The sequence below is a fragment of the Pelotalea chapellei genome, from assembly GCF_018531195.1.
Classification (GTDB): domain Bacteria; phylum Desulfobacterota; class Desulfuromonadia; order Geobacterales; family Pseudopelobacteraceae; genus Pelotalea; species Pelotalea chapellei.
The window spans coordinates 173,015-288,357 of record NZ_JAHDYS010000002.1; the positions used below are offsets into that span (position 1 = coordinate 173,015).

Sequence of the window (115,343 nt, forward strand, 5' to 3'; positions counted from 1 at the left end):
GTCTTCGGAATAGGTCTCTTTTTGTTCGTTGAGGGGAGGGCAGCATCGCCATTAATCCAAATAGCGATATTTCGAGATCCAGCTCTGAGTGGGAGCCTCGCCATGTGTTTGTTAGTTACGACGGTGGTGACAACAACGCTGGTTGTCGGGCCATTCTATCTCTCTCGTGCGTTTGGGCTCGGAGCGGCTATGGTTGGACTCGTTTTGTCGGTCGGTCCGCTTGTTGCCGCGCTGACTGCTGTACCAGCCGGTCGCAGTGTAGACCGGTTTGGCACCCAACGTATGACTATCGTTGGACTCATCGCAATAGCGGCCGGTTCCGTTCTTCTATGCATAATACCGGCGATGAGCATCTCCGGCTACATTGCCTCCATCGCAGTCATCACCGGCGGCTATGGACTCTTCCAGACCGCCAACAATACTGCTGTCATGACAGATATCCGCCCTGACCAGCGGGGGGTCATCTCTGGCATGCTGAACTTAGCGCGCAACGTTGGTCGCATCACCGGTGCATCTGTTATGGGTGCTGTTTTTGCAATTTCATCGGCAACGAACGACATCACTATGGCGCGTCCTGAAACCGTGGCCGCTGGCATGCGCATCACGTTCGCAGTCGCGGTAATCCTCATCGTCCTCGCACTCGCTATTGCGGCTGTGAGTCGTGCTCTTGCAAAAAGCTCTTTGCATGCCGGAGATGTGGCCTGCCCTCCACACGACGTTGCGCATCAGGCGCCAAGCCTGTCAACCTGACGAATTTTAGTGACCACTTAACAGGAGAAACAGATGTCATCTCAGGGACTCGTTTCAATCATTACCATCTTTGCCGCGTGGTGCTTATGTTTCCCTTGTCACGCATTGGCAGCAGATGACTGCCCCGACCAGGATGTGTATCAGCGAGCAGAGCAATTTCATGGCCATACATGCACCGGACTGATCATAGGCATCAGAATTGGGATTGCAGCTAAAGAGGCACTGCGGGCGGCAGGGGTAAGCGGGTCATTGAAAGCACAGTATTATAGTAAATCCTGTCCTGTTGATGGACTTCAGATCGCCATCGGAACCACGTATAGCAGCAAATCCATAGAGGTCATTGATCACCAGGAAAACAGGTTGATTCTTTCAGATATCACGGGACGCCACAGGGTAGAGGCAAAGCTGACAGAGTTTGCTGATCAACAGCGACTGCTGTCGATTTCGCTCAAAAAGAAGATAGATAAACTGCAGGATGATGTTGAAGGAAAGGACCGTTTAGAACAGGGAATGGATGATATAAACTCCTGGTTTCGAACAGCGCCTGACGCGGAAGTAGTAGAGTTACGCTTTTTGTGAAATACGCCCAACGGATCTTAGCAACTCCTTTGGATTAAATCGTCCTCCGGTTGAGTCCCGGGGAGTATGGAGGAAGGTGCTGAGATGGGCCAAATTGGGGGTGTCCTTATACTAAAATAAATTGCATGTCTGTTAACCAGCAAGTTTTTCAGGTGCCTTGCTCAAGATGTCATTGATCGTAGCCGCCCTTACCTCGTTGGCATTCACATCACGAAGCAGTTTTTCAAGGCGCTCTACATCAGGCTGTTTCTCCAGCTCTGCCTTTAGACGTTCGACCATTCCGGTGCACCGATTTCTCTCTGATTGCAACATCATGTACACGCTCATATCCCAACGCTGAATACTTATTTCACCCGTCATTCTCTTTTCCTCAGCATGCAGCCGGCATAGCTATACCATCCAGCAATCTCGTGTAATTGCACTCCACTAGTAGCCCCGCAGGCCTCGCAGGTGTTTAAAGCCAACTTCTCAGCCATGCCGATCAAAGCTCGCTGTGCCTCATCGCCTTTTTTGACATGAAATCGTAGAGCCCCAAACTTTTCCTTAACCTGGACGGCCACAGGGACGGCTCTCCGGCGGGCTTTTCTCAATGCTATTTTCAATTCCGAGAGAGCGGCATCATTGGATTGCTTTCTCTGTTCACGGCTCCATATAGCTTGGTTTTCCGGCAGTTTCGACCGTGGGCCGAGGATGCTCTTCAAATCTTCCTCTAGCTGCCGCACCGGTTCTATTAGCTGGTTGCAGAGCGCATCCAGAATCGCAAACCAACCGTTACCGCATTCAAAACCCCAAAAGTTAGCTTTGAAGATTAGTGGATAGCGATTGCGCAGTAGTTTGTCATTTTCGGGAGTCAAGAGTTGTCCATTTGATCAGTTTTTACTTTATCCTTTCATCACCATCTTCGGCCGCTATTTGTTCCCAGGCCCCAAATTCTCAACTAATCATCGTTGGGCAAAAGCACTAAAGCACATCTAGGATATGTACAACTTGGGGTCGATAGTACTCCGCTCCGGCCGTCAACACCTGCAGATTAGGCAGAATTTTCACCTCGCCGCTACTGTGCGTGTGGCCGCAATGCACGGTCATCGACACCTCATGGTGTTGCTCCATTGCAGCTCTGAGTACCTCACCGGTGGCTCCGCAGGCAAAGTGCGGCAGGAATTCCGAACTGGACAGTTGCCCTTCGTGCCAGCAGGCTTCAGCGAACGGCGGTGCATGCAGGGCTACCAGGATTCTCCGGTAACCTGCCGCAAGTGCAGCCTTTAACTGATGTCGCAGGTGACTCGCCGCGGTATCCCCCAGATGGTTCTGCACCGCCAGGCGACTAACCTTGGATGGCTGCACCAGTTCCTCGATCTGATAATAGTCATTGAGCTGCACTTCTGAACCCCAGGGGTCACCCAGGCGGCCATCGGCCAAACCTTCATGGCCGATCAAGCAAGTGTCGGCGGTGAGATGCACCACCCCGGCCTTCGAGAGCCATACAAGGTTTGGCGTTCTGGCAGCAAGTGAGGCTATGCGCACATTTACGGCACGGATCGAGCTGCCGTAGTAGTCGTGGTTGCCTAGTATAAAATAGATCGGCAGCTGCAGCCCGTCCGCCAGATCACGCAGGTGGCCAGGGAGGAACGAAGCCACAGAAGTATCCCCGGTTAACAGGATGGCATCCGGTCCATATGAAAGGATCGAACCCACCAATTCCTCAATCTTGTCCCTGCCTACGAAATTCAGGTGTAAGTCAGTCAGCCAGACTATTCGCATGGCATCCCCCACAGTTCTCGCATATGGTTTTTGATCTAAAATCGTGTAGCTTTCAGCCGACGAAGGATCCGCCTCAAAACCTTTGCAAAACTTTTTGTTGTTACAGGAGAGGCAACTGGATCAATGTCCATGTCGAGGATGGCTGGTGGATCTTTGATACTGAGATCGATGACTTTATTAATCTCCGCAACAGCTCTGTATAGCCATTTATACCCATTTATACACGTTTATACTCAAAACCAAGTATACAAGGGTATAAATGGTTATAAACTCCACAATACTTTGTTTTTAAAGCGTTTTCCGCATAAAATCTATTTTTTGGTTTTATACGGAAAAACCTTATTTATTAGATTCTTGACTATAAACACGGCAAAAAGTTACTGGCTCCGCATTTTACTTCTTCCTGAAAAGCCGATTTCGAGTCCAAACGTTCTAGCTATTTTATCAAAAGTCTCTAAGGTGGGGTTGCCTCTATCTTTTTTCGGCAGTACTCGCGGATAGATCTTTAACACTTTTTCCGCATACTCTTTTTGAGTGAGACCTACGATTTTACGCATGGGCTTAGTTGCTTCGCCAATTGTTAATTCACTGAGAGTTTCAAAGAAATTTGCTTTTTCCTCCCTGCTATCACCGGTTTCTTTGGGCTCATGTCCCTCTCCTTACCTTCCTTGTGCACAGTTTTTCATTTTCGGGGTCAAGAGGTCCCTCTCAGTCTCATCTTTATAGACAAAGACAATAATGAGTAGAACATAACAATAGTAGATTTTGATGTCATTCAGAGGAGGGGATGCGTTGCCAGTTTTTACCCATTCTTTTCTACTGTTGATCGAAATGATTAAATGGACTTCACTCCTCTTCCTTCCCAGCCAAAGCGGGTTCTTTAAATCTTGCTATCATTACTGCTTTGACATCTTTGATATTGCTGCCGTCATACCGGACTACGTTCGGGTGGGTGAACTTGGTATTGTAGTCATGCGCGGGCATGATGACAAGCCCCCTGGGCCTGTGTTCAAGCCATTGCTCTATGTATTCGGGCCAGTCATCTACCAAGAGTGCGCCATACACTAATCCTTTGTGGTGTGTTATGGTGACACCTTCGATATAGTCTGATAGATGGCGATTACACCACTCGACTTTTTCAGCCCAAGCAGTGTGTTTACCATATGGTCCCTTTGTCAAAATTGAGATGGAGTAGCCTATCTCTTTCGCAATTTCCAAAACATCCCAACCAAGCTGGAGCTTTTTAAGCTTCAAGAACCAACCAGCTTGAGAAGTAATTACATGTCGTCGGGCTTCTATGTATTGTTGTCCTTTAAATAACTCAGGTGTCGGTTCATACTCTGATGCAATTTTTTGGAGATCATCGAGAAGTTGTCCGCAATAGTCTGCAAGAGTATCGTCCAAATCAAAAAGTGCTATTTTATTTTTTTTCATATGTTCTCCAATTGTTAAGAACTAAGCCTTCCCGGCATTATTCTATATTCTCCTGAATCAGCAGTTCTCTTTTATCCAGATCCAAGGCAACCAAGGATCCGTAACTGATCTCACCTTTACTGAAGCAACCGTTATCAAGGGAGATGCGTTTTGTAGCCAACGATTCCTTTATTGAAAATAACGGCGTCATGGTGTGACCTGCAACCAAAACTCTGCCTTCAATCTTCGAAGCATCCATGAAGAAATCCCGTGACCACAGCATATAATATGATGATGAATCTTTTATTGGATCTTTACTGCGAAAATCCAGTCCGGCATGTACGAAGACATAGTCATTTGTGGTTAAAACGTATGGCAATTGCCGCAGAAAAACCTGGTAGCGCTGCGGAATTGTTTCTGGTGAGTCTACGTTAAATTGATGCATCGTTGCCCACCCACCATTGCCGTACCAGACGGGCCGTTTAGATTCATCGTCTATCGCATTCAACAGCATTGCCTCGTGATTTCCTAAGAGCGGGCGGATATCATAATTTGATTCCAAAAGTTGTAGCAAGTAATCTAGCACCCCTTTGCTATCAGGGCCCCGATCAATATAATCGCCTAACAGGAACAGGGTATCATCCTGTTTCAGTTGCAAGATCACCTCTACCATTCTCTGAAAAGTTTTTATGCAACCATGAATATCACCAACAACAAAGCGCCGCCGGGTGATTGGCTTTGAGAACCTTTCCTCCGCCCATGCCCTCTCATTTTGTTTTTCTGGCTGAATCGCATCCATCTGTTTCACCTTCAATAGACACCGTATTCGATACGGCCAAGCAAACTCATGATCATTTCGGCGCCGGCGTTCGTGTCGAGGTAGTCCAAGGGTCGCGCTCCGCCTAAGGCATATATGGAGCTCTTGAGCCAAGCAACGGAATTCGCTTCCGAACCGAAAACATCCACGCACTTTGAATATACCAGGGCGACGGTGAGTAACCGGTCGGACATGTTGATGTCGAGCTTTTTACCTTTATAGCGCTGTAGGGTATTGAGGGAAACGCGGAGGAATCTGCTTAACTCGCCAGGAGAGATGCCCAGCTTATTGGACGCGAAGAATTCCTCTGCTTGGCAGTCCGTGCCGCACGAGATCGATCAAATCTAAATTCGTTTGTGGTTCTTCAATTCCAAGCACTTCAGCAACCACATGGTAACTCATAAATGATTCCTCAAACCTCAACCATTGAAATCGCGTATATAAGCAGTCAACGTTATCACGTGTTACCGAGCCTCAATAAGGGACGGGAGGTGGCAGTTAGGCCGCCTTTGTTGGCTTTATAGTCCCCTCTATACACTCATAATCCGCTCACAATTCTCTTAAATATGTGCTTGGTAGCTCTTTTCTATAATAGAAGATTTGTCTGCAGCCGTCTCTTTTACCATCAATTGCCGGTAGTATTCCCATTTTCACAAGCCGGCGGAAGAGTGCTGCTGGGCTAGTTCTCTGAATCGAAGCCATCTTCGAGAGAGGGATGTAAAGCTGCTCAAAAGCTACAATGTCAGAAAAGGACACGACACGACCTTTTTGCATACGTGTAAGATCTTCGTGAGTCGGCAAATATCCCTGATTGATGAGATAGTAGGCCACCTCTTGTTTTATCTTCATCAGTCGAGCCATTTCAGGAATTGAATATGATTTTCTGCTGGTATTTTTTTTAATAAAATTTTTACGAAATTCTGCTATTTCATCAGGCCAAAAAAACAAAGACGATAATCGGAACTGCCCACCTGTTTTATTAATGTTCATTCCTGCCACATGAATCTGTCCCGCCTTTATTAAGTGTAGAAACTCCGGCAAAAGATTGACTGTGGTCAGGTGCGCCTGACAGATTTGAGTAAATGAAACAGCATCTGCCGGTGGATTGGTTTTCGGCACCATCACTATTATTTTGCGAAGGAGAACCTTTAACCTCCTGCTATCACACCACCACGAGGCAAATCCACCGGATCCAGCTTTGGTTATTGGTTTTATAATATTGTGTGTCACTAGGACATCAAAGGCCTTGTGCGAGATCCCCATCATTTGACATGTCTGCTTTTTGTTGAGCAAATATTTTTTTAAGCGGCTGAATCTACCGACTTCGCACCGTTTCAAGATGGTGTAGCATCGGCCGCTAGCTCTTGGTTTCTTTTCACCAACCATTAGTCCGGAATCAATCAGCTTGTTCAGCCGAGTTCTACTTACATTGAATTTTTTAGACATATTGCCTATGAGAGTGTAATTACATCTCAATGCAGACGTTATCCGAGTATATTTTCCATCTATAACTCCTTTCCACTTGGTACGGACATAATCCTCAAATGCCTCTTTAATAAACTCAAACTCCTCATCATCATATAAACCCCGATAGAAGTGGCCAAAAGATTGTTGTAGCCCCTCACCTTTGAAGGCGCCACTTTCATCTCGCAGGCTTTCAAGGTATCGATAAAGTCCAGAAGGCCAATCTGCCAACAGAGAATGGATCACCTGAAAGGCGTTGACTACGTCAGATATGCTTTTGAGCCTTGAACTTGTATTAAATTGGTTCTTGCTGCCGATCCTGTACAGAAATCGGTACAGGTCACACAACTTATTAAGTGCCATTCTGCTCAGCAGCTCGTCATCGATGTCTGGCAGAGGGGAGTCAGGGATATCATCTCTGCCCATGGCGGCCCACATCTTCGTATTATAATAAAGCAGAGTTGGGTCCACAGGCACTGTCTGCATCTGAGTGAAATCGGACCCGCATTTGCACCACTTTATTCGCGTCATGTTCCAGCTCAGGTAAGAGGAGCACTTAGGACATTTATCAATCAACAGAATACGGTGATATGGGCAGACAGAAACAAAAACCACCTCCCACATACAATCAAGGATTTCCTTCTCCTTTAGGCACTCGGGACACACTCTCATCCTATTTGAATAATGCACCTCGCTAATGTGCTCTCCTACCAGCAAAGAATTGTTCAAAAATTTTGTTTCTTCAGTACTCAACCCAATTAACCTGATCAGGCTTTCGGCGATCTGCTCCTTTTTTTTGTTTTGGGGGGACCTCAATATGGGTTCCAGCTGAAAAAGGTACGTAGGGGAGGGGTAACCAGTCGCAGCCGCCAGGCGTATGATATACCCCCTACAACTTTCATTATCGTCGGGTACCACCTTTGGTATTGGCAGAATCGGCCCGGTTTTTTGGATGACATGCGAAATAGCCATCTCTTTTCCTTCTTTATCGAGGTCTATGCTGCTTTCGCGACTTCCTCTCACCAGCTTTTTGAGATCCCTCCACAACAGAAAGCGCTGCCTCAATGCGGCTACTATTTTGATCTGTAAAAGGGTTTATCTTAACCAGTCGGTTATTACAAACCGCCGTCAGGTACCCCGTTGCTAAATGATCCATGGTTATTGGGACGGAGTCTACAGTCGCAAGGCGGGCAGCTTCTCGAACAATGGACATTATATAACCAACCAAACCACCGGTCGCACAGTAGAACCTAAATGCGACCTCATGCTCGTGGATTTCCAAACCGGCTGCAAAAGTGTACCTTTGCTGAAGAGCTTTAAGAAAACCCTTCAGCATGTTTTGTGTCTCGGTCCTCTTCCAGTAGAACGGCTCCATCACATAGGCTTCGGTAAACCTCCGCTGTAACTGTTCATTAATAATAAATATTTCCCGACATCTTTCTAAGCCCACAATGACTGTTGGTATCTTAGCTTCATTAATCAGTCCCTTGAGCCAGTCAGATGCTGCATAGCTTAACTTCGCAGACTCCTTGTCAACGAGATTGTGGAACTCATCGAAAATTAATAACCTCGTGCCGAGTTTTTCAAGTAGATCAACAATTCTAACAGTCATTTGAACTACCGTACCACGATCATACATAGGGTCACCTATTGCGTTCAGCACCTTGGATGCGAATCCTCTTGCGGATGGATAAGAAGGAGTTTCAATATAGATAACCAGCTTTTCTGTTGGGCTGCCACCTACCAGTGAGGCTATATAGTCCTTGACCATGGTACTTTTACCAGAGCCTGAAGGGCCCAGTATTGGTGTGCATCGTGGATCTGGTGTACGGCCAAAACTGTCGTAACATAACTGCAACTCTTTTTGGGCTTCCTGAAAAAACTGATGATCAACAATAAAAGGATCCAACCGTTCATTCATACTGCACCTCATTTTTCAGCTGAACTAAAAATGCTAAAAAGTATGATTAGATGTCATGTCAGCCATTATGATCCGATAGTTTTGCTCGGACCCGGCAACCACAGTTGAATGTGTTTCATCGAGAATCTGGACGACCGGAACTTTTGTAACAGAATAACAACCGGTGCAAGACTTTCTCATAGCCTCAACGGCAACGCCCATTTTGTTCATATTGCACCGCGTATTCGTTTCTCAGGCTTCCGCGTTTCTTACCTTATAATTAGGAATTTCAACCATTTCATAGTCCTCTGGCCCACCTACTTCTATGGAACCTATGAATGGCAGGGCATCGGGAACAGGCGTCGCAAGAGACTTATTTCCGAAACTTTCCCTCCCCCTGGCTGCGGTTTTTCGAGTTGCCAACTTTTTGCTGCTGAGTGACTCTTCAAAAATTGCTCGTATACGTGCTTTTGCGGCATTCAACTTTGCCTGTGACTCCGGCCCCTCATCAGAAAGTGCTTCTTTGCGGATAGCTTTATGCAGCCAAAGACTGAGTCCTGAGGCATACGAAAGCCATGTGCAGGGAACTTTCAGGTATTCTCCTGCGTGCTCATCTAGCACGTGCACATATCCAAGATCACTGCGGTCCCATTTGACCTGGACTTCAATTTGCCCGTATTTCCTACGTAGGACCTGCAACATAGGGGAGCTATAGGTTAAATTATTAAGAGAAATGCCGTAATGGAAAAGTGTCCTCTGCTCAATAGAGCCGAGATTTACATCAAGCATTTCAGTAGACATTGGAAGTTTTTGGAGAGATGCATCTATTCTCATTCGCCATAGGGCCGCCGGTGTTCTCAATGTTGAGCGGTGTACCGTCTGATGATAAACGTCGCATAACCAAATATGAATTAGCTCATCAAGCCGTTCTTGTGTCACAGCTGCATGCTTCAATGAGCTGTAGTCACCTTTTTCTAGTATGTCTGAAAATGTCGTGCCTGGCATTTTGTGGATTAATCCCTCATTCATTGTCCTGAGGAATCGCTCGACAGATCCTTTCCACCATGGCTGGCGAACCGGACAATACCTAACCTCGATCAATAGATTCAGCATAGCAGCCTCAAAATCTCTACTATGGAACTCCTTTGCATTATCTACCACTATCAGGTTAATCAACCCCCAACAGGGCCAATCATTCACAATGTCAGGGTACTTTTTTTTTACATAATCTTTTGGTTTTATTGCGTGAGACAAACACTTCTGCACTGATACATAACTAGCGGGATCGTATCCGATATGAAAACCAAGTATATCGCGTGTACAACGGTCGATAATAACGGTTATGACCGGTCGTCCCAGTGGTAGAAAGGTTTCTGCATCAACAACAATTAGGTCGAGTGTTGTATGATCTATTTCCCCTCTCTCAAGTGGTTCCATAATGATCTCACCAGATAGATTTGCTTCTCTGAAACGAATATCTGCTGCTCTTTTCCCATATCTGGCTCTCGCAATCTCATATGCATCAACGGCTGCAATTAAATTTCTGACAAATTTCTTTTGGGGAACAGGAAGTTTCAAATGGACAGGCAGAGTTTCATTTTTTAAAGCGATCATGTGCTGAATGGCTGATAAAGTCTCATTTATCGAGTAACGTTTATTTTCATTTAAGTAGAGCCTTCTTATTTCAGTTAAAGCAATCTCTGCAACTTCTTCCGGATAACGTGCTTTTTTGTTTCCACGACTGCTGAAGCTTGGGATGAGGCTGCAGGGGTCTTGATGTGAAGTCCGAAGTGAGGTGGACCATCGTGCAACTGTTGAAAGGCTTGGAGGTGCAGAATCTTTCTGTTTTTCAGCTTCTTTTTTTAGCGCATTTGTCGCAGCTGTTCCTGAACTATCTTTTAACGCCTTAATGTATCCAAGCCTTCTCCTTGCTTCCTGCTGGAGTTTAATGTCATAGTCCCCGAAATTCTTCTTGATCTTCTCTTCGAGAGCCTCAGCATCAATTCCCTCTTGATAAAAATTGACAAATTGCAAATTCCCTTCCCGATAAAGACCCAAAAGTTCTTCCACCGTCATGATCTTTAACTCACCATCTAACTCCTTTTCCAACTGCCATCGTTCTCCTTCAAGTTTGCGGCGAAGTTGATGAATGGCCTTATAAATACGGATTCTTACGCCTGGGATAAAAGAATATTGGCTCATGAAGGTAATCTCGGTAGTATCTCTTGCTGAAACTCTGATAGCTCTCTCGGACGCCTTACTGCCTCAAAGATCGATTCCAGGCTAATTGCAGCTGATAAGTCCGTTGAAATAAACCCTTGAGACAGGAGAGCTCGTAATAACTCCTCCGTTAAGCCCGACACCCTTTGCATCAGTTGGAGGCCAGAAAGGCGGCATTTTCTTAAAGCATCTATGGCTTTTTCTCGCATTACACCATCGACAGCTATTCTACGATAGCGAAGCAGCTTTTGTGAGTTATGGAGCCGGAGGTCACTTTTCATGACAGCATCTGTAACAACGGCAAAACCGAACCCATGTTGCATTAAGACTTTTTCTTCAATCTTAAACCTGCTCTCGTTTTCAGGTGTTATTGCTTTTGAAGCTGGTTTCACCTCCTCTACGATGACAGAACCATCAGCTCTAAAAACTAAAAAATCCGGATAAAGTACCCGGATGTGGCCCTCATCATCTACATATTCAATCGCAAAAGGTTGTTCCCAGAAAATAATCACATCAGGATCCATTTCTAAAATGGTGGCACGAGCTCTTTCTAGTCCGTGGTCTATATGCATGTTGCGAATGAATTTAATGGTGGGGAATTTATATACATGCCCGTGATTAGATACCGAAATTACTTTCCGCGCTCGCAGCTGTCCAAGTGCGGGAAAGATTATTCGAGAAGGAGGTGTTTTCATAATGCCCCCGTTGCAGGTTCTGCTGTAAGTTAGTTTTTGATATCTCTCTATATGGATATTTATAATAAAATTATGTGGTACAAGAGTACCTATCTTAGATATTTACTAAAATTTTATATAGTATAAAAATTAATATCACATGAACAAAATTATTCAAGTGATGATAAAAAAATTTTGCTTTATTTATTATGGTTATATTATTTTTTATTAGTTGATTATTTTAGTTTAAAGTTGATTATATTCACTAATAGTGAAGCTATTAGTTTTATAAAAAAATTATCTTGTTATTGTTAATAGTATATTTATTCTTACTACCTTTGGCCTATTATTTAACACCTCGACAATTACTTAAAAATTTTGATGCATAGAGGCTTAAAGAAGAGAGGAGTAATTTGGATGTGGCTTCAAATGGCTGGCTCAATTAAGAGGAAAAATCCGAAGGGGTGAAACTTCTGGCAAGCAGATATCATAAATTATCTTGCTGGATTAGTACTTTTCTTATACAGCTTTCATCGTGAATAAAATCCTCATCTCATGGATAGGCAGAACCGATCTACGGGCGGTGGAAGAAAGCGCCACGATCGGCTTGGGTCCAATTGCTCAGGCCATTGGAAGCATTTCTTTTGATCAAGCTGTCCTTATCTTCGACTACCCTAAAATTGAAATCGATAAATACCTCCGTTGGCTCAGCGGAATAAAAAAAATACCCACCACCCTTCATCAGGCAACACTTACCAGCCCGACCAACTTCGGCGAAATATACGAAACTGCCGTTAAGACCATCATGGAATGTCTTGATGCGTGCAATTACAATGCGGAACTGACATTTCATCTCAGCCCCGGCACCCCAGCTATGGCTGCAGTCTGGATTCTGCTGGCAAAAACTCAATTTTCAGCACAATTGATAGAATCATCCAAAGAGCATGGTGTGAAGATCGCCAATGTCCCTTTTGATATATCAGCTGAGTTCATTCCATCCCTGCTAACCCGCAGTGATGAACGATTAGAGCAACTGACTGCCGGTCTCCCGCCTAATGCTCCTGAGTTTGACAACATCATTCATCGCAGTCCAAACATGCAGCGCCTTATTGCCAAAGCCCGCCTTGCTGCGCCGCGATCTGTTCCTGTGCTAATCGAAGGCGAGTCAGGAACCGGCAAGGAGCTTCTTGCCCGCGCCATCCACAAGACCAGCCCCAGACACTCCAAACGTTTTGTGGCGGTCAACTGCGGTGCAATACCCCAGGAGCTTGTTGAATCAGAATTTTTTGGACATAAAAAGGGTGCGTTCACCGGTGCAGTGAGCGATCGTAGGGGGTATTTCGAAACGGCCAATGGTGGCACTTTATTTCTGGATGAGATTGGTGAATTGCCGTTGGCAGCTCAGGTGAAGATTTTACGGGTGCTTCAGGAAAAAGAAGTTACGCGGGTTGGTGATACTAAACCTACAAGTATTGATATTCGCATTGTCGCCGCCACCAACAGATCACTGTTGACAGAAATAGCTGAACAGCGGTTCCGTGCTGACCTTTTTTACCGTTTGGCAGTCGCAGTACTGCATATCCCACCACTGAGGGAACGACAAGGTGACATCAGTCTTTTGATTGATTACTTCCTTGAAAATGACGACAGCGAACCCAATAAAAAGGTTCATAAAAAAATTTCTTCTACCGCAAGAAATCTTCTGCTTTCCCATCCATGGCCAGGAAATGTCCGAGAGCTTTTGAATACTCTCAGACGTGCATCGGTGTGGACAGCAGGTGACACAATTCAGGCTGATGATGTACGCGAAGCCTTGTTTTCTGTGGATTCTGTGCCGAAGGAGTATGTCCTTAACCGCTCCATCAGTGAAGGGTTCAATATTCAGGAAGTGATTAGCGAGGTCGCTCGGCATTACCTTGCGAGGGCAATGGAAGAGACAGGTGAAAATAAGTCTAAAGCCGCAAAGAAGCTGGGCTTGTCGAACTATCAAACCCTAACTAATTGGCTTGTAAAATATGGTCTGGAACAATAGTGGCACGGTGGTTGCTCTATAGAAGGCATGCTCGCTGAATACATGGAAACTACACCAGAAACTCTACTTTTGAACTGTCTAACTGACAGGGAAGCTTATGGAAATAGTAAACTCTTTACTGAAATTTCGATTCCTTCACTCTCTGCAATATTAGATTCAGAATTGGCATATATTGCCGCTTTATGGGCCCAATGTTTGAGGCCGCTAAATCCATCCAACAAACACAAAGGGTAACCGTAATGAAAAAAATAAAATTAGCGGTATTCGACCTTGAAGGCACCATTTTCCGCAACTCATACCGAGGGAAAGATTTCCCAAGTCTGTGGGCAGTAATCTGCAACCTTTGTGGTCCAGACGCGGCCAAAGAAGATGATGGCAATCGCGAAAAGTTTTATGCCGGAAAGTACGCTGGCTATTCAGAGTGGGTAATTGACACCCTGAAGATCCATCAGAAGTATGGCCTAAAGCGAAATCAGCTCGAGTCACTGATCAACTCCATCGACTACTACCCTGGCGTCGCAGAGACCTTTGAAGCCCTTCGACTGCAGGGGATTAATATCGCTATTATCTCTGGTGGTTTGAAGGCTCTTGCCGACAGGGCAGCTATTGACTACAAGATCGAGCACTGCTTTGCGTCAGCAGAATATTTTTGGAATCAGGATGGGACTGTCCGCCATTGGAATGTAATGCCTACGGATTTTGCCCACAAGAAGTCTGTGCTGGAGATCCTCAGCAGGGACTTGGGGATATCCGCTGATGAGTGCCTCTTTGTAGGTGATGGCAGAAATGACCGAGCCGTTGCTGGCCATTGTGCTTTAAGCATTGGATTCAACCCCCATGATGAGTTACGTCCAGATGTTGATGTAATCATTGAGCAGCCCAAGGGTGCGGAAAATCTTGCCGCTGTGCTGCAACCGATTGCTCGCTATCCCCATTACACGCTGAATGATTTTTGTGGTTATAAGATCTGGAACATTCGCAGGGAGGATGCCCCTTTCGATACGATTATTGCTGGTACGCTTTCTCAAAGTGGACAGCGAGATGCTTACCATGCTTTTCTGGTTCGTAATGGCTTGACTTCCAATTCAGCGGACTCCTATTGCTCATACATGAATAACCTCTGTAGAAACATTGCTGCTATTTCCTGGAATGAAGCAAGTCACTCCACTGCTTTTTCCGTGTTGGTTAAAAATGCAGCAACATGTCGCACTGAAGAAGAATTCATCAATGCCCTCCAGACACCGCTAGCAGGAGAATACGGCCGCGAAAACGATTGTACATCCGCAGCCAAACAGTTCTGGCGCTACGCCCAGTAAAATCACTACCTGATTCTGGAGATATTATGGCGGAACTCTCAAAAGAAGCTCGGTTAGCCAACTATATGATCGGCCGCTATCGCTTAGGCTACGGGTATCTGGCCATTTACCTGTCAGCGGTGCTGTTCGAGCAGGTGATCAACCAGAAGTATGACACTCAATCGAAGCGTCTTAAATCAAACGAATCCAGCGATATTACCCTCGACAAGAAGATCCTGGCCTTGGATGAGGTAAGCCTGTCAACTGACTCTATCAAGAAGTACAGTAATATTTTTAAGGTTTTCGACGATCACGGAAAAGAAAAACCGATTGGCAGCAATCGATATGGTCACATCGGGAGGCTGCTTAACTTCAAAGGGGTACGGAATGATGTGGTTCACTCGCTGGACCTCGATTACATTACAAAACATCAGGCTGTTGTTGAAGAGATGATGCTGTACATCTGGAACGAGCTTTCTCCAGACCAATTTAAATCCATGTATTCAAGAGCAAAGGATCAGAGTCCCGGGGGTATCATCGGCACCATTTTTGAGACTACCGCTGATTACATGACAAGAGCCGTTGATGAAACTATGCCTAAAGTCTGCAGCGAGAAATTCAAAGGCATAACGACCACGCATTTTGAGAACATGTTCGAACTAAGAAGGGCAATGGCATCATTACAAATCGAATTACGTGGGTGGATAGCAGAAAAAGCAGATTTTCTATGTACGGATGTTCTAACGACAATAGATACAACCAGCGCATATATCTGGATGCCACTAGTACCGCGCAGAGATGATCTGGGGAAGATCCGTCTGGGCATACGAGGCGCCTCTGTTTCAATACTTGCAACGCCGCTAGATTTCAGGATCTATCTCGAATTTGGCGGATGGGCCAAAGAAGAACGATTGGCGTACTATCGCTTTCTCACTAGTGCTGAATATGAAGACTTTCATTCTTCCATAGGGAGGAAGCCCGACATGATGGTCTTTGATGTGGATTGGTACAGTGCCCGCTTCAATGAACGTCCATGCACAGGTTGGCTGGAAGAACGAGAGCAATCAATTGCAGATGCACTGGAAAAACTAAGCGAAGCCTCTAAACGCCCGGTCACCTGGAATCGCATGCTGCATGGTTACCTGATCCCTCGGGACAGCTTGAAAGGCGATAGAGCTATTGATATGGAGCTGATAGGGCCTAAATTGATTGACATCATCGCCCTCTACGAGGTCTTCGTTGTTTTCTGCACCAAGGAAAGAGAGAAGGAATATGCAGGATAAAAATGTATCCACCAGCCATGGATGCGATGCCGATACCATTTCCCGGTATCACACACTTCTGGCACAAGCACATAAGGCCAAGGAAAACGCTTATTGTCGATATTCTGGATTCAAGGTCGGAGCTGCGTTACTGGCAAAAAACGGCAGCATTATCACCGGCTGCAATGTTGAGAATGCGTCCTACGGACTCACCATATGCGCTGAAAGGGCCACTATTGTTAAGGCGGTGTCAATGGGTTATCGGCCGGGGGATTTTGAGGCTATTGCGATTGCTGCAAGTAATCCTGATTTTTCACCCTGCGGGGCCTGCCGAGAAGTAATCAATGAGTTTGGCGATGACATGATGGTTATTTTTGAGTTTAAGGGAGAAATTATAACCACTGAACTCAAGGAGCTCTTGCCATTCAGTTTCAAGCTCTAGTGTTAGAGTGCCTGTCGGTAAAAAGATTGATGGGGCAATTAACAGCCTTGACGACTTGTCTGAAGAACAGTTTCAATAGCCGACTCTGTTATCCAAAAACCGCTTTGGTTAAATCATAATGCAACGCCTGCCGGCCAGAAAGACTGTTCAACGGTGCCGAAACGTCAATCGTAGCCACTACTATCTGCTTCGAGATGCCGCTATCAGAGTCCAACACGCTATTGTTGTGCTCATATGTTGCTACAATGTCAGCCAGGTTTGAAAACCTTGGATACAGCAGAACCGTCCGAGGCGAGTCGAATTCTTTGCCATAGGCATACATCTGGTACATATCGGCTTGAGAAACATTAGCATAAGACTTGTCCATATCGAGGCGTTTCCACTTCGTATCCAGCAGGCAGAGTGTAGACTTTCCATGAAACACCCCCAGGTCGGGGCATAATCGGAATCGTCCTCGTCCGTTTTGGTTCAGCAGGCTTTTACCGCTAACCTGGGATTGTACATTTACCGGTCTGCCAGCCAGTGCATGGTGCAACTCTGCGGCAATGAAGCGTTCGAAAACCTCGTTCATGTCGAACATGAGAGAATATACCGCATCACCAGCAGGCGAGGACGATGGAGAGCAATTCCGCAGGATAATCTTGGCAAGATTGACCAACGGCTCGAATCGCTTAATCTGGCGATCCACGCATACACGCTCGCACTCTCCCGCCGAAAAGTCGATCAATGCAACTGTCTCGAAATCCGGCATTAGCCCCTTGGCCTTCCGCGAGACCTGTTCACAGAGTTTTTGCCGCTGGCAGCGGTGTAGTGCTGCTTTGAGGAGTTGTGCGACCGTATTGTCCTCGACAAATTCGTCAGAAGCAGTGAAAAAACGTTGCTGTTGGATGCCATTCAACTTGATGTGCTCGGGTATAAGAAGCTTCCCCCTGAGATACTGGCGGTTTTCAGTGAGAGTGACATAGCGTTTAATCGGGCCACGGCGCCACTCGCGGGCAAGGTTATCGACGTACAGATCTAGGAATGCTGCCAATAAAGGCTTGCTGTCATAGGTCAACCTGGCGATTTCCGAGCGGGCCAATGACACATACCCGGCTGCTGCCACCATGGTCAGAAGATTTTCTCGAGTTGGCGCATCTGGAAGCAGTTCGGCCGAAGAGTCGATTTTAGGGATAACTTCAATCGACTTGTCGCCTATACCGAAGGTACCGACCCAGTTTGTGGCCTTTATACTGCGATAACCGAATGCAAACAGTTTGTTGCCTGTCTGCTCCTGGTACGTACTGATTACCGATAGTTCTCGAGCGGTAATCGTCTTGGTCGTTGATGACCAACGTGACCCGATAAGACAGCTCTCGAACTCACGCAGGACCATTGTATTTGGGTCTTTAAGGGTCACAATTCGCCCTTGTAAATTTTCATAATCGACTCAGGCGCAATCTGCGGTGGAACCTCATAGATTCTACGGGCGGAGAGATGTGAATCACTGGCACCAAATAGTGAGCCAACTCGTACCAGCCGGTAGCTTATGATGGCATTCTCTTTCGATTTTGGTCGTCCGTCTGTGTCTGTCGTATCTTCGAGATCATCGAATACCAGTTGAATCTTCTCCCAGTCCTCGTAGAAGTATTCCTGCAGCAGCGGAATGATTTTGGTCAAAAACACCCGTTCAAGGTCTTCATAGGACTTCAACCCCAGGAAATATGCATGCCCGATACGGTGATCACGGTCATAAAGGAACTCGATACGGTCGTTGACCGCCTCCAGGAGCTTTTCTAGGTCAATTGTGTCCTCCCCGTCAGGTGTTGGGATGTCTGCAATACCGGCCAGGCGAATAACGTCAGGACGAGGCATGATTTCCCGGAACTCAAAGCGGCGGCGCAGTGCCGTATCGAGCAGTGCAATCGAACGGTCTGCCGTGTTCATGGTGCCAATGACATAAAGGTTGTCTGGTACGCCGAACAGAGGCTCAGCCGGATTCTGAGAGTGGGTATAAGGGAGACGGACCTGGAGACCACCGGTCCATTGCTCTGCAGCAGCATCCCAACTCATCCGCTTGTCGGCCTCAAGAAGCGTAATTAACTCACCGAACACCTTTGAGATATTGGCACGATTGATTTCATCGATGAACAGGGCGTGGGGCTGCTGCGGGTCGGCCATGGCTTTGGTTACGGCCTGCTTAAAGATGCCGTCCATGACCGCATAGCCGATGGCTCCGCCTACTTCTGCATCGACAACCGGCTTGATTCCCTCCACAAATTCTTCATAGCAGTATGATTGATGAAAGGTCAGGAAGCTGTAGCGCTGGACTTCCTCTTCTGCAGGCTGGAATTTGGCAATTGCCTGTTGAAAGGAAAGTAGCTCCGGTACTTCCGTTTGGACCAACTCTGCGTCAACTGTCCAACTGCCACTGGAATCCTTGGCAAAAATCAAAGGTTCAAGGCGCTTGGTGTACAGGACATGCGGGCAATCCGTCACGGTGTGTGTCTGTAGCATAGCCCAAATCATGGCGCGTGAGTTTTTCTGTGCCATGATCCTGTCCTTGGCCTGGAGTAAAGGATGCTGATAGATTTCCGGCACTCGAGCTTTTTTCAAGTCGAGTAGCACCAGTGCCACCACCTGCCACCATGATAGTTCCGCTACAAGTTTCTCCAGAAATGATTCCCGGGACTGCTGGGTCTTGCTGGTGGTAAAAAGGGGGAAATACTCGTTCTGCAACAAGTACGTCTTTCCTGTCCCCGGTGGGCCGTACAGAATCAGGTTTAATGGAATGATCAGCGCCGCCGCCGGCGTTGGTGCATCACTTGCCGACGGTGTTCCCGCAGTGGTGTGTGCCGGAGGAGTGGCAGCTACCGGCTTATTCTCCTTGGCGCTTTGCACGCTGTAGTAGAAGGACTGAAGGTCAATCATATCTCTTGGCTGAAATTCGGCCAGTTCTTCCTTCAGTGTATCCATTAGGGCAAGGACGCGCTTATACTCAGCGACCGTCAGAAACTTGCCACCACCAAGGTGCGTTTCACCGATGCGCCGTAGGAAACCATCAAAGATGCTCGGCTTGATGAAGATGTGTTGCTTAGGATTCCAGAAACAGAGAAAGAAGGTAGGTATTGCTTTGCTTATGAAAGCTGGGCTGCCGTTTTCCTTGAGCCATGCAAGAAGGTTCTGCAGCGGTTCGTCTATGGTGAGGTCGGTGCCAGCCGCTTTCCACAGTGCATGAAGCAGTGACATGAAGGCACGGGTTGATGCTTCGGTGGCAAGGATTTCATTGTAGAAAAGCGCCTCGTCCCGCCAGCTGATAAAGTTTTGCGGATAGCTGAGCCCTGGTAGTTTTTTTACAAGGAGCTGTTTTAGCTTTTCTTTGAAGTCCTGAACCGAAAGCGCTCCGGAGTCCGCTGCAACCCACTCGTCAAACAAGTCGTGCAACAGTTGTGACGTAACCCGCTTGTAATGATCCTCTCCATCGGTGTAGCCGGTTCCACAGTCAGCAAATGTCTTGAACTCCGGAAACTCACTCAGGAAGAGCTTTTTCAGTTCGGCGATGTTAATCATGTAAACTCCGTGTGATTACCCGAAATTAAATTGCGATTTGCTCTCTGTCAGATTCTCTCTTTACAAAATAAGCGGCTGCAATCCCTTTTGGTTGCTCATTCGTCAATTGCATGAATTTGCATGTCTTTGGGCTATATGAGTAAACAAACCGTCTGTTTTGTGGAATAAGGCAATGAAGGTATCACCATAACGGTGACCGTTCTTCTCTAGTGATCAGACATCCCACGGATAGAAGCTGTAGTACCGAGCCCTGTCTGTGACATTAGTGATTCCAGGGAGCATTTTGCCGTAAAGGCTGATGCATGGGGCTTGAACGGCCAGATGGCCCGCCGATGGCGTTTGGTGGTTTTATCCAGGAGGTGGTTGTGTCCATATACAAAATATCATGATTCTAAAAGAGCCTTTTTTTCACAATGGCAGCACCACTCAAATCCAAATCGCTCGAGAATTTCGAGATGCATTGCCAAGTTTTATCCTCTTCGAGCAGCAGTCGCCAATCGACGAAAAACTCGATCTTCGATAAGATTTGGAGCAACCTTACCGATTTGATCCAGAGCCATACCTAGGTCATGCGGCACTACGGCACCCTCAGATGTACCTACTGTTGCATCAAGAAGCTGTAAAAAAGCTTTGGCTTTTTTCTCATTATTTATTCTGGATAGCTTGGATTGATCACCCTCTTCGCCATATAACCCATAATCACCCATTGACCAACAATCAAACGGCACCAAGAAGCGTTCAATTGTTTTGACGGCATCGGCAAACGCTTCGCCCGACACAGATGGAATTTCAGCAAATGCCTTGCTGACTCCTGGGGAAACAAGAGAACGCTCCTGTGGCCAAACCTCTTGCAGAAATGGCTTTGCCGCTGATTTGAACAGTTCTTCTGGTGAATGAACAGCCTCCCCCGTCCTTACGTTAGACATGTCATGTATAAAGCGTTGCACGGCTTCAGCACCATAGGCACGAACTTCATCTTCTAATGACCGAATCATTTGTTGAATATTTGCACGCGGGACAACTGGATCACGGCCATTGAGATAAGCATGAAGGCACTCAACCATGATGCTAAAAACCAGGGAGTGTCGTGTGTCACGATCAAGCCTTATGTCAAAAGCTCGCATAACCATTGTATTGCCAATAATCGCAAGAACTTCCTTGAAGTGAGTACGACGAGCGATAGCACGCCAGAGGGGCAAGGAATCTGTGTTGTCTTCAGTCAATGGAGAGATCAAATGCTTACGAGTCCAGCCAGGATCAGCACTCATAAAATATGGCAAGCATTCTACCAGGCGATGTCTAGCTATTAGCAAGGAGTTGCCAGTTGAGTGGAAAATAGCTTCTCTCATTTTACGCAAAGGACTGCTACTACGGAATGGTCGATTGGCCGCCTTATGGAGATTTGGGCATGCAGCCAAAAATACTCCTACCAGTTTTCCTGCGGGTGTGTTTAACGTATCGAGGTCCCTATGTTGCTGGTCGTCCTTTAAATGCGCCACTGCGTTAAGGTGCAAATCCTCTTCTGCCGGCGGCACATTGTTAGTGGCAACAACGGCCATTTGCCACACCTTAAACCAAACCGTGTAACAATCGGAAGTTTTTGCCACTTGTTTTTCCCATACAGACAACCAATGTGAAATCCCGTTGATGGCTCTTTGAATCGTATCGTCCGGCAATTGCATGATGAGTGCAAGAACACGCTTACCTTCTGCCACAACATCTCTTCCTGAGAGACCTGAATCCTGCTTATTCGGAGAATGCGACCAGCCGAACTTTTCCCAAACTTTAGGATAATTACCCCCGCCATTACAGGTGCTTGCCATATCGGAAATTATTTTTTCCGTGTTCCCTTGCTCTCTGATCCAATCCGAAGCACGACCAGAAGGATTGCTACTCCAATCACGTTCTGCTGATAACGCCTTTTCGAGAAGCTTCAGCCTCTCTTCACCTTCGAGTAAATCATACTTGCTATCGGGTTGTGGTTTAACCCATGTTGCTTTGGCTGATTCAGGGAAACCTTCGTCAATACGGGTCATTTCAAGCAGTTCTTGGAATTTTTGAATAGTATGTTCCACCCAACTCTGGATATCAGGAGAGAGCTGCCCTCCTGCAATCTCAATACGTTTAAGTTCACGTACTGCCCAATACAATTGGGCATCCTTAACTCGCTCGGCTTCGGCGTCTTTTGGCCAATGATTGAGAGGAGGCCCCTTTAAAAAACGAGAAATGACCTTTTTTTTGGTTTGTTGATTAAGTTCATTGAAACGCCTCGACCTGAGTTCAGCAATTTCCGGATAATAATGCAAATCCCAGAAGCTTAGGTCATTCAGTGAGACAAGGAACTGCTCAACTTCAACGACGGGTGTAATGTGAGGATTGAATGAAAGGGCTGCCCAGAGACGAATATGATACGGAGAATTGATGTCCTTTAGCCTTCTTACAAAGTTGACGGCACTGCTCAAGTCGAGTTCTGAAAGCCGGACAACGACAGCATGAAGCAACTTAACCGATGGAGCTATCCCATGGTTGTACGCATCTGGCTCATCTTCTCCCTGGTCATGCCGAGTAGGTTGAACATAATAGGCTCGGTTGAGGCGCCCGATCTTCCAATAGCGATATTCTCCATCCCAACCAATGCGTTTTGCAGTATCAAGAGCACTATGAATTCCTGCTTCCAAATAAAATGCCAAAGACCATAAAAAATCTGCTTCATTAATATCTGCGAGTTTCAGGACCGTCAAATCGACTAGTTCAGCGCCACCTAATGTAGCCGAAAAAAGATCCTCGATGGTCTTCGGACGTTTTGGTGGTTTACGATATGACAACCGAAAGTTTGATAATGGCTTAAGTTCAAGACGAGGCCTTACAAAGTTGGCGATTTCTGCGGCAAGGGTTCCTGACCTTTCCCCTGAGTTCAACCTCCGCTTGATGCTATAAATGTCAAATCTGTCGAGATCGTCTAGTGTAGGATCATTCCAGCTATCTTCGATCAGTCTCCAAGCAGTATTCCATGGCTCTCTCATACCTTGACTCTGCCGCTGATCCAACAGCTGATAGACTGCCATTCGTTTAACAGCATCATTAGAGTAAAGACGAAGTGCCCATTCAACCGTTTCTCTTTCCTCAAGTCGGTGTTCTAAGAAAGCAATTGCCACTCGATATGCCGCAAGTTCTCTACCATTAAGTGCCCCCCATTGTCTCATTGGTGGGGCTCCGTACTATTTTCATTAATTATTGACATAATAGCGTCAAGCCATTCCATGTCCGCACCGCTTTGAGATGCCAACTTGGCCAAACGTACACGCTCATTATTATCAGCCCGACGAGCAAGGTGATCGACAAGATCGCGCTCCGAGTCGTTTACAGATTTCCGACTGTTTCTGACAATCCTTTTGAACACTGCATCAATGCGAACTTTGTTGACATTATGTGCCGACAAAATTGCCCATCGCTCCAATGTTCTACATAAAGCGGCGTGACTTTTCGCATCAGAGTATGGAATAGGTGTTATTCCTCGACCATACCAATCCTGAAGCTCAACATGATCAGGCTCTGAATCCCAAGCAACAAAGGCAAATCGCTCTTTAAGATCATCGAAACGTGTACCATCAGCGGCGACAGCATTAAGTAGGTATCTCATCGGTGGATCATTGGCGCTATACCCGACAAGCACAATATTGAACAACCGCGCAGCATCATAGATAAAATCCGGGACAACCCTTCTGCGTAAATAATACTCGCCAAAATCACGATCCGTGACGATGAGGTCCGAAATTCTGGCGGGATCGGGAGCCAAAGAACCATGGATATGGAGAACTCCAGCGAAATCTTCTTTACGACTAGGTCGAGGTATACCCCCATGAGCGTAGGATTGAACTTTGGGATTCGACTTTCTGCTGGTTTCTTCAAGAAGAAAGTCAAAATTGGTCGTTGCGATTGTTAATGCACCACCTCGATCAGCAAGTTGCATTAGCGCCCGATGGATAGGAGCTGGCTTAACTCCTTTTTTTCTCAACTCATTTGCAATGGCGGTTCTGACGCGACTTCTTGCATGGGGAACATCATCCATTCTGCGCTCAAGCATTCCCAAAACTACGTCAAAGTCTTTACGGACAAACCTTCTGACCTCTGCACACTGTTGATGATTTAAACCGGATAAATTCGGCTGCCATTGGTTATGTGCATCATGTGGGATTTTGTCGATGACCAAATGTACTGCTGAATCAAGTTGGGCGTAAACATCAAGAACAAGCTTTCGGAAATCTGGCAATCCGGCAGGTTTTGAAACACCGGCACCTGCTATGAACAAAACTTCACCACGTGCGTGCGCAAGAAGGAGCCGCTCTGGAATGGCGGCTAGACCATCACCTAAAGGTATAACGCGGTCGCTGGTAGCGGTAAATGGTTGGGACTGATTTCTAGTATATCTACGTTGTCGCATAAAGAGACTCAAACAATTCTGGTTCTTCCGCCGCTGCTTTCTTCATCATCGCTGCTTTCCCTTTACCAGTTTTCTCAGTTTTCACATTTGGAATATTTTTAATCGATGCCAAGCAAGGTAAGGTTCATGCTCTGGTGTAAGCCAGCGCAGAGAAAGCCCATCCTCCAATTGCAGGTTAGAAAGGTGCGGCGGAGATAGCTTTGGAGAAAAAATCATTTTCCCTGTAACATCAAAGCTAATCAGGCCACGGTCAAAAAGAGCATCAAGATTGGCCGATAGCAAAAAACCGTTGAATACATCTAGGCGCTCTTCATCGCTATCACAATCTGCCCACGGTTTTGCATGACTTGCCCGCAATACTTCAGGCAGATCGATTCGGGTCACCGCACAAGCTCCGGCCCAATAGTCTAGAAGGGCCTCACGGAAGATGTCCTGGCCGACACGCTGCTTGACCAGTCGCTCAACCTCCGTATTGTTCGGTAGGGTTCTTTCAAGCGCCTCCTTGACCCGGTCAGCATAGGTCTGTATAGCCAGTTTCTGCAATGATTGGGCAAGCTCTGCTGTACGGTGTAATAGTCGTGCAAGCTGATCAATATTTGGAACTATGATTCTGCTGCCTTCTTGAACGGTAATGTTTAGGGACCGGATAAGTTCTTGATGAATAAGGTCAGAGGAGATCTGAAGAAGGAAGCTGCTAGCAGTAGTGGAAGGAGTTACGCTGAGTTGAGCCTGATGACGCGCAGAAGCCAATACGACAATGGGGTCATAACTTTCGATGACATTTTCCCAGCCATTTTCCCGGCCGACTTTTTCGATCAGGGCACGTTCAAGGGTGTTCATGCGGATCTTACCCCGTTAGTTCAAAGTATGACACCAGTCCAGACGGTTCCATTCGATCTTTCGATTGCGCCAATGTTCGCCGATTGCCTGGGTAAAATCAGAACGCACCAGTTTTGCCCGCTCGCACAGCCAGTCACCCGATTCATAGCGCACCACTATTCCTTCCATGGGGCCATTACGAAATGAGCTGGAATGCTTATGGAGCAACTCCTTGAGTAATTCTACGGTTGCTTTTCCGCAGAAGACCTTCGGCACCACCTTTAAACCGAGCTGGTCGGCAAGTGCATTCCGTCGTGCAGATTTCCAAAATCGTTGTTCTTGTCGGTCATAGATGTCAAATACCAGCAGCCAGTCCGAAAGGCGATCATATTCCAGCGAATGACGTGCAGCGCACCACTCGCCAAACAAAATGAGGTGCTCTCCCAATACTTCAAACAGTGCCTCCTCACGGGGCTTGAGCCAGGAGGAAAGCTCTTTGAACTGCCCAGCATGAGGTTCCACCAGATACTGTCCACGGTTCTGGGTGCGAAGCACACCTTCAGGGCTTATGGATATTCCCAGATTAGCGCCATCCAGTTTCTCTTCAACGACAATCTCATGTGCAAGCAGAGCGTTGACTTCTGAAGCGGTCATCACCTTGTCATCGCGTGGGACTCCATTTCCAAGCCAAGTGATGTGAGCTGTATGAGGGAAACGAAAGAAAGAACTTGCCACAGCTACGTCCCCGATATTTTGTTAATGTACCAAGCATCCGGGAGAAGATGATCGCACTGAATGTCATATTTAAGCAGTTCATCCTTAATCATGTACCAATCAGATTCAGCCCCGTAAAGGATCGGGCATTTTATGCCTAAATAGTCCATTGCTGAAACTGCTGATGCAACCCACTTCCTATCATCAGTGTCAAAGACGATAGCAGTTAAATCGGCGGATAAAACACCTATTGGCTCACCAGATGAAGAGTCAACGTCAATGGGTACATATTTAACAAGCCCACGATCTTGTTTGTATTGTAAAACCTGAAACCCATACTCCTGGTCTCGCATGTGTGAGTTGAAAGCCATATTTTTTTCATATTCATCACGAATAAGGCACTCCTCATCCATGAGAACTGAATCGTCAGACAAATCAAACTCACGTAGCCGATTATAGATTAGCTCACGATACACAGGTTCTTTTGGTTCAGCTTCATCAACTAAAGCCGAGAGGGGGCTATGATAGGCACTCGCCGCAAGCATGACATTCGTATCAATCAGATAAGTCGGCATTCTTCAACCTCATTTCCTTTTGATACTTAATAGCCAATTCTGCTTGCAGCCGCGACTCACCGAGAGCATCTCCGAAGAAATTTTTCGGCCAATTTTTGATTCTACCCACTTCGTCAGCTATCAATTCAAGCAACTTTGCCTGTTTCCCGTCACGCTCGACAAAGTACATTGCGCAATGGGGTGTCGTGACATCCTTCTTGGCAATCAATGTCTGCATACGACGGAATAGGTGCTCCGAATGGGTTTCGATAATGAACTGAACTCCGCGTTCTTTACTCACAGTAGCGAACAATTCGGCCAGCAAGGATTCCGCCAGAGGGTGCAGGTGACTTTCAGGCTCTTCGATAATTACAATATGTCCCGGCTCCGCGTGTAGCGCAGCGACTATAACGGGCAGTACTTGAGAAACACCTACACCAACATCCTTGATATTTGAGGTTTCACCATCACGCTTGATCATCAACTCACATCGAGTAGAACTCCCAAGTTGCTTCACGCTCAGCTCGTCTGCAAGTTCCATCCTCTTCAGCCAGTTGCCTGTCTCAACAATTAACCTGGCCTCCGGTGGTGCCGGTTTTCGTTTTTTTGCAGCCAGGTTACCCGCCACACCACTTGCTATTAGGGCTTCTACAGCTTTATTGCCATCATCACCGATAGTCGTCGGCATACGACCGTTCCAGATGTAATCACGTTGTGCAAGGCGACGGACCGGACCGAGGTATATGATTCGACTCAACTCATCCAGCAACTGTGGCCCGATTTCAGCAATTCGACTGCCGTCTTCTTTAAGGCGTTCTATCGCCGCTGGTGAAAAGGCAAAAGAACGTATCGGACGAAAATCTGCACTTTGCCTACGACTGATTCTCTCTTTGCCGAGCCAAAGCCGATAAATACCTTCTTTCCGCCGCTGAACCATGAACCCTTGCCCATCACGGCCCAACCGCAAAGAGTCAATTGTTGCCGAGCCCGCTGGACCAAGACGGTATTTCGCTGAAAAAATGATTGAATCAGCGGCATCACCGGTTTTGCTCCAGCGAAACTCAATGCCAATTTGATCCCCATAAATGTGATTGGTGACGACATCACTGTAACGCCCAAGGGTGACAGAATCTCCCGCTTCCGGATTGCCAAAATTCAGATCCAGGTTTCGATCATCACCTTTTACGGTTTGACGAATCAGCAAAAGGCTCTGGATAAGGCTCGACTTGCCGGAGGAGTTGGTGCCAAGCAGCAAAGTCACGGGAGCCAATCTCATGGGGCCAGTGGTTTTCCATATTTTGAAGTTTTCCAGTTTAAGATGAGTGAGCATCACCCCTCCTCAATGCAATTCACCACGTTCCAGCGCATCCCAGGCAGCAAGCACCAGGCGTTGCGTCCGGTATTCGCCGAAGGCTTTTTCTTCGTTGTTTTTCAAAACCCTGAAGGTTTCACTGGGGTAGTCAGGGCCTTCTACCTCTGCAGGATCAAGGATGTACCTCAGTTCATCGCGGGTCAGACCATAAAGACGTGCGAAATAGGCATCCAGTTCCGCCCGCAGTTGGTCTCGGCGATCTGGATTGAAGATAAATGGCTCCCCAGAGAAGCCCAAATCTTTGGCCCAAAATTTTAGGTCTCTTGACGTATATGTTAGCTCTAACACCCTGCTGACAATGAATTCTATTGACTTCTCTGAATATTTATCGGGATTCAAAACGGGGAATTGCTTAATGTATCCAAAAGTCATATTGGTTCCACCAACTTTTTGGCGAACTATATAATCAAATGGTAAAGCCAGGAAATTACACAATAGACAAGCGAAGAGTCTTGCATTAGTTCCAGAGGAAACTAATGGCATAGAGTGGCCGACTCCGACTCTTGGTAATAGAGATGCGATAAATGTGCGCTCATCTGTTGTTCGGCATATATTCCGAAAACCCATTAACCACTTTGGACTTCTCACATCCATAATTTGGTCTGTAGCCAGCCAGATGTCATGCGATTCGCGCAGGAAATTAATTTCTGCCTCCTGTAAAGGAGAAATACTCAAGACATCTGCTTTAATCTTCAGATCACGCCAGTCTTTGGGGTCAAGTGGTAAAGCAGCAAAAATATCGCCGGCGATCTTAATAAGAGCGTTACGTGACTCATGGAATGATTCGATCAGCAGATCATCGCCTCGGCAGGATTCTACCCAATTGGCTATTGCATATAACAGCCCTTTACCGTCGCCCGCAACATAGGCTTGTGAGACTGCCCGTGGAACACGTGCAATACGAGCTAATACCTCTCGCTCTTTAACCCAATAGCGTGGACGAATTACAAAGTCAGGATTCTGTTTATCAATGAATTCAACATCCTTTACTTCTTCCTTCCCACCGTCAGTAACTACATAGCTGGCCCATCTATGATCAAACTGATGGATCATCTTGGCTTCGTAGAGGGGCAGGTGTTCTCCTCCGTCGTAGTCAGCAAAAAGATGGCTATCGTTGGACATGTGGAACATGGTGTTGAATCGTATGCTAAATGGGTTGATCTCTGGATTTTTGTCAGTTGCATCACGGATGAGCACTGGAATTTTTGTGTATATTTTTTTTGTGAGTTCAGCATCTTTTTTGCTGCGGAAGATGGGGCAAGTACTGGTATTTGGATTGATTAGCCTGAAATCATCACGTCCTAAACTGAATCGTCGGTTTTGGTCAGTCAATTGACTGGTCTGACTCAAATAAAAAGCAAAGTCAGATGATGACGTAACTCCTAAAGTTATCAAACAGAACTTATAACTTCGGTGGACCCCTTTAAAAATTTCCTCGCGATTTTCAAAGTCATAAAGGCTAACTAATTTACTGTGTAACGCAATGTCAGCAAAATATGCTTTCGTAGAATCATCGGTGGCAATACCCGTTGGAACTATGAACCCTGCTCGCCCGTCTTTAGAAACAATCTGACTAATAGTTTCAGCAAAGAGAGCATAGGTATTTACGTCACCTACACCGGTTAGCGGATAGCGCCCGCCATCATTGCCATCGAGGTGAGCATAAAGGCTGGCAGCCTCGGCGGTGCGGCGTCCAGTAATAAACTCATCATACAACCTTTGTTCAAGCAACCCTTGCTGCTCGTTATGAAGCAGTTCTGGATAGAGGTGCTTGGCCAGCATCCCCTCGGAAAGCCACTGGATGCGCTGGCCTCGTTCCGACTTATTTTTGGCCGTTGCCACATCCGGGTGACGAGTGGCAAAAAACTCCTCTTCCTGTAGCTTGATCCGCTCCCATGGCGGATTGCCAAGTACACAATCGAACCCTCCCCTGGCAAATACCTGAGGAAATACCAACGGCCAGTGCAGCACCCGTGCCTGACGACAATGGGTGCGTGCAGTCTTCAATCGAACGTCATGACTGCTATCGGAATGACCACCATAAAGCTCAATACCCAAGGTCTCACTGGTTGGAACAGTTTCGGGAGAAACTTTGTCAGACTTGACGATAAGGAATGCCCCCATGAACAGATCTGCCGAATGGGCCAGGTTATTGTCACCGGCTTGCTTCAGGAACAGTTCGTAGGCTGCTTCCTTGGCTGCGACCTCTTCAGGGGTTTCATCCGGCATTGCCTCCAGCTTGTCCAGCTGTGCCAGGCTGTCCTGCCACTCTTGCGGTGAAAAGAGTTCAGGACCATGTTTTCGGGTCCTAATAGATTTTCGTCCTGCCTTGTTGAGCTGCATGAGTGCCTTGCAGACCGTCTTGTCATCTCCTGAAAGCGGTTTGTAGGCGCCATCTGGAATCCCGGCAGCCATCTGTTTGAGGTCGGTTACACCGAGAAGAGCATCACCGCACACCAGGTGGTGATCAAGGAACGAGAGCGGGCGGCCCGGTTCGAATCCCTCCAACCATAAGGCTGTACGGGCCAATTCCAGTGCCAGAGGGTTACGATCCACGCCGAAAATGCAGTGGGCAATGACTTCACGCAGGGCGTGACGGTAATCGGAAGTTTTTACTGCACCATCGACCGCCTGGTACTGTGCCAGGCGTTCTGCCAACCGTCTGGCGGCAGCAAGAAGAAAATGGCCGCTGCCACAGGCAGGGTCAATGATTGTGGTCGTGAGCAGTGCTCGGGTCGGGTTCTCCGGCTGGGCAGCAAGACGCTGCTCGATGACCGGCTCCAAGGCCGATTTAATCAGCTCCTGAACGAGACTGTCCGGAGTGTAGTAGCTGCCGGAGGTCTTGCGGGCATTGCCGGCCGTGGAAGCTTCGTCACTCAGGTTTATGAAGGTGAACTTTCTGGCATGGAGATCCACATCCGGTACCAGTTCCAGAAGACTTTCATAGACAGAGCCAAGCTCTTCCGGTCCCATATTGCGGTAGTCGACCGGTGCCATGGCCCGATCAATCTGAGACCAGCGCAGGTGCCGAATTGCGGTGAGGAAGGCCTGATTGTCGAGACCGCAGGTATCAAGTGTCCCGCACTGTGCCGGCGCAAACAGTCCTCCCAATGGTGGCAGAGCCAAGCGGGATTCGCCTTTGACGAGACATCGGAAGACAATAAGCTGTGCTTGCCAGAGGTCATCATGCAGATCAAAGCCGGCGCGACGCAATGCCCGGGTACGGAGCCGCCTTAGGGAGTATCCGTCGGCGTAGGCTTTACGGGCTTTTACCCTTTGCGGTGTTTCATCTGACAGGTGGAGCAGTTCCCGTTCTTCAACCGTAAAGAGGAAGATGAGCCGATACACCAGGCGTAAGAGCTGCTGATAAAATTCATCCTTGGTGAAGCTGCCATCTTGGAGGCTTTGCCTGAGCGGTTCATTCTCATTGTGGCGGAGGAACCCTTCTCCCAATGCCATCAAGGCGCTGGTAACTCCGCGGCGTAACCCTTCGCGAACGCGGGTCCCCTGGGCCTGTCCTTCCTGCCGCCATTGCTCCCAGATACAACTGTTGCCGGAAGTGCCTGCCTGTCCGGCACGGCTGAAGTGCACTATCCGCCAGAGTGCGGCAAAGTCCGGATACCTGACATCAGACAGGATGGATTCGAGATCAAATTCAAGATAGCTTGGCCGGGTTAGCGTTGCAGCGTCACGGAGCAGGCGAAGTTGTAGGCCGTTGCTTACCAGCGCCCAGGTACACTCTGCGCTGGCGTTCAGAAATTCCTGGGCAAGCTGGAAGACGCTTTTCTTACGGCTGCCACTGCCTTCAACGGCAAAACGGGTATCTGTGTCGTCAAGTCCCAGATTGTGCGGCGCTACAAAGACTGGAACCCTGCCGGCGGCCATGAATGGCACCGGATACCGGCGGCCATTTATTTCAATTATTGCAGATGGCTGAAGGTCACTATAGCCAAAGGCATCGCGAAACATCTCCTGGACGAATGACCGGGTAATTGTTACGGCATCAACATCCTGTCGTTCCCTTTGTGCGGAAAATGATTTCCATTGCGCCTGGGCGATCTGGAAGGCGCGGCCATATTCGTCGTGCTGCTTAAGCCCCTTGGGGATCTGGTAATCTGCATCGGCTTGAAATGACTGCTCGCCGAGCGCCACCTTTTCCAACAGATCAGGGACGAACAGTGCACCTTCGAGATGCATGGAACCATATATAAAGCTGTCGTGGTTTTTTCTGGCCATGGTTACGGTCCTTACAACGTATCGGGTAACAACACATAGACGCCCATGACGTCCACCGGAAGACAGGGGCGCACTGTGTAACTGCCGAGATCGCGGGACGCCTCGCGGACACGACGATGGTCTGCCAGTAGCGCCTCCGCACGGGATGAGGCCATAATGTCAAGCTGGTTGTTATTTGCTTTCAAGAAATCTATGGCGGCTTGTATTTCCCGCTCCGTAAGCTCTGGTGAGAGGTTGGCACTGGGAGTGACATTCAGCAATGCCTGAAGATTGCCTTCATCAAGCCACTCCGGGTTTGTCCGTCCTCTTACCGCCAGGGCCGCCGTCTCTTCTGCCATGAGATGTCGTGTCTCTCCACGACGGACATAGCTTAATTGGTGGCGAAGCCGTAACAGATAGATGCAGGTAACCACATCAACCTCCGTCGTGACGGTAACGGCAGCTCGTGCAGCTAAAGGCCTATCATCGGTTAAGGCACTTTCAAGCAAAGTATCCGCAAGCAAGGATACTAGCGGATGACTGCGGTGGACAAATTGGGCACCGGTCACCGGTGGGTAATGAAAATCTATCGCCACAGGTTTATCGATTTTTTCATGCTCCAGTCGTTCGCGTAAGGCTGTCGGCAAGTGCTGTGGAAGCAGGCGGTAGGCCTTTCGCTTGTACGTCTCCAACGGGGAGTTCAGGCGGGAACTGGCATTGCGTACAAACCTCTCCACATCCTGTTCACCACCAAGGACAGTGAGCTGCTTGCGCCATTCTGGCAGTACTTCTTCCGGCTTCAATCGTCGTTGCGCAAAAACAGTGCGGTTGGCTCTGGCCCGCTCAAGTGCGTCATGCCATTGGCTTTCAATCGGCTTTAGATCAACACCAAGATCTCCGAAATCAAATGCCATCTGATCCGTTTTGATTCGGTTTCGCTTCAACAGCGCCGCCTTGATCAATGCCTGATTGATGCGCTGTTCATCCTCCGGCATCGGCACAAGAACACCCAGTTCCTTGCGAATGGCTTCAGCTTTCTTGAGAATGACATTAAGAATAAAGCCGTCCACCGGATTATCCTGACCGTAGAGCATTGTGCAGCGTACCTCGGGTTCCTTCTGGCCAAAACGATCTACACGGCCCTCGCGTTGTTCGTGACGGGTCGGGTTCCAGGCTAAATCGTAGTGCACGACCGCAGTGAACTGATGCTGAAGATTGACACCCTCGGAGAGGCAGTCGGTAGCTACCAGTACAGGTCGATCTGCTTCGCCAAGTTCAAACACGCGTGCTTCACGCTCTTCCGGGGTGAATTCGCCGGTGACTGCATCAATGGTAAAATCTTTAAAGTGACGTTTCAGGTGATGAGTCACATAATGGGCCGTGGCAATATAGCGGCAGAAAACAACCGGTCGGAAGCCGGCCTTCAGTAGTTCTTTCAGGTGCTGAATAAGCGCGGCGAGTTTGGGATCACCCTCACTTCCGGCAAGGCCTCGGGCTTCATCAATCAGACCCTGCAATCTGGAGACATCTTCTATCTGGGCTGCAGGTTCCAGGTCATTCGTCATCAGATCATCAGCATGACCATCATAAAGGCGTTCCTCGTCGGCAAGCGATTCCATATCTTCAATAGTGCCGGCAAGCCTGGTCGTGAGGGCTTTTTCTGCCGCAGCCGGGGATGACGCCACACATCTCAGGAGCGCCAAGGTGGCGTACCAGATCATTCTCGCAGCCTGCCCACTTGATTTTTCGGTACGATCAGCAAGTTCAATGCAGTATTCCTGAACCTCATCGAAGAAACGTCCCCAGCGACCAGTGAGGACATAGGTAACTTCTTTCGTCATTCGCCGTGGGAAAATACTGTCATCCTGCCATTCTTCAATATCTTTACGCCGACGTTGCACAAAATAGCGGGCAAGGTCTTCACGAAGCTCTTTTCGTACACCGACACCTGCACCCTGCAAGGTTGAAAATTCAGGTTTCAGAAGCGACAGCAGATTATGAAAGGCGGTGTCATCACCAGAGTGAGGTGTTGCCGTGAGCATCAATAGATGACGCGATTCGTCAACAACCAATCGCTGCAGGAGTTCAAAGCGTAGTTGTTTTCCTTGTCCACCAGTTGCGCACGTATGGGCCTCATCGACGATAATGCACTCCGGGGCTATGGCAAGAAAGTGCTCCCGGTGGCGCTCGCTCTTGATGTAATCAAGGCTGACCACAACGAATGGATGGTGGTCAAAGAGAGAAACCCCATGGGGGATCTCACGTTCCAATCGGTTTACACTGGAAGCGGTCAGGGCAACGGCCTTGATATGAAAGTGTGTCTGAAGCTCTTGTTGCCATTGCTCTACCAGATGAGGTGGACAGAGGACAGCAATACGAGAAATTTCGCCACGGTCCAAAAGCTCCCGAGCTATTAGTCCTGCTTCAATGGTTTTTCCGATACCAACATCGTCGGCAATCAGCAGCCGAACCGTGGGCAGACGTAATGCCATAAGCAAGGGAACAAGCTGATAGGCACGCGGCTCAACAGCGATATTTCCAAATGATCGAAAAGGGCCAGCACCAGCACGTAATTTGAGCTGGAGGGCATCACGCAGGAGCATGGCTGCGTCATGCGTACCGGCATGTTGGGGATTCGGCCATTCAAAAGTTGCAGTGTGTGGTGGGATAAGTTCGAGCCCTGGAAGCAATGTTACAATGTCGTCTTCTGAACCTCCCAACGGACGAAGTCGCAACAAGTCCTTCTCCGACTGGGGAAGTACAACCCATTCCCGGCCGCGAGCTTTAATTAGTGCACCAGCTGCAAAATCAATAAATGCATCATTCATAAGGCGTTATGCTCTCCCACCAAAAATTTCCTGATATTGTGAAAACAGTACGGGCCAGTCGGATTGATTCGGAGGGAAGATCACGACCCGATAACTACGGTCTTCTGCATATGCTCGCAAACTGTCGTCCGGGGGGGACAGGAAAACCAGTGTACGTGCTGTTTTGTACTGAGCGCCAGCTACCCCCTGACCATTATTTAAAGATACGTTGAGAGCATCAGGACGGCGTAACTCACGTCTCTCCAGCTCCTTGAGCCATGTGGCCAAGCGAACGTCCGAGTTCGACGAGTCAGCATGTTTCATGGGTGTATCAAGAAAAACACTGGAATTGGCAAGGGCAACCAACAACTTCAATGCTTTTGGATCTTGACGGCTGATTTTGTCGTGATCAGGCTGATTGTAATACGACAGCAAGCACTGGTAACAGCCAGCTTCACATATTCGTTCACCGTCTGATCGACGCAGTTCATGCTCTGCCAGTTGGTCAAAACTCCAGGTTGCCTCAGGTGCCTGGAAGTGCATCAACTTCAGGGCATTTTTTGCCACTTCTGCAAGTTGGTCAGCTTCACTTGCCAAACGTGTTAAGACACCCGCACCGCCTTCGGCAGCCTCATAGAAGAGGAGAGCGCGACGGTTATCACCGGTTGGAAGTGGTTCAGCAACCAGCTCGGCTTCCTCGATCTGGAATGTTTGCTCAATACCTCGTTTAAGCGAGGCTTGTAAGGTGGCCATAGCTTCATCAGTAAGAATTTGTTTCGGCGTCAGAATAAGAATATTACGGTGATCTTCCACAAACGGGACAATACGTTGCGGTTGTACCTTGTCAAGCAAGGCTTCATCTCCATTGTCACCATTTTTTTCTTCTTCCGGATTTTCCTTTTTGCTCCAGACGCCGGAAATCGGATTTATGTAGAAGCCGAGCTGTTTTTTGTCCTTACGCCGCCGCCAACCACGGTTTATCCGCCAGATGCGGGCTGCTGCGGCATAGGTCAAAGTCGCCAGTTCTTCATTGTCCAGAAGAACCCTAGCATCAGTTTTCTGGATGACACCATCCGGGCCGGGTAAAAATCGATACGTTGTCTGCAGCTCAAAACCTTGACGCTGGCGTTCTTCATCGTTGATCGTTATACGCTCAACCGGAATGGTTTCCACGGTTTCGATTCGATAGAGCTCATTTACTCGATCATTTTCAGTGAGCGGATTTTTACAGTTCTCGCACACATTTGCTGTTGGTTCTGGGCTGCTTTGTTCACCCATGTGCCCATAGCCACAGCAGGAACATACACGCGATGAAACGGTCGACAGGGTACTGCCGGATGAGACATGTTCGCCTGCACCAATGTTGAGTTTTGCACGTACGACACGATATGTGCGGCCCTCATGATAGATAAGGCTGCGTGGCCCAAATTCCGATAACGCCAGGAATCGGGGGCGGCTAACCATTGCCCCATCGTCGTCTCGACCATTTGTATTCCCACCTCGACCTGGTATCCAGGCCATGAGCGGCAAACGTGGAAAGTTATACCCTGGCAAAAAACCCTGGCTTGCCAGAAAACGATAGGTGTAGAAGTCGGTATTTTGTGTATTCTTGTCTTTCAGCAGAGTGAAATATTGCCTCGCAGCATCACCATATCTTCGACGAGCATTCTCCCGCTCACTATGGCTGGCAGCATGACTTTTTACTACGGCGTCAGCCATATCCATCTGTTTACGTGTAGCATCAAACAAATTGCGCCAGCGATCAAGAGATTGATCAAAGGCAATTGGCGCACGATTGATTACCTGGTCAACATACTGGTCATCAAACCATGGAGCTGTTTCTGGGCTTAATTCACTTGAAACTTCTTTCATTACTCGATGTGCCATAACACGAGCACGTTCCGATACGACGGGGTCAGAGAAGCGAGTCAGCAATTCCTGCTTAATGGGTTTGTCAGCTTTTTCAAGGTCGATTAGTGGGGCAATACTCGTGTCAAGCTGATGCTCTACATTGGCAAGCCATACAGCCTGAAGATGGCTTTCAATAAGGTCGCGATTGGTAAGATCCAAGGTAGGAGGTTTGACAACACCATGCACCATTTCATTCGCATTATGGAAGAACCATTGGTCATGAGGGCTCAAGGCAGCACAATAGGTCAGGACGAATGCTGGCTGCCCAGATCTACCAGCCCGACCGCTCCGTTGAGCATAATTTGCCGGGGTTGGAGGAACATTTCGCAGATAAACTGAATTGAGTGCTGATATATCAACGCCTAGCTCCATAGTCGGCGAGCAAAACAGGACCGGAAGACGCATCAATGGAGCTTCGTTGCCGGGATTTGCCGCCCATTCCTCTCGGTCTTTATTTGTGTAACGGAACCGGGATTCTAGAACCATGCGCTTACTTGCTTCTACCTGTGCCGTATGCTCATGTGCTTCAAACTCAAACAGCGGGTGCGAAGGCAGTGATAATATTTCAGAGACTGTCAGATAAAGTTGGCGAAAAAACTGATTGATACGATCTTCATCTTCAGAAGATACATCATGCGTCAGGCACCACTGCATAGCCGATGATTTCAATCGCCAGCCAACAACGTTCTTATCTATACTCTGCTTTTGTACATAACCGTAGTTACTGGCGGTTTCCAATAGACTTCCGAGGATCTCGGTAATTTCCTGATCCTTCCACCCAAGTGCCAGACCAGCAAAATCGGTCTTCTGCCAGAATTGAGCATTTTTTATGAGTCGAACGAGACGTGATCTCGGTCCACCTCCGACCAGATCCTCACGAGGTTTCCCTTTGTATTCTGGCCGCTTGCCGAGAATCAGAAACTTTGAAGTTGCAAGGCGCTCATCCTGGGAAAATGACCAACGCTCATTCAAGTAGCTAAACGCATTGGTTCGAGCCTTGTCCTGTTCCAACGAGTCCAAATACCGTGACTCAAGGCAAAGATTACGACGCAGATCATCAAACACTAACAGAGCAAGCTCTTTTCGTCCTTCAGGTGTCAGCCTTTGGAGCACTGAATGACCGGTAAATAAGCTGTTGTCGGCGCAAAATTCTTCGAGACCCAGATAGTCAATGCGAAGCAGTTTTAGCTGATCAAGATTAGGGTTATTGTATCGCCAGCCCTTTCGCAGGTCACGAAGCAATCGATATCCCAAAATAAAGCGAAGGGTGCGTTGTGCCTCCTGCCGTGCGAGCCCTACGAGTTTTGGGCTTTTAAGATATTCACAGAGGATACCTTCATCATTTTGATTAAAACCTAGAGCTTTAAATACAGAGTCTGCGAGGTTCTCCTCGGTCAAGATGTCAGTATTTTGTTTCAAAGCACCAATGAGGCCGGCACGGAGCGTGAGAAGGAAGATAAAATCATTGAAGTGGCCAGCCTGAAGAGCAGCATCTTGTCGGTTATCAGTAAAACCGAGGAGTTTACGTGGATCAGGAAGATGCTCAGGCCAATCAACAATTTTGAACAATTGGCGCAACATGGAGAGGGTCAAAATAGTTGTCGCTGATGAGCGACCTTCACCAGAAAGACTGGAGAGACGGTTTACATCTTTTCCGTAAGCTTCGTGAAGATGCCCGCAGTTTAAACAAAAGCGGAACTTACCTGGGATTAACCAGTAGGATTTCGCTGAAGTTTCATATCCTTGGGCGTCAATTTTTACCTCAAGCGGCACGGCATGCTTGTAATCCCGCTTTACTTTAGGGTCTGTACCGGAAAGGTCGAGCCAGTTGTCCGGGAGATCTTCAAGGTTGCCATGATAGTGCTGTTCTTTCTTCCTAGGAGCAAGAAAGCCAAATCGGACATCATCATCTTCACATGCAATATCTTCTATATCTCGGGGCACAAACCGACACGAGGCCCCTTTTTCCTCCCAAACGGGATGATACTCTTGCCCACATTCACGACAAAAATGGGTTGCATATAGGAACACATTATCCGCCTGACGTCCTGGTGCGAAACGTTGTGCATCCAGAGTAATATGTCGTTGGCCTTCTGCTTCAAGGGTGGCATGTACCTTTCCCGGGCCACTGATAAATTGATGCAGTTTGAAAGCAAAAGGTGGTCGTCCTAGAGGAGTTCTGACGCTATGGGCCGAGATCAGGAATTTCTGCAAAGCGTTTCGAGCTTCTTCCAGATCAAGTCCAGCGTCATCAGCCAAACGTTTTGATGCATCGGACAGTGTAATCGGCTTTGCACGTTTTGGCTTTGCCAGTTCCTTCATGTCTATGCCAAGCGTAAGTTCTACCCAAACTGCCAATGGGTCCCGTTGAAATGCACCATAATCAGGCCAGGCGAAAGTGCTAGATATTATTCGTTCTCTGAGGAGCGGAATGACGGCAGGCAGGTCCATGGAGCTATCTGTAACCCGCTCCAAAGTTTCGCCAATGACCTCGTGAGCGGTAATCGTGGCCCCAAAAAGCTTACTTGCCACCTCTGCAACGATTTGTTGTTGATCTTCAGTCGTGCCGGTACTCGACATGGTAGCCGATGTACCGATACAAACCAGGTTGCTCGCTTCAAGTCTCTGGCGCAATCGACGTACCAGCATAGCGACATCGGCACCCTGGCGACCTCGATATGTGTGTAACTCGTCCAAAACCAGGAACTCGAGACCACGACAGTGCTCGACGACCTGGCGATCTTTTTCCTCGTAACGGGTGAGAATGAGCTCCAGCATCATGAAGTTAGTGAGAAGTATGTCGGGAGGGTTACTGGCTATATCTTTTCTATCTTGATCTTTTTCTTGTCCTGTATACCTAGCTACGGTAAACGGTTTGTGATCGGGAGCATACCCATGTAAGAACTTGCCTAGCTCTTCAAGTTGGCTATTTGCCAGCGCATTCATTGGATATATGACTATTGCCCGAGTGCGAGGCGTTGGATCGAGTTCTTTAGCTTTGAGGATTCGATCTATAATAGGAATAAAAAAGGATAATGACTTACCTGAACCAGTACCAGTCGTGACAACATAACTTTTGTCTTCGCGTGCGTTTGCAATAGCCTCTAGCTGGTGTGTAAACAGATGTAAAGGGTTGGCCTTGCCATCGGGTTTGCCCTCCAGAAAAATGTCTGCACATGAATTATGCAAAAGGCCCTGCCGAGCAAGGTCCTGAACAGATTCTCTCCTTTGATAATTGGGGTTAATCTGGATCAGTGGTTCAGGCCAGTAACGACCAGCAGCGTATTCACTCTCCACAAAACTGCGGATATCTCCAGCCTTTATTCGAGTAAAACTTCTCGAAAAATCGCTATATTCTGCTATTAAATTATTACGAAATTCAAAGACATCTTCCATTATCAACACGCTCTTTTCCTGAAGGCTCAAGGAAAAAAGCCGCTCCACCGAAAATCCTGCTGGTAAAGCGGCCTTTTATTAATTTGTCCTTGAACGCCTCATCAAATGCTCCAGGCTATAAAATATTCTCACATTAGACTAGCGCTACCTAACTGTCAACGAATCACATTTTGATCCATAGGGGAACGTGACGACTTTTGAATCGCCTTAATTTGTGAATGGTTTAGAACAGGACTTAACTAAAAAAGGGTAGCTGAATGGCTACCCTTTAATGTAGGCTAAAAACGTTTATTGGGGCCAGAAAAACATCAATTGGGTACCCCTACACAACAACAACTTAGATGTCAAGGTTGACAACGTTCAGTGCGTTCTTTTCAATGAAATCACGACGCGGCTCCACCTGGTCGCCCATCAGAATAGTGAAGATTTCATCGGACTCTACCATATCTTCAATCTTGACCTGCAGCAGTATGCGGTTTTCCGGGTTCATGGTTGTTTCCCACAGCTGCTCGGGGTTCATCTCACCTAGACCTTTATAACGTTGGATGGAGAGTCCTTTTTTGGCCTGTTCCAGAAAGAAAGCCAGCAATTCCTCGTGATTGGCAGTATCCAGCAGCTGTTTACCACCATCCTGCAGCTCGAGAATCGCACGTCCATCAGCCATTGTCTCTACTACCCGATGGTGATTTTCCACCAACAGTTCATATTCATGAGTTGAGAGCACCGAAAGTGTCTGCTGATCGATGATTGCACGGATATTTCCGATGCGGAAGGTGATGCGTTCCTCTTCCACCTGATACTCGGAACCGGGAGAAAGCATCTTCATCGCCTCCAGATATGGCTCTATCTGGGAGAGTTCTTCCAGACCTGCTGGAATATTGCTGCGGACCACTATCGAAAGCAGTTCCGCTGTAATCCCCTTTTTAACGACCTTATCAAAGATGGCTCGGTTCTCGATAAACTGCTTGATTACCGGGATGATCTGTTTGCCCAGATAGACACGGTCACCCTTTTCAAGCTTCAGAGTCAGTTCCTCGGCCCCCTCCTCCAGCAGGAAGTTCTGCATGGCGGCCTCATTTTTAAGATACATCTCTTTCTTGCCGCGCTTGACCTTGTAGAGTGGCGGCTGGGCGATATAGAGGTAGCCGCGCTCGATCAACTCGCGCATGTTGCGGTAGAAGAAGGTCAATAGCAGTGTCAAAATATGTGAGCCGTCGACGTCGGCGTCAGTCATGACGATGATGCGATGGTAACGCAGCTTGGCGATATCGAAATCATCCTTCCCGATTCCGGTGCCAAGAGCTGTGATCAGGGTGCGGATCTCCTGTGAAGCGATCATCTTGTCGAAGCGCGCCTTCTCTACGTTGAGGATCTTTCCCTTGAGCGGCAGGATCGCCTGATTCTTGCGGTCGCGTCCCTGCTTGGCGGAACCACCCGCCGAATCACCCTCGACCAGATACAGTTCGCTGAGGCTGGGATCCTTTTCCTGGCAGTCCGCCAGTTTTCCGGGCAATCCTCCCAGATCCAGTGCACCTTTGCGGCGAACAGTTTCGCGAGCTTTTCGGGCAGCTTCACGGGCCCGGGCGGCATCGATCGATTTCTCCAGAATCCGCTTGGCTACCTGGGGATTTTCCTCCAGAAACTGGGCGAGTTTCTCGTTTATCAGCGATTCAACATAGCCTTTGACTTCGGAATTGCCCAGTTTGGTCTTGGTCTGCCCTTCAAACTGAGGCTGAGGAATTTTGACCGAAATGACACAGGTCATACCTTCGCGCAGGTCATCACCGGAGATGGAAACCTTTTCTTTCTTAAGCATCTCATTGGCAGCCACATAGCTGTTCATGGTACGAGTCAGACCCGCCTTGAACCCTGCCAGATGAGTACCACCCTCATGGGTATTGATGTTGTTGGCAAAGCTGAAAATCTTCTCGTCGTAGGAGTCGTTGTACTGCATGGCTACTTCAGTCTCAACTCCCCCTTTTTCGCCTTTGAAGTAGATCGGCTTGGGGTGCAGGGCCGTCTTGCTGCGGTTGAGATATTCCACAAAGGAGTTAATGCCTCCTTCGTAATGAAACTCGTGTGATTTATTATCCACGCGCGCATCACTAATCGTAATCCTGACACCAGCGTTAAGAAATGCCATTTCCCGCAACCGCTGGGAGAGCACGTCAAAAGATATCTCGGTAGTCTCAAAGATCTCCTCGTCAGGCATGAAGGTAACCTTGGTACCACGCTTCTTGGTGTCTCCAACCATTTCCAGCGGCGCTACCGGATCACCTCTGCGATAGGATTGGCGAAACACCTTGCCATCGCGGCGGATCTCAAGCTCAAGCCATTTTGACAACGCGTTGACTACCGATACACCCACGCCATGCAAACCACCGGAAACCTTGTAGGAGTCGTTGTCGAATTTGCCGCCGGCATGCAGCACGGTAAGAACAACTTCGGCAGCTGAGCGCCCTTCTGTGGGATGCATATCGGTCGGAATACCACGACCGTTATCCACTACCGTTACTGACCCATCAGCGTTGATGGTTACCGTGACATTATCACAGTGTCCGGCCAAAGCCTCATCAATGGAGTTGTCGACGATTTCATAGACCAGATGATGCAGACCGGCACTGGATGTGGACCCGATGTACATGGCAGGCCGCTTGCGGACTGCTGCCAGCCCCTCCAGAATCTTGATATTATCCGCACCGTATTCTTCCCCAGCGCCCTGCATCGTTTTTTCCTGTTCACTCATGCGATTCATTTCCCTCAAACGTCAGATTGCCGCCCTGCACATGGAATATGCTGCAATGTGCCGCGGCGTGGCCCAATAGGGCTGGTGATCGTTCTGTTGTTGTCATAAAAACCTGGACATCCCGAGATGTGAGAAAGTCCACAAGATTAGCATGTCTGCAGGAATCGAGCTCCGAACTCATGTCATCCAGCAGCAGCAGGGGAGGCTCTTCAAACGTGGATTGAAGATTTTCCATTTCAGCCATTTTAAGTGCAAGAATAAAACTCTTCTGCTGCCCCTGGGAACCGAAAGCCTTGAGCGGCCGTCCATCCAGGAAAAACTGCACATCGTCTCTGTGCGGGCCAGCAGTGGTTGTGCCGAAACGTTCATCACTACGGCTGTGACGATCAAACAAGTCCAGTAGTTGGGGAAATATCTCCTCCCGCCGTACTCCCTGGATACCTTCCGGTCTGTACGCTATGCCGGCTGTCTCGCAGCCCCCGCTGATAGTAGCGTAATGACGCTGCATGATGTCATTGAGTTGATATACAAATTGAAGGCGCCGTTCAATAACCTCGGCTCCCATCTGGGCCAACTGTTCTGTCCAGATTTCAAGACCCGATTTGTCAGCGCTCTTCAAAAGGTGGTTGCGCTGCTTAAGAATTCGTTGATAGCCGTGCCAACAGTGAAGATATCCAATATCACTCTGATAAACTGCCCGGTCAAGGTAACGGCGGCGGGCTTCGGGTCCGGAGCGAATCATGCCGGCATCATCAGGTGAAAAAACTACTGCATTCAACTTGCCGTGAAGATCCGATGCCCGATGCAGTGCCTTGCCATCCAGCTCAACCCTGCGGCCGCCAGGTTCAAGAGTTGCCTTTATGCTGTTATGAATGCCTGCTGATGCAATATCACCCTGTATCCTGGCCTGAGGCTGTCCATGTCTGATGTACTCGGGCAAGCGGGCAGACCGAAAAGAACGGGTATTTCCCAGCAAATAGACTGCTTCCAGGAGATTGGTTTTGCCCTGGCCATTAAGACCGTAAAAAAGGTTAAATCGTCTGCCCGGCTCTATCCGTACCGCTTCAAGGTTTCTAAATCCGACAATAGCAAGATATCTTAGATACATGTACCTCTGTTACAGCCTCATGGGCATGATGACTGCCAGAAAACTTTCAGATTTTTCAGGAACTATTATCGAGGGAGAAAGTTCATCTTTGAATTTCATGTCCACATGTTCAGTTTCTGCCACTGCCAGGACATCCAGCAGGTAACGGGCATTGAATCTCACCGTCAGCGGCTCTCCACCGTAATTGACATCAATCTCTTCCATGGCATCACCCAGTTCTGGATTGCTAGAGGAAATCTTGATGTCTGTGGCGGATATCTCAAGCATGATGCCTTTGAATTTTTCGCTTGAAAGGATTGCCATCCGGCGTACCGAATGGGTGAAGTCTTCTTTGTTGATAGTAATGACCCGATCATTGGCAGCGGGAATAACTCGGGTGTAGTCAGGAAATTCGCCATCCACCAGACGCATGACCATATAGGAATCTCCACGCTTGATCACGGCGCTGTTATCCATGAAACCAAACATCAATATGCCGTCTTCTTCATCCGTAATCTTTTTCAGCTCATTAATACCTTTTTTAGGAAGAATTACTCCTTTGAGAAGTTCAGGTCCTGCAGTTCCTTTAAGCGCTCCATTAGCAATGGAAAGGCGATGGCCGTCTGTGGCAACCATTTTAAGAATCTGGTTCCCATCAGGTGCAATCTCCACCTTGGTAAACAAACCATTGAGATTGTATTTGGTATCATCGGTACAGATTGCATAGGATGTTCGTTCAATCATTCCTCGCAGCAGTCCACTTTCAATTTCAAAGAGATTCTCTTCCTTGACGGTGGGGAAGTAAGGAAATTCTTCTGATGACAAACCAACAATATTGAAATGAACCTTGCCACATTTTATTTCGACCCAGTCATTATCTTTTGTTGAAAAGGTAATGATCTGATTCGGAAGTTCCTTAACAATTTCATATAGCTTCTTTGCACCAACGGTGATTTTACCCGAAGTTATTATTTCAGCCGGATAACTGCTTTTCATTCCTACTTCAAGATCAGTTGCAGTGACATACAAAACTGATTCCGTGGCTTCAAGCAGTACATTTGACAGAATGGGCATGGACGTTTTTTTTTCCACAATTCCCTGGATCTTTTGTAATGACTTGAGGAACACCTCTTTGTCGATTTTGAATTCCATATGCCACTCCTTACAGTCTTTATCTTTTTTAAATCTTTAAAACCTTGTTGTTATTATAGGGGCTGTGAATTTGGTGATAACCATGTATCTGTTTGAACAAAAAGAATAATGCTGCTTACTGACATGTTGATGATTCGAGTGATAAAATATTAGTTACCAACAGCCGGAATGTTATTCACATTCTGTGAAGAGGATATGAACAGGTTATTATTTCAATAATTCGTTTTTAATCTCATCAACGAAACGGGCCAGTTTTAGATCATCCTTTATCATCTGATCGATTTTTTTGGCTGCATAAATAACAGTCGAATGATCCTTGCCACCAAAACGTGCACCGATATCAGGATAAGATGCTTTTGTCATGTCACGGCAGAGCCAGATTGCTATCTGACGTGCCTGAACAAGATTTTTAAGCCTCTTGCTTGATTTGAGATCGGCTATTTTTAAACCACAATGCTCTGCAACAACTTTCTGAATGAGTTCGACAGTAATATCCTTGCGACGATCACCAAGGATATCTTTCAGAGTTTCTCGGGCCATGTCGAGGGAAATAGGCACACTTTGCAGACTACTGTAAGCGCCTAATCTGATCAGCATGCCTTCAAGCTCGCGTATATTACGGGTATCACTTGCTGCCAGAAAATAAACAACATCTTCAGGAAGCTTGATCCCGGTGATCTGCGATTTTTTATTAAGAATAGCTATTTTTGTTTCAAGGTCAGGTGGTTGAATATCAGCTATCAGCCCCCATTCGAAACGGGATCGAAGACGTTCTTCAAGGTCCAGTATTTCACGGGGAAATTTGTCAGATGTAATTACTATCTGTTTATGCATATCGTATAAAGCATTGAAGGTATGAAAAAATTCTTCCTGAGTGCCTACTTTTCCCGAAATAAACTGAATATCGTCAATCAGGAGTACATCAAGATTTCTGAAACGATTTCTGAACTGTTCCATCCTTTTTTGTCGCAGTGCATTAACCATTTCGTACATGAATTTTTCAGCAGAGCAGTAACATACATTCAATTCAGGCGATGTTCCCCGAATGGTATGACCTATGGCATTCAACAGGTGGCTTTTACCGAGACCTACACCCCCGTAGATGAAAAGCGGGTTGTAGGTATCAGCTGGATTGTTGGCGACAGCCATGGCGGCAGCATGGGCAAACTGATTTCCAGTTCCACTCACGAAAAGTTCAAATGTATATTTGTAGTTCAGTGGAGTGAATGTTGATTCTGGAGAGGGATCTTTAATTTGCTCGTTTTCTTCATGACCCTTTATGATGAGATCTTCTGGCTGCAACTGTTCTGCTTCAGCATCATGTTCCCTAATGATAAAGGTAATGGAAACATTTTCACCGGCTGTTTTGGATAAAGCATCAACCAAAGACTTCAGGTGATGTTCCTCAAGCCATTCTTTGAAGAACAATGTCGGGACAGAGAGATACACTGAATCGTTTTCGATGTGGCTGAAACGAATTGGTTTAATCCAAGTGGTAAAATCGCGTTCGGAAAGAACTCTTTCCAGGTTTTCTACTGCTTGCTGCCAAGCTTCTAACATAAGGTCACATTTATATAAAAAGGATGGTTATCCACATTGATTCGAATGGTGAAAACATCAATGGAATAAGCTGGTTCATGTATGCAGATGGGGTAGATACCGAAGGTTATCAACATGATTCTCAACACCTGTTGATAATTATTTTCCATTACATATCAACAATTTATAGGTATTTATTTGATATTATGCGGTTTTTTAAGAAGCAGCAGATTAACAGAGGATGCCCGCTTTTTCAAGGCAAATAACATGCTTGATCTTCCAGGTAACTTGAATATATTCTTGACAACATCATCCATTCATGATTAAAGACTTGTTTCCTATAAAAATTAATTCGGAGTGGTTATATGAAAAGAACATTTCAACCAAGCAATACCTCCCGCAAACGTACTCATGGATTTTTGGTAAGAATGGCTACCAAAAACGGTCGTCTTGTAATCAAGCGCAGAAGGGCAAAAGGCCGTAAAAATCTTTCAGTACGCATTGCCGTCAAGTAATTCAATAATCAGCGGTCAGAACGATATCGGCACGTTTCCAAAGCATGTTCGCTTGAGACGACGTGCCGAATTTCTGAAACTTTTTGATTCTCCGAATAAAATTAGTGCCAAAGGCTTTCTTATCGTCTGGCAGATGAACGCTTTGAATACTCCGCGCCTGGGAATCACCGTTAGTAAAAAGGTTGGATGCGCTGTTGTTCGTAACCGGATCAAGCGCTCTACTCGGGAAGTTTTCAGAATGAATAGACATCAGTTGCCACTTGTGGACCTGAATGTTATTGCAAGGCGTGAATCAGCACTGATGGACTTCGCCAGTATTAAATGGGAACTTGAAAAAGCCTTCAGGCACATCGGCGCGTCCACATGCTCAAAAGAATTGTTCTCCTCGTAATCAGGCTCTACCAGAAGCTGATCTCTCCGCTTTTGCCTCACGCCTGTCGTTTTTATCCCTCCTGTTCCGAGTATTCCCGACAATCAATTCAACAACATGGATTTGCCAAAGGCATCGGTTACACGCTGTTCAGGATTTGTAAGTGCCATCCCTTTCATCCTGGCGGGTATGATCCTGTGCCTTAGGCAATATTCAATCATGGAGCTTTCATGGAAAAGCGCGCTTTTTTAGCAGTTGCACTCTCAGTCGCAGTTTTTTATCTATTTTCATTTTTTTTCGGTCCTGAAAAAAAACCACAGGTTTCCTCTCCATCTGTTGCCCCTGTGGCAAGTCTGCAACAGTCAGCAGCTGTTCCGGTTTCGCAACTACCTGCTGTTCCAGCTCAGCCGGCCGCTGCTCAGCAGAAAGATATCGTAGTAGATACGGAACTGTACCATGCTGTTTTCTCTGCACGCGGTGCCGCTCTTAAAAGCATTACTCTTAAAAAGTATCGCGAAACAAACGCTCCTGATGGAAAACCGGTTGTTCTGGGTGCCCAGGCAGATCCCAATGTGTTAACATTTTCAACCAGGGCGACAGGCTTTAATCTTCCTGAAGGGACATTTTTTCAGACCGATGTGGATGCTTTGAACCTGGGTTCTGCTGATAAAAAGCAGCTGAGTTTCAACTACAATTCCGGGCAAGGTTTTACAGTCCGCAAGATTTATACTTTTACCGGAAACAGCTACGGTATAAACCTCGAGACTCAGGTTTTCAATAATTCTCCCGTACCTCTCGTCGGTTCGATTCAGCAGGTGCTGACGTATCCCGCGGAGCCAAAAGTCAAAGATAATCGATTTGATACGGCTGGTTCCTATATCTTTTCAGATGACAGTCTTAAAAGTGATAAGATCAAGGACGTTTCCAATACGACAAAAAAATATGAGAACAATATTCAGTGGGCCGGTTTTGCCGATAAGTACTTCCTTACCAGCGTTCTTTCCGAGAATAGAAGCATAGCATCGGTTGAACTGAAAAAAAATGGAGCCGGTTTTTTTGAATCTGTCGTTTCTTCTCCTCAGCTGACTGTTGCTCCCGGCCAGTCCGCCAGCGTGCCTTGCCGCCTCTTTGTTGGTCCAAAGGATATAGACATTCTCAAGGCTCAGGGAAATTCCCTTGTACAGTCTCTTGATCTGGGATGGTTTACGGTCATAGCAAAACCACTGCTGTACACCCTCAAGTTCTTTTACCGTTATGTGGGCAATTACGGAATCGCCATTATCATTATCACCGTAATCCTTAAGATGCTGTTCTTTCCGCTGACGCACAAAAGCTACAAATCCATGAAGGACATGCAGAAGATCCAGCCCAAGATGGCTGCTCTCAAGGAAAAATTCAAGAATGATCGTGATGGCATGAACAAGGCTGTCATGGAATTGTACCGCGATAACAAAGTCAATCCCATGGGTGGCTGTCTGCCTATGATCGTGCAGATCCCGGTTTTCTTCGCGTTGTACAAGGCACTCATGTTTTCCATCGAATTGCGGCATGCCCCTTTTATTCTCTGGATTACCGACCTTGCCGATAAAGACCCTTATTATGTAACTCCCATTATCATGGGAGCTACCATGTTTATTCAGCAGAAAATGACTCCCAGCCAGATGGACCCAATGCAACAGAAAATGATGTTGGCGCTGCCGGTTGTGTTTACCTTCATGTTTCTGAGTTTCCCCTCTGGTTTGGTTTTGTACTGGCTTGTTAACAATATCCTTACTATTGGACAACAGATGTACATCAACAAACTGGTAAAGGATTGACCAAGTGTCCCAGTGGAGTTCAACATGTATGTTCATGATACGATAGCGGCAATCAGTACGCCTCCAGGTAATGGAGGCATAGGGATTGTCCGCATAAGTGGCGAGCAGGCTGCAGACATCGCCACTGCCATTTTTAAACCAGTCTGCAACGGTGGCCTAATCAGCCACCGTTTTTATTTTGGTGTTGTAACAGATCCCATGGATGGTGATGTTATAGATGAATCAATGGCCGTTCTGATGCGCGCGCCTCGTTCATACACCCGGGAAGATGTTTTTGAGATTCACTGTCATGGCGGGATGCTTGTTGTGGATCAGGTTTTGTCACTTTGTTTAAAACATGGCGCGCGCTTGGCAGACCCTGGTGAATTCACCCGCAGAGCTTTTTTAAATGGAAGAATTGATTTGGTTCAGGCTGAATCAGTCATGGATATAATCAGTTCGAAATCTGAAGCGGCATTGCGATTGGCGCAACATCAGCGAGAAGGTCTTCTTTCTCGGCGCATTGAGGAAATTCATAAGGATCTCTTGCATGCACTGGCCCTTGTAGAAGCATATATTGACTTTCCAGAGGATGATCTGGGAGAGGCGGATCTTAGCTCTATTTTCGATCGTGTCCAGTCTGCCCGAATTATTATTGATAATTTACTGTCGGGTTTTGATGATGGGCGGGTTCTCCGAGAGGGGATTTCTGTACTTATTATAGGAAAACCGAATGCAGGCAAATCAAGTCTACTTAACCGGCTTCTCAATGAAAACCGTGCCATTGTTACGCATATTCCGGGTACCACACGTGATATCATTGAAGAAACTTTGAATATTGGAGGCCTGCCGGTTCGTTTGTTGGATTCGGCCGGAATTCGTCATACCGATGACTTGGTCGAACAGGAAGGGATACGGCGCGCTCTTGATAAAATACCGCAGGCGGATCTTGTTTTGTTTGTAATGGATGCTTCGCATTCCTTTGATCAGGAAGATCAATTGATTTTTGAGGGACTCAAGGAGAGTCGCCTCATTGGTGTATTAAATAAAAGTGATCTTCCTCCGAAACTAGAGCTGCCGGAATACTGTCAAGGGATGACATGTGTTCCCATTTCAGCGCATACTGGTGAGGGAGTTGATCTTCTCAGAGATCATATCTGCAGATGCTTTCTCCACGGTAGTGCTATCGACAGTCGTGAATTCATTGCTATTTCACGAGCACGTCATCACGATGCTCTTGTTTCTGCAGAATCTATTCTGCAACGGTTTCTCCAAGGAATACAGGTCAAAGTTGAGCTTGAATTGCTTGCGGTCGACCTTCGCGAGGCATTGCGCGCAGTTGGTTCCGTAACAGGTCAATCCACACCGGATGATATTCTGGATGTAATATTTTCTTCCTTCTGTATCGGTAAATAGTGTTTCACGTGAAACATGAGGACAAAGTCTGATGATTACTTATGATTACCTTTACGATGTAATAGTAGTCGGCGCAGGTCATGCCGGCTGCGAGGCTGCTCTTGCTGCCGCTCGAATGGGATGCAGCACGCTGCTGCTGACTATTAACCTTGACGCCATAGCAGTCATGTCCTGCAATCCTGCCATTGGGGGGCTTGCCAAAGGGCATTTGGTGCGGGAAATCGATGCTCTTGGTGGTGAAATGGCTCGCAATATCGACGCCACCGGCATTCAGTTTCGAGTATTAAATACCCGTAAGGGCCCTGCGGTTCGTGCATCACGCGCTCAAGCCGATAAACAGCTGTACCGCTTGCGCATGAAAAAGATTATGGAAAACCAGGAAAATCTCCAAATCAAGCAGGGTGAGGTTACTGCTTTGTATCTGGAGGGAAGTGCCGTTGGCGGAGTTGATACGCGTTCCGGTCTCAGGTACCTCGGTAAAACGGTAATCATAACAACCGGAACATTCATGCGTGGACTCATTCATATTGGGCTTAACAATTATCCTGGAGGGCGCGCCGGAGATCTCCCATCACTAGGTTTGTCGGACCAACTTCGCTCTCTTGGCTTTGAAGTCGGCCGACTTAAAACAGGGACTCCGGCGCGCCTGGACAGTAGGACCATTGATTTTTCGAAACTTGAGCCTCAATATGGTGATGCGCGACCGGTTCCTTTCTCTTTTTCCACCCAGCAGATCACAATGCCCCAGGTGCCATGTCACATTGCCTACACTAATCCACGATCACATGACATTATCCGTTCCTCCCTGGACCGTTCACCATTGTATGCTGGAGTAATTGAAGGAATCGGTCCACGCTATTGCCCTTCCATTGAAGACAAGGTAATGCGTTTTCCTGACAAGGAGCGGCACCAGACCTTTATTGAGCCGGAAGGCCTTGATACTGTAGAAGTCTACCCGAGTGGAATGTCTACCTCTTTGCCTATTGATGTGCAGATAGCTTTTTACCGTTCTATAGAAGGACTTGAACGGGTTGAAATAATGCGTCCAGCCTATGCCATCGAATACGATTACATCGATCCGGTACAATTGCACGCTACTCTTGAAACAAAAGCAGTGGCAAACCTTTATCATGCCGGTCAGATCAACGGTACTTCCGGATATGAGGAAGCAGCAGGGCAGGGGCTCATTGCGGGGATAAACGCCGCCCTACGCTCACAAGGCAAAGAACCTTTTGTCTTGTCGCGGGAGGAAGCATACATCGGCGTTATGATTGACGACCTTGTGACGCTGGGGACCAAGGAACCTTATCGCATGTTTACCTCGCGAGCTGAATACCGTCTGCTTTTGCGTGAAGACAATGCGGATCTTAGGTTGACCCAAAAAGGGTATGATATTGGCCTGGTGACTGAGAGTGTTCATGGCGAGTTTGTACGAAAGCGCGAGCATATCAAAAGCGAATACTCCCGGGTGACCACCACACGATTGTCTGTCGATGATGACCAGCAACAGTTTCTCTCTTCAAAAGGGATTAATGATCTGCAAAAAGGAACGACCTTGGAGCAGTTGCTCAAAAGGCCGGAAATCACCTATGCGGATCTGGCCATGCTGGATAATGTTTCACGTGAAACGCCGCCGGCAGTACAGGAGCAGGTCGAAATCCAGGTGAAGTATAAGGGATATATCGACCGGCAGCTGGAACAGATTGAGAGGGCTGCTAAGCTGGAACATTCCAAAATCCCACCTGAAATGGACTTTGTTGCTATCAACGGTCTTACCACGGAAGTCCGCGAAAAACTGAAGAAGCATCGTCCGGATACATTAGGCCAAGCTTCGCGTATTCCAGGTGTAACCCCGGCAGCAATTTCTGTGTTGTCTGTGGCGATAAAAGCATGGGTAGGAAGAAAATCAGGGAACGGCACCTATGAATAGCGTCTTTTTGCGAAAGTGTATCAGCGAAGCTGGTCTTGAGATTACCGAATACCAGATCGAAGCACTTATTACCTTTGCCGAGGAACTGAAGAAGTGGAACCAGAAAATCAACCTCACAGCTATTACGAATGACGATGAAATCGCGATCAAACATTTAGTGGATGCTCTTTTTTTCGCAAACTTCATTGGAACATGTGAAACAGTTCTGGATATTGGCTCAGGTGCAGGCATTCCATCAATTCCTCTGAAAATCGTCAAACCAGAGATGCCTGTTGTTTCGGTTGATGCGGTGGCCAAAAAAATTCATTTCCAACGGCACATAGCGCGTCTTTTGAAATTTGACCATTTCGAGGCATTGCATGTGCGAGTTGAGGAGTTGCAAAAAACTTCTGCCAACAGTTTTGACGTGATTACTTCACGAGCGTTCTCTTCTCTTGAAACGTTCGTCAGATTGGGCGCACCACTTTTGCATGAAAGCGGACGTATGATTGCAATGAAGGGACCTATTGCAGACAAGGAAACACAACTTAAAGATGAAGAGCTTCTTGCTGATTTGGGATTCAAAATAATTGACGTTCATTCCTATTCACTACCCTTTAACAGCGGAAAACGATCACTGATTTTGATAAAACCTTGCAAAGCCGCTTAAAATGGGCATCCGGAAGCAAAGTTTAAAATTTGGCGCAGAAATGGATATTTTTGCATTCCCCTTATCGGTACCTTCTTTTTGTGCTCAAATGGCTTCAGGGTCAAATATGGGACATTTTAGGCTGAGTGTGCCAAAAATGCTTAATTTCTGTTAGAATCAAGTTGCAGATGAGTTTGTTCTGCACTAAAGTGGCAAGTCTTTGGAGGCTGGAGATGAAAAGAACAATCTGTCTTCTGATAATTGCAGCTCACCTCTCTGCCTGTGCAACGTATGAGACCAGGTCCGTTTCCTTCAAACCGCCTCAAGCTTATAGCAACTATCAGGATGTAACAGGTCTTAAGGTAGGAGCTGAAGCTTTTGCCGACAAAAAACGTTCCGAGGCTGCATTCGGATTTGACATTCAGGGTGCCGGCGTGCTGCCGGTGCAGATTGTGCTTGATAACAAAAGCGGACAGGGCGTGGAGGTTGTCAGCGGTCAGACGTTCCTGGTGGATAAATCCGGTGGCTACTGGAAGATTCTAACTAATCACCAAGCTGTAACGCGGGTACAGAAGGCTACCGAAGGTGGCGCTGTCGCAAGCGGTGCCGGAAAGGGTGCCGCTTTTGGCGCGTTGGCAGGAGCCGTACTCGGCCTTGCAGTAGGCATCGTTTCCGGACACAATGCCGGAGAAGCTGTGGTGAAGGGTGGGGTTCTTGGAGGCGCTGGTGGTGCAGTGATCGGCGGAGCGGGCAGGGCCGGCGATAATCGCGAGCAGGAACGTGACATTGCAGAGAGTATGCGGGAAAAAGGGGTGGAAGGTAAAATTATTCCCTCCGAGTCCCTTGCCAGTGGATTTATCTTTTTTCCAGCCGAAGCAGCAACAGCATCTGAACTGCGCTTGCAGGTAGTTTTTCGAGAGTCCGGTGCCATTCAGACACTTCACCTGAAGTTTCCCTGATGCAAGTTCGCGTTTATTACGAGGACACCGACGCTGCCGGAATTGTCTATCACGCCAACTATCTCAAATTTTTCGAGCGCGCTCGTACCGAATTTCTTCGCGATAATGGATTTTCGGTTTCAGAAATGGCAGCAGAAGGTCATGTGTTTCCTGTGATCAGAATGGAAATAGACCTTACTGCTCCGGCACGGCACGATGATTTGCTGACCATATTAACAGTTCCAGTGCGTGTTGGAGGGTCATCTTTCACCCTTCGTCAGCAGGTAAAACATTCCGGTAATGGACGTATTCTGGTTGAAGCTTTGGTGACACTGGCCTGTGTGAGTCCAACCTTGAAGGCAAAAAGAATCCCGGGCGAGGTTCGGAATATCCTGGAGAATTTCCTCGAATCAACGGCTTAATGCGGCTGTCTGAGCTCGGAATGATTTGAAAATTTAGAAAGTAGAAAATGGAAAAACCATCTCCCACTGTGGGCCGAGCAGGAGAGCGTATCTCTCGGGAAGAAGCCTTGAAACTTCTTCTGAAAGAAGATCTTCTGGCGCTTGGCACTGCTGCCGATACCATACGTCGTAGTTACCATCCGGATAATCGTGTAACCTTTGTTGTCGATCGCAACGTAAACTACACCAATATCTGTGAATCCAAATGTGCATTCTGCGCTTTTTACCGGGACAAATCCTCGGCTGATGCATACGTGCTGTCCAGTGAAGAAATTTACGGCAAGATTGCAGAACTTGTGGAGCAGGGGGGCACACAGCTTCTCATGCAGGGAGGGCTCAATGCCGAATTGGGCATTGAATTCTTCGAGGAGCTCTTTCGGGGCATAAAGCAGCGCTTTCCCACGCTGCAGAACCACTCCCTTTCACCTGCCGAGGTTTCCTGTATCGCCGGCACATCCGGCCTCTCCCTGGAAGAAACTCTGGCCCGGCTGAAGCAGGCCGGCCTTGATTCGATTCCTGGCGGCGGAGCTGAAATTCTGGTGGATGAGGTGCGATCCAGCATCTCCCCTAACAAAATCGGGTGGCGCCGGTGGAGTGAGGTCATGCTCGGAGCGGCCGCACTGGGGATGCCTACCACCGCCACGATGATGTTCGGCAGCAGTGAAAAAGCTGAGGACATCGTGGAACACATTTTCCGCATCAGGGAGCTGCAGGATGCGGGCGGGTCATTTACTGCCTTCATTCCCTGGACCTATCAACCAGGAAACACTGAATTAGGCGGCACTACGGCAACCGGCGTGGAATATCTCAGGGTGCTGGCACTGTCACGAATTGTGTTGGATAACATCCCTAACATCCAGGCCAGCTGGGTGACCCAAGGGGATAAGATGGCCCAGGTGGCCCTGTTTTTCGGGGCTAATGACCTGGGAGGCACCATGCTGGAAGAAAATGTGGTGGCTGCGGCAGGATGCAGCTTCCGCATGTCGCAGGAAGAAATGATATCCCTTATCCGCCGTGCCGGTTTCCGGGCGGCTCAACGTACCACTACCTACTGCATTATCAGGGAGTTTTCAGTTTGAAGGACCATACACAGCAGGCAGGAACCTGCGAAATAATAACCGGGCAAGACAGGCTGGCCGAAGTTGCTGCAGTAATCGGCAATGAACGGGAAGTTGCTGTTGATCTTGAAATGGACTCATTGCACCACTATCAGGAGAAAGTCTGCCTGATGCAGATATCAACCCGCACCGAAAGCTGGCTGATTGATCCGCTGGCGGTCAAGGATATGTCTCCTCTAACTGCAACACTGGGAAACCCCGAGATCCGGATTGTGATGCATGGTGCGGATTACGACATCCGCTCCCTGCACAGGGATTTCGGCATTGAAGTCATCAACATGTTCGATACCATGATTGCTTCCCGTCTGCTGGGGCTTACGGAGTTCGGTCTGGCAGCCTTGCTGAAAGCGCGCTTTGGCATCGAGCTGGACAAGAAATATCAGAAGGCGGACTGGAGCAAGCGGCCGCTGAGTGCTGAAATGTGTGCCTATGCCATGGCTGATACAGCCAACCTGCTCCCGCTGTACGACCAGCTCCGTGCCGAACTGGCCGAGAAGGGGCGTATCAGCTGGCTTGAGGAGGAGTGCCGCCTGGTGTGCCAGGCACGGGTAAGCGATAAGGAAGGGCCGCTGTTCCTGTCGTGCAAGGGGGCCGCCAAACTGAAGGGGCGCAACCTTGCCATTCTTGAAAACTTGCTGCAGCTGCGTGATGTCCAGGCGCGGGAACTTGACAGGCCGGCTTTCAAGGTCATTTCAGCGGAAACGCTTGTGGAGGTGGCGGAAAAAAGGCCCCGCACCCTGGGAGACCTTGCCGGGATCAAGGGGATGACTCCTGGTCAGATCCACCGATATGCAGCACAGATATTTGCTGCTATCGCCGCAGCTCTTGCTCTGCCGGAATCTGAATTGCCGCGTTTTCCTCGTCAGTTGCGGGAAGAACCGAGCAACGGTGCTAAAGAGCGACTCAAACGGATGAAAGCATGGCGGCAGGACCGCAGTAGAGAGTTGGGTCTGGAACCGGGCGTGACCGCTCCCAACTGGCTTTTGGAAGCTATCGCAGATGCAAATCCCACCACTGTTGCCGGGCTGGATACCATTGCCGGCATGCGGGAGTGGCAAAAGAAGCTGTTCGGCCTGGAATTGCTGGCGGAAATAGCGGCTGCATAAGCAAAGGAGCGAAAATGGTACAGGTATACCTCAGCAGGGCTATGCCGAATAACTGTCATCAATTCCGTTCTGTCAGCCCGATTCATAATATCCATTTCACATATAGTTCCTCTTTCTCCCCTGATACAGCCCCCCCACCAGGTGGTTCGGTGAATTTCTGCATTACAATGCAGCATTCAGGCTTGCAGTGAACCAGCGCGGATTTACACTCATAGAAATTGTCGTGGTGTTGGCAATTGTCGGCATGGTAATGATGCTGGTCATTCCGCGCCTGCCTTCCACAGAAAGTGAAAACCTGAAGAGCTCGGCGCGAGGCCTGGCAGCAGCTCTGCGTTATGTGCAGGATCGTGCTGCAACCGGTCAGGCGGGTTATTTTGTGCGGTTGGAGCCCGGGACGGACAAGGTGGCAATCTTACAGACAGCAGCTGACGGCGCCGAAAAAGAGCCGGATGATCCTCTGCTGCGGAAACCGCCGATCAGGGAAGGCATCCAGGTGGCGGACGTGGTGGTTCCCCGGCTGGGGACCGTCACCGAAGAAAAAGTGCGCATCGATGTGCTCAGCAGTGGTCTGCGCGAGTTTGTTGCAATTCATCTGCGCAGCGATAGTGGTAATTTCTGGACCGTGATGGCATTTCCAAACGGTAAAGTAAAAGTTTACGACGGTTATCAGAAAGAGTGGCTATGATGCTGTCACCATCCAAGGGCTTTACCCTGCTGGAAGTAATGATAGCTCTGGCCATCATGGCAGGTGTCGTTTTAACCGTACTTACATCGGTCAACTATCACCTGTCGATTATTTCCGCTGAACGGGATAACACTGCTCTGACTCTCCTGGCGAGGGCAAAGATCACCGAGCTCGAACAGGGGGCGCTTCAGGAAAAAAGTGAAGGCACTTTAGCCCCCATGCACCCTGAATTCACCTGGAAGTCAGAACTGCTGCCCACCCAGCTGCCGGCACTGAAGAAGCTGGTACTTCGGGTACAACGGACCGGAGACAAGCGGGAGGTGGCCCTTGTGCGATACATCGTTCCCAAATAGCCGGGGCCGCTGGCTCTGTCAGCATGGCGGGTATGGACCGAATGCCGGTTTCACCCTTCTGGAACTGCTGATCGCTCTCGTACTGCTGGCCATTCTGACAACCGCCCTCTACAGCAGTTATTTTGCGGTAATGGCGGCTCGCGAGAGGGCCGGAGAAGGGATGGAGGCACGTCGAGAGCTTGGTTCTACACTTGACCGCATGAGACAGCAGATCAATGCGGCGCAGTTTTCAACTGGTGACAAGCGCCTGCATTTTGTAGTAGAAGACCGGGATATTTTCGGGGCTCCCTCCTCCACCCTGGAGCTGACCACCCTGGCGGAGCCATCGCAACTGACCCGTCCCGAGTCGGGCGTGATCAATTCCCGTTACCACATAGTCGAACGGGACAAGCGGCGCATCTTGACGAGCAAGGACCAGGACATACTTTTTGAAACCGATACAGCACCCGAGTATCCCCAGATGGAACGCATCACCGGTTTTCTGGTGGAGTGCTACGACGGTTCCAAGTGGGTCAGGAGCTGGGATACAGCCCTGAACCTCAAGCTCCCCCAGCAGGTGCGCATCACCGTGCAGGTTGAAGAGGATGGCAGGCCAGTGGAATTCTCAACCCTGGCAGTTCCCCGGGTGAAGATACAATGATACGGCATGCAAGAGGGGAAAAGGGGTTTGCCCTGGTGCTGACCCTGGTGATAACTGCTCTGATGGTAGCGGTGACCAGCGATCTTGTGTACCAGGCCTACGTGGATATCTCACTCAGCCGGGGATTTCGTGATGGACAGCAGGCATCCTTGCTGGCAGAGTCCGGTGTCATCGGTGGTACGAAACTGCTGCAGCTTGCTTTGTCAAATCAGGAATACAGCTCGCTTTCCGATGCCTGGGCCGCTCCTCAGAAAATGGATGATGAAACAGGCACCATTGAGGTTTCAATCAGTGATGAAAGCGGTAAGATAAATCTGAATGGACTCATTTCGCCCAACGGAGAATTCGAACCCTTTACCCTTTCTGCCTTGAAAAGATTGGGAGCACGGTTGGAGATTCCCGATGAAGCCTGGAGTGCCCTGGCTGACTGGTTGGACAGCAATGACCAGACACGTTCCGGGGGAGCGGAGACTCCTTACTACGCCGCCCTGAAAATACCTTACAAGGCCCGCAATGGTGCTTTGGTCAGTGTTGCAGAGCTAACTTTGATCAAAGGATTTACTCCGGCCCTGGTCGCAAAGTTGCGCCCCTTTGTGACCACCCATGCGGGTCAGCCTAATGCGCCCTTTTCACAGGTTAACATCAACACCGCGCCCAAAGAGGTCATCGCCGCCCTGGATGAACGCATTGATGATCGTCTTGCCGAAAGGATCATGGAGGAGCGGCGCCTGAATCCTTTCAAAAACACCGGAGAACTTTCGCGCGTCCCCGGATTTGATACCATCGCAACCGGTCTTTCGGGGAGAATCAACGTCAAAGGGAACCTTTTCAGGATTGTTTCTCTGGCTCGTGTCAAGGAATCTGGTCGTAAAGTGGATGTGGTGGTACGGCAGTCGGGAACTACCCAGGATGTACTGTCATGGCAGGAGTACTAGAAACAAGTTCGGATGGTGCGGCATGAATCACATCTTGATTAACAAAAGGCCAACTCAATGGAATATCTGATACTACAGGTGGAAGAGCAGCGGGTGGACGCCGTCCGGTTTACCGCCTCGGGACGGACAATGGCGCTGGCCGGTGCTACGTCATTCGAGCTGGGTGATGAGCAGGATTTGGCCGCTGTTGCCAGACGCATCGCAGCGGACCTCAAGGGATCGCCGCGCATCGTGCTCTGTCTGCCGCCGGAGATGTTTGCACAACGCATGATCGAGCTTCCCCTCACCGATCTGCGCAAGGTGCGTGAAATATTGCCGGTACAGATGCAGGGAGAGATTGCGCTGCAGCCGGAGGAGGCTGTCTTCGATGTACTACCTTCTACGGAAGGGAAATTCCTGGCTCTCTGGGCCCGGCACACCGACCTTGCCGGAATCCTGACTACCTTCACTGAGGCGCGGCTGGAACCGCAGATAATCACTTCTGCACTGTTCGCATGGAGTGATCTCCCCGGCCTGAGCGATTCCTGCGTCGTCTCGGACGGGAGTGCCCTGGCTGTCTTCTCATCAGGCAGGCCGGTTTTCATGCGGGCATTCGGTGCTGGTGAGCTCCATCAATTGACGGCGACATTGTCGGCTCTGGAACTTTCCTCCATGCCGCTTCCTTCGCAGCTGGTGTTTTTCGGCCACCAGGCAGACAGTCTGGCAGCGGCAAACTCCTCTCGTCCCAGCGAACGTTTGGAGCTGCCAGAGTATCTTTCCACCACCATGCGGTCTGATAACAACTTTCAGCAACTGGCCGGCCTGTATGCCGTAGCCACAGCATGCCACAAGGGCACCTTGCCGGACTTCAGGCGTGGTGATCTGGCCTGGACCGCCGGGGATGTCCGGCTGCGCAGAAAGCTGATGCTGAGCTGTGCCCTTGCTGTTGTGCTGGTACTGCTTCTTTTTGCCTACAAAGGTATCCAGTACCGTCAGGCAAAGATGGACCTGGCCTCCCTGAACACTTCGATTAGCTCGATATATCGGGAAATCTTCCCGACCCGTGCGAAGGCAGTTGATGAACTGGCCGAAGTAAAGGGGGAGATCAAGAAGCTCTCCGGCATGGACTCCACCAGCGGATTCCTTGATGTCCTCAAGCAGCTGGCCGAAGCCAAGGGTGCCACCATCAACGGCCTGTACGAAGCCGAGATGGAAGGGAAAACCGTGAGGATCAAGGGGGATGCCCGCTCCGCCCAGGCGGTCAACGAATATAAGACAGCCCTTGCACCGCTGATGGCGACTATTGAAATGGGTGAAGTCAAGGGGCGTGCCGACGGAACGGTAAGCTTCAGCATGAGCGGCACCCTCAGGGAGGTAAAGCGATGAGAATCCTTGAACAGGCCCTTGATGTCTGGAGAGATCTTGACAGCCGCTCACGGCTGTGGGCAGGCTATGCCCTGATTGCCGCACTGGTCTGCGTGCTCGGCTGGAGCGCATTGGCTGCGAAAACCGCCGAGCTGGAGCGCAGGCGGCACGCACGCGAGATGGTATTGAAAGAGCTGCTGCCGCTCAGAGCAGCCTATCAGGCAGCCCGGCAGTCGGCAGACATGATGAGAGGGCGGCTCGCTTCTGTGCGCCCCGATGATTCACCGGCCAAACTGATCGAGGAGATTGGCATTCGGGGCAAGGGAATCAAGATCGCTCCGGCAAAGGGTGAGCAACGGGGCACCATGGTGGAAGATGCCGCCGACGTGCGTATCGACGGGCTCACGGTCAATGAAGCCCTCAATCTGGTGTACCGCCTTGAAAAAGGAAGCCGTCCGGTTGTACTGAAAAAAGCCAACCTCCGAACCCGCTTCGACGACCCGTCCCGCTGTGATCTTGGGGTGACCATAGCACTGCTCAAACCAGCTCCGGGGGCAGCACCAAAATGATGACCAAGCGGCGTTTTCTTCGCGGTCTCGGCCTGGCAGTGGCCGCGCTGTTCCTCTTCATTGTCTTGCTCTATGCCTTATTCCCCGTTGCACCGCTGAATAATGCAATCGCTCTGAAACTGGCCGAACAGGGGCTGACAATTGCACCGGAAGCCAGCAAGACGATACTTCCCGGCGTGGTCTGGAGTGAAGCGGCCCTCTCCTCGGCACAAGGCCCTCTGCTGGCCTTTGACAGGTTGAAGGTGCAGCCGCAGCTTGCCCCACTGCTGCTGGGGCGCATGAAGGTTGCAGCCGATCTTGCTCTTGCAGGCGGAGAGATGAACCTTCTTTATGGCCTGAACGGCAGCCAGGCACTAGCACTGCAGGCCGATAAAATTGAACTGGCAAAAGTTCCTTTTTTCAAGACTGTCCTGGGTGCCACGGCGGGTGGTCTTCTCTGGAGCGAGGGGACTGTACGGAGAACAGCCCAGGGGCTCAACGGCGAACTGAAGCTGGAAGTAAAGCAACTACAGTACAGCGGTGTCAAGATGGGTGCTTTTGCCTTACCTGACGCGGCCAACCTGCGTACCCAGGGAATGGTTCGCATCAGCGGAGGGCGCGCCCGTCTGGAGAGCTTCACCCTGCAGGGAGAGGGCATCTACATGCGTCTCTCTGGAGACCTGCCCAACGGTCCACAGATTACCTCCATGCCTCTTGACCTCACCCTTGAAATCATGCCGAAACCGGAATTCATGGAACGCCAGAAGCTGGTTTTTCTGTTGCTGGCGAAATTCATGATCTCGCCCGGAGTATACCGGGTACCGATCCGCGGAACATTGCTGAAGCCGGTTATCCTCTGACCATTCCAGCAAGTTAGAAATTCTCCGCCTGAAGATTTCCAATATAAAAAAGTGGGCCTTTCTGATTTTTTTATTTTTTCCAGAGGAAATTTGTGCTTTTAATGAGAGAGGAAGTGCAGGTATTTCAGGAACTGGAGAAGACATATGGCGCTGAAACTTGGTGAATTGCTGATAAAAGAGGGACTGTTGACCAATGAACAGCTTGAGGAAGCTCTCAAATGCCAGGTCATCTTCGGCATCAAACTGGGCAGCAGCCTGATTGAACTCGGCATGATCGACGAGAAGAATCTTGTACGGTTGCTCAGCAAGAAGCTGGGCGTACCTGCCGCCACGCATAAAGATTTACAGGAAGTATCCTTTAGTACCTACAGCCTTCTTCCTGCAGCGGTGGCTGAAAAATATCGTGTCATACCTTTCAGGCATGAGAATAAGCGTCTCAGCGTCGCAATGTCTGACCCCACTGATTTCAAAGCTATCGACGAACTCGCCTTTATAACCGGAAACATTATCCAGCCCTTCATTGCGCCGGATATGCATATTGCCTTTGCCCTGGAAAAATATTACCAAATCGCTCGTGACATGCGCTATCTCAGGGTGGGGGGAGGCGGGTTCAAGCGCCAGATAACCCCAAATGTAAACCTCCCCCCGAAAGCTGTCAAAGCGCCGCCAGTGCCGGAAAAAATTTCGGTGGCCTATGAAAAGGAAGATGGTGAGCTGCTGAATATCGAAATACCGGCAGAATTCGAAGGGTTTGGAAATCTGCCCGATCTGCCTGACGAACCCGACACACCCCAGGCACAGCTCGGCAGGTACACCATTGACCAGCTCTCCCTTGATTTTGCTGCAGCCCGTGAGCGCAACGAAGTCGCCGATGTCTTCATAAAATACCTCGGACAGGACTTCGAGAAAGGGGCGCTGTTCATCATCCGCGGCAAGATGGCAGTCGGGTGGCGGGCCATTGTCAAGGGAACCAATGTGGACAGATTCGAGGAGCTGACCATTGAACTCGCCGTCCCCTCCGTGTTGCACAATGTCATCAAGGAAGGACGATTCTGCATGGGGCCTGTGAGCGCCATCCCCGGTAACCGCCCCATAGCCGCTGCGCTGCAGCTGTCATCAGGGGACACCCTGCTGGCGATCCCGGTAATCATGGTCAACAAGATCGTCGCCATCGTGCTCGTATCGGCCGAAGCAGCAGCCCTCGGACAGAAGCTGCAGGAACTGCAGAAGCTGGTCTACAAGGCTTCTCTGGCATTTGAGATGCTGATCATCAGGAACAAGATTTTGATGACGTGACGTCTGTTTTCATATCTGGTTTACTAAAATCCCCTGTGACGGCTGTGCTGTTGCAGGGGATTTTTTTTGTTGTCAGGTGGGACGAGGAAATCAGGGCGGGGCAACCCCGAATAAGCAGGGCGGGGGAACCCCGCCCCTACGGGAATTAAACAAAAATCATTTTAATGGACTTATTTTGTCGCGAGGGTGTGATAATGTGCGCGGGACAGAGCAGGTGGTTTGGAGGTCCGCATGAAGCATGATCCAGACGTTCATCGTCGACGTTCATTTCGCTTGCGCGGATATGACTATTCCGCAGCCGGGGCGTATTTCGTGACCCTATGCGTTTATGGTCGGGAATGTCTTTTAGGCGACATAAGAAACAGCGAGATGGTTTTGAATGATGCCGGGAACGCTGTTAGAGAATGGTGGCAAGGGGTCTCCGATCATTTTGTAAACGTACATCTCGATGAATTTATGATCATGCCAAACCATTTTCATGGAATCGTTGTAATAACCGACGCGGGGACGGAGATAACCCGCCCATTATTGAAAAACGATGAAACGGCCGGTATTACCCCAGATTCACCAGAATACGTAGGGGCGGGGTCCCCCCGCCCGCTTTTGAATTCAACAAATATGAACCGAGGCGGGGCAATCCTAATGAACCAGGGCGGGGAGACCCCGCCCCTACCGACCCTTGGGCAGATCATCGGGTATTTCAAATACCAATCGACCAAGCAGACCAACCAGATGCGCGGAAATCCCGGTTGTCCGGTGTGGCAGCGCAACTATTACGAAAGAGTCATCCGCGACGAACGGGAACTGGATGCTGCGCGGAAATATATCCTAGAAAACCCGATCAAATGGGACCTGGACCGGGAGAACCCAACAAACGTACCACGCCCATAAACACAACACCGTAGGGGCGGGGTCTCCCCGCCCTGTTTTGGGTCCACCGCCCGATTTGGAGGGTCATGTTTTCGAAAAATAAGCGCTACATCTGTCTGGATGTTGAAACGACGGGCCTCTCCCCCCATCGTGGCGACAGAGTGATCGAGTTGGCCGCAATCATGGTGGAGCGGGATGGCGTTGTTGATGAGTTCACCACGCTGATCGATGTGGAATGCCGGATACATCGGGACGCCGAACGGGTCCACGGGATCAGCAGAGCAATGCTGGCGGGACATCCGAAGCCGGAAGAAGTCTGGCGCAGATTCAGGGAGTTTATCGGTACAGCGCCGCTGGTTGCCCACAATGCCCGCTTCGACCTCTCTTTCATCCGTCATGAACTGGGGCAATTGGGGTTGGAATTACAAAACCCGGAGATCTGCACCGTCAAGCTGTCCCGCAAGTTGTATCCGCATCTGTCCAGTCACCGGCTTGAATCAGTTGCACAGCACGTGCTGGGAGAGATACCTGCTGAGTGCCGCCTGCATCGGGCCTTGGATGATGCCAGATTGCTGGCGATGGTGTGGGTGGGGATGGGGATAAGCTTTCCCTAAGTAATGCGGGATAGCAAAGGAGGTCGAAATGATGTTTTGGGCAAAAACAACAGCGGATGGAAAACCTGGTATTGGTGTCTTCGAGCATATGGTCAATGTTGGATGTGTGGCTCGTTGTCTTGCCGAAACAGCACCGGAACTTCTAAGGCGACTCAACCTGCTGGCATCGATAGTCGGTGCACTTGCCGCACTCCACGATTTAGGTAAATTGTCGCCTGGCTTCCAGCGGAAATGTGAAGCATGGCTTGAGGAAAACAGTCTGACGATAACTGTCCGTAACGGCTGTTGGGATACCGGAACAGAATCGGATCATGGCAAGGTGTCACATGCAGCGATTCAAGATTTTCTTATTCAGCAAGGTGTTGCCAGAAGTTGTGCAAAATATGTGGCAGCAGCACTTGGCGGCCACCATGGCAGACTGAAATATCTCCCCAATGATCGGGGAATTCGCCCACCACTCATCAAACAGTCTTCTGAAAATTTAAGCGGCATTGAGTGGGACAAGGAACGCCACCAATGTGCCCAACAGGTTTGGGATTTTTTCAAACCTGAAGCCATTACCGATTCGCTCACCGGTGATTCACCAGCCATTTGGTGGCTTGCCGGTCTTACTTCTGTTGCTGATTGGATCGGCTCCGATGAACAGTTTTTTTCTGCTGTGCCGGATACTGTAGAACAAGATATTCCGGAAATTGCCCTCCAAGCCATTGAATCAATCGGCCTCATGCCACCGTCAATCACGCTTGATCTAACGTTTAAACAGTTATTCGGTTTTTCCCCCAACGAGATGCAGACACGAACGCTTGAGGCGGTAAACAGCCCAGGCGTTTACGTCATAGAAGCACCGATGGGCATGGGCAAGACCGAGGCGGCGCTTGGTGCAGCCTATCAACTATTGGCAGCAGGGAAGGCGCGGGGAATATATTTTGCCCTTCCCACCCAGGCGACGAGCAATCGCATTCACCTGCGTATGAACGACTTCCTGCAACGGATCTCCCCAGCAGTAGGCCCCGGCAGGCTTATTCACGGCGGTTCATGGTTGATGCAAGAGAATATGAATTTCAGGCCGGCAGCCAATGGGCGAAAGGAAAAATTTTCTGAAGACGCGCGAAACGGCAGAGATTGGTTCGCATCAGCAAAACGGGCTTTGCTGGCACCGTTCGGGGTAGGCACTGTCGATCAAGCCTTGCTTGGCGTTGTAGCCGCAAAGCATTTCTTTATCCGGCACTTTGCCCTGGCAGGCAAGGTGGTCATTCTCGATGAAGTTCACTCCTACGATCTTTATACCGGCACCCTGATAGATAAGCTCATTACGACGCTTGAAGGACTCGGTTGTACGGTGATTATCCTCTCTGCCACGCTGACCGGCAAACGCAGAGGACAGATTATTGAGAAATCGGGCAATGCATCGGAAGACGCGGAACAGCCTTACCCGCTTATATCTGGGCGGATGGAAGGAACACCATTTGCTCCGATTGGTGCGGCAGCGCCGGAGTCTCGGAAAGTAACAGTGGAGTTTATAAACTCTGAAAAAGCGATGCATGAAGCGCTCGCAGTTGCCCGAAGTGGCGGGACGATACTCTGGATTTGCAATACTGTGGGTGTGGCGCAGAAGCAGTTGCGACGGTTTCAGGAGCTTGTTCAAGGTGAATTCCCCCTTGGATTGCTGCATTCCCGTTTTCCATTCTGGCGTCGTGAAGAGTTGGAAACCGAGTGGATGGGACGATTTGGTAAGGAAAGCTCGACCAGATGCGGTTCAATCCTTGTTTCCACCCAGGTTGTGGAACAGAGCGTTGATCTTGATACCGATCTTCTGATTACTGAGCTTGCTCCAACCGATATGTTGCTGCAACGACTCGGACGTCTCTGGCGGCATGATAGAGGTAAAAGGCCGGTGGATGTCCCGCGCATCTGCATTATTGAGGAGACTATACCACTTGACGAATTTCGACAATTAACTCCTGAAAAAATAAAGAAAAACTTTGGTAATAAGTCCTTTGTTTATGACCCATACATTCTGTTGCGTTCTCTTGAAGTTTGGCAGGCGCAGTCAAAAGTGGCTGTGCCAGCTCAGATACGTTCGCTTATTGAGGAAACGTACACTGATCGGGATGATGAGCCGGAGTCATGGCAAAAGCTATTTGATGAGGTATATGGCAAAACTTTAGTGTATCGGCAGAGAGCTCTGTCAACCAGCAACATTTGGCAGGCTGCTCTTGATGACCATGAAGGTGTCCAGACCAGGTTGAATGAGCTGCAAACGGTAACTATGGTGCTTTGCCGGGTTATTGCCGAGCATTCGGTAACATTTGTTGACACCACGACAGTTGAACTCGGCGGAGAGCAGTTCCGTTTTGCCACGGCAAAGGCAATCCATAAGAATCTGGTCAAGGTTCCATTGCATCATTTTGAACGGGTGCAGTCGTGTCCTGAGTTTGAAGAATACATCTACGAGACCCAGTGTGCCGGGATTGTTAATGCTGATGGCTCGGTGTCAGTCAAAGGACTGAAGGAAGGAGTCAGGGTGTTCTATTCAGATGATTTGGGGTTGCTTGTTGAGAAAACTTCAGGAAAGGAGGAAGTATGAACGTTGCCTTTGACCAGTGGATACCGGTTGTCGATCCTGCTGGTAAACGAGAGCTGGCAAGTCTGAGCAGCGTACTTGCCGAAGGGGAGAAATACGCCGATCTGGCGGTAAGGCCGCATGAGCGGGTTGCCCTTATGCGACTGTTTCTCTGTATTGCCCATGCTGCTCTGGATGGGCCGAAGAATTATGATGAATGGTGCGAGGTGCCGAAAAAACTGCCGGGGGCGGCGCGGAAGTATTTGGAGGAGTGGAAGGATTCTTTTGAGTTGTTCCACCCGACAAAGCCATGGTTGCAGGTGGCGGAGTTATTTGGGGATAAAACTTCTCCTGTGGCTCTTTTGGATTTTGAGTTGGCAACTGGCAATAATTCGACGCTTTTTGACCATGATGGCCTACGCGAACATCGAAATATTGAGCCATATAGGCTTGCGCTTAACTTAATAACCTTTCTGAACTTTTCACCTGGTGGCGGCTCGCCCGTTGCTCAATGGAAGACTACAAAAACAAATCAAGTAGGTAATCCTGATGCCCCTTGTTTGTCTCAATCAATGGCGCACTGCCTATTACGTGGAAAATCCGTTGCAGAGACCATTTACTTAAACCTGCCAACATATGAAATGCTTGGTGAAGCTTACAAGAGGTTTGAAATCACCAAAGAGGATGAGTACGAATATTCTCATATCGCATTTGGCAGACCGGTTTGGGAAGACTTTCCATTGACTCCGGACTATGGGCAAGATGGTGTGATAAACGCATCCAGAACGTACTTAGGGCGTTTGGTGCCAATTTCTCGCTGGATACGCTTTGTTCATGATTCAGATCGCATGTACTGCTGTAATGGATTTAAGTACGACACTTACAAAGATGGTTTTGCAGCAGAGCCGACAGCAGCGGTTCGAGTTGTTACATCAAAGGATAAAAAAGGAAATGAACTAAAAGAACGGCGAGTTGTTAAAGCCGATCCAACCAAAGCGTTATGGAGAGAGTTGACTGCACTTTTTGTAAAAAGAACAGCAGAAGGGCTTGGCGGGGCATTTGCTATGCAAAATGCACCTTATGACAAGGAGTTTGACTTTCATATCTGTGCGATTACTCGCGATCAAGCATCCATGGACATTGCTTTGGAATCAGTTTTTCATATCTCACCAATGTTTCAAGCAAATGTAGCAAATTATCAGGAAGAAGTTCAATTGGCTGAAAGGCACTCACGAAAACTTGGTTGGGCAATTGAAACATATCGCAGAGAAATTGATGGTGGATGGGAAGGGCGGCTTAAGGGGGCTGGAGCTAGTAAAGGAGAGTTGAAAATAAAGCTCTTCTCTATCGCAACCATCCATTTCTGGACAACAGTAGAAAAGAACCTCCAGCTCCTCTTCTCTCATATCGACGCAATAGGCACTGACGATGCCATCCCCACCCGTGACGTTTGGCGGAAAATGCTGTTTGCTGCCGCCTGCGATGCCTATCGTGTAGCCTGCGGCCAGGAGACCTCCCGCCAAATTAAGGCTTTTGCCAAAGGCTTGCAGAAACTGACTTCAACAAAAGATGAACCGGAAGATACCAACGAAACCAAGGAGGAGGTTGTATGAGCAGGCTTCTTGAACGACTCCGCAAGTGTCAGGATGACCGGGGAATGATGGCTAACCTCCGGTGCATACTTGTGGCCAACAAAAAACACCGAGCCTGGCCAGCGTTAAACCGGCTTGACGTGGCGATTGACAAGGAAATTCCGGCATTCATCGCCGGACTCTTTGCCTCTCATCCCGAAGGTGATTCAAGTTCAATTTCAAACTTCGGAGAGACCTGCAAGCGGATTGAAAAGGCACGAGGCGAGGAGACATCCGATTTCAGCAGTAATGCTGAAGGTACCAGGAAAAAGAATCTAACCTCAACTGAACGGCGTTTTCAGCATCTCCTGGCTGCAAACAAAGGTGAAATTCAGGATCGAGTAAAGAGAATGGTTCTTATGGCCAAGTCTCAAGGGGTGGCGGTCAATTATGCGAAACTGCTTCATGACTTGGAATATTGGGGAGACCGCACCAAAACCGAATGGGCTGCCTCATTCTGGACACCGGGCACGGAGCCTGTTGACGAGGAGGGCGTATGAACTGGCTTGCCAGATTGGAAGTAGATTCAGAAACAGCCCGAGTGGAGCGAATTTTCGACAGTTACGCCTGGCATAAGAAGATATGGGACTGTTTCCCAAATATGCCGGATTCAGAACGTACTTTTCTGACCAGGATTGATCCGCTTGAAGGTGCACTCAGGGTGTGGGTTCTTGCCGACACCAAACCGATTTGCCCGCAATGGTGCCCAACAGAAGGCTTTGCACTTAACTGCATATCACCAACGTTTTTATCACATCGTCATTATGCCTTTGATGTGCGCACCAATCCCGTTAAGTCCCTTGTTCAGCGTGATGCCAACGGCCAGCCACTGCTCAAGGCTAACGGCAAACGAAAATCAGGCAAGCGAGTTGCCCTGATAAATCCAGACGAATTGCGGGCTTGGCTGATTCGTAAAGGGGATGTTCGATGCCAGGATAAAGACACTGGCAAAGATGTACCTGGTGGATTTCGCATTGTTGAAGAGATGCCACTGGAAATCAGCCCGATGATAGAAAGCCACTTTCGGAAAAATGGAGAGAGTGCGTATCACGGTGGCGTTCAGTTTCGCGGAACTTTGGAAGTCACGGACCGGGAGCATTTTATAAAAACCTATCAATCAGGCATGGGTAGCGCCAAAGGTTTCGGTTTTGGCCTTTTACTGCTTGCTCCGATCAATTTGTAATTATTTGAAATATACCAAAAGGAGATCTTACCAATGAAACATCTGGAACTGCACATCATTCAATCCGTACCGGTAGCCTGTCTCAACCGTGATGACCTCAATTCACCAAAGACCGCCGTGTTTGGCGGTGTCCAGCGGGCTCGGGTTTCCAGCCAATCGTGGAAGCGGGCTATTCGGGAGATGGCAAAAGACATATCACCGGAGCAATTCAAAGGGGAGCGCACACGCCTGATGTACGAACCATTGGTTAAGGAAATGACCGCCGCAGGTCTTTCGACAGCCGATGCAGACGAAGGTGCAAAGAAGATCATTGATGCGCTGGTAAAGCTTGATCCGAAATCCAAAGATAAGGTTAAAGCCACGACGCTCTATTTCATGTCTCCAATGGAGTTGGAAACGATTGCCAAGAGCTATGCGGAAACAAAGGACGCAAAGAAAGCCCTGAAAGCCATTGATGCTAAATCGCTGAAAGATGCCGCTGATATATCCGTGTTTGGTCGCATGGTCGCCAATGATCACTCCTTGACGGTCGAAGCAGCTTCCATGTTCTCCCACGCTCTGTCTACGCACAAGGTTGATAACGAAATCGACTTTTTCTCTGCTGTTGACGACCTGCAGCCCAAGGAAGAATCCGGCGCTGGTATGACAAGTACCCTTGAGTTTAATTCCGCTACCTACTATCGCTTTGCCGCGCTTAACTTAGACATGCTTGCCGATGCGGACCATCTTGGTGCTCTGAGCAATGAAGAGCGTCAAAGCGTGGTGCGCACTTTCGTGGAGGCTACTATTAAAGCGATTCCCAGTGCCCGCAAAAACACCATGAACGGCAACACGCTTCCTGCTTATGTGCTAGGCGTGGTGAGGGAAAAAGGGCATCCGGTTCAGCTTGTGAACGCCTTTGAAACTGCTGTTCGGCCAACGCAGGGGTATGCTGTAAAGTCGATTGAGTTCATGAAATCAGAGTATGCAAAATTGAAAGATATCTGGGGCATTGAGGCAGTTTTTGAAAAAGCGATTCCTGATGTCGGGCTAAAGGCATTTCTTGACGAGGTGGTGGAACATGTCATCTGAAAAATCCTTTCTGGCCCTGCGGCTGGAAGGGCCGCTTCAGTCGTGGGGATTCGACAGTCAGTATAACCGGAGAAATACCGGCTTGATGCCGACCAAAAGCGCGATAGCCGGAATGTGTTGTGCAGCCCTTGGTTACCCTCGTGGAAGCGAGAGGGAAAAAACATTTCTGGCCTTATTTGCAACGCTGCGGATGACTGCCATTGCCATCCCTCGAAATGGCATAAAAAAGGAGTTGCCGGTGCGACGGTTGCAGGATTATCACACCGTTGGCGGGGGCTATAATCCAAATGATCAGAATGAACGGGGAAGCATAACGGTTTCTGCCGAGAATGGAAAACCGCGAGCAAAAAATGGTCAATCACTTGCCGTTCTAACCCATCGTCAATATCTGACAGATGCATCTTTCGGTGTTCTGCTGGAGGGTGAGATACCATTGCTCAAACAGATTACCGATGCTCTGGAAAACCCTGTCTGGGGTGTCTGGCTGGGACGTAAGGCTTGTATTCCGACAGCGCCGGTTTTAGCTGGTTTAAGGAATCATCATGATGAAGCAATGCGTCTACTTATTGGTGAAAAATCGATTGAATCGTTTACTCGTCAGGAAGAAGTGGAAAATTTTGTCGACGGGCGAGACAGCCTTCCAGATATGCCGGTATCGTTCGCGTCGGAGAGAAGATTGTTTTCACCGAGAAGGGTACGAACAAGGCAGGCAGGAGAAGTGGTTTGATGCTGGTCCGGCGGGTGTGAATGCAAAATCATGTGAAACCGGGCGGGGAGACCCCGCCCCTACGTCCGCCGGATGTTAAACCAAGGGTGGGGGCAAATTGCCATCTCTCTTCCTGGGATTTGTACAGATTGTACCTACCTTTGGGAAGATCAGTTGTCGACAGATTGACGACAACTTGTGCCACCGGCCGTGACATAATCGGTTGCCAATTAATAAACGCGGCTGCACTCAACCCCGTGACATTTTGTCACGGGTTGCTGAGTGCTTTGAAGTGCCCGGAAAAATCGGACAGCTGAAGACGAGCGTGCCTGATGGGAAAAGAAAGCAAGAATTACCGAACCAGTATTCTATAAACGCTCAGTCTTGCAAAACTTTGACATCAAGAGAGGCGTAATGACCACACCAATCCTCCCCCCATTGAAACCGCTGCCTATCAAGGACCGTATTTCCGTGCTTTATATTGAAAAGGGCAATCTGGATGTCATTGATGGCGCCTTCGTCGTTGTTGACGTTACCGGTGTTCGTACCCACATTCCCATCGGAACGGTGGCCTGTCTGATGCTGGAGCCAGGTACGCGGGTGTCCCATTCGGCCGTTGTGCTGGCGGGCCGGGTAGGGTGCCTGCTGGTCTGGATCGGTGAGGCGGGGGTGCGTTTGTATGCGGCCGGTCAGCCGGGCGGGGCGCGCTCGGACCGGCTGCTGTATCAGGCCAAGCTGGCCCTGGACGATACGGCGCGCCTGAAGGTGGTGCGCAAGATGTATGCGCTGCGTTTTAAGGAAGAGCCGCCGGAACGGCGTAGCGTGGAGCAGTTGCGCGGCATCGAGGGGGTGCGGGTACGCAAAATGTATGAACTGCTAGCACGGCAGCATGGCGTGGAGTGGCATCGCCGCAACTATGACCACACCACCTGGGAAAGCGGCGATATCCCCAACCGCTGCCTTTCTTCTGCTACCGCCTGTATCTACGGCATCTGCGAAGCGGCGATCCTTGCGGCGGGGTATGCTCCGGCCGTCGGGTTCATCCATACGGGCAAGCCCCAGTCTTTTGTGTATGACATTGCCGATATCTTCAAATTCGAAACCGTGGTGCCGGTGGCTTTTCGTATTGCCGGTAAAAATCCTCGGGATCCGGAGCGGGAGGTGCGCCTGGCATGTCGGGATGCTTTCCGTCAGAGCCACATTCTGGATAAGATCATTCCCATGATTGAAGAGGTGCTGGCTGCCGGAGGCCTTGAAGTGCCCAAAGCCCATGAGGAGGCGGTTGCTCCGGCAATACCCAACAAGGAGGGGATCGGCGATGCTGGTTATCGTGGTTGAGAATGTGCCGCCTCGCCTGCGCGGACGGTTGGGGTTATGGCTGGTTGAAGTACGGGCCGGCGTGTATGTAGGTGACGTCTCGCGACGGGTGCGGGCAATGATCTGGGATAATATTGAAGAAGGGCTTGGTGAAGGCAATGCTGTCATGGCCTGGAGTACTAATACCGAGTCGGGTTTCGATTTTATGACCTTGGGAGCTAACAGGCGTATCCCGGTGGAACTGGATGGTGTGAAGCTGGTGTCATTCCTGCCTCCGGATGAGCAGAAAAGGGGTGTTTCGCCTTTCTGAGTGTGAGGGGCAGATGCCTCTTTAATGTTGGTAGATTTTTAAATGCATGAAAACCTCAATTGTTTTGAGGAAGTAGAAGAAGTCTGTTCCCCGCAAGCGCGGGGATGAACCGAGAGAGCCCAGCAGTAAAACAGGCATCCTGCCCTGTTCCCCGCAAGCGCGGGGATGAACCGTTATTAATCCTGTTAATTAGGGGTTAGGTCGCCTGTTCCCCGCAAGCGCGGGGATGAACCGTCTTCGTTGTAGCCTTGGGCCTGGTCGACTTCCTGTTCCCCGCAAGCGCGGGGATGAACCGTAATGCAACCCACTGTTGGCCATAACTATCAGCTGTTCCCCGCAAGCGCGGGGATGAACCGGAGGTAATTATTAGAAGCATGGTTTTGACTACCTGTTCCCCGCAAGCGCGGGGATGAACCGAACATAAGCTCTAAGACCATGAGAAGCAGTTGCTGTTCCCCGCAAGCGCGGGGATGAACCGTTCTACAGCCCCCCATCCGTCTCTCAGGTCCTCTGTTCCCCGCAAGCGCGGGGATGAACCGGCCGAACGGTATGAGTTGAGGGCAAGCCGATGCTGTTCCCCGCAAGCGCGGGGATGAACCGGTAAATAGCTTTTCTCCATCACAATCATAAAGCTGTTCCCCGCAAGCGCGGGGATGAACCGCGAAACACGTTCGCCTGATCATCCCCGCCCGGCTGTTCCCCGCAAGCGCGGGGATGAACCGACTCCAGATAGGCCCTGATCGGACCATCACCACTGTTCCCCGCAAGCGCGGGGATGAACCGTATCTATTCCAAGGTGCCGATGATACTGGAAGCTGTTCCCCGCAAGCGCGGGGATGAACCGCAGAATAATTATTGTCGACTGGAACGGCCGGACTGTTCCCCGCAAGCGCGGGGATGAACCGCAGTTTCATTATCTGAGCGTACAGCCAGCAGTCTGTTCCCCGCAAGCGCGGGGATGAACCGTGCCAGTTGTCCAAAATCAGCAGCGGACGCATCTGTTCCCCGCAAGCGCGGGGATGAACCGTTGATTGTGTGATTTAAAATGGTCACTCTTGACTGTTCCCCGCAAGCGCGGGGATGAACCGAAATCTGTTCCGGTATCATATCTACGGGCATTCTGTTCCCCGCAAGCGCGGGGATGAACCGGCATGAAGGTTACACAGAAACTGGCGGCATTGCTGTTCCCCGCAAGCGCGGGGATGAACCGCCGATAGTTGTTTGTAGTGCCATATGTGCAATCTGTTCCCCGCAAGCGCGGGGATGAACCGAACTGTTCCTTTGCCCGGTACGCGGCTCCTAACTGTTCCCCGCAAGCGCGGGGATGAACCGATCTGGGAAATTATATAGCTAAGTTTGGCATTCTGTTCCCCGCAAGCGCGGGGATGAACCGCAGTCCGAAACCCACAATCATCTTGGTGACCACTGTTCCCCGCAAGCGCGGGGATGAACCGTTGTATGGTGAGCACCTTTTAAAACCTAATACCTGTTCCCCGCAAGCGCGGGGATGAACCGCCTCAGTATTTGAACTGCCGGCCAGCGAGCGCCTGTTCCCCGCAAGCGCGGGGATGAACCGGAACTGTACACCGGAGAAGCACCCACGCCGAGCTGTTCCCCGCAAGCGCGGGGATGAACCGGCTGATCTGCAAAGCCATCTGGAACGGCAACACTGTTCCCCGCAAGCGCGGGGATGAACCGCTCTGCCAATTCATGTTTATTGAACTTGTCCGCTGTTCCCCGCAAGCGCGGGGATGAACCGCCGGATCTGCTTCAATTCGGCGGCTTGCATGTCTGTTCCCCGCAAGCGCGGGGATGAACCGTTGGATATGTCCTGAAACGTCAGGAGCGACTCCTGTTCCCCGCAAGCGCGGGGATGAACCGCCGTGCCCGTTCTGCGGATGTAAACACCTGTACTGTTCCCCGCAAGCGCGGGGATGAACCGCTTGGTGCCCTGGTGGTCAAGTTCAAATCCATCTGTTCCCCGCAAGCGCGGGGATGAACCGGTCATTCCCTGGTTGCGTGCCTGCTTGTACATCTGTTCCCCGCAAGCGCGGGGATGAACCGCGGCTCTCCACACTTGGTACATTTCAGCGGAACTGTTCCCCGCAAGCGCGGGGATGAACCGCTGGTCATATCCACATTACGGCCATGCTTGACCTGTTCCCCGCAAGCGCGGGGATGAACCGGCGCTAGGGAACTGCCTGGCGGGGAGGGAGGGCTGTTCCCCGCAAGCGCGGGGATGAACCGCAAGACTTGCCGGTCTGGCTGGTCCATGTGTACTGTTCCCCGCAAGCGCGGGGATGAACCGGCTGACTGTTTGTGGGGCCGCAGCGGATCGGCCTGTTCCCCGCAAGCGCGGGGATGAACCGCTCACCATACCGGCAGGCGGGAGCATTGCATGCTGTTCCCCGCAAGCGCGGGGATGAACCGGTATTTGAGAAGCGTTACGACTCTCTGCAAAACTGTTCCCCGCAAGCGCGGGGATGAACCGCCCCAGATTAGGGGCTTTCTTTTTGACTATTCCTGTTCCCCGCAAGCGCGGGGATGAACCGTCCATGCTCGGATTCGCCGCGGGAGAGATCGACTGTTCCCCGCAAGCGCGGGGATGAACCGAGCGTTCGCAGAGAGTCAAACTGTCAATTGAGCTGTTCCCCGCAAGCGCGGGGATGAACCGGTTCGGGCGGCGCTATGACAAGCGATCTGCTTCTGTTCCCCGCAAGCGCGGGGATGAACCGGGCAAGGCACCACTGCGCCTTCCGCCAGATTCCTGTTCCCCGCAAGCGCGGGGATGAACCGTCTCCGCAGGGAACCGAGGATAGTTTATCAGCCTGTTCCCCGCAAGCGCGGGGATGAACCGAAGTAGGGAGGTAGGTCATGGGAGACGGAAACCTGTTCCCCGCAAGCGCGGGGATGAACCGAAGTAGGGAGGTAGGTCATGGGAGACGGAAACCTGTTCCCCGCAAGCGCGGGGATGAACCGCTCCTGCCGTGTCATACTTGGCAAGGGCCAGACTGTTCCCCGCAAGCGCGGGGATGAACCGGGGAAATGAAATGGATAGCGAGCCAATCAAATCTGTTCCCCGCAAGCGCGGGGATGAACCGTTCTGCGCGCCTGGTGGAAATTTCTGCCAGGGCTGTTCCCCGCAAGCGCGGGGATGAACCGGCCAATGGGAGAGCGTTGCAGCCGACCGCTACCTGTTCCCCGCAAGCGCGGGGATGAACCGTCGGCTGGTTTGCCTACGCTGGTTGCTATGACCTGTTCCCCGCAAGCGCGGGGATGAACCGGTTGGCCCCGAGGGTGTTCGTTCTGATGTGCTCTGTTCCCCGCAAGCGCGGGGATGAACCGATATCCGCCACGTTTTGGGTATGGGTAGCCATCTGTTCCCCGCAAGCGCGGGGATGAACCGTCAGGGCAGGTTTTGCCCTGCACGACAGCGGTCTGTTCCCCGCAAGCGCGGGGATGAACCGGCATGCTGTACCGCCTTATCGACTATGGCTCGCTGTTCCCCGCAAGCGCGGGGATGAACCGCTAAATGAGCACCAGCCCAACGGGATCGAGCCCTGTTCCCCGCAAGCGCGGGGATGAACCGATCAAAGAATCAAAGGCATATCGTGACCTACCCTGTTCCCCGCAAGCGCGGGGATGAACCGTTCTTCAATTAGTAAGCCCGTTTGACCCTGACCTGTTCCCCGCAAGCGCGGGGATGAACCGGCATGGTTCAAACTGCCTCCCCTGTTCCTAAACTGTTCCCCGCAAGCGCGGGGATGAACCGGCGTTCATGGGCGTAAATCCCGTTGGCGAATGCTGTTCCCCGCAAGCGCGGGGATGAACCGTTGATTGTGTGATTTAAAATGGTCACTCTTGACTGTTCCCCGCAAGCGCGGGGATGAACCGACTTGTCAATAACCGCTCCCTCTCTTTCTCCTCTGTTCCCCGCAAGCGCGGGGATGAACCGGGCTGGTTCCTTCCGAGAAAAGGGATCAAGCTCTGTTCCCCGCAAGCGCGGGGATGAACCGCTAAATTCAGTGTGCGCGATACCAGAGGCATGCTGTTCCCCGCAAGCGCGGGGATGAACCGATCGTCGGGCCGGCCACGGCTCCGATCTGCGCCTGTTCCCCGCAAGCGCGGGGATGAACCGCTGGCCGCACTACTGGCCCTGACCGTTGGGACCTGTTCCCCGCAAGCGCGGGGATGAACCGTTTGATTCGTCATAGTAAACGAATAAACAACACTGTTCCCCGCAAGCGCGGGGATGAACCGCTGGAAGATAAACTGACGGTAAAGGTGGTTTACTGTTCCCCGCAAGCGCGGGGATGAACCGAGGATCAATACACTCTGGCACTGCATCCATAGCTGTTCCCCGCAAGCGCGGGGATGAACCGGGGTACTGTTTACCGGGCCGAACAAATTGAACCTGTTCCCCGCAAGCGCGGGGATGAACCGAAATCGTTGAACGGGCGAACAAATGGATTGTTCTGTTCCCCGCAAGCGCGGGGATGAACCGGCATTAGAGCACAACGAGCAACTCGATGATTTCTGTTCCCCGCAAGCGCGGGGATGAACCGGTGGTTTAAATGTCCGATGAAATCGACCAGGCCTGTTCCCCGCAAGCGCGGCGGAGATATGATTTGCGGAATGGTGGTTGAAATTGCTGAATAAATTTACGGGCGGGATGGTGGATGAATACGTGGGCGTGCGAACCGGGAGTATATCCGGTTAAATCTGTGAGATGCGCGAATGAAAATGAAAATCCAAATTAAGCTGATCTCCGACATCCCGCGACCGTGCGACCACATGCGGTCGCCCCTGCGAATGCCGTACAGGCGTTATCACAACAACCCCAACACCCCTTTCAGGCTCTGCTCCACCGCCATCATTTCTTCTGCGGTGAGACTTGTCAGGGGGCCTTCACCGAAGCGGTCCTTGTCGAGCGCACGGGGCTGATCAACGACCACTTGGCACGGCTTGAGAAGGCGGTCGCGTGGTTCAATCATGATGCGCCAACGTTTGAAGGCGGGATAGACTTGTGTGGTAAGCGGCAGGATAACGACCATCGGCGTGCCGCTCTGTGTGAGGGCGTTGTCCTGAATAACCAAAACCGGTCGGATCTTGGAAATTTCGTGCCCCCGGCCCGGGTTAAGGTTGGCAGCCCATATCTCGCCGCGGCGCATTATTTCCACCACTTTTCAGTCGGCTTGGAGAACCGGGAACCGCCCGGTTTGCGTCCCTCGGCGATGTCCAGTGCTTCATCGCTGGTGACCATGCCTTCTTCGGCCATTTCAAGTGCAGCACTGCGGATGGAATCATCGGTATAAGCGGTATGGGCCTCGGCCGCCAGTTCGGCCATGAAACGCTCCCGCTCGCGACGAGCAAGATAATCAACGATAGCGATTCGTACCACTTCGGAACGCGGCAGCCGTTCAAGGCGGGCCTCATCTTCCAAACGGTGATCCAGATCTTCCGGCAGGCGCAAGCTTAACGCGGGCATAATTGACCTCCATGTATTGCAAAATGTATTACGTAATGTAACGCATCCTGACGGGTTGGTCAACAATCGACGTAGGGGCGGGGTTTCCCCGCCCGGGTTATCAGGTCCCCTGCCCTGGTTTCACATTTATCGAATGCAAAGACGCGGCGGGAAAACCCCGCCCTGCGGATCATGGGGGATATTTAATACGTATTTCTTAAGGGCCTATTGCAATACGCCCCTACAAACCAATTTTGAAAAAACCTGATTTTCATGTCCTCTCTGCCTGCAATATGTTACAAACGTCGTTCCTGAAACGGCATTAATTCCCGAAATGGTTGAAAAACAATGAACATCGGTCTGATGGGCGGCACATTCAATCCTGTACACCTGGCTCATCTGCGCATTGCAGAGGAGGCCCGGGAAATGTGCAGCCTGGACCGGGTGGTGTTTATTCCTGCTGCTGATCCGCCTCACAAGCCGCTGGCCGGCGGGGTGCCATTTGAACAGCGCTGCGAGATGGTGCGACTGGCAATTGCCGGGAATCCCAGTTTCGTGCTGTCCGATGTGGAGGGACGGCGGGCAGGCAAATCCTACTCCATTGATACCATTGCCGCTTTTCAGGATGAGCATCCGGATGATAGGCTGTTCTTTATTGTCGGCAGCGATTCGTTTCTGGAGATCGGTCTGTGGCATCGGTACGCCGAAATTTTTCGTTCATGCAGCCTGATCGTTGTGGAGCGTCCGGGGCGGCAGGTCCTGGACCCGCTGGATGCCCTGCCGGTTGCCATCCGCGGCGAACTTCGTTATACTCCACAAGTTCGCTGTCTGGAACATGCTGCAGGCACAAGCGTGCAGTTTCTAAAGGGATGCCCCCTTGATATTTCGTCCAGCGAGATCCGTCGGCTGGCGGCTGCGGGGCGTTCCATTACATACCTTGTCCCACCTGAGGTGGAGGCATATATCAAGAAGCAGAGGATTTATAGCGAATGCCCGTAAAGAAAACGACAGCAGTAGAAAAGATGACCCTGACCGCCGCCGAGAGGGCGCTGAAATGTGCGGAACTGGCTTTTGACAAAAAAGCGTACGATATCCGTGCCCTGGATATCAGCCAGGTATCCACGATTGCCGATTATCTGGTGATTATTTCAGGAAGCTCCGATCGCCAGGTGCAGGCGATTTCCGACAGTATTCGTACCGGCCTGAAGAAGTACGGCAAGGTCAATGATATCGAGGGTGAGAGCGAAGGAAAGTGGATAGTCATGGATTACGGCGATGTGTTGGTGCATATCTTCCATGATCCGATGCGCAGTTATTACGATCTCGATGGTCTGTGGAAAATGGCTTCACAAATGGAGCTTCCCGCCGCTATCCGTGAGGCCCGCAAGGAAAGCAATTTTTGAGGCTGAAAGTTGTATGGGTCGGCAAGAGCCGCGAGGAGTGGGTCAAGGACTCTCTGGCCGACTATGCCGGCCGCATCCGTCGCTACACTCCCCTGGAACTGATAGACATACGCGATGAGAAGGGTGCTCTTGCCGAGGAAATGCGGCGGCGGGAGTGCGAACGGCTGGAAAAACAGATTCCGGCCGGAGCTACCCTGGTGCTGCTGGATGAGCGGGGCGACCAGATGGATTCGCCCGGTCTGGCCGCTTTTGTCGGCAAGCAGCGGGATTGCGGTACCGGCGATCTGGTCTTTGCAATTGGCGGTGCCTATGGTTTTTCGGACGATTTTCGTCGCAAGGGGCGTCTGCTGTCCCTGTCACGCATGACTTTTACGCACCAGATGGTGCGGGTGTTTTTGCTGGAACAGATCTACAGAGCTTTTACGATTCTGAATAACGAACCGTACCATCACTGATTAAAAGGACCGCGCATGAAGAAACCTCTGCTGCTGATGATCCTTGATGGCTGGGGAATCAACCCCGATTCCGAGAACAACGCCATCGCCCTGGCCCAGACCCCCAATCTTACTTCCTTGCTGGCAGATTATCCCCATACTTCAATTCATACTTCCGGCATGGCGGTCGGTCTGCCTGATGGGCAGATGGGCAATTCCGAGGTCGGGCATCTGAATATCGGCGCGGGACGCGTGGTGTATCAGGATCTGACGAGGATCACCAAGTCGATCACGGATGGTGATTTCTTCACCAATCAGGTGCTGCTTGACTGTATCAATCGTATCAAGGCGCAAGGGGGCCGTCTGCATCTGTCGGGGCTTCTCTCGGACGGCGGTGTCCATTCCCACAACACCCATCTCTATGCGCTGCTGGAACTGGCCAAAAGGGAAGGGGTGGATGTATTTGTCCATTGCCTGCTGGATGGACGTGATACACCTCCCCAGAGCGGTGCCGGGTATCTGGCTGAGCTGGAAGGGGAGATAGCCCGCATCGGATGCGGCCGGATCGCTTCGGTGATGGGCCGTTATTATGCCATGGACCGTGACAACCGCTGGGAGCGGGTGGAAAAGGCCTATGATGCCATCGTCTGCGGCGAGGGACAGCAGTTCGGTTCTAGCCGGGAGATCATCGAGCAGAGTTACGCTGCCGGAGTTAACGACGAGTTTGTCGTTCCTGCGGTGATAGCTGCTGACGGCGCTCCTGTGGGAGCAATCAGGGATGGTGACGGCTTTATTTTCTTCAACTACCGCTCGGACCGCGCCCGGGAGATTACGCGCGCTATCGCCCTGGATGGTTTTGACGGCTTTGAACGCCGCTGCTCTCCCCGTCTGGCAGGGTACGTCTGCATGACCGAGTACGATGCAACCTTTAACCTGCCCATCGCCTACGGCCCCGAGGCGCTGACCAACATCTTCGGCGAAGTAGTGGCCAATGCGGGGCTGCATCAGCTGCGGATTGCCGAGACCGAAAAATATGCCCATGTGACCTTCTTCTTCAATGCAGGCAGCGAGGTCCCTTTTCCGGGAGAGGATCGTTGTCTGATTCCTTCACCAAAAGAGGTGGCAACCTATGACCAGAAGCCGGAGATGAGCGCCTATCCGGTGACGGATGAGCTGCTCAAGCGGCTTGACCAGGATCAGTACGACGTGATTGTTCTCAACCTGGCCAACTGCGACATGGTCGGTCATACCGGGATCCTGTCCGCTGCGATCAAGGCGGTGGAGGCGGTTGATACCTGTGTGGGCAGGATTGTCGCCAAGATCCGTGAAAAGGGTGGTGCTGCACTGATTACTGCCGACCATGGCAATGCGGAGAAAATGAGGGGCGAGGATGGGGAGCCCTTTACGGCTCATACCGCTACGCCGGTCTGGCTGGTGCTGGTGGATGACAGCCGCAAGGGAGTTGCTCTGCGGGAAGGTGGGCGGCTGGCTGATATTGCTCCGACCATGCTGAAAATGCTGGGACTCCCCCAGCCACCGGAGATGACCGGTGAGAGCATTTTGAAATAAACTTTGCCGGAGTTTCGACTCCGGATGCTGCTTCCAGCAATAGGTATGACAGGAGAAATGCAATGGCTGCACGCACTGTGATTGGCACCGGCAAGGAATTTACCATCGGAAAGATTGTCTGTCTGGCGCGTAACTATTCCGAGCATGCCCGTGAACTGGGCAACGAGACACCGACAGCGCCGGTGCTGTTCATGAAACCTGCCTCTGCCGTCATTGGTGATGGAGAGGCTGTTAGAATCCCGCTGTATTCCGATGAATGCCATTACGAGGTCGAACTGGCCGTGCTGATCGGCAGTCGGGCCAGCAGAATTTCTCCCCAGCAGGCAATGGCATGCGTGGCTGGCTATGGTGTCGCCATCGACATGACCCTGCGGGATGTGCAGAACAATCTGAAGTCCAAGGGATTGCCCTGGGAAATCGCCAAGGGTTTCGATACCTCCTGTCCCTTGTCTGATTTTGTCCCGCCAGATGCCGTAGAAGATCCTCATAACCTTACTCTGCGTTTATCGGTCAATGGCGAAGCTCGTCAGAACGGCAACTCGTCGGACATGATCCACCGTGTGCCGCAGATAATCGCCTACATATCCGACATCTTTACCCTGGAGCCTGGGGATGTAATCCTGACCGGTACTCCAGCAGGTGTCGGCAGGGTCCGGGCAGGCGATTCCATGGAAGCCGAGATACCTGGGGTTAATAGACTTCGAATCCCAGTCCAGTGATCAGCAGGCTGTTGCTGATCCGTTTCAAGTCGAGCAGGTGCGAGGGCACATCATGACCGGGGTGCTGTAATGAAGCAGCCGACCCATGTAAATCATTTCAGGAACAAAAAACGGCTGGCACGCATCATGATGCTGCTTAAACGCATCCGTCTGCCTGGCAAGCCGATCACCTACCGCCGTAATCGTGTTGTACTCTATCCAGATGGTCAACAGTTTTTCCAGACGCTTTTTGCCGCAATCCGCAGTGCCCGATCCTGCCTGCTTCTCGAATACTACCTGATCCGCAATGACCGCACCGGTACCCTGTTTGCCACGGAACTCATCGCCGCCGTTCAGCGCGGCGTGCGGGTGATGCTCATCTATGATTACATCGGCTGCGTGGATACTCCTGCGTTCTATTTCAAATCCCTTTCACAGAACGGCATCGAGCTGGTGCCGTTTAATGTGCCCTCCTTCAGGCGTGGCATTGGTTGGTTCGATCGCCGTGATCATCGCAAAATGACCATCGTTGATGGTTCCCTGGCTTTTCTCGGTGGGTGCAATATCGGAGACGAGTATGCGGGGCTTACTGAGCTGCCGCATCGTTTTCGAGATGTGGGCTTCAGCATCGCCGGAACTGTTGTTCAGGAACTGGTGCAGAAATTCGGCGAGACCTGGCAGATGGAGCGGGGCACTCTGCCGGATTTACAGTCGGCCATTGTGACCCAAGACGACCGCCGTCGGGGACAGGCCCGTGTGGCGATCGTCAGCGGCGGGCCTCATCAGCGCGCCTCATATATCCGCAGTGCTTTTCTTCTGAATATTGCCACTGCATCCGAAGAGATTCTGGTAGCTACCCCCTATTTTGTGCCGGGGCCCCTGATCACTCGATATCTTTTACGGGCGGTGCGGCGGGGCGTTCGGGTGTGCCTGCTGCTGCCGTCGCGCAGTGACGTGCCGCTGGTGCGTCTGCTGGGGCGCAGCTTCTATGGTGCTCTGTTAATCAAAGGTGTGGAAATTTACGAACTCGAGCATGAGATTCTGCATTCAAAGGTCATGCTGATTGATGGGGAGCGAACCGTAATCGGTTCGGCAAATCTGGACCAGCGCAGTTTTCATCGCAATTTTGAAATTAATGCAGTGATTGACAGCCGCACCTTTGGCAAACAGGTCCATCGCATGCTTCAGAAACAGTTTGCCGATTCACGCCGGATACAGCTGGAAGATCATGAACGCCGGGGAGTCCCTGCCAGGCTGATGGAGCGTGTTGTGAATCTTTTCAGCTGGTTTTTGTGACGGGTTCCAGTCTTCGGCAGAGGAGCAGCATGGCGCGATGCCAGAGCCGAACCGCAGCACTGGCGACCCATGCGACCGGGGAGGAGCAGACAAAGGGAGCGCAGTAACGGTTGAAGCGATTTGTCCACTGCAGGCGTACCGATTCCGGCGGCAGAGAGCTGTGGAAGGCGTGACGGGCGTCCAGCCAAAAGAAAATCTGCCAGCTGTTTGCTGCCACATGCCGGCCGGTGGCCTGCCAAAAGGTGCGGCGCTGGTCTGGGGTGAAGGAGGCCAGCAGGATGCGGATCCCGTCCAGCAGAGGAAACAGCAGTAATTTACCCGTTTCTGTGTGGCAGCGGTAGAGTCCGGGCAGCTCCCTGAAGAATTCATTCCATCCCACGGCAACGGCATTGACGATTACAGCATTGACTATTTGGCGCCTCAAAAGCCCTTCAGTTTCGAAGCGTCGCGCAGATGTCGTGATCCGCACGGGCAGCAGCAACCAGCTTCCTTGTCGTGCAATGGTCTTTGCCAGACGGAGATCCTCAAGAAAGGGGAGACTGTCGTCGAACCTTCCTATGTCTTCAAAGCAGGAACGTGAAAGCATGTAGCCCTGATCGCCGCGGATGCAGTCTTCGCTGCTCAGGCATGCTTTGGCCTCGTAAAAATAAAATGCCAATGAGGGGTGGGTGGTCCGGCGCCTGAAATGAAGCCTGAAACGTGCGGCCACAGGGTGGGTTGATACCGACTGTCGGCTTGTCAGATACTGCAGGGCAATGGATAAAGTATCCGGGGCTTCGAAACGGGAATCCGCATGAAGAAAGAGGAGCATGTCCGCCCGGGCTACTGCCGCACCTGCATTCATCTGCCTCCCCCTTCCCGGTGGAGTGTCTAGCAGCTGCGTGGTGAATGAGTTTTCCCCTCCCAATTCCACTGCAATCTGCCGGGTGGTATCCGTGGAACCTCCATCACACAGCAGGAGTTCGAATAGAATATCTTTTTGATCAGCCAGCGTCTGAAAAAGGTCCGGCAGCTCCGTTTGTTCGTTAAGAAGCGGCACTATGATTGAAAGATCCGGCTTAGGGCTGAGGGGCATGTCACTCGCTCCTGGGAGAATTGACGTAGTGTATCCGAACAGACCACATTTGCAAGATGAAGCTGAGCCAGGGCTGATAGATACTCATTGCCATCTGGATTGTGATCTGCTGCGCCCGCATCTGCCAGTCCTGTTAAGTTCTGCGCGGGAAGCGGGTGTTACCGGGTGGGTCGTTCCGGGAGTGCATCCAACAGACTGGACACGTATGGCTGAGACAGCCAGGGAACATTCGGGTGTTCAATGTGCTTTTGGCATTCACCCCATGCATGCCGATCTGGCTGATGAGCATACCTTGTCTCAACTTGCTGGAATTGCCGCCAGCGGTATCGCCGTAGGTGAAATTGGGCTTGACCCTCACTACCCGATTCCGTTGGAAATTCAGGAAATGGCTTTCCGTGCACAACTCCGGGTGGCTGTCTCTCTCAAACTGCCGGTGCTGATACACTGCAGGCGTTCTTTCCAGCATACACTGCAGGTTTTGGCTGAAGAGGGGGCTCAAAGGGTAGGGGGAATCATGCATGCCTTCTCTGGTTCGCTTGAGATGGCCCGGGAATTTATCAGGCTCGGGTTTGCAATCTCCATTTCCGGGACAGTCACCTGGCGAAATGCTGTCCGCCCGGTGCGCCTTGCACGGCAGATTCCTCTGGAATGGATGGTCTTTGAAACAGACGCGCCGGATATGACGCCGCAATGTTTCAGGGGAGAGTTTAACCGGCCGGAGTGGATGCGAGAGACAGTGGTTGTGGTTGCAGAGATGCGTGATATGCTGGTAGCGGACTTGATTGGTATTACTGTGACTAACACGCGGAGAATTTTACCACGGCTTCAACTACTGTGAAGACTGTCTTTTCGGTTAGAGCTGTGCTATGTTTGACAGCCAAATAACTTCTGATATAGTTGGAGACAGTAATGAAACGTGTCCTGCTGCTGGGTCTTGCCGCTTTTGCCGCTCTTGAAGGTTGTGCGATGTTCACCGCCTGGAAAAGCATACCCCCTCCCGGTGGCTGTGATGAGTGTCACACCGTGGCTATCAGTTCCAACTGGCAGGTTGCCTATAAACCTGCAACTGTGGCAGATGAGCGTGGTCGCCAGGCGTTTCAGACGCCTGAATATAACATGCCTGTACTGGGGAAACAGGAATCCCCACTGGAAACGAAGAAAGTACAGGAGCTGCAGTGTTTCGAATGCCACAAATCACCAACACCGGCCCACCGCGAGCGCAAGGGCCGTTTTCACCATTGAATTGTATACCGTATACGTCAGTATTAAAAATATCTTGACTTAAATGTTTTTACGAGTATATTCACAAGTCGATTTTTAAAACCATGCGCTTTGCGTTTAAATGGTGAATTCCAAAAAAGAGGTGACACACATGAAAAAGCTTATTACCCTGACACTCGTACTGGCCCTTGCTGCTGCTTTCACTGCTGGCTGCAAGAAAAAAGAAGAAGCTCCTGCCACTCCTGCTGCTCCTGCAGTTGAGGCTCCTAAAGCTCCTGAGCAGAAGCCTATGTCTTCCGCAACTGCAGCTCCTGCTGCTGCTACTCCTGCAGCTCCTGCTGCTGAGCCAGAGAAAAAGCACTAATTCAGAAGTAACTATCTGGTTGCAAAAAGCCTGTGGGATTTCCCGCAGGCTTTTTTTATTGATGCGATTCATTGCATAATATTACATCACCTGAACCACATTCTCCGGTACGTAAGCAGCATACTGCTTGAAGTTCTCTCTGAATAGCGAGATCAGTTTGTGCGCCGTTTCATCATATGAATCCTTATTTTCCCACACAGCGCGGGGGGTGAGAATTTCCGGTGGAACACCGGGACAGGCAGAGGGAATATCAAGACCAAAAAATGGGTCTTTATTAAATGAACCTCTCGCAAGGGAACCATCTAGTGCGGCATTAATAAGGTTTCTTGAATAAGCAATGTTTATCCGACTACCAATACCGTATGGACCTCCGCTCCACCCCGTATTAACAAGCCAGCAGGTGACATTATGACGTTCAATCCTTTCTCTGAACAGGTTTCCGTAGGTTGCTGGCGGCAAGGGCATGAAAGGACCGCCGAAACAGGTTGAGAAAGTTGCAGCTGGCTCCGATATCCCGGTCTCTGTGCCTGCGACACGTGACGTGTAGCCTGACAAGAAGTGATACAGCGCCTGCTCCCTGCTAAGTCGTCCTATGGGCGGCATCAGGCCATAGGCATCGCAGGTCAGCATGATTATGGCGGCAGGGTGTCCAGTAGTTCCAGAGCAGACTACATTCGGAATATGCGACAAAGGATAGGATGCTCGGGTATTTTCGGTAAAGATATCGTTATTCAGGTCTATGCGTCGTGTGTGGGTATCCAGGGCGACATTTTCAAGTATAGTTCCAAACTTGCGGGTGGTTTCATAAATCCTGGGTTCTGCTTCTTTGTGTAATCGTATTATTTTGGCGTAGCATCCCCCCTCGAAATTGAAAATTCCCTTATCGTCCCACCCATGCTCGTCATCTCCAATCAGCTTACGGTCAGGATCAGTCGACAACGTGGTTTTGCCGGTGCCGGAGAGTCCGAAAAAAAGAGCTGTATCTCCTTGCGGTCCCACATTTGCTGCGCAATGCATGGGCAACACCTGCTTTTCCAATGGAAGCAGGTAATTGAGAGTCGTAAATATGGATTTTTTTATTTCACCGGCATAACTGGTTCCACCGATGATAATGGCTTTTCGGGAGAAGTTGATAATTATGAAGGCTTCTGAATGTGTCCCATCAAGATCAGGGTTTGCGCGGAAACTGGGCAAATCGATCAGGGTAAAATGTGATGCAAATTGTTCAAGTTCCTTTGGAGTGGCTTGAATAAACATGTTGCGGCTAAAGAGAGAGTGCCACGCTTTTTCAGATATTATGCGTACTGGAAGGCGATAATTGTGATCAGCACCGGCAAAACAATCCTGGACAAAAAGATCTCTGCCATGCATGTAAGCTACCATACGGTTGTACAGAGCATCGAAACGATCTGGGTCAAATGGCTTATTTACTGCTCCCCAGTTTACGTGCTCATGACTTATCTCATCATCCACAATAAATTTATCATTGGCTGCACGTCCGGTATAATGACCTGTCTTGACTGCAATAGCTCCCAGATGGGTCAGTAATCCCTCACCCCGTTTGACTATCTGCTCATATAAAACTGCAGTCGGTGCAGTCCAGTGAATCAAATTGGCATTGGTAATGCCATGTGCCTCCAACCCGGTACCGCGAGTAACTTCATTAAAATTCATGGTTTCTCCCTTACCAGCATCACCCTCTCTTGCAAAATCTTATCATACGAACGCCATAAGGCAAAAGCCGGGAGACGTTCAGAATTTCCTGTCGTCGCCCGGCTTTTGTCATTGTAGAAAGCTTGTTAATTAGATCTAGTTATTCGTTCCAACCTTCAGGATGAACGTCGCCAATCTGCTCCCAGTGCTCGGGTGAACGCCAGAGACTGGAGAGAATCAGTTCGCGGATGTGCAGGAACTCTTTGGGCAGGCGGTCATACATCTTGACGAACAGCTCTTCGTGGGAGATGACCTCGTTTTGCCATACGTCGCGGTCAACGGACATCAGTTCGTTGAATGTCTCGCGGCTCATGTCGAGGCCGCTCCAGTCCATATCCTCGTATTTTGGCATCCATCCCAGCGGAGATTCAACGGCGCCGCACTTGCCCTGAACGCGCTCGACGATCCACTTCAGCACCCGCATGTTGTCGCCGTACCCGGGCCAGATGAACTTGCCGTTAGCATCCTTGCGGAACCAGTTGACGCTGAAGATGCGGGGCGGCTTGGCGATGTTGCGACCGAACTGCAGCCAATGGGCGAAATAATCCGCCATGTGGTAGCCGCAGAAGGGAAGCATGGCGAACGGATCGCGGCGCACGTTGCCGGTGGCGCCGACTGCTGCTGCGGTGGTTTCGGAGCCGAGGGTCGAGGCCAGATAGACACCGTAGTTCCAGTTGAAGGCCTGGTAAACCAGCGGTACGGTGTCCTTGCGGCGACCGCCGAAGATGAAGGCGCTCATAGGCACCCCTTTGGGGTTTTCCCAATCGGGATCGATACAGGGGCACTGGGAAGCCGGAGCTGTAAAGCGGGCGTTGGGGTGGGCTGCCGGGCGGCCGCAGCCGGGGGTCCACTCGTTTCCCTGCCAGTCGGTCAACTTTGCGGGGGGCTCGCCGTCCATCCCCTCCCACCAGACGTCGCCGTCCTCGGTGAGTGCCACGTTGGTGAAGATCGAATTCTTCTCGCAGGAGATCATGGCGTTCGGATTGGTCTTGTAGTTGGTGCCCGGCGCCACGCCGAAGTAGCCGAATTCGGGGTTGATGGCATAGACCTGGCCGTCGGCGCCCGGCTTGATCCAGGCAATGTCGTCACCGATGGTGGTCACCTTCCACCCCTTTTCCTGGAGCGGCTTGGGTGGGATCAGCATGGCGAAGTTGGTCTTACCGCAGGCACTCGGGAATGCGGCGCCCACATAGGTCTTTTCGCCGGTCGGGGACTCGACGCCGAGGATCAGCATGTGCTCGGCCAGCCACCCCTCGTCCTTGCCCTGTTTGGAGGCGATACGCAGGGCAAGGCACTTCTTGCCCAGCAGGGCGTTGCCGCCGTAGCCGGAACCGAAGGACCAGATGGCACGCTCTTCGGGGAAATGAACTATGTATTTCTCTTTGTTGCAGGGCCAGGATACGTCCTTCTGACCCGGTTGGAGCGGCGCACCGACCGAGTGGAGACAAGGGACGAATTCGCCGTTACCCAAGGCGTCAAGCACCTGCTTGCCCATGCGGGTCATGATGCGCATGTTGACGGCTACGTAGGGAGAGTCGGAGATCTCGATACCGATTTTGGCGATCGGAGAGCCGATCGGACCCATGCTGAAGGGGATCACGTACATGGTGCGTCCCTTCATGCACCCCTTGAAGAGGCCGTGGAGTTTCTCTTTCATCTCTTTGGGATTCATCCAGTTATTGGTCGGGCCGGCATCTTCCTTGGAAAGGCTGCAGATGAAGGTACGATCTTCGACACGCGCCACATCAATAGGGTCTGACCAGGCCAGGTAGCTGTTGGGACGTTTCTTGTCGTTCAGCTTGCGGAACGTGCCGCTCTGCACGAGCTGCTCGCACAGATTGTCGTATTCTTCCTGGGATCCGTCACACCAGTGGATCTTGGCCGGCTCACACATGACCGCAACTTCTTCAACCCACTTCAGCAGCTGCTCGTTGTTAGGAACATCGTAACTCATACTCCACTCCTCCTCATGTAGTTAAGTTTCGTGCTTAATAGTAAATCTCTGTAAAACGCCGGATTCAACTTCTGATCTACCAGAGGCGGGATTATTGCCGTGAAGGGGGCGTGGAAACAAAAAATTTACTATGACTAAATACCACAACAATGTTTCTTTGTAAAAAATTTAATTTAATGTTTTCCGAAAAAAAAGCCGGAACACATTTTATGCTCCGGCTGATTTCTATTCAGTATTAACTTACTTAATTATCACAAACTCTGCACGCCGATTTTTTGCCCAGGCTGCTTCGTCGTGTCCATCAACTGCCGGTTTTTCTTTACCATAGCTGACAATGGAAAGCCTTTCAGGCTTTACGCCCAGGGTCAACAAATATTGCAGAGCGGATTTGGCACGACGCTCACCCAATGCAAGGTTGTATTCAGCGGAGCCGCGTTCATCACAATGTCCCTCGATTTTCACCTTTGCGTTTGGCTGGCTCTTCAGCAGGGTTTCAGCATTTCTGTTGAGAACATCGCGTGTATCCTGGCGAAGATCGGATCGATCAAGATCAAAATAGACAGTTTCAAGAACCGCTTCGGCGGCGGAAGCTTTGGGTGTTTCAGCTTCAGCCATCTTTGGCTGTTCTACCTGTTGCTGTTCTGCTGCAGGAGCCTTTGGTTGCTCCACCGGTTTGGGAGGTTCGGGTTGTGTCGGTTCTGTCTTGGGAGCGGTGGTTACGACCGGTTCCTCGGATTTGACGACCTCCTTGTTCGCACATCCACCGGAAATTAATGCCGCGGCGCCAAGTGCTGCCATCAGTGAAATCATCCCTCGTTTCATTGTAGTTCTCCTTGTCAAAAAATAAGGCCATCAGCCTTGAAAAGTCAGAGTCAAATTATACATCTCAAAGGATAATATGCAATCTGTAATCTGGTTGACAGTGAATTCATACTTAGAGGCAATTCAGTAGCGTGGCGACCAGGCAGGTTGACTGGCACTTCCCTTACCTTGACCGACCCTGGTCTGGCCGGTGCCATCAGCGCGCATTACATAAACACCCTGCACACCACTGCGCTTTGAGCTGAATGCAATGAAGCGGCCATCGGGTGACCAGGAGGGATTCTCATTGCTGCCATCAGTCGTAAGTTGGGTGTCATTGCTGCCATCAACATTGATAGTGTAGATCTGGAATGAACCGCCTTGCTGGCGAACATAGGCGATCCGGTCTCCTTTTGGTGACCAGCGCGGATTGACGTTATAGCTGCCGCTTCCTGTCAGGCGGTGAGTGTTGCTGCCATCAGCATTCATGATGAAAACCTGTGGCTTGCCGAGTCGGTCGGAAACAAAGGCGAGCCGTGTACCATCCGGTGACCAGGCCGGATAGATTTCGATGGCCGGGTTGACGGTTAATCGGACCGGATTGCTGCCATCCCGGGCAATGGTGTAGATTTCCGAGTCACCGTCCTTACTCAATGCCAAGGCTATCCTTGTTCCGTCTGGTGACCAGGTGCCGGTGACATTCAGGCCTTTGCGGTTTGACACCGGTATTTCAGCTGTGCTGAAAAGCGATCTTCGATATAGATCCGGATTGCCCTTTTTATAGGAAGTGAAAATGATTTCACGACCATCGCGTGAAAAATCTGGGTTTAGATTGATGGAGCCGTTATTGGTCAGAGGTAGCGCGTTGTGACCGTCCCAGTCCATGATGGCAATTTCCTTGTTACGGTTGTGAGTGGAAACGAAAGTGATACGGGTAGTAAAACATCCTTTTTCGCCGGTTAGTGCCAGCATTATTTCATCGGAAAAAGAGTGCGCGAACCTGCGAAGGTCCTGTTTTTTTCCAAGAAATCGTCTGGCCGTCATCATTTTTTGATTAGGGAGATCGAAAAGTCGGAATTCAACTGTCAGTTCGTTGCCCTTCAAGCTGTACTCGCTGCGGACAAGCAGGTCGTAGCCTGCATTTTTCCAGGCCACGAATTCTGTTTGTGCCAAAGGAGGACTAACCGTTCCGGTGGCAGGCTCCCTGGAGGCAGCTGCTACTGTTCCGGACATGTTGATGTCAAAGGTTATGACATCACCTAGTTCCTTGGCAATCGCAGGAGTAACGGTATCCACGCTGCGTGGAACATCCACTGCCAGTTTTAATTGACGGTTGCCTGGTGCGGTCACCTCGATAAAACTGTCTTGTGCCGAAACCGCATTCGGTGCAATCAGCAGCACCGCACCTACGATCAGCTTTAATGTAATCCGCATAAATTTCATAATTTACCACCATTAGAAATACCCTGTGGCCGGAAGACGAACACACCTTCAAAATCGCGGTGGCCGGGAGGGGGAGGAAATTTTTCACTTGCAATGTCAATGGCCCGCAGGGCAGCCAATTCAAAGGAGCGATCACCGCTACTCTGTTCAATCTTCTTACGGGAGATGCGTCCATCCGCCCCAATGACCAGCCGTATCAGCACTTCCGGCTGCTTGCTTGTGTAACTGATTGTCTCACGGAAGGCATCTTTAAGGCGGGATTGTATGTATGCTGAATAACTGCTGCCCGCCTCATTGCCGCTTGCACCGGGCATTCCGGACCGACCGCTCCCTGAAGTGGTCATTTTGCGACGAATGCGCTCAAGGGCTGCTTCCTGCTGTTGGGATTCCGCCTTGCCGGCCAGTTTTGCCATTCGTTCCGCAAATTCATCAGGTTCAGCGGGAGTCGATGTTTTTTCGTGAGATTTTACCGCAGGGAGTTGTTTTGTAGTGCGGGTAGATTTTTGAGGGGGGGCAGGCACAGCCATATTTTCGGGTACGGCGGGCCGGGGGGGCGGAGTCGGGGCTTCGTTATCGTTTCCTTTCTGAGTCGGACTTCCAGAGCGGGGAGCAGCAACCGGCAGGTTGACAACATCAACGTAGTAGGCTTCCTGAATAGTCATTTGAAAAGGAAACAGTTTCGTCCACCAGATCATCAACAATAAAACCGCGAGATGCAGGATGATTGAAACTATGAAAAAAATACTGAAATTCGTGTTAGATGCGGGATAACGGGTGGTCATTATTTCTGTGCCGGTTCCGTCACCATGCCGAGCCGTTCAATGCCCGCACCCTTAATGTCTGCCATGGTCTTGACCACTTCTCCGTAGGGTACTCCTGCATCTGCTTTCAGGAAAATTTCTTTTTTGCTGCGTGATGCAAACAGAGTTGTCAGTCTCTCCCGCAGATCACCGGCAGGAACTTCATCTTTGTTAATATAAATTTTGCCGTTTTTATCCACAGAAACGACCACCGTTTCTTCAGCCGGGGTCATCGCCTTGGTATCAGCTTTGGGAAGATTGACCTGTACTCCCTGCTGCATCATGGGAGCCGTTACCATGAAAATAACCAGCAGTACCAGCATGACATCCACCAGTGGAGTCACGTTGATTTCTGCCATTATGCCCCTGTTGTCGTTGCGTCCGCCCATGGCCATACTATTTCCCCGCTATGTTACGCTGAACGATGTTGAGAAATTCAGTGGAGAAGCTGTCCATCTCATTGATCAATACCCTGATCTTGTGCTGGAAATGATTATAGGCCATTACCGCCGGTATGGCAGCAACCAGGCCGATGGCAGTTGCTATCAAAGCTTCCGCAATGCCCGGCGCGACAACTGCCAGAGATGCGGAGCCTGTTTTGCCGATTCCTTCAAAAGCAGTCATGATTCCCCAGACCGTGCCGAACAGGCCGATGAAGGGAGAGGTGGAACCGGTGGTTGCCAGAAAGGTCAGATACTTTTCAAGGCGGGTGATTTCAGAGTTGGTGGCGCGACGCAGTGCGCGCGACACATTTTCGATGCCCCCCAGGTCGGTGCTGAGTGCACCTCCCTCGCTTGGGCCATGGTCGTTAACAACCTTTTTCAGTTCACCGTACCCTTCATTGAAGAGAACGGTAAGAGGCGAGTTGGCGAATCGATCCACCTGGGAAGCAATTGCATCAAAGCGCTTTGACTTCCAGAAGAAGTCCATGAAGCGATCAGATTCACTGTTGGCTCGATGCACCTGAAAAAGTTTGAACAGGATGATGGCCCACGAGACCACCGAAAAGAAGATCAAAAGGATAAGAACAAGTTTAACAACAAGACCGGCGCCGGTTAATAAGGCCACAAAAGAACCTCCTGGTAAAATGATTGTATCAAACGTAGACCTGGGAAGAGGTCTCGTCAAGTCCAACTTTATAAATTTCCGTCACGGTTGGCAGACGGCAGCTGCTTAGTACAGCTCGGGTCTGCGGTCGCCAAAGCAGGGAATCCGGGCACGCCAGTCATACATTTCCTGCATATCCAGTGTTTCCGTTATCTCGCATTCTTCTTCGCCTGCCTCAGCAATCAGCTCACCCTTGGAGTCAATGATCATGCTCATGCCGAAAAAATCAAGTTTGCCGATCGTACCACAGGCGTTGCAGGCGACAACGTAGAGCTGGTTTTCAATGGCCCGCGCACGCAGCAGGGTACGCCAGTGCTCCTGCCGTGGTTTGGGCCATTGTGCAGGAACACAAATAATTTGAGCTCCTTCCAGCGCCAAGCGGCGTGAAAGCTCCGGGAAACGCAGGTCGTAACAGATGATGACCCCTATCTTGCCGAGACTTGTCTCCGCCAGAAGCCATTGGTCACCCCCGGAAAAAGCTTTGTCTTCCCCTAGAAGGGAGAAGAGGTGCATCTTGCGGTAGATGCCGGTCAGCTTGCCGTTGTCGATCACATGGATCGTGTTGAAGACCTTGTCTCCATTTGGTTCCGGCATGCTGCCGACGATGACCAGCTTCAGTTCCTGCGACAGAGCCAGCAGCTCTTCCACAATATCCGATGTTCGCAGGGCCAGTTCATTTAGATTTCTGTAAGAGAATCCGCTGGACCACATCTCTGGCAATACGGCCAGTTGCGCTCCCTGAGCGGCAACGCGCCCCAGCGCCTCACGTACGTAGGTCAGATTTGCATCCACATCTCCCTGCTTGACGTTGAACTGGATTGCTGCGGCTGTGATGGTTTCCATTTCGAATACCTCTGTTGAGGTTGAGGTTGAGATTTAGGGTCGAGCTTAACCTCAACCTTAACCTCAACCTGAATTTTGCCTTATCTCGTTAACTGCGAGTTAAGATAGGCATGAATGATATCCATATAGATTTCGCGCGGCTTGCTGGTGCCGTCGCTGGGAGCGATCATCCCTTCATGCTCCATCATTTCAACGATGCGTGCCGCACGGTTGTAGCCGATGCGCAGGCGGCGCTGGACCATGGAAATACTGGCCTGTTTGGTGTCTGCCACCAGACGAAGGGCATCTTCCCAGCGTTCGTCCTGTTCTTCATCCATGCCGTCGCTGCCTTTTTCGTCGCTATCCTTCATTTCCATGATGGATTTTTCATAGACCGGCTTGCCCTGTTTCCGGAGAAAGTCCACCACCCGCTGGACCTCCGCATCGGAGACATAGGAGCCGTGCAGGCGCTGGATGAGCGACGTGCCGGGGGGCACATAGAGCATGTCGCCGTTGCCGAGCAGCGCCTCTGCTCCGTTTCCATCCAGAATGGTACGGGAATCAACCTTCGATGAAACCTTGAAGGCGATGCGCGAGGGGAGGTTGGCCTTGATCAGACCGGTGATGACATCGACCGAAGGGCGCTGAGTAGCCAGGATCAGGTGAATTCCCGAGGCGCGTGCCTTCTGGGCTAGGCGGGCGATGTGTTCTTCAACCTCGCGTCCGGCCACCATCATCAGGTCGGCCAGCTCATCCACGATCACCACGATATAAGGGAGATGGCTGTGTTCCAGTTCTTCAACATCATTTTCTACAAAACAGAGCGGGTTGCTGGCAACTCCGCCTTCTTCTTCGAGAATTTCTTCCAGCTCTTCGATGATCTCTTCATCCGGAGTGGCCAGTAATTCTGCACGCTCCAGCTCTTCCCCCGCCAGTTTTTTGTTGTAAGAGTCGATGCTGCGGACTCCCTTGTCCGAGAGCAGTTTATAACGGCGCTCCATCTCATTGACCGCCCATTTCAGCGCCAGTGAAGCCTTTTTGGGCTCTGTCACCACCGGTAACAGCAGGTGGGGAATGCCTTCATACATGGAGAATTCCAGCATCTTGGGGTCAACCATGATCATACGCACGTCTTTGGGTGTGGCTGTGTAGAGCAGCGACAAAATCATGGTATTGATCGAGACTGACTTGCCCATGCCGGTGGCGCCTGCCACCAGCAGGTGGGGAGCGCGTGCCAGGTCGGCGATTACAGGGTTGCCGGCGATGTCTTTGCCCAAAGCCATCGGCAGCTTCAGCTTGTTCTGATGAAAGGTTTCGCAGTTGAAAATTTCGCTCATATAGACCATATCGCGGTCGCGGTTAGGGACCTCGATACCGACAACCCCCTTGCCGGGAATGGGAGCAACAATGCGGATTGACATGGCCTGGAGCGCCATGGTCAGGTCATCCGCCAGCCCTGCAATCTTGCTGATCTTGATGCCTGGTGCCGGGGAATATTCATACATCGTGATAACCGGCCCGGGACAGATTTCGACCACTTCACCGTCAATGCCGTAATCTTTCAGCTTTTTCTCAAGCAGGCGGGCGTTCATGTTCAAGGCATCCCGATCAAGGATGCGCTCGCTGGCCGGTGGATTGTCCAGTAGGGAAAATGGTGGGGTTTTGAACTCGCCATCCGCTTTGAGAAACTCGAAAGCTTCCTGCACCGGAGCGGTTTTCTGTGCCTCTTTTTTCTTTTCTTTGTCGTTTTTCAATATATTGGGTCGGGCAGGAGCGGGAGTCGCTGGCTTGATGATCGGACCGGAAACGATTGCCGGAGCCGGCATGCCTTCCTGCTTTGCTTTTTCGCGCTGGTTTTCCTGGCGCTCATGTTCGCGCCGTTTCTGCCAGGCGGCCCACTTGTTTTTCAGGGTTTCCAGCCACCATCCCGCATATAGCACAAAGGAAAACTTTGAAAGGATCATGACCGAAGCCGCCAGGAGCGGCAGCAGCAGGAGCAGGGCGCCACTCGTGCCGACTCCTGCTTTCAGAAGCCGGACAATCAGCATGCCGATGTTCCCGCCGGTGGGGATCTGGTGACCGAATATGGTGGTCTTGTCGATAAACAGTGCAAACAGTGCCGAAAGGGATAAGACCATCCCGAAAAAAGCGAGCAGTTTGTAGGAACGCAGCCGGATTTCCTTGAAGCGGAACAGGGTGTAGGCCATGTACAAGAGGGCCAGCGGGATAAGATAGGAAGCCATGCCGAAGGAAACGGGAGACATGAAGAAGAGATCCGCAACCTGGGCACCGAGGGAACCGCCCAGGTTATGGATAACCTTTTCATTTGAATAGCTGTTCCAGGATACATCAGTTGCGCTGTAAGTAAAAAATGAAAGCAGGATAAAGGTGCCGAGTGCGGCCAACCCCATACCTTGCATTTCCTTGGTGAGTTTTTCTTTTTTGGCTTCTTCCATGCTCATTGTGATCGTGCTTCCTTGGGGGGCTGGATAAACGCAGTCATACTACCTGCAATGGGAGGGGAGAGGCAAAAGAAAAATAGCGATGTCAGTATGGGGAGTGCGCCGTGTTTTGACAGCAAGATGCCCATTTCGCCTTTACTTTTCCATAACCCGCACTTCATCACCCGGGCCTGTTGTGCCGCCGATGATGACTTTGGCGAAAATGCCTTCCTTGGGCATCACGCAGTCTCCGGCCTGATAGTAGATGGCACAGCGGGTATGACATTCTTTTCCGATCTGGGTTATTTCCAGCAGTGTCGGGCCTACCTGGAGGCGTGTACCGATGGGGAGCGTGACCAACTCGATTCCGTTCGTGGTGATGTTTTCAGCAAAATCGCCAGCAGTAACATCAAGCCCCAGTTTGCGCATCTTGTCGATACTTTCCGAAGCCAGCAGACTCACCTGGCGGTGCCATTCGCCGGCATGGGCATCACCGACGATGCCATGGTTCTCGCGCAGTTCCACCTTCTCCACCGGGGTTTTGCGTTCCCCTTTTTTTTCACTGATGCAAACCGCGATGACCTGGGCCATTACTTATCCTCCTACCTGGGACATTGTGAAATTTTTGTGTTTGTAACCGTCTTGTGAAATGCCGTGTTTTTCCGGCTTGTCTATAATAAGGGTGCGCAAAATACTGGCAAGTCCGTCTCGATCGGGGGGACGCAGGTAGGGCATCAGGTCCGTTGCGGCATCACTGAAAAGGCACCCTTTGGCCTGGCCGGTGGAGGTGACCCGGATGCGATTGCACTCTACGCAGAAATGACCTGAAACAGCAGTAATGATGCCGATGCTGCCGCGGGCGCCGGGAATGCGAAAATCCTTGGATGGCCCGGCAATGGGTCCCTTGTCCACCTGTTTCAGTGTGTGGCGGGTACTGATGCGCTGCAAGATTTCATCTCCGGAAATGCAGTAGCGCTGCCATTCTTCATCTTTGACAGCAGGCATATACTCTATGAAGCGCACCGTATTGCCGCGAGAAAGGGTGAGATCTGCAAAATCGAGAATTTCACCATCGTTGATGCCGCGCATGATGACTACATTTATCTTTGGAGGAGGAAAGCCAGCCTGCTCTGCGGCATCCAGCCCGTGCAGGACTTTGTTCAGGTCTCCCCCCCGGGTGACAGCAGCGAAGGTTTCACTGTTCAGTGAATCAAGGCTGACATTGAGGCGCTGTACACCTGCCTGGTGGAGTGGCAGTGCCATGTCGGGCAGCCTCAGGCCATTGGTGGTAAGAACCAGGTGACGCAGGCCGTCGATCCGGGCCAGACGCTCAAGAAAAGGGATAGTTCCCGATCTGACCAGCGGTTCTCCTCCGGTGATCCGCATCTTTTCAATTCCCAATTCAACCGCAGTCTCGGCAATCAGCTGCAGTTCCTCGTAACTGAGAATTGCATCATGACCCTTGCTGACAATCCCTTCCTGGGGCATGCAGTAAAAGCAGCGCATATTGCAGCGGTCGGTCACGGATAACCGTAGATAGTTGATGGTTCTTCCTAGCTTGTCAGTAATTTTCATGGTTATGTCTCGTTGTGAAGCGGATCAAATCTGCTTCCGGATAATCTGCTTTTCCACGAAATCGGCTACCGCTGCAGGATTGTTCAGATCAAGCACCGGCACATCCAGCTCCAGTGGCTCATCACTGGCCACTGCAATGAGGCTTGGATCATGCTCCTCTCCACGGCAGAGCAGGGTGGGGCTTCGCTCAGCCCGGTGCACTTCAATCTTGGGTAAACCGCTTTTTTTGAGCCCTTCCGTGAGTATCAAATCCACATCACTGAAATAGGTGCTGATTAATTCTTCAATGGGGGGTGAAGCGGAATGCTGCTTTACGAGGGCAAGTTTTTCAGGTGACGAGATCAGCATGGTGTCTGCTCCCGCCTTGGTCAGGCGGTGGCTGTCCTTGCCGGGATGGTCGATTTCAAATTGGTGCGCGTCGTGTTTGATGGCTCCGATCCGGTAGCCGCGCTGTTTTAACTCTGCAATCACCTGCTCCAGCAGGGTGGTTTTGCCGGTGCCGGACTTGGCGACAAATGAAACTGCTTTACCGATCATGGATTCTCCGTGAATTGTATGTTTTAAGGATGTTAGCTCAAAGAGCATTGTCGGCGCAAAACAAATGCACATTTTCTTGATCTCGGTCATGCCCGGGCCGGCAGATTTTAGGCATAGTCATAACCATGGAAACGCTGACCAGGAACCAGAAAAAAGATATCAGATTAATCGCTAAATTTGTGGAAGTATACTGTGCCGGAAAACACGCAGCCGCCGAGCGCTCAAACTTCATGCTGCCGGAAGGACTTGGAGAGCGCGCACTTTGCCCGGAATGTACCGAGTTCATGAAGTACGCAGTCACCAAGCGCATCAAATGTCCCCTGGAAGCGGAGAAGCCCAGTTGCAAGCATTGTCGCATTCATTGCTATGCAGCACCTCAGCGTCAAAAGGTGCGGGAAATCATGGCTTGGTCCGGCCGCAGACTGATGATGCGCGGAAGACTTGATTATATCTGGCATTACTTTTTTTAAGCTGAATCACAATAAAGCGGGAAAAATATAAGAATTAAAAGGAGCCACCATGTTGAGAAAGATCGTAAAAATAGACCAGGAAAAATGTGACGGATGCGCGTTGTGTGTTCCCTCGTGTGCAGAGGGTGCCATCACCATTGTTAACGGCAAGGCTGTTCTGGCTGCCGAAAATCTCTGTGATGGCCTGGGCGCCTGCCTTGGTGAATGTCCCCAGGACGCTATTACCGTGGAGGAACGCGAGGCGGATGAATTTGATGAAATCGCGGTTGAAAAGCATTTGGCTGCTCAGGGGAAACCGGCTTCGGTCCATCAGCATGCTGCGCCTGCAGTGCACCATCACGCCGGTGGGGGTTGTCCCGGATCCCGCGCCATGAGTTTCACACGACCTCCTGAAACTGCACCCGCGCCGGGCGGCAGTCGACAGAGCCAACTGGCCCAGTGGCCGGTGCAATTGCACCTGGTGCCGGTTACCGCCCCATACTTCCAGGGTGCTGATCTGCTGATTACCGCTGATTGTGTTCCGGTGGCCTATGCTGGCTATCACGAAGATTTTCTGAAGGGCAAGGCGGTGGTGATGGGGTGTCCAAAGCTGGATGACAATAACTTTTATCAACAGAAGCTGACAGAGATCTTCTCCAAATCAGATATCAAAAGCGTGACCGTACTGAAGATGGAAGTCCCCTGCTGCGGCGGCATAGCCGTTGCGGCACGCCAGGCCCTGGCTGCAAGTGGTAAAGAGATTCCTTACAAAGAGGTGACCATAAGTATTCAGGGAGAAGTAAAGGGATAATTGGTCCTGCAAAAAAGTATCGCGGGCAGAGAAATATAAACTGGACAACACCCCGTCACTGATGTGAGCCGGGGTGTTGTTGTTTCAGCAGGCTGTTGAAAATCTACTGCGGACTCATGACGGTTTTACACAACCTGTCAGATTTCCGTTTGAGATTCAGAAAGAAGTTTTCCGAGCAAACTGGCTAGTGTGGCGACATTGTATGGTTTGAGCATGGCCGCACTGAAACCGTACTGGAGGTAGTCTGCCATCACAGGATCATTGGAATATCCGCTCGAAACTACAAGCCGAGCCCCAGGATACTGCTTCAGGATCTGCGCTGCGGCCTCCTTGCCCCCCATGCCACCGGGGATGGTCAGATCCATGATTACTGCAGCAAATGGTTGGCCGTTCTGTTGCGCCAGCCGGTACATCTCGATGGCCTCTTCCCCGCTAGTACAGGTTTTTACGCTGTAGCCCAACTCTTCGAGAACGCTTTCAGCCAGATTGCGAATGATAGGGTCATCATCCATTATCAGCATGGGGTGTTTTCCGTGCAGCACCGGAGTCGCCATGGTTGAGTCAGTTTTCTGTGCAGTCGCTTCCATCTGGCTGGCAGGCAAAAGAACCTCAAAAGTGGTTCCTGTTCCGGGGACCGAGCGCACTGAAATCTGTCCGCCATGCTTGCCGATGATTGCATAGGCAGAAGCCAGTCCGAGTCCGGTACCCCCGTTTTTGGTTGTGAAGTAGGGGTCAAAGATTCGTTTCTGATCTTCCTCCCGAATACCACAGCCGGTATCGGCAAAGAAGATTTTGACATAGGGGCCTGAAGCCAGGCCAGCGGGGGTGGAATCAACAATGTGGATCAGATCCGCGCTGATGGTCAATATGCCGCCGTCGGGCATTGACTGCAGCGCATTGATAATGATGTTGTTGAATACCTGGTGCATTTGCCCTTCGTCAGCTTCAATTGCATGCAGAGAATCAGGAATCTCTAGAATGCTCTTCACCTTGGAACCTCGGAGTACGAGAGAGAGGGAGGCTTCAATTATGTGTTGTACTTCCACGACTTTTTTGATCGGCTGGCCTCCCTTCGCAAAGGTCAGTAGTTGATATGCCAGGTCCGAGGCGCGTTGGGATGCTTTTTCCGCTTCCACAAGGATTGTTGCAGCTTTGTGAGATGGTTCCAGAAACATCCGCGCAAATGAAATATTCCCCAAAATTCCAGTAAGAATGTTGTTGAAGTCATGGGCAATTCCCCCTGCCAGTACACCCAGTGATTCAAGCTTCTGGTGTTTTACAAATTCTGCCTGAACAGTGCGGCGTTCAGTAATGTCGTCACTGATGACCACAATGTGGCTAACTTCGCCATTCTGGTTGAACAACGGAATCTTGCGGGTGTGGATATAGATACTCCCCTTTTGCGGGTGATAACTGACCTCCTCCGGTATATCCATCATGGCCCTTTGGGTTATGGTTTTATAGTCCTCTGCCAGAAAAGCGTCCGCCTGGTCACGAGGCCATAGATCGTGGGCATTCTTGCCGACCATGTCGGTTGCCGGGATGCCGAAAATCTGCTCGGCCGCGTGGTTCCACAGGATAACCCGGAAATTGTCAGCTACATTTTTGACGAAAATGGCATAGGGGGCATTCTCCACAATACTGGAAAGCAGTTTCTGGGAGTGACGCAGTTCCTCCTCTGCCTGTCTGCGTTCGCTGATGTCTCGGAATATTCCCTGGATTATCTTTCTGTCACCAATAACAGTAACCGAGTGCTTGATTTGTACCGGTGTCTTTTTGCCGCTTCGTGACAGGACAAGAGCCTCAAGGCTGTTTGATGATTCAAGTCCGCCTGCGCATCTGGTAAAAATGTCGCGGTGTTCTTCCTCCATCTCCGGAGGGTGCAGGTAGGTCTGGTGCTTTCCGATAAGTTCCTCTCGTGGTGCTTCCATCATTTCTTCAGCAGCTTTATTGCAATTCAGCAGTATCCCCGTGGTTGCGTCAGCCCAGAAAATAGCATCCGAAGCCTCTTCAAAAATTAGTCTAAATTCTTCTTCGCTTTTCATCAGATGTCGTTCTGCCTGCTGACGTTCATGTATGGACGCCGCCAGTTTGAGGGCCATCTCGTCAAAAGCGCAGCCAAGTTCGCCAAGCTCACCCCCCGAAACACGGTCAGCCACACGTATTGTAAGGTCGCCATTCGCAATCGCATGGGTGGCATTACGAAGCGTGATGATTTTATCGTGGATACCTCGTTTGGTGAGCAGGATCGCCAGACCGAGTGTGAGCAGCAAGACCAGGGACAATATTCCTACATTTGTCAGGAGCTCCCGATAGACTGTTGCAAGTACGTCTTGTTTGCTGACTCCGATACGAACGTACATGTAGGGGGTGGACTCGTCCTTCAGGAAAATCTTTCTGAAGGAGAACAGGCGCAGGATGTTGTTGTTGCCCTTAGCTTCGAAGGTGCCTCCATCGGCACCTTTCAGCATGTTCTGGAATAATTTGTCCTGAGTGCCGACAAGCTGTGGATTAAGTGACGAAAATAGAATGGTGCCCTTGTGATCTACGAGCATCATGGACGATGCTCCCAGGCTGAACGCATTCTGCTCATACAACTGCCGGTACCTGTCGAGGTTGATGACTATTACTGCAACACCGTTGATGGAGCCGGAAGTGTCTTTAAAAGGATAAGCAAAACTGAAAACGGGAGCTCGCAGTACCTTGCCCACATTAAATTCACCAGAAGAGAATCTGCCGGTCGCGACAGCGTTCCTGAAATATCTTCTTTCGGCATAAGATAAAGATATCTGTCGGGGAAGAGCTGCGGCCCAACATACACCTTTTGCATCAAGCATAAAGATGGTGGCATACTGGGGACTCGAAGCAAGTATTTCTTCAAGAAGTTGGTTGGCCGCCTCAGAATCACGATTACGGATGGCAGGAACATAAGACAGGGTTATAGCCAGCTGTTCAGCGACCGAAGTCAGAATGCTTTGCTCGGTAAGAACCTTGTTGGCAACAGTGGATGAAAGGGTCAGTGCTTGTTTGACGTTCTGGTTCCACTGATTGTTGGCTGTATAGATAAAAATTCCGAGCGGTGCAGTAGCCATCAGAATGATCAGGATGATTATCAGTTTCCGTATTGACAATGCCAACCTCCATAAAAGGGGTAGTGGTGGTAAAGAGAGTAAGTCAGGAATTTATTTTGGTAAAGGATCATTATCAAAATTTATTTTGTGATATTTTGTACGTAAGGAGCAGGCTACCATGGATACACGCATAGAAATAATCCCAGGGGACATCACGACGCTGGATGTTGATGCCATTGTCAATGCCGCCAACAACTCTCTTCTTGGGGGAGGCGGGGTAGATGGAGCGATCCACTGGGCGGCCGGACCGGAACTGTTGGCCGAGTGCCGCGGCCTGCACGGCTGTGAAACAGGTGATGCCAAACTCACCAAAGGATATCGCCTTCCTGCCAGATATATCATTCATACCGTTGGCCCGGTCTGGCATGATGGGGTACGGGGAGAATCCGAGCTGCTGCGTTCCTGTTACCTGAACTGTTTTCACCTGGCCCGTCTGCATGATCTGAAGAGTATCGCTTTTCCGGCAATCAGTTGCGGGGTTTATGGATATCCTCTGCTCAAGGCTGTCCGCATTGCTCTCTCCGTTGCCCGGGATGAAGCCGCCCGCCACTATCTGCAACGGATCGTGTTCGTCCCGTTCAATGCCGAGGCGCTCAAAGTATATAAGGAAGTGGCTGCTGAGCTTGAATTGACCGTACACTCTCTGTCGTAACTCTCGCATCACCCATTCCTCTCAAGCCATTCTTTTCTTTATCTCCCCAAGCAGAAAACTATTCCGCTGCTGCTATACTTTCATCTGAAAGATGGGTCGTATCATCCAAACCGCCGGATTTAGTAATGGCGGTACCCAAACCAGCGTCAAAGGGGGTAGTCGGGATGAAGATAACTGCAAGAATGGGGCTTCTGGGATGTCTGATGGCCGGCGCGATGGCCGCAGTTAAAATCGGGCGCAAATCCCGACGCATCAGCTTTAAAGGATTGTCCGTTGTCATCACCGGGGGATCGCGGGGCCTCGGGCTGGAGCTTGCCCGTCTGTTTGCCGGTGAAGGGGCGCGCCTGGCGCTGGTGGCCCGGGATGTGGAGGAACTGGAGCGGGCCGGCCTTGAGCTGGAAGCAGCAGGCGCCGAGGTTCACATATATCAGTGTGATGTGGGCAACCAGGAGGATGTTGAACGCACGGTACAGGCAATCATTGGTGAGTGTGGGCGGGTCGATGTTCTGATCAACAATGCCGGTATTGTTCAGGTTGCACCTTTTGAAAATTTCGCTGTGCAGGACTTCAAGGAAGCCATGGACACCCATGCCTGGGGGGCGCTGTATATGATCAGAAGTATTGCACCGCTGATGAAGCGGCAAGGAGGGGGACGCATTGTGAATATCTCTTCCATCGGCGGACTGGTGGCGGTTCCACATCTGCTCCCCTACAGTATGAGCAAGTTTGCTTTGACTGCTCTTTCCGATGGCTTGCGAAGCGAGCTTGCAAAAGACGGCATTCTGGTCACCACAGTCGCTCCGGGTTTGATGAGGACCGGTTCACACATTCATGCACTGTTGAAAGGGCAGTATCAGAAGGAATATGCCTGGTTTTCTATTTCTGATGCCAATCCGCTCCTGTCAGCCCATTCCCGGCGAGCTGCGAAACAGATCGTCAATGCATGCCGCTATGGTGCGCCTCGCCTGATCATCACGCTCCCGGCGGCACTCCTGCATCTTCTGAATGCTAATTTTTCCGGCTTGACTACGGCAGCTACCCGTCTGGCGGCCCGCATGCTTCCCTCTCCCGTTCTTGGTCATAGCAGCCCGCAGACCGGCCTTGCGAGCGGTTCATGGGCTGCCCCTTCTTTTCTGACCAGGTTGGCCGACAAAGCCAGCCTGCATAACAACGAACTGCCGATCAAAGGCCACTGAAAGGCCTGGAGTTGTCAAAGCCGACCCCGGTGGTAGACTTTTAATATGTCGTGAAGACATATCGACAAAAGCTTAAAGGAGGTACGATATGGCAACATCGAGTAGTGGCGGCCGCGGTAGCGGCGAATTATCTCAGGCGGATGTAACCAAAAATCTGAAAGGGGTGCAGTTCCCGGCCAAGAAACAGGATCTGGTCAGGCACGCTCAGCATGAGAAAGCTGATAAAACTGTCCTGAGCCAGATTCAAAATTTGGAAGACCGGGAATATCAAAGCATGGCTGACGTGATGAAGGGGTATGGCAAGGAGCGGCATGAAACTGGTAAAAGCAGCTCCTCAAAATCCAGCAGGAAATAGCTAAACCAGCTCAGTGTTCAGTAACAAAAGAAAGGCTTGTCGTTTTTGCGGCAAGCCTTTCTTTTATTCACCTCTGAGATATTGATAAAGTGACTGAGGGACACAGAGACTTCCCGGGTGATTTAACTGCTACTTCTTGTCCTCTGTTTTACTTCTGCGGGGACCTCCCCCAGGGAGGTGACAGCCGTTTCCGGAAGAAGACCTGCAAAAGGCCAGAGCCGCTCGCGCTTCATGACCCAGATGGTGTGCATACCCGCTGCTGCGGCACCACAAATATCCCAGCTGTGTGATGAAACCATCCAGCACTCCTCAGGATCAGCCTTCAGTCGATCAAGCACATAACGATAGGGAGCAGGGTGAGGCTTGCACTTCTCCACATCATCGGTAGAGACGACCACTTCAAAATAATCGGCTAATCCTGAATGTTGCAGCAGTGCAATGGCTGCCGGACGTGATCCGTTCGTCAGGACTGCAAGACGTACTTTTGCCTTGGCCAGGCTTTTCAGACAGGCTTCTGCACCTTCTGCAGGAGGAAGTTGTTTGAAGAGTTCGAGTAGTTCGGGAATGGAGACATCAACGGGCCCTTGTGTTTCCACGAAATTGGTCAAGGCAAGTTCTGTGGCATCCCGAAAGGGGAGATAGCGCTCGGCGAGCGTCGCAGCCATGGCTGTTACCAGTACTCCCTGAAACCAGCAGTCATCCTGCGCATCCCGCCCCATGCGAGCAGTAATGGGGTCGAGGCTGAATAACGTTCCGCACAGATCGAAAACAGCAACCATTCCCATGGTACCTCCCACTCTTAAGGTCTTGTGTAAATAAAAATAATGATAAGTTATTTATACATCGAGTCAAGCCGGCACGATCGGCTCCCTTATTCACAGAACAGCTTTTGCTTGCATTTTACCGGACATCTTTGTTTTTATAGCCTGACTTCAACTGACAGGGAAATTCAATGCTCCATCTTAAGCAACTCTCCAAAGATTTCGCCGGCAAGCCCCTTTTCACAAACATCTCCTGGCACCTTAAGAAAGGTGAGCGGGTCGCACTGGTTGGTGAGAACGGTGCCGGCAAATCGACTTTGATGAAAATAATCGCAGGTCTTGCTGAGCCATCTTCCGGTGAAATTCAATTTGCCCGGGGTGCCCGGGCCTCATATCTTCCCCAGGACGGTATCGTCACCTCCGGCAGTCTGCTGTTCCATGAGGCGCGCTCTGCTTTCGGCGATCTTTTGGCCATGGAGGAGGAACTGCATCACCTGGCCCAGGAACTTGAAGGCCAGAACGGGGATTCACCCGAACATCACCAGATGTTGCATCGCTATGGTGAGTTGCAGGAGCAGTTTCGCCACCGCGGCGGCTATACCATGGAAGCTGAAATAGGCACCGTCCTGAAGGGTCTCGGGTTCTCTCCGGATGACTGGTACCGTGATTGCGGGGAATTTTCCGGCGGCTGGCAGATGCGCATCGCCCTAGCGCGACTGCTTCTGCAGCAGCCCGATGTGCTCCTGCTGGATGAACCGACCAACCACCTGGATATCGAGGCGCGCAACTGGCTCGAGGAATACCTTTGTTCCTATCCTGGCTCAATGATTCTGGTTTCCCACGACCGTTTCTTCATGGATCAGGTCTGCAGCCGCATCGCCGAGGTCTGGAATCACGCCATCAGCGATTATCATTGCAGCTACTCCCGTTATCTTGTCCAGCGTGAGGAGCGGGTTTCGGCACTGAGGGAAGCCAAACGCATCCAGGATGAGGAAGTTCAGAAAACCGAAGATTTCATCCGCCGTTTTCGCTACCAGGCAAACAAAGCCTCGCTGGTCCAGTCGCGCATCAAGCAGTTGGAGAAGGTAGAGCGGATTGTGATTCCGCCGGAGCGCAAGCGGATCCGCTTCCATTTTCCCGATGCCCCCAAAAGCGGCAAGATCGTCATGGAGCTGAAAGCACTCACCAAATCCTACGACAGTCACACCGTGCTGAACCGCATCGATCTGACCATCGAGAAGGGGGAACGGGTGGCTCTGGTGGGGCACAACGGGGCCGGCAAGTCGACCCTCATGTCGGTCATGGCGGGTTCGGGGTTTCAGGGGGGAGAACGGGTGCTCGGTCATAACGTGATCATGGATTATTTTGCCCAGGATCAGGCCAACGTGCTGGATGTGTCCCGCAGCGCGTGGGATGAGATCTACAGCGATGCACCCTATGATATGGTTCCCCGGCTGCGGGATATCCTGGGGGCCTTCCTTTTTTCAGGAGACGACATCAACAAAAAGGTGGGGGTACTTTCCGGAGGTGAGCGTAACCGCCTGGCCCTGGCCAAGATGCTCCTGCGGCCCTCGAACCTGCTCCTGATGGACGAGCCGACCAACCACCTGGACCTGTTCAGCAAGGAGGTCCTGCTGGATGCTTTGCGCTCGTTTGATGGCACAGTGGTGTTTGTTTCCCATGACCGTTATTTCGTCAATGGTCTTGCCACCCGCATCGTAGAGGTTGAAGGGGGGGGGCTGGTCAATTATTTCGGAGATTATGAGTACTACCTGCAGAAGAAGGAGCAGAGCGGGGATCAGGGACCGGGGGCCGGGGACCGGATGACAGGGACTGGGGAGCGAAAAAGGGAAGAGCGTGGAGTTGCAGCAAATGGCGCTGTCGCTTCAGCTCCGGCTCCGCTGCCTGTGCAGGATAAGGAGGAACGCCTCAGGGACCGAGAAGAGCAGAAGCGGCGCAAGCGTGAGGAGGACAAACGGAATAAAAGAATGGGTGAAATAGAATATGAGATCAGCCAGACTGAGGCAGAAGTAGGCAGACTTGAAGTGGAGATGGGCCAGCCTGGTTATTTCGATGACCCGGAGCGTGGCAAGATGGGGGGAGAACGCCACGCAACCCTGAATACCCGACTGGAAGAGCTGTATGGTGAATGGGAAGATCTGTCGGGCTAAACAGTTCCGTCTTCAGCTCCAGGATTCCTCTTCAACGTCCGCTTCCACATCATCGACCGCAACCATTTCCACATCGAAAAACAGGTCCATGGTGCTTCGGCTCGAAGGTATGATCTGCAGGTCATCCGGTTGGATCAGGTCTTGATCATCTTCATCCATGGCAAACTCGTCGTCGCCGGTTCCTTCATCGGTGCCCGCAGGAAATCCCATTTCAAGGGGGGCTTCACCCAGTTCGAAGGGATAGCTTTTCAACTCTGCCGCTGAGACCGGAATGACCCGTGTATCCCCGGGATGCATGCCGATGACCCCTTTCTCCAGGCTTGGAATCGTGTTTCCTTCTCCGATTATAAATTCCAGTACGTCGCGGTCGGCATATTCGTAGATAGTGCCGTCCTCATAGCGACAGGTAAAGTGAATGGCTACTTTTTTCCCGGTATCAGCTTCCATTTGTTCCTCCCGATCCGTTCTTTCGTATCGTTGTTTAAAGGATATAATGTTTAAAGGCGGGGTCAAGCCGCGATCTGAGCACGGTACACAAGGAGGAACTATGCCGGAACTCCCGGATCTGACGGTATTTGCAGAAAATCTTTCGAAGCAGGTGGTTAGGGAAAAAGTTGTTAAAGTAGTCTGGCATGAAAGGGGTCGGCTCAATGTAGGAGCCGATGAACTTTCAGGAGCACTTGTGGGCAGCTCAATCAGCGAAGTGGAGAGATCGGGCAAGGAAACCTTGTTCAAAATGAACAACGGGAACCGGCTTTTCGTGCACTTGATGCTGCAGGGTAAATTCGTTCTTGCACCACGCCAGAAAACAGCTTCTTTTCCAATCATGACTCTGGCTTTTGAAGATGGAAAAACCTTGACGGTGCAGGACCCAAAGGCAATGGTGATGATATCTCTGAATCCCTCGCGGGATCACGAGGCCCCGGATGCCCTGGAGCTGAATCCGGAACTGTTGAAACGGCTGATTGGCGTAAAGCCGCGCATGCTTGCCAAGGCTTTTCTGATCGATCAGAAGATCGTCCGCGGCATCGGCAATGCCTATGCCGATGAGATTCTCTGGAAAGCGGCGATATCCCCACGATCTGTGATGGGGAGGCTTCCGGAAGAGGCGATAGATGAGCTTGTCAGGGCCGTGCATTCCGTGCTGAATTCAGCCATTGAGCAGCTGCGCAGAGATCACCCCGCGATCATCGCCGGCGAGATCAGGGATTTTCTGGCAGTGCACAATCCTTCCCGAAAGGTTTCGCCCACCGGCCATCCCATCCAGGTTGAAACCATTTCTTCCAAGAAAACTTATTTTACCGATGAGCAGGTGCTGTATCCTGAAAAAGCAGTTAAACACGGAGCAACGGAGTAAAATCTAGGAAGAATCTGCTTGAAAAGCCTTTTGTGATGCACCTTGAGAAAGGTTTTGATTTCTCCGTTTCTCCGTTGCCCCGTGTTATTCCAACTTAGGGTTTTCTGCTGTTCAATAAAGGGAGGAAAAAATGTCGAGTCGTATAGAAAAAGACACTCTGGGAGAGATGGAAGTTCCTTCAGATGCTTATTACGGTGCCCAGACAGCACGGGCCCTGCAAAATTTTCCCATTTCAGGCATGAAGCCGCATCCCGCTTTTGTCTGGGCGACACTGATTATCAAAAAGTGCTCGGCTAAAAGCAACATGTCCACCGGCCGGCTGGCGGATGGAATCGGAAACGCAATTGTTGCGGCGGCTGACGAAGCTCTTTCCGGGCGTATGGCTGATCAGTTCGTAGTTGATCCCTTTCAGGCCGGGGCCGGAACCTCTCATAACATGAACGTCAATGAAGTGCTGGCCAATCGCGCTCTTGAGCTGGTCGGCAAACAGCGGGGTGATTTCTCACTGATTCATCCCAATGATCATGTCAACATGGCCCAGTCGACCAATGACGTGATCCCGACAGCCATCAGACTGGCTGCTCTCGAGATGCTGGATCCTCTGCTGGAGACATTGGAGGGGCTGGAATTAGCTCTGGCAGACAAGGCAAAGGAGTTTGATCACATATTAAAGTCAGGCCGGACCCATCTACAGGATGCGGTACCGATCCGCCTGGGTCAGGAGTTCGGCGCCTATGCCGTTGCTGTCCGTAAAAACCGTGAAGGGCTGGAGGCGTGCATTCCGGCACTGCTGGAGTTGGGCATCGGTGGCACGGCTGTGGGGACCGGGCTCAATGCCCAGCCGGAGTTCATTCAGCGCATGATACAGGAACTGGCGATTGCCACCGGCTTTCCGGTCGTTGCAAGTAGCGATCTGTTCGAGGCGATGCAGAACATGGACCCTTTTCTGGCACTTTCTTCATCTCTGCGCAGAACTGCAGTCAATCTGGGGCGCATCGCAAATGACCTGCGCCTGCTCTCCTCCGGGCCGCGCACCGGGTTGGACGAGATCCGTCTGCCTGCTGTTCAGCCCGGTTCATCGATCATGCCGGGCAAAATCAATCCATCAATGGCAGAGATGACCAATATGGTCTGTTTCCAGGTGATGGGCTGCGACCAGGCGGTCATGCTGGCCAGCCAGGCCGGGCAGCTGGAGCTGAATGTGATGATGCCCTTGATCGCCTATAACCTGACGTTTTCCATGGAGTTGCTGAAGAATTGCGTGCAGAAGTTCACCGCTTCATGTATCATCGGTATCTCTGCAAACCAGGAACGCTGCCGTCGTTATCTGGAGGATTCCCTGGGCCTGGTGACAGTGCTGGCACCCTTCATCGGGTATAATGCAGCTGCTGAAGTTGCCAAGGAGTCAATAGCTACCGGACGCTCCATTCGTGAGATCGTGTTGTCCCGAGAACTGATGCCGGAAGCGGAGCTGGAAGAAGCCATGCGGCCGGAACATCTCACCGCACCCGGTTTGCCGCTGGATGAAAAACATAATCAGGCATAGAGACAAGTGGTTTTTGATTCTATGAATAACAACAAAGGAGAAGGAACATGAAAGAGGAAGTACTTAAGGTTCTTGAAATGGTACGTCCAGGTCTGCAGGCCGATGGCGGCGATGTGGAGCTGGTTGAAGTGACTGAAGATGGTATCGTCAAAGTTCGCCTGAAAGGTGCCTGCGGCAGCTGCCCCATGTCCACCATGACCCTGAAGATGGGCATCGAGCGCGCCATGAAGGAGAAAATTCCTGGCGTCAAAGAAGTCGTTCAGGTTTAATTGCTCTGTTTTTGAAAAAAAGCCCCGCCGGACAATGTCCTGCGGGGCTTTTTTTGTTGTGAATCCCGCTGGACATGAAATAGCGCTTGAAGGCATCAAACAATATTCATACAGCTTTCAAACTATTATACAAATATGGGAGGAACTGCATGCACTCTCTTCTTGAACGTCCCGACCAGGCTATTTCGGTCACGGAGGTTTCCGCCAGACCATATTTGATCCTCTTTGCAGCGGCAAGCAGGAAAAATATGTGGTCATGCGTAACAATGCTCCGGCAGCCGTGATGATGCCGGTCAGTGTGTGCAATATCGTGACGATGAAATCATTTTGTTATAGTATGCTTCCCCAGCCTCTGCCCTGAACAATCAGCTTTTGAAACTAGCGATAAGACTAGCGATAAGGCTCTTTCTGCTATCGAAAAAGATATTGTCGGAATTATGGAAGCTGATCCGTTCGTTACCCAGAAGGAAATAGCCGGGCAACTGAATCTTAGCTATGCGGGGATTCGTTACCATACCGACAAGCTGAAAGCTAAAGGGATATTACAGCGTAGCGGCGGGAAAAAGGCCGGACATTGGAAGGTAATCAGATGACAATGTTGAGCGGCAAGGCCAGGAAGTGCGGCTTTACCCGTTTTGCCGAGGCACAGATGAATACGATGCCCACGACGGAAACGCTCAACTTTATTCTCGACGGTGCTGTTACCGCCCGTATGGCCATCTTCCCGAACGGGCCGCTGATGCGGATTGCGGACGCCGAAGCGTCCGAGCATGGCGAAGAGCAGCTGCAGCTGCAGGAGAATGGACGTTACGAATACGAACTGGACACTCCCGGGTTATCGCTACTACCTGAAACCGGCATCGGTGCGGTTAAGCCGAGCATAAATCCGAAACGGACGCATTGCGGCATTATCGAGCCGGGGCTCAACACGGGACGATTGGGGCTTATCGTCCGGAACGGCGACGGCACAATCGTCGGCAGGGCGGCAGTCGAAGTCAGGTCGCTGAAAGTCGACTATCGCGACCACTACCGCCGCATGATGGAAGAGATTACCGAACGTTGCGTTTCGCTGCTCATGGAGCTGCGTTCACCTTCGGCACTGCGCTTTTCTCCCGATCCCGGCAAGTCCGCCAAAACAATTCACCAGCGTTTTGCCTTTCTCCGCTCACTCCTCGATTCTCGCCATTTCCGCGATGCCCTGCACCGTATTGCCACCCATCCGCACCGTCGATGGGAACCGGAAGAGACCGTCTGCGACATCCGCCGCGGTTTCCGTCCCGATGCAAGAAGCCAGCGTCAACTTGCCAAAGGGGCGCGGCGCGTGCCGCTGCCGGCTGGCCATCCGCTGGTTGCAACCGTTTCATCCCTGCCAGAGCGAATAACCGTTTATAAAAATGTTCAGACCGACGATACGCCGGAAAACAGGTTCGTAAAATTTGCCCTGCAGACCTTTGCCGGATTCCTCAACAAAATGTCCTCAAGCTGGAAGAAATCGGCAACGGTACGGACGAACGTCTGAAGGCAGATATTAAAAATCTGGAAAACGGTCTCGAAGCGGCACTGTCTGCCGATATTTTCAGAGGGGTGTCCGATCCGGAAATGCTGCCGCTGGGGAGTCCGGTACTGCAGCGCAAGGAGGGCTACCGCGAGATTCTCCAGGCCTGGCTCAAGTTCGATATGGCCGCACGTCTGGTCTGGCATGGCGGCGATGATGTGTACGGCGCGGGTCAGCGTGACATCGCTGCGCTTTACGAATATTGGGTCTTCTTTCGGCTGCTGGACATAGTTGCCGGTATTTTCGAGCTGCAGA

The 115,343-nt window shown here is 50.6% G+C and carries 100 protein-coding genes and 1 CRISPR repeat array (2 of these 101 running past the window's edge); of the genes, 57 read left to right on the forward strand and 43 right to left on the reverse strand.

What is annotated here, in order from left to right:
- A protein-coding gene (locus tag KJB30_RS02690; RefSeq protein ID WP_214296395.1) for an MFS transporter crosses the window boundary here: on the forward strand, positions 1-750 show its 3' portion. Its footprint begins 822 nt before the window's first position; the window shows 750 of its 1,572 coding nt (coding positions 823-1,572); its start codon lies beyond the left edge, outside the window; the stop codon is at positions 748-750.
- Positions 751-783: 33 nt separating this feature from the next.
- The gene (locus KJB30_RS02695) at positions 784-1,329 is read left to right on the forward strand and encodes an FmdE family protein (RefSeq protein WP_214296396.1); all 546 of its coding nucleotides are present in this window, start codon (positions 784-786) and stop codon (positions 1,327-1,329) included.
- Between the two features lie 132 nt (positions 1,330-1,461).
- Here KJB30_RS02695 and KJB30_RS02700 read toward each other — a convergent pair whose 3' ends face one another.
- The 10 genes from KJB30_RS02700 to KJB30_RS02745 form a co-directional block, all read right to left on the reverse strand.
- On the reverse strand, positions 1,462-1,689 hold the full coding sequence (locus KJB30_RS02700) for a chorismate mutase family protein (protein WP_214296397.1): 228 nt from the start codon (positions 1,687-1,689) through the stop codon (positions 1,462-1,464).
- Positions 1,686-2,183 carry a hypothetical protein gene (locus KJB30_RS02705; RefSeq protein ID WP_214296398.1) on the reverse strand — a complete coding sequence of 166 codons (498 nt, stop codon included), beginning with the start codon at positions 2,181-2,183 and terminating at the stop codon, positions 1,686-1,688. The genes KJB30_RS02700 and KJB30_RS02705 overlap by 4 nt, the downstream gene beginning before the upstream one ends.
- Positions 2,184-2,289: 106 nt before the next feature.
- Positions 2,290-3,090, reverse strand: a complete 801-nt coding sequence (locus KJB30_RS02710) for a metallophosphoesterase (protein ID WP_214296399.1) — start codon at positions 3,088-3,090, stop codon at positions 2,290-2,292.
- An 846-nt stretch (positions 3,091-3,936) separates the two neighbouring features.
- A complete protein-coding gene (locus tag KJB30_RS02715; protein ID WP_214296400.1) occupies positions 3,937-4,524 on the reverse strand; it encodes a 5' nucleotidase, NT5C type in 588 nt (195 codons plus the stop codon).
- Between the two features lie 37 nt (positions 4,525-4,561).
- Complete coding sequence (locus KJB30_RS02720) at positions 4,562-5,302, reverse strand: metallophosphoesterase family protein (protein ID WP_214296401.1); 741 nt, start codon at positions 5,300-5,302, stop codon at positions 4,562-4,564.
- An 11-nt stretch (positions 5,303-5,313) separates the two neighbouring features.
- Positions 5,314-5,655 carry an Xre family toxin-antitoxin system antitoxin gene (locus KJB30_RS18355; RefSeq protein ID WP_214296549.1) on the reverse strand — a complete coding sequence of 114 codons (342 nt, stop codon included), beginning with the start codon at positions 5,653-5,655 and terminating at the stop codon, positions 5,314-5,316.
- 214 nt (positions 5,656-5,869) lie between these two features.
- Positions 5,870-7,756, reverse strand: coding sequence for a TniQ family protein (locus KJB30_RS02730; protein ID WP_214296402.1), 1,887 nt, complete (start codon positions 7,754-7,756; stop codon positions 5,870-5,872).
- A 13-nt stretch (positions 7,757-7,769) separates the two neighbouring features.
- Entirely contained in the window at positions 7,770-8,705 is a 936-nt protein-coding gene (locus tag KJB30_RS02735) for a TniB family NTP-binding protein (protein ID WP_214296403.1), read from the reverse strand.
- A 231-nt stretch (positions 8,706-8,936) separates the two neighbouring features.
- Entirely contained in the window at positions 8,937-10,886 is a 1,950-nt protein-coding gene (locus KJB30_RS02740) for a TnsB C-terminal domain-containing protein (protein ID WP_214296404.1), read from the reverse strand.
- Positions 10,883-11,599, reverse strand: a complete 717-nt coding sequence (locus KJB30_RS02745) for a TnsA endonuclease N-terminal domain-containing protein (RefSeq protein ID WP_214296405.1) — start codon at positions 11,597-11,599, stop codon at positions 10,883-10,885. Before KJB30_RS02745 ends, KJB30_RS02740 begins: the two co-directional genes overlap by 4 nt.
- Before the next feature lie 562 nt (positions 11,600-12,161).
- Between KJB30_RS02745 and KJB30_RS02750 the strand changes: the two genes are divergently transcribed.
- The 4 genes from KJB30_RS02750 (at position 12,162) to cdd (ending at position 16,609) form a co-directional block, all read left to right on the forward strand.
- Positions 12,162-13,610, forward strand: coding sequence for a sigma-54 interaction domain-containing protein (locus KJB30_RS02750; RefSeq protein ID WP_367618914.1), 1,449 nt, complete (start codon positions 12,162-12,164; stop codon positions 13,608-13,610).
- A 239-nt stretch (positions 13,611-13,849) separates the two neighbouring features.
- Positions 13,850-14,926, forward strand: coding sequence for an HAD family hydrolase (locus KJB30_RS02755; RefSeq protein ID WP_214296407.1), 1,077 nt, complete (start codon positions 13,850-13,852; stop codon positions 14,924-14,926).
- Positions 14,927-14,952: 26 nt separating this feature from the next.
- On the forward strand, positions 14,953-16,188 hold the full coding sequence (locus KJB30_RS02760; protein ID WP_214296408.1) for a hypothetical protein: 1,236 nt from the start codon (positions 14,953-14,955) through the stop codon (positions 16,186-16,188).
- Positions 16,178-16,609 (forward strand): cytidine deaminase, encoded by a 432-nt coding sequence (gene cdd, locus KJB30_RS02765; protein ID WP_214296409.1) that lies wholly within the window; start codon positions 16,178-16,180, stop codon positions 16,607-16,609. Before KJB30_RS02760 ends, cdd begins: the two co-directional genes overlap by 11 nt.
- An 88-nt stretch (positions 16,610-16,697) precedes the next feature.
- Here the strand turns inward: cdd and KJB30_RS02770 are convergent, their stop codons facing one another.
- The 15 genes from KJB30_RS02770 to dnaA all read right to left on the reverse strand — a co-directional run bounded on the left by KJB30_RS02770 (position 16,698) and on the right by dnaA (position 46,932).
- Complete coding sequence (locus tag KJB30_RS02770) at positions 16,698-18,008, reverse strand: McrC family protein (protein WP_214296410.1); 1,311 nt, start codon at positions 18,006-18,008, stop codon at positions 16,698-16,700.
- A complete protein-coding gene (locus KJB30_RS02775; RefSeq protein ID WP_214296411.1) occupies positions 18,005-20,158 on the reverse strand; it encodes an AAA family ATPase in 2,154 nt (717 codons plus the stop codon). The genes KJB30_RS02770 and KJB30_RS02775 overlap by 4 nt, the downstream gene beginning before the upstream one ends.
- A gap of 470 nt (positions 20,159-20,628) precedes the next feature.
- Positions 20,629-23,361 carry a hypothetical protein gene (locus KJB30_RS02780; RefSeq protein ID WP_214296412.1) on the reverse strand — a complete coding sequence of 911 codons (2,733 nt, stop codon included), beginning with the start codon at positions 23,359-23,361 and terminating at the stop codon, positions 20,629-20,631.
- A complete protein-coding gene (locus tag KJB30_RS02785; RefSeq protein WP_214296413.1) occupies positions 23,358-24,599 on the reverse strand; it encodes an SIR2 family protein in 1,242 nt (413 codons plus the stop codon). Before KJB30_RS02785 ends, KJB30_RS02780 begins: the two co-directional genes overlap by 4 nt.
- Before the next feature lie 81 nt (positions 24,600-24,680).
- On the reverse strand, positions 24,681-25,439 hold the full coding sequence (locus tag KJB30_RS02790; RefSeq protein ID WP_214296414.1) for an HNH endonuclease: 759 nt from the start codon (positions 25,437-25,439) through the stop codon (positions 24,681-24,683).
- A gap of 15 nt (positions 25,440-25,454) precedes the next feature.
- Complete coding sequence (locus tag KJB30_RS02795) at positions 25,455-26,153, reverse strand: RNA ligase family protein (RefSeq protein ID WP_214296415.1); 699 nt, start codon at positions 26,151-26,153, stop codon at positions 25,455-25,457.
- Between the two features lie 2 nt (positions 26,154-26,155).
- A complete protein-coding gene (locus KJB30_RS02800; protein ID WP_214296416.1) occupies positions 26,156-26,707 on the reverse strand; it encodes a hypothetical protein in 552 nt (183 codons plus the stop codon).
- Complete coding sequence (locus KJB30_RS02805; protein ID WP_246545471.1) at positions 26,688-28,016, reverse strand: AAA family ATPase; 1,329 nt, start codon at positions 28,014-28,016, stop codon at positions 26,688-26,690. The genes KJB30_RS02800 and KJB30_RS02805 overlap by 20 nt, the downstream gene beginning before the upstream one ends.
- 9 nt (positions 28,017-28,025) lie before the next feature.
- On the reverse strand, positions 28,026-32,294 hold the full coding sequence (locus KJB30_RS02810) for an Eco57I restriction-modification methylase domain-containing protein (RefSeq protein WP_214296418.1): 4,269 nt from the start codon (positions 32,292-32,294) through the stop codon (positions 28,026-28,028).
- A gap of 11 nt (positions 32,295-32,305) precedes the next feature.
- Complete coding sequence (locus KJB30_RS02815; RefSeq protein ID WP_214296419.1) at positions 32,306-35,101, reverse strand: DUF8741 domain-containing protein; 2,796 nt, start codon at positions 35,099-35,101, stop codon at positions 32,306-32,308.
- A gap of 6 nt (positions 35,102-35,107) precedes the next feature.
- Entirely contained in the window at positions 35,108-40,387 is a 5,280-nt protein-coding gene (locus KJB30_RS02820; protein WP_214296420.1) for a DEAD/DEAH box helicase, read from the reverse strand.
- A gap of 337 nt (positions 40,388-40,724) precedes the next feature.
- On the reverse strand, positions 40,725-43,133 hold the full coding sequence (gene gyrB, locus KJB30_RS02825; RefSeq protein WP_214296421.1) for a DNA topoisomerase (ATP-hydrolyzing) subunit B: 2,409 nt from the start codon (positions 43,131-43,133) through the stop codon (positions 40,725-40,727).
- Complete coding sequence (gene recF / locus KJB30_RS02830) at positions 43,126-44,241, reverse strand: DNA replication/repair protein RecF (protein WP_214296422.1); 1,116 nt, start codon at positions 44,239-44,241, stop codon at positions 43,126-43,128. The genes gyrB and recF overlap by 8 nt, the downstream gene beginning before the upstream one ends.
- A 9-nt stretch (positions 44,242-44,250) precedes the next feature.
- Entirely contained in the window at positions 44,251-45,372 is a 1,122-nt protein-coding gene (dnaN, locus tag KJB30_RS02835; protein WP_214296423.1) for a DNA polymerase III subunit beta, read from the reverse strand.
- A gap of 207 nt (positions 45,373-45,579) precedes the next feature.
- Positions 45,580-46,932: a chromosomal replication initiator protein DnaA gene (gene dnaA / locus KJB30_RS02840; RefSeq protein WP_214296424.1), complete on the reverse strand. Its 1,353-nt coding sequence runs from the start codon at positions 46,930-46,932 to the stop codon at positions 45,580-45,582.
- 344 nt (positions 46,933-47,276) lie between these two features.
- On the opposite strand from dnaA, the gene rpmH reads away from it, so the two are divergent.
- From rpmH to cas2e, 29 genes are all read left to right on the forward strand, one after another.
- On the forward strand, positions 47,277-47,426 hold the full coding sequence (gene rpmH / locus KJB30_RS02845; protein ID WP_214296425.1) for a 50S ribosomal protein L34: 150 nt from the start codon (positions 47,277-47,279) through the stop codon (positions 47,424-47,426).
- Positions 47,427-47,478: 52 nt separating this feature from the next.
- Positions 47,479-47,817, forward strand: coding sequence for a ribonuclease P protein component (gene rnpA, locus KJB30_RS02850; protein WP_214296426.1), 339 nt, complete (start codon positions 47,479-47,481; stop codon positions 47,815-47,817).
- A complete protein-coding gene (yidD, locus tag KJB30_RS02855) occupies positions 47,790-48,002 on the forward strand; it encodes a membrane protein insertion efficiency factor YidD (protein WP_214296427.1) in 213 nt (70 codons plus the stop codon). Before rnpA ends, yidD begins: the two co-directional genes overlap by 28 nt.
- A gap of 24 nt (positions 48,003-48,026) precedes the next feature.
- Positions 48,027-49,613, forward strand: a complete 1,587-nt coding sequence (gene yidC, locus KJB30_RS02860; RefSeq protein WP_214296428.1) for a membrane protein insertase YidC — start codon at positions 48,027-48,029, stop codon at positions 49,611-49,613.
- Positions 49,614-49,637: 24 nt separating this feature from the next.
- Positions 49,638-51,008 carry a tRNA uridine-5-carboxymethylaminomethyl(34) synthesis GTPase MnmE gene (mnmE, locus tag KJB30_RS02865; RefSeq protein WP_214296429.1) on the forward strand — a complete coding sequence of 457 codons (1,371 nt, stop codon included), beginning with the start codon at positions 49,638-49,640 and terminating at the stop codon, positions 51,006-51,008.
- A gap of 31 nt (positions 51,009-51,039) precedes the next feature.
- Positions 51,040-52,938 carry a tRNA uridine-5-carboxymethylaminomethyl(34) synthesis enzyme MnmG gene (mnmG, locus tag KJB30_RS02870; RefSeq protein ID WP_214296430.1) on the forward strand — a complete coding sequence of 633 codons (1,899 nt, stop codon included), beginning with the start codon at positions 51,040-51,042 and terminating at the stop codon, positions 52,936-52,938.
- Complete coding sequence (gene rsmG, locus KJB30_RS02875) at positions 52,931-53,587, forward strand: 16S rRNA (guanine(527)-N(7))-methyltransferase RsmG (RefSeq protein WP_214296431.1); 657 nt, start codon at positions 52,931-52,933, stop codon at positions 53,585-53,587. Before mnmG ends, rsmG begins: the two co-directional genes overlap by 8 nt.
- A 212-nt stretch (positions 53,588-53,799) precedes the next feature.
- A complete protein-coding gene (locus tag KJB30_RS02880) occupies positions 53,800-54,525 on the forward strand; it encodes a glycine zipper family protein (RefSeq protein ID WP_214296432.1) in 726 nt (241 codons plus the stop codon).
- Complete coding sequence (locus KJB30_RS02885) at positions 54,525-54,926, forward strand: YbgC/FadM family acyl-CoA thioesterase (RefSeq protein ID WP_214296433.1); 402 nt, start codon at positions 54,525-54,527, stop codon at positions 54,924-54,926. Before KJB30_RS02880 ends, KJB30_RS02885 begins: the two co-directional genes overlap by 1 nt.
- A 47-nt stretch (positions 54,927-54,973) precedes the next feature.
- Positions 54,974-56,044 (forward strand): cyclic dehypoxanthinyl futalosine synthase, encoded by a 1,071-nt coding sequence (gene mqnC / locus KJB30_RS02890; RefSeq protein ID WP_214296434.1) that lies wholly within the window; start codon positions 54,974-54,976, stop codon positions 56,042-56,044.
- Entirely contained in the window at positions 56,041-57,189 is a 1,149-nt protein-coding gene (locus tag KJB30_RS02895) for a ribonuclease D (protein WP_246545445.1), read from the forward strand. The genes mqnC and KJB30_RS02895 overlap by 4 nt, the downstream gene beginning before the upstream one ends.
- Before the next feature lie 187 nt (positions 57,190-57,376).
- Positions 57,377-57,874, forward strand: a complete 498-nt coding sequence (locus KJB30_RS02900) for a pilus assembly FimT family protein (RefSeq protein WP_214296436.1) — start codon at positions 57,377-57,379, stop codon at positions 57,872-57,874.
- Entirely contained in the window at positions 57,871-58,227 is a 357-nt protein-coding gene (locus KJB30_RS02905) for a prepilin-type N-terminal cleavage/methylation domain-containing protein (RefSeq protein WP_246545446.1), read from the forward strand. Before KJB30_RS02900 ends, KJB30_RS02905 begins: the two co-directional genes overlap by 4 nt.
- Complete coding sequence (locus tag KJB30_RS02910) at positions 58,202-58,867, forward strand: type II secretion system protein GspJ (RefSeq protein ID WP_246545447.1); 666 nt, start codon at positions 58,202-58,204, stop codon at positions 58,865-58,867. Before KJB30_RS02905 ends, KJB30_RS02910 begins: the two co-directional genes overlap by 26 nt.
- Complete coding sequence (gene gspK, locus KJB30_RS02915; protein ID WP_214296437.1) at positions 58,864-59,802, forward strand: type II secretion system minor pseudopilin GspK; 939 nt, start codon at positions 58,864-58,866, stop codon at positions 59,800-59,802. The genes KJB30_RS02910 and gspK overlap by 4 nt, the downstream gene beginning before the upstream one ends.
- Before the next feature lie 57 nt (positions 59,803-59,859).
- Positions 59,860-61,167 carry a type II secretion system protein GspL gene (gene gspL / locus KJB30_RS02920; RefSeq protein WP_214296438.1) on the forward strand — a complete coding sequence of 436 codons (1,308 nt, stop codon included), beginning with the start codon at positions 59,860-59,862 and terminating at the stop codon, positions 61,165-61,167.
- Positions 61,164-61,715: a general secretion pathway protein GspM gene (locus tag KJB30_RS02925; protein ID WP_214296439.1), complete on the forward strand. Its 552-nt coding sequence runs from the start codon at positions 61,164-61,166 to the stop codon at positions 61,713-61,715. Before gspL ends, KJB30_RS02925 begins: the two co-directional genes overlap by 4 nt.
- Positions 61,712-62,554: a type II secretion system protein GspN gene (gspN, locus tag KJB30_RS02930; RefSeq protein WP_214296440.1), complete on the forward strand. Its 843-nt coding sequence runs from the start codon at positions 61,712-61,714 to the stop codon at positions 62,552-62,554. Before KJB30_RS02925 ends, gspN begins: the two co-directional genes overlap by 4 nt.
- A gap of 144 nt (positions 62,555-62,698) precedes the next feature.
- Complete coding sequence (locus KJB30_RS02935; protein WP_214296441.1) at positions 62,699-63,850, forward strand: GspE/PulE/PilB domain-containing protein; 1,152 nt, start codon at positions 62,699-62,701, stop codon at positions 63,848-63,850.
- Positions 63,851-64,081: 231 nt separating this feature from the next.
- The gene (locus KJB30_RS02940; RefSeq protein WP_214296442.1) at positions 64,082-64,741 is read left to right on the forward strand and encodes a transposase; all 660 of its coding nucleotides are present in this window, start codon (positions 64,082-64,084) and stop codon (positions 64,739-64,741) included.
- Between the two features lie 65 nt (positions 64,742-64,806).
- Entirely contained in the window at positions 64,807-65,334 is a 528-nt protein-coding gene (locus tag KJB30_RS02945; RefSeq protein WP_214296443.1) for a 3'-5' exonuclease, read from the forward strand.
- 28 nt (positions 65,335-65,362) lie between these two features.
- Complete coding sequence (gene cas3, locus KJB30_RS02950) at positions 65,363-67,921, forward strand: CRISPR-associated helicase Cas3' (RefSeq protein WP_214296444.1); 2,559 nt, start codon at positions 65,363-65,365, stop codon at positions 67,919-67,921.
- Complete coding sequence (gene casA, locus KJB30_RS02955) at positions 67,918-69,510, forward strand: type I-E CRISPR-associated protein Cse1/CasA (RefSeq protein WP_214296445.1); 1,593 nt, start codon at positions 67,918-67,920, stop codon at positions 69,508-69,510. Before cas3 ends, casA begins: the two co-directional genes overlap by 4 nt.
- Positions 69,507-70,028, forward strand: coding sequence for a type I-E CRISPR-associated protein Cse2/CasB (gene casB, locus KJB30_RS02960; protein WP_214296446.1), 522 nt, complete (start codon positions 69,507-69,509; stop codon positions 70,026-70,028). The genes casA and casB overlap by 4 nt, the downstream gene beginning before the upstream one ends.
- Positions 70,025-70,711 carry a type I-E CRISPR-associated protein Cas6/Cse3/CasE gene (gene cas6e / locus KJB30_RS02965; protein ID WP_214296447.1) on the forward strand — a complete coding sequence of 229 codons (687 nt, stop codon included), beginning with the start codon at positions 70,025-70,027 and terminating at the stop codon, positions 70,709-70,711. Before casB ends, cas6e begins: the two co-directional genes overlap by 4 nt.
- A gap of 33 nt (positions 70,712-70,744) precedes the next feature.
- Positions 70,745-71,782 (forward strand): type I-E CRISPR-associated protein Cas7/Cse4/CasC, encoded by a 1,038-nt coding sequence (gene cas7e / locus KJB30_RS02970; RefSeq protein WP_214296448.1) that lies wholly within the window; start codon positions 70,745-70,747, stop codon positions 71,780-71,782.
- Positions 71,772-72,509: a type I-E CRISPR-associated protein Cas5/CasD gene (gene cas5e, locus KJB30_RS02975; RefSeq protein ID WP_214296449.1), complete on the forward strand. Its 738-nt coding sequence runs from the start codon at positions 71,772-71,774 to the stop codon at positions 72,507-72,509. The genes cas7e and cas5e overlap by 11 nt, the downstream gene beginning before the upstream one ends.
- Positions 72,510-72,902: 393 nt before the next feature.
- Complete coding sequence (cas1e, locus tag KJB30_RS02980; RefSeq protein ID WP_214296450.1) at positions 72,903-73,826, forward strand: type I-E CRISPR-associated endonuclease Cas1e; 924 nt, start codon at positions 72,903-72,905, stop codon at positions 73,824-73,826.
- Positions 73,807-74,115 carry a type I-E CRISPR-associated endoribonuclease Cas2e gene (cas2e, locus tag KJB30_RS02985; protein WP_214296451.1) on the forward strand — a complete coding sequence of 103 codons (309 nt, stop codon included), beginning with the start codon at positions 73,807-73,809 and terminating at the stop codon, positions 74,113-74,115. The genes cas1e and cas2e overlap by 20 nt, the downstream gene beginning before the upstream one ends.
- An 83-nt stretch (positions 74,116-74,198) precedes the next feature.
- Positions 74,199-78,680: direct repeats of the CRISPR family, unit length 29 nt; unit sequence CTGTTCCCCGCAAGCGCGGGGATGAACCG.
- A gap of 264 nt (positions 78,681-78,944) precedes the next feature.
- On the opposite strand, the gene KJB30_RS02990 is transcribed toward cas2e, so the two are convergent.
- Both KJB30_RS02990 and KJB30_RS02995 read right to left on the reverse strand, forming a co-directional pair.
- On the reverse strand, positions 78,945-79,286 hold the full coding sequence (locus tag KJB30_RS02990; protein ID WP_214296452.1) for a type II toxin-antitoxin system PemK/MazF family toxin: 342 nt from the start codon (positions 79,284-79,286) through the stop codon (positions 78,945-78,947).
- Positions 79,286-79,603, reverse strand: a complete 318-nt coding sequence (locus tag KJB30_RS02995; RefSeq protein WP_214296453.1) for a ribbon-helix-helix protein, CopG family — start codon at positions 79,601-79,603, stop codon at positions 79,286-79,288. Before KJB30_RS02995 ends, KJB30_RS02990 begins: the two co-directional genes overlap by 1 nt.
- Positions 79,604-79,930: 327 nt before the next feature.
- Here KJB30_RS02995 and nadD point away from each other — a divergent pair, with 327 nt between their 5' ends.
- From nadD to KJB30_RS03025, 6 genes are all read left to right on the forward strand, one after another.
- Positions 79,931-80,581, forward strand: coding sequence for a nicotinate-nucleotide adenylyltransferase (gene nadD, locus KJB30_RS03000; protein WP_214296454.1), 651 nt, complete (start codon positions 79,931-79,933; stop codon positions 80,579-80,581).
- Complete coding sequence (gene rsfS / locus KJB30_RS03005) at positions 80,572-80,985, forward strand: ribosome silencing factor (protein ID WP_214296455.1); 414 nt, start codon at positions 80,572-80,574, stop codon at positions 80,983-80,985. Before nadD ends, rsfS begins: the two co-directional genes overlap by 10 nt.
- A complete protein-coding gene (locus tag KJB30_RS03010) occupies positions 80,982-81,440 on the forward strand; it encodes a 23S rRNA (pseudouridine(1915)-N(3))-methyltransferase RlmH (RefSeq protein WP_214296456.1) in 459 nt (152 codons plus the stop codon). Before rsfS ends, KJB30_RS03010 begins: the two co-directional genes overlap by 4 nt.
- A 15-nt stretch (positions 81,441-81,455) precedes the next feature.
- Entirely contained in the window at positions 81,456-82,988 is a 1,533-nt protein-coding gene (gpmI, locus tag KJB30_RS03015; RefSeq protein ID WP_214296457.1) for a 2,3-bisphosphoglycerate-independent phosphoglycerate mutase, read from the forward strand.
- Between the two features lie 62 nt (positions 82,989-83,050).
- Entirely contained in the window at positions 83,051-83,707 is a 657-nt protein-coding gene (locus KJB30_RS03020; RefSeq protein WP_214296458.1) for a fumarylacetoacetate hydrolase family protein, read from the forward strand.
- A 69-nt stretch (positions 83,708-83,776) separates the two neighbouring features.
- Complete coding sequence (locus tag KJB30_RS03025; protein ID WP_214296459.1) at positions 83,777-84,982, forward strand: phospholipase D-like domain-containing protein; 1,206 nt, start codon at positions 83,777-83,779, stop codon at positions 84,980-84,982.
- On the opposite strand, the gene KJB30_RS03030 is transcribed toward KJB30_RS03025, so the two are convergent.
- Positions 84,966-86,057: a TIGR04283 family arsenosugar biosynthesis glycosyltransferase gene (locus KJB30_RS03030; RefSeq protein ID WP_214296460.1), complete on the reverse strand. Its 1,092-nt coding sequence runs from the start codon at positions 86,055-86,057 to the stop codon at positions 84,966-84,968. The genes KJB30_RS03025 and KJB30_RS03030 overlap by 17 nt on opposite strands.
- A gap of 28 nt (positions 86,058-86,085) precedes the next feature.
- Between KJB30_RS03030 and KJB30_RS03035 the strand changes: the two genes are divergently transcribed.
- From KJB30_RS03035 to KJB30_RS03045, 3 genes are all read left to right on the forward strand, one after another.
- A complete protein-coding gene (locus KJB30_RS03035) occupies positions 86,086-86,895 on the forward strand; it encodes a TatD family hydrolase (RefSeq protein WP_367618917.1) in 810 nt (269 codons plus the stop codon).
- A gap of 71 nt (positions 86,896-86,966) precedes the next feature.
- A complete protein-coding gene (locus tag KJB30_RS03040) occupies positions 86,967-87,299 on the forward strand; it encodes a cytochrome C (RefSeq protein WP_214296462.1) in 333 nt (110 codons plus the stop codon).
- A gap of 130 nt (positions 87,300-87,429) precedes the next feature.
- Positions 87,430-87,642 carry a hypothetical protein gene (locus KJB30_RS03045; protein WP_214296463.1) on the forward strand — a complete coding sequence of 71 codons (213 nt, stop codon included), beginning with the start codon at positions 87,430-87,432 and terminating at the stop codon, positions 87,640-87,642.
- Between the two features lie 81 nt (positions 87,643-87,723).
- Here the strand turns inward: KJB30_RS03045 and pckA are convergent, their stop codons facing one another.
- The 12 genes from pckA to mobB form a co-directional block, all read right to left on the reverse strand.
- A complete protein-coding gene (gene pckA / locus KJB30_RS03050; protein ID WP_214296464.1) occupies positions 87,724-89,316 on the reverse strand; it encodes a phosphoenolpyruvate carboxykinase (ATP) in 1,593 nt (530 codons plus the stop codon).
- Positions 89,317-89,455: 139 nt separating this feature from the next.
- On the reverse strand, positions 89,456-91,309 hold the full coding sequence (locus KJB30_RS03055) for a phosphoenolpyruvate carboxykinase (GTP) (RefSeq protein ID WP_214296465.1): 1,854 nt from the start codon (positions 91,307-91,309) through the stop codon (positions 89,456-89,458).
- Between the two features lie 240 nt (positions 91,310-91,549).
- A complete protein-coding gene (pal, locus tag KJB30_RS03060; RefSeq protein ID WP_214296466.1) occupies positions 91,550-92,131 on the reverse strand; it encodes a peptidoglycan-associated lipoprotein Pal in 582 nt (193 codons plus the stop codon).
- A gap of 123 nt (positions 92,132-92,254) precedes the next feature.
- Entirely contained in the window at positions 92,255-93,553 is a 1,299-nt protein-coding gene (tolB, locus tag KJB30_RS03065; RefSeq protein WP_437179718.1) for a Tol-Pal system beta propeller repeat protein TolB, read from the reverse strand.
- Positions 93,550-94,335, reverse strand: coding sequence for an energy transducer TonB (locus KJB30_RS03070; RefSeq protein ID WP_214296467.1), 786 nt, complete (start codon positions 94,333-94,335; stop codon positions 93,550-93,552). The genes tolB and KJB30_RS03070 overlap by 4 nt, the downstream gene beginning before the upstream one ends.
- Positions 94,335-94,748, reverse strand: coding sequence for a protein TolR (gene tolR / locus KJB30_RS03075; RefSeq protein WP_214296468.1), 414 nt, complete (start codon positions 94,746-94,748; stop codon positions 94,335-94,337). The genes KJB30_RS03070 and tolR overlap by 1 nt, the downstream gene beginning before the upstream one ends.
- Before the next feature lies 1 nt (position 94,749).
- Positions 94,750-95,421, reverse strand: a complete 672-nt coding sequence (gene tolQ / locus KJB30_RS03080) for a protein TolQ (RefSeq protein ID WP_214296469.1) — start codon at positions 95,419-95,421, stop codon at positions 94,750-94,752.
- Positions 95,422-95,526: 105 nt separating this feature from the next.
- Positions 95,527-96,303, reverse strand: coding sequence for a carbon-nitrogen family hydrolase (locus KJB30_RS03085; protein WP_214296470.1), 777 nt, complete (start codon positions 96,301-96,303; stop codon positions 95,527-95,529).
- An 80-nt stretch (positions 96,304-96,383) separates the two neighbouring features.
- Positions 96,384-98,744, reverse strand: coding sequence for a DNA translocase FtsK (locus tag KJB30_RS03090; RefSeq protein ID WP_281415443.1), 2,361 nt, complete (start codon positions 98,742-98,744; stop codon positions 96,384-96,386).
- Positions 98,745-98,879: 135 nt separating this feature from the next.
- Positions 98,880-99,314 carry an MOSC domain-containing protein gene (locus KJB30_RS03095; RefSeq protein ID WP_214296471.1) on the reverse strand — a complete coding sequence of 145 codons (435 nt, stop codon included), beginning with the start codon at positions 99,312-99,314 and terminating at the stop codon, positions 98,880-98,882.
- Between the two features lie 3 nt (positions 99,315-99,317).
- Entirely contained in the window at positions 99,318-100,298 is a 981-nt protein-coding gene (gene moaA, locus KJB30_RS03100; RefSeq protein ID WP_214296472.1) for a GTP 3',8-cyclase MoaA, read from the reverse strand.
- Between the two features lie 24 nt (positions 100,299-100,322).
- Positions 100,323-100,835 (reverse strand): molybdopterin-guanine dinucleotide biosynthesis protein B, encoded by a 513-nt coding sequence (gene mobB / locus KJB30_RS03105; protein ID WP_214296473.1) that lies wholly within the window; start codon positions 100,833-100,835, stop codon positions 100,323-100,325.
- Positions 100,836-100,960: 125 nt separating this feature from the next.
- Between mobB and KJB30_RS03110 the strand changes: the two genes are divergently transcribed.
- Together KJB30_RS03110 and KJB30_RS03115 are read left to right on the forward strand one after the other, a co-directional pair.
- The gene (locus KJB30_RS03110; RefSeq protein ID WP_214296474.1) at positions 100,961-101,305 is read left to right on the forward strand and encodes a nitrous oxide-stimulated promoter family protein; all 345 of its coding nucleotides are present in this window, start codon (positions 100,961-100,963) and stop codon (positions 101,303-101,305) included.
- Between the two features lie 49 nt (positions 101,306-101,354).
- Complete coding sequence (locus KJB30_RS03115) at positions 101,355-102,095, forward strand: ATP-binding protein (protein ID WP_214296475.1); 741 nt, start codon at positions 101,355-101,357, stop codon at positions 102,093-102,095.
- A gap of 137 nt (positions 102,096-102,232) precedes the next feature.
- Here KJB30_RS03115 and KJB30_RS03120 read toward each other — a convergent pair whose 3' ends face one another.
- Positions 102,233-105,226: a PAS domain S-box protein gene (locus tag KJB30_RS03120; RefSeq protein ID WP_214296476.1), complete on the reverse strand. Its 2,994-nt coding sequence runs from the start codon at positions 105,224-105,226 to the stop codon at positions 102,233-102,235.
- A 118-nt stretch (positions 105,227-105,344) separates the two neighbouring features.
- Here KJB30_RS03120 and KJB30_RS03125 point away from each other — a divergent pair, with 118 nt between their 5' ends.
- The 3 genes from KJB30_RS03125 to KJB30_RS03135 all read left to right on the forward strand — a co-directional run bounded on the left by KJB30_RS03125 (position 105,345) and on the right by KJB30_RS03135 (position 107,429).
- Complete coding sequence (locus KJB30_RS03125) at positions 105,345-105,878, forward strand: O-acetyl-ADP-ribose deacetylase (RefSeq protein WP_214296477.1); 534 nt, start codon at positions 105,345-105,347, stop codon at positions 105,876-105,878.
- 164 nt (positions 105,879-106,042) lie between these two features.
- Entirely contained in the window at positions 106,043-107,074 is a 1,032-nt protein-coding gene (locus KJB30_RS03130) for an SDR family NAD(P)-dependent oxidoreductase (protein WP_214296478.1), read from the forward strand.
- Between the two features lie 88 nt (positions 107,075-107,162).
- Complete coding sequence (locus KJB30_RS03135) at positions 107,163-107,429, forward strand: DUF2795 domain-containing protein (protein WP_214296479.1); 267 nt, start codon at positions 107,163-107,165, stop codon at positions 107,427-107,429.
- A 122-nt stretch (positions 107,430-107,551) separates the two neighbouring features.
- Here the strand turns inward: KJB30_RS03135 and KJB30_RS03140 are convergent, their stop codons facing one another.
- Entirely contained in the window at positions 107,552-108,214 is a 663-nt protein-coding gene (locus KJB30_RS03140) for an HAD-IA family hydrolase (RefSeq protein ID WP_214296480.1), read from the reverse strand.
- A 167-nt stretch (positions 108,215-108,381) separates the two neighbouring features.
- On the opposite strand from KJB30_RS03140, the gene KJB30_RS03145 reads away from it, so the two are divergent.
- Positions 108,382-110,361, forward strand: coding sequence for an ABC-F family ATP-binding cassette domain-containing protein (locus KJB30_RS03145; RefSeq protein ID WP_214296481.1), 1,980 nt, complete (start codon positions 108,382-108,384; stop codon positions 110,359-110,361).
- 12 nt (positions 110,362-110,373) lie between these two features.
- On the opposite strand, the gene KJB30_RS03150 is transcribed toward KJB30_RS03145, so the two are convergent.
- The gene (locus tag KJB30_RS03150) at positions 110,374-110,808 is read right to left on the reverse strand and encodes an FKBP-type peptidyl-prolyl cis-trans isomerase (protein ID WP_214296482.1); all 435 of its coding nucleotides are present in this window, start codon (positions 110,806-110,808) and stop codon (positions 110,374-110,376) included.
- A gap of 100 nt (positions 110,809-110,908) precedes the next feature.
- On the opposite strand from KJB30_RS03150, the gene KJB30_RS03155 reads away from it, so the two are divergent.
- The 7 genes from KJB30_RS03155 to KJB30_RS03180 all read left to right on the forward strand — a co-directional run.
- Positions 110,909-111,718 (forward strand): DNA-formamidopyrimidine glycosylase family protein, encoded by an 810-nt coding sequence (locus KJB30_RS03155; RefSeq protein WP_214296483.1) that lies wholly within the window; start codon positions 110,909-110,911, stop codon positions 111,716-111,718.
- A 130-nt stretch (positions 111,719-111,848) separates the two neighbouring features.
- The gene (locus KJB30_RS03160) at positions 111,849-113,264 is read left to right on the forward strand and encodes an aspartate ammonia-lyase (RefSeq protein ID WP_214296484.1); all 1,416 of its coding nucleotides are present in this window, start codon (positions 111,849-111,851) and stop codon (positions 113,262-113,264) included.
- 47 nt (positions 113,265-113,311) lie between these two features.
- Positions 113,312-113,533, forward strand: a complete 222-nt coding sequence (locus tag KJB30_RS03165; protein ID WP_214296485.1) for a NifU family protein — start codon at positions 113,312-113,314, stop codon at positions 113,531-113,533.
- Between the two features lie 149 nt (positions 113,534-113,682).
- Positions 113,683-113,817 (forward strand): hypothetical protein, encoded by a 135-nt coding sequence (locus tag KJB30_RS18200; protein WP_281415445.1) that lies wholly within the window; start codon positions 113,683-113,685, stop codon positions 113,815-113,817.
- Between the two features lie 129 nt (positions 113,818-113,946).
- Positions 113,947-114,126 carry a winged helix-turn-helix domain-containing protein gene (locus KJB30_RS03170; RefSeq protein ID WP_367618918.1) on the forward strand — a complete coding sequence of 60 codons (180 nt, stop codon included), beginning with the start codon at positions 113,947-113,949 and terminating at the stop codon, positions 114,124-114,126.
- 146 nt (positions 114,127-114,272) lie between these two features.
- Positions 114,273-115,052 (forward strand): DUF2357 domain-containing protein, encoded by a 780-nt coding sequence (locus KJB30_RS03175; protein ID WP_214296487.1) that lies wholly within the window; start codon positions 114,273-114,275, stop codon positions 115,050-115,052.
- A gap of 41 nt (positions 115,053-115,093) precedes the next feature.
- Positions 115,094-115,343, forward strand: the 5' portion of a protein-coding gene (locus KJB30_RS03180) for a nuclease domain-containing protein (protein ID WP_281415452.1). Its footprint extends 1,127 nt past the window's final position; 250 of the gene's 1,377 nt are visible here — the first part of the coding sequence; the start codon lies at positions 115,094-115,096; the stop codon falls past the right edge of the window.

Bases quoted from the DNA above. Each gene is read 5' to 3' on its own strand.
- KJB30_RS02695 (WP_214296396.1), top strand. From the start codon at position 784: ATGTCATCTCAGGGACTCGTTTCAATCATTACCATCTTTGCCGCGTGG.
- KJB30_RS02700 (WP_214296397.1), bottom strand. From the start codon at position 1,689: ATGACGGGTGAAATAAGTATTCAGCGTTGGGATATGAGCGTGTACATG.
- KJB30_RS02710 (WP_214296399.1), bottom strand. From the start codon at position 3,090: ATGCGAATAGTCTGGCTGACTGACTTACACCTGAATTTCGTAGGCAGG.
- KJB30_RS02715 (WP_214296400.1), bottom strand. From the start codon at position 4,524: ATGAAAAAAAATAAAATAGCACTTTTTGATTTGGACGATACTCTTGCA.
- KJB30_RS02720 (WP_214296401.1), bottom strand. From the start codon at position 5,302: ATGGATGCGATTCAGCCAGAAAAACAAAATGAGAGGGCATGGGCGGAG.
- KJB30_RS02730 (WP_214296402.1), bottom strand. From the start codon at position 7,756: ATGGCTATTTCGCATGTCATCCAAAAAACCGGGCCGATTCTGCCAATA.
- KJB30_RS02735 (WP_214296403.1), bottom strand. From the start codon at position 8,705: ATGAATGAACGGTTGGATCCTTTTATTGTTGATCATCAGTTTTTTCAG.
- KJB30_RS02740 (WP_214296404.1), bottom strand. From the start codon at position 10,886: ATGAGCCAATATTCTTTTATCCCAGGCGTAAGAATCCGTATTTATAAG.
- KJB30_RS02745 (WP_214296405.1), bottom strand. From the start codon at position 11,599: ATGAAAACACCTCCTTCTCGAATAATCTTTCCCGCACTTGGACAGCTG.
- KJB30_RS02755 (WP_214296407.1), top strand. From the start codon at position 13,850: ATGAAAAAAATAAAATTAGCGGTATTCGACCTTGAAGGCACCATTTTC.
- KJB30_RS02760 (WP_214296408.1), top strand. From the start codon at position 14,953: ATGGCGGAACTCTCAAAAGAAGCTCGGTTAGCCAACTATATGATCGGC.
- cdd (WP_214296409.1), top strand. From the start codon at position 16,178: ATGCAGGATAAAAATGTATCCACCAGCCATGGATGCGATGCCGATACC.
- KJB30_RS02775 (WP_214296411.1), bottom strand. From the start codon at position 20,158: ATGATTAACATCGCCGAACTGAAAAAGCTCTTCCTGAGTGAGTTTCCG.
- KJB30_RS02780 (WP_214296412.1), bottom strand. From the start codon at position 23,361: ATGAGACAATGGGGGGCACTTAATGGTAGAGAACTTGCGGCATATCGA.
- KJB30_RS02785 (WP_214296413.1), bottom strand. From the start codon at position 24,599: ATGCGACAACGTAGATATACTAGAAATCAGTCCCAACCATTTACCGCT.
- KJB30_RS02790 (WP_214296414.1), bottom strand. From the start codon at position 25,439: ATGAACACCCTTGAACGTGCCCTGATCGAAAAAGTCGGCCGGGAAAAT.
- KJB30_RS02800 (WP_214296416.1), bottom strand. From the start codon at position 26,707: ATGCCGACTTATCTGATTGATACGAATGTCATGCTTGCGGCGAGTGCC.
- KJB30_RS02805 (WP_246545471.1), bottom strand. From the start codon at position 28,016: ATGCTCACTCATCTTAAACTGGAAAACTTCAAAATATGGAAAACCACT.
- KJB30_RS02810 (WP_214296418.1), bottom strand. From the start codon at position 32,294: ATGGCCAGAAAAAACCACGACAGCTTTATATATGGTTCCATGCATCTC.
- KJB30_RS02815 (WP_214296419.1), bottom strand. From the start codon at position 35,101: ATGAATGATGCATTTATTGATTTTGCAGCTGGTGCACTAATTAAAGCT.
- KJB30_RS02820 (WP_214296420.1), bottom strand. From the start codon at position 40,387: ATGGAAGATGTCTTTGAATTTCGTAATAATTTAATAGCAGAATATAGC.
- gyrB (WP_214296421.1), bottom strand. From the start codon at position 43,133: ATGAGTGAACAGGAAAAAACGATGCAGGGCGCTGGGGAAGAATACGGT.
- recF (WP_214296422.1), bottom strand. From the start codon at position 44,241: ATGTATCTAAGATATCTTGCTATTGTCGGATTTAGAAACCTTGAAGCG.
- dnaN (WP_214296423.1), bottom strand. From the start codon at position 45,372: ATGGAATTCAAAATCGACAAAGAGGTGTTCCTCAAGTCATTACAAAAG.
- dnaA (WP_214296424.1), bottom strand. From the start codon at position 46,932: ATGTTAGAAGCTTGGCAGCAAGCAGTAGAAAACCTGGAAAGAGTTCTT.
- rpmH (WP_214296425.1), top strand. From the start codon at position 47,277: ATGAAAAGAACATTTCAACCAAGCAATACCTCCCGCAAACGTACTCAT.
- yidD (WP_214296427.1), top strand. From the start codon at position 47,790: ATGCTCAAAAGAATTGTTCTCCTCGTAATCAGGCTCTACCAGAAGCTG.
- yidC (WP_214296428.1), top strand. From the start codon at position 48,027: ATGGAAAAGCGCGCTTTTTTAGCAGTTGCACTCTCAGTCGCAGTTTTT.
- mnmE (WP_214296429.1), top strand. From the start codon at position 49,638: ATGTATGTTCATGATACGATAGCGGCAATCAGTACGCCTCCAGGTAAT.
- mnmG (WP_214296430.1), top strand. From the start codon at position 51,040: ATGATTACTTATGATTACCTTTACGATGTAATAGTAGTCGGCGCAGGT.
- rsmG (WP_214296431.1), top strand. From the start codon at position 52,931: ATGAATAGCGTCTTTTTGCGAAAGTGTATCAGCGAAGCTGGTCTTGAG.
- KJB30_RS02880 (WP_214296432.1), top strand. From the start codon at position 53,800: ATGAAAAGAACAATCTGTCTTCTGATAATTGCAGCTCACCTCTCTGCC.
- KJB30_RS02885 (WP_214296433.1), top strand. From the start codon at position 54,525: ATGCAAGTTCGCGTTTATTACGAGGACACCGACGCTGCCGGAATTGTC.
- mqnC (WP_214296434.1), top strand. From the start codon at position 54,974: ATGGAAAAACCATCTCCCACTGTGGGCCGAGCAGGAGAGCGTATCTCT.
- KJB30_RS02905 (WP_246545446.1), top strand. From the start codon at position 57,871: ATGATGCTGTCACCATCCAAGGGCTTTACCCTGCTGGAAGTAATGATA.
- gspK (WP_214296437.1), top strand. From the start codon at position 58,864: ATGATACGGCATGCAAGAGGGGAAAAGGGGTTTGCCCTGGTGCTGACC.
- gspL (WP_214296438.1), top strand. From the start codon at position 59,860: ATGGAATATCTGATACTACAGGTGGAAGAGCAGCGGGTGGACGCCGTC.
- KJB30_RS02925 (WP_214296439.1), top strand. From the start codon at position 61,164: ATGAGAATCCTTGAACAGGCCCTTGATGTCTGGAGAGATCTTGACAGC.
- gspN (WP_214296440.1), top strand. From the start codon at position 61,712: ATGATGACCAAGCGGCGTTTTCTTCGCGGTCTCGGCCTGGCAGTGGCC.
- KJB30_RS02935 (WP_214296441.1), top strand. From the start codon at position 62,699: ATGGCGCTGAAACTTGGTGAATTGCTGATAAAAGAGGGACTGTTGACC.
- KJB30_RS02940 (WP_214296442.1), top strand. From the start codon at position 64,082: ATGAAGCATGATCCAGACGTTCATCGTCGACGTTCATTTCGCTTGCGC.
- KJB30_RS02945 (WP_214296443.1), top strand. From the start codon at position 64,807: ATGTTTTCGAAAAATAAGCGCTACATCTGTCTGGATGTTGAAACGACG.
- cas3 (WP_214296444.1), top strand. From the start codon at position 65,363: ATGATGTTTTGGGCAAAAACAACAGCGGATGGAAAACCTGGTATTGGT.
- casA (WP_214296445.1), top strand. From the start codon at position 67,918: ATGAACGTTGCCTTTGACCAGTGGATACCGGTTGTCGATCCTGCTGGT.
- casB (WP_214296446.1), top strand. From the start codon at position 69,507: ATGAGCAGGCTTCTTGAACGACTCCGCAAGTGTCAGGATGACCGGGGA.
- cas6e (WP_214296447.1), top strand. From the start codon at position 70,025: ATGAACTGGCTTGCCAGATTGGAAGTAGATTCAGAAACAGCCCGAGTG.
- cas7e (WP_214296448.1), top strand. From the start codon at position 70,745: ATGAAACATCTGGAACTGCACATCATTCAATCCGTACCGGTAGCCTGT.
- cas5e (WP_214296449.1), top strand. From the start codon at position 71,772: ATGTCATCTGAAAAATCCTTTCTGGCCCTGCGGCTGGAAGGGCCGCTT.
- cas1e (WP_214296450.1), top strand. From the start codon at position 72,903: ATGACCACACCAATCCTCCCCCCATTGAAACCGCTGCCTATCAAGGAC.
- cas2e (WP_214296451.1), top strand. From the start codon at position 73,807: ATGCTGGTTATCGTGGTTGAGAATGTGCCGCCTCGCCTGCGCGGACGG.
- KJB30_RS02990 (WP_214296452.1), bottom strand. From the start codon at position 79,286: ATGCGCCGCGGCGAGATATGGGCTGCCAACCTTAACCCGGGCCGGGGG.
- KJB30_RS02995 (WP_214296453.1), bottom strand. From the start codon at position 79,603: ATGCCCGCGTTAAGCTTGCGCCTGCCGGAAGATCTGGATCACCGTTTG.
- nadD (WP_214296454.1), top strand. From the start codon at position 79,931: ATGAACATCGGTCTGATGGGCGGCACATTCAATCCTGTACACCTGGCT.
- rsfS (WP_214296455.1), top strand. From the start codon at position 80,572: ATGCCCGTAAAGAAAACGACAGCAGTAGAAAAGATGACCCTGACCGCC.
- gpmI (WP_214296457.1), top strand. From the start codon at position 81,456: ATGAAGAAACCTCTGCTGCTGATGATCCTTGATGGCTGGGGAATCAAC.
- KJB30_RS03020 (WP_214296458.1), top strand. From the start codon at position 83,051: ATGGCTGCACGCACTGTGATTGGCACCGGCAAGGAATTTACCATCGGA.
- KJB30_RS03025 (WP_214296459.1), top strand. From the start codon at position 83,777: ATGAAGCAGCCGACCCATGTAAATCATTTCAGGAACAAAAAACGGCTG.
- KJB30_RS03030 (WP_214296460.1), bottom strand. From the start codon at position 86,057: ATGCCCCTCAGCCCTAAGCCGGATCTTTCAATCATAGTGCCGCTTCTT.
- KJB30_RS03040 (WP_214296462.1), top strand. From the start codon at position 86,967: ATGAAACGTGTCCTGCTGCTGGGTCTTGCCGCTTTTGCCGCTCTTGAA.
- KJB30_RS03045 (WP_214296463.1), top strand. From the start codon at position 87,430: ATGAAAAAGCTTATTACCCTGACACTCGTACTGGCCCTTGCTGCTGCT.
- pckA (WP_214296464.1), bottom strand. From the start codon at position 89,316: ATGAATTTTAATGAAGTTACTCGCGGTACCGGGTTGGAGGCACATGGC.
- KJB30_RS03055 (WP_214296465.1), bottom strand. From the start codon at position 91,309: ATGAGTTACGATGTTCCTAACAACGAGCAGCTGCTGAAGTGGGTTGAA.
- pal (WP_214296466.1), bottom strand. From the start codon at position 92,131: ATGAAACGAGGGATGATTTCACTGATGGCAGCACTTGGCGCCGCGGCA.
- tolB (WP_437179718.1), bottom strand. From the start codon at position 93,553: ATGAAATTTATGCGGATTACATTAAAGCTGATCGTAGGTGCGGTGCTG.
- KJB30_RS03070 (WP_214296467.1), bottom strand. From the start codon at position 94,335: ATGACCACCCGTTATCCCGCATCTAACACGAATTTCAGTATTTTTTTC.
- tolR (WP_214296468.1), bottom strand. From the start codon at position 94,748: ATGGCCATGGGCGGACGCAACGACAACAGGGGCATAATGGCAGAAATC.
- KJB30_RS03085 (WP_214296470.1), bottom strand. From the start codon at position 96,303: ATGGAAACCATCACAGCCGCAGCAATCCAGTTCAACGTCAAGCAGGGA.
- KJB30_RS03090 (WP_281415443.1), bottom strand. From the start codon at position 98,744: ATGAGCATGGAAGAAGCCAAAAAAGAAAAACTCACCAAGGAAATGCAA.
- KJB30_RS03095 (WP_214296471.1), bottom strand. From the start codon at position 99,314: ATGGCCCAGGTCATCGCGGTTTGCATCAGTGAAAAAAAAGGGGAACGC.
- moaA (WP_214296472.1), bottom strand. From the start codon at position 100,298: ATGAAAATTACTGACAAGCTAGGAAGAACCATCAACTATCTACGGTTA.
- mobB (WP_214296473.1), bottom strand. From the start codon at position 100,835: ATGATCGGTAAAGCAGTTTCATTTGTCGCCAAGTCCGGCACCGGCAAA.
- KJB30_RS03110 (WP_214296474.1), top strand. From the start codon at position 100,961: ATGGAAACGCTGACCAGGAACCAGAAAAAAGATATCAGATTAATCGCT.
- KJB30_RS03115 (WP_214296475.1), top strand. From the start codon at position 101,355: ATGTTGAGAAAGATCGTAAAAATAGACCAGGAAAAATGTGACGGATGC.
- KJB30_RS03125 (WP_214296477.1), top strand. From the start codon at position 105,345: ATGGATACACGCATAGAAATAATCCCAGGGGACATCACGACGCTGGAT.
- KJB30_RS03130 (WP_214296478.1), top strand. From the start codon at position 106,043: ATGAAGATAACTGCAAGAATGGGGCTTCTGGGATGTCTGATGGCCGGC.
- KJB30_RS03135 (WP_214296479.1), top strand. From the start codon at position 107,163: ATGGCAACATCGAGTAGTGGCGGCCGCGGTAGCGGCGAATTATCTCAG.
- KJB30_RS03140 (WP_214296480.1), bottom strand. From the start codon at position 108,214: ATGGGAATGGTTGCTGTTTTCGATCTGTGCGGAACGTTATTCAGCCTC.
- KJB30_RS03145 (WP_214296481.1), top strand. From the start codon at position 108,382: ATGCTCCATCTTAAGCAACTCTCCAAAGATTTCGCCGGCAAGCCCCTT.
- KJB30_RS03150 (WP_214296482.1), bottom strand. From the start codon at position 110,808: ATGGAAGCTGATACCGGGAAAAAAGTAGCCATTCACTTTACCTGTCGC.
- KJB30_RS03155 (WP_214296483.1), top strand. From the start codon at position 110,909: ATGCCGGAACTCCCGGATCTGACGGTATTTGCAGAAAATCTTTCGAAG.
- KJB30_RS03160 (WP_214296484.1), top strand. From the start codon at position 111,849: ATGTCGAGTCGTATAGAAAAAGACACTCTGGGAGAGATGGAAGTTCCT.
- KJB30_RS03165 (WP_214296485.1), top strand. From the start codon at position 113,312: ATGAAAGAGGAAGTACTTAAGGTTCTTGAAATGGTACGTCCAGGTCTG.
- KJB30_RS18200 (WP_281415445.1), top strand. From the start codon at position 113,683: ATGCACTCTCTTCTTGAACGTCCCGACCAGGCTATTTCGGTCACGGAG.
- KJB30_RS03175 (WP_214296487.1), top strand. From the start codon at position 114,273: ATGCGGATTGCGGACGCCGAAGCGTCCGAGCATGGCGAAGAGCAGCTG.